Genomic DNA, 115343 nt, shown 5'->3' with positions numbered 1-115343 from the left:
TGGCACCTCACCACGCTAGCCGCTGGACGTTCAGCGCGTTCGCGCTGTTCCTGCTGGCATTGACCGGGCTCTCGCCAGACCGCTGAACAGGCTCGTCGGGGCGCGCGGGTAAGCTTGCTCCGGCATCCCTACCGATTTCCGAGGAGCACACGCATGGGCGCACACGACGCCGTCATCGAGATCCCCCGCGGCAGCCGCGTCAAGTACGAGGTCGACCACGAGACCGGCCGCGTCCACCTGGACCGCGTTCTCTACACGACCTTCGGGTACCCGGCTGACTACGGCTACTTCGACAACACGCTCGGCGAGGACGGCGACCCGCTGGACGTCCTCGTCCTGCTCGACCACGCCATCTACCCCGGCGTCGTCGTCGAGGTGCGCCCCGTCGCCGTCCTGAAGATGAGCGACGAGGCCGGCGGAGACGACAAGCTCGTCGCCGTGCTCTCCAAGGACCCCCGCTGGGCGCACATCCAGGATGTCGGCGACCTGGCCGAGTACACGAAGAAGGAGATCGCGCACTTCTTCGAGCACTACAAGGACCTCGAGCCGAACAAGTGGGTCAAGGTCGACGAGTGGGGCGACGCCGCTGAGGCGCAGCGCATCCTCGACGAGGCGATCGCGCGCTTCGGCGAACAGCAGCACTGATCTGACGACGAAAGCCCCGGCTGCGGCCGGGGCTTTCTCGCGTCTCGGGCGTCTGCGGTCAGACCGAGATGCCGCGCGCCGCCAGGAAGGCGATGGGGTTCGTGTAGCCGCCGTTGATGTAGACCTCGAAGTGCAGGTGGCAGCCGACGGACGCACCGGTGTTGCCGGCGTAGGCGATGACCTGGCCCGCGCTGACGCTGGCGCCGCTGCGCACGGCGAAGCCGCCGTTCACGATGTGCGCATACCCCGTGGCCACGCCCCCGCCGTGCTGGATGCGGATGTAGTTGCCGTAGTTGCCGTTGGGGCCCGCGTAGTCGACCGTGCCCGAGTGGGCGGCGAAGATCGGAGCGCCGCAGCCGTTGGCGAGGTCGACGCCGTAGTGGTAGCTGGAGCACGTGGAGCACGGCCTGGGACGCCAGCCGAACCCGGCACTTCGCCATCCGCCGTGGGGGCGCACCCAGCCGCCGGTACCGGCCGATCCGCCACCGCCGCCGCCACCGCCACCGCCGCTGTTGTTGTTCTTGGCAGCTTCCTCGGCAGCCCTGCGCGCCTCCTCGGCAGCCTTGCGCGCCGCCTCGGCAGCGGCCCTCCGCCGCGCCTCCTCGGCGGCCTTGCGGACGCGCTCTCCCTCTTGGTAGTCGGACACGGTCTTGGCCGTCGTGTCCTTGAGCGCGGCGAGCTGGGCCTGCAGGGTGCCCAGGTACTCCGTCTGCTCGTCGAGCGCGGCTTGGGCGGCGGTGGCCGCCTGCTGGGCGGCGAGCATCTTCTGCTCGGCGATCTTCTGCAGCCGGTCGCGCTCGGTGCGTGCGACGGCGGCCTGGTCGCTGAGAGACTGCGCGGAGTTGCGCGCGGCGACGGCCTTGTCGTAGACGGACTGGTTGTAGCCGAGGAGCTTGTCCATCGTGCCCAGACGCGAGAGGAGCTCATCGGCGTTCGCGGCCGAGCCTGAGAAGAACAGCTCCAGGGCGGTGTCATCGCCGCCATTGCGGTACAGCTGCCCGGCGACCTGACCGGCCTTGCGCGCGGACTCGTCGGCGATCTGCGCCTGCTCGTCGGCCTGCGCCTGGAGCGCCTCCGCCTCGGCGATGGCCTCGAAGTAGGCCTGCTGCGCCTCGTAGAACTCGTTGCCGGCGGCTTCGGCGGCCGCCTGCGTCTCGGCGACCTTCTGGGTGAGCGACTGGATCAGGCCCTGGATACGGGAGACCTCGGACGCCTTCGCCGCCTCGTTCTGCTTGGCGCGCTGGACGTCGTCCCAGCTCGGGTACGACGCGGCATAGGCGGCGCTGACGCCGGAGCCGATGCCGAAGGCGCTGAGAGCGGCGACACTGAGGACGCCGACACCGAGGGCGTTCCGGCGCGTCAGCCCGCTCTTGTCCCAGAGGGTACGACGCTCGGCGGTGCTGGGCGCGCAGTTGCAGGAGTCGCCTGCTTCGAGCGCAGCATCCATCGGGGACTGCTCGACGTCCACACGGCCCCTCTCGCCGAATTCACTCATGCCACAGTAACAACATCCTTAACATCCGCAACAGGTTGACGTCTGCGGATGAGGGCACGGCCCTGCATTCATCGTCCTCCCGAAACGCCCGGGGTACCGGCAGGCTCGCCCTCGATTCGTGTTTTCGTCGAAACATCCCTTATGCTTGAGCGTCGGCAAGGAAGTCCCCCGGGACACCCTTCGGCCCCATCGTTTAGCGGCCTAGGACGCCGCCCTTTCACGGCGGTAGCACGGGTTCGAATCCCGTTGGGGTCACTCCATCCGATACAATTGAAAAGTTATGGCCCTGTAGCGCAGTTGGTTAGCGTGCCGCCCTGTCACGGCGGAGGTCGCGGGTTCAAGTCCCGTCAGGGTCGCTCTAAGCGACGGGCCCTTTTTTCGAAGAGGGCCTTTCGTCTAGGATGCGGCGGATTTACGATGTGCCGCATGGCTCTGTAGCTCAGTTGGTAGAGCGCACGACTGAAAATCGTGAGGTCACGGGATCGACGCCCGTCGGAGCCACTGCCCCTGATCCTAGGCTTCTACTGGGATCGGGGGCTTTTTCGTTTCCGCAACCGCGCTCCCCGGCGAGGGACTTGACCACATTTTGGCCACACGTTCGCCCGCCGCCACGTCGAGACGACCGGCCACGTGGTCAAGATCGTCGTCGAACAGGTCTGCATACACATCGAGGGTCATTGCGGCGGACGCGTGGCCGAGCATTCGCTGGACGGCTTTGACGTTCGCGCCTGCTGAGATCGCGAGCGATGCGGCCGTGTGACGTAGATCGTGCACAGTCACGGTCGGAAAGCTCGTGTCGCGCTCCTGGAGGCGCTTCAGCGCTGGCAGGAACACTCGCTTGCGGAAGTTGCCGTTGCGCATCTCCAGCCCTCTGCTGGAGACGAACAGCGGCTCATCGGGGCTTTTCCCCGCCGCTCGCTCTCGCAGTGGCGCTTCGAGGAAGGCGGGGAACGGTACCGAGCGGCGCTCGTGCGTCTTCGGCGTTCCTCGAACCAGAGTCCCGCGCACGTCCGTAAGCGCCTCACGGACGTCGATACGCCTGCGGGCGAAGTCGATGGACGAAACCTTCAGCGCGGCCATCTCACCCCATCTGAGGCCGGTGTAGGCCAGGAGAGCGATGAGGTCGGCGTGTCCGTCGCACTCGTGCGCGAGGGCCGCCACCTGGTCGTGCGACAGATAGCCGCGATCCGTCGCCCATTTGCGCGGCATCTGCACCCCATCAGTGGGGTCACGGTTGATACGCCCGTCCCTCACCGAGTACTTCATCAGAGCCGCGAGAACAAAGTAGATCTGGCGCACTGTCGACGGAGCGAGACCCTCCGCCAAGGTCGTGATCCACGCCTGCACCTCACCGTGGCCAATCTCGACGAGCCGACGGCTCCCCCACGCGGGCAGGATGTGGCGATCGAGCGTGTACCGGTAGCCCGAAAGCGTGCTCGGCTTAATCTGCACCTGGCCAGCGATCCACTCCGCGGCGACGTCTGCAACGCTCACTTTCGAGCGTGATGGGTCAGTAGTGCCCCTTAAGGTGGTGTAGCCCGCGGTGGCCGGCTCGTCGCTTACGACGTAAGCGCGGTCACCGTGTGATCCTTCGAGAAGTCTCTTACCTCCACTCGAAAGGCATCATCACGATGACCGCACTTCATATTGTCGACCCTGCGAGCGTGCTCGCTGAAGCCCTGACCGACGCGGCGCCGGATCTGATGCGCAGCCTGCTGCAAACCACGATCAACGCGCTGTTGTCCGCTGATGCGGACGCCGTCGCCGGCGCGGAATGGGGCACGCCGAGCCCGGACCGTGTCGCGCAACGCAACGGCTACCGGCACCGCGACCTGGACACCCGTGTTGGGACGATCGATGTCGCGATCCCGAAGCTCCGAGCGGGCACGTACTTCCCGGAGTGGTTGCTCGAGCGCCGCAAACGGACCGAGACCGCGCTGATCACCGTCGTCGCCGACCGCTACCTCGCCGGCGTCTCGACGAGGCGGATGGACAAACTCGTGAAGACCGTCGGGATCCATTCCCTCTCGAAATCGCAGGTCTCGCGGATGGCCGCCGAGCTCGACGAGCACGTCGAGCAGTTCCGCCACCGGCCCTTGGGCGACGCGGGCCCGTTCACGTTCGTTGCCGCGGACGCGCTGACGATGAAGGTCCGTGAAGGAGGGCGCGTGATCAACGCCGTGGTGCTCGTCGCGACCGGCGTCAACGCCGACGGCCGCCGTGAAGTCCTCGGCCTGCGGGTCGCGACCAGCGAGACGGGAGCGGCCTGGAGCTCGTTCTTCGCCGACCTCGTCGCCCGCGGGCTCTCCGGAGTTCGCCTGGTCACCTCCGACGCTCATCACGGCCTCGTCGAAGCGATCGCGGCGAACCTGCCCGGCGCGGCCTGGCAACGCTGCCGCACCCACTACGCGGCGAACCTGATGTCCGTGACGCCGAAGGCCATGTGGCCGGCGGTCAAAGCGATGCTGCACTCCGTCTACGACCAGCCCGACGCTGCCGCGGTGAACGCCCAGTTCGACCGCGAGATCCGCCGCCGCACCGACAGCGTCGGCATCTTCCCCAACCGCGACGCGATCATCCGCCTCGTCGGTGCCGCCCTCGCCGAGCAGACCGATGAATGGGCCGAAGGACGCCGCTACCTCGGCCTCGCCAAGCCCCGACTCACCCTCATCCCCGACACCGCAACTGAATCGGCCTGACTTTCGTTCCTATCGGGAGCCTTGTCTGGCGGGGGCCGGTTGGGCTGATTGTTGGTCAGCGTAGTACGCCTGCTCGACCTCGAGTGGGGTGCGCATGTCGAGCTCGCCGTGGAGGCGGGAGTTGTTCCACCACCACACCCATTCGAGGGTCGCGAGCTCGACCTGCTCGACGGTCCGCCAGGGACCGCGTTGGCGGATCAGCTCGGTCTGGTAGAGGTTGTTGACCGCCTCTGCCATCGCGTTGTCGAAGCTGTCGCCGACCGTCCCGGTCGAGGGAACAGCGCCGAGTTCGACGATCCTGTCGGTGTAGACCATCGCCATGTAGTTCGAGCCGTGGTCCGAGTGGTGCGTAAGCCCGGTGAGGTCATCGCCGGCGTCCCACGCCGCCATATCCAGCGCCTGCATCGGCAGAATCTCCGCCCGAAGCGTGGCCGCGACGTTCCAGCCCACGATGCGACGTGAGTAGACGTCGGTGACGAACGCGACGTAAGCGAACCCGGACCACGTCGCGACATAGGTCACGTCGCAGACCCAGAGCCGGCGGGGACCGTCGGCGGTGAATCGGCGGTTGACGAGATCCGTCGGACGCTGCAGGGCGGGATCAGACTTCGTCGTGAACACTCGCTTGGACTTGCGCACCCCGCGAACACCGGCGAGACGCATCAGCCGTTCGGTCTGATCACGCCCGATGTCCCATCCCTGTCGCCGCATCAGCGCGTGCATCTTCCGGCGCCCATAGACCCCGTAGTTCTCTGCGTGCAGCCGGACGCTCTCGGGCACTAGCAGGTCATCCTGCAGCTGCCTGGCGGATGGAGTGCGGTTCACCGCAGCGCGGTAGCCGCGTGACGTGAGGAATCCTCTCACTGCCGGTCGGAGGACCTGGCAGATGAGCTCGACCCCGAAACGATCCCGTTGTTCGTTGATGAACCGGATCATCTCGTCGAGGGGTGGTCGAGCTCCTTCGCGAAAAAGATGCTCGCAGCCTTGAGGATCTCGTTCGCTTTCCGTAACTCCGAGACCTCCTTCTGCAGACGCTTGATCTCCGCGGCCGGCTCGGTCGTTACGCCGGGCTTCACGCCGGCGTCTACCTCGTAGCGGCGTTGCCACAATCGCAACGTCTCCGGGCTCATCCCTAGCAATCCGGCCACGTGCCGGACGGCGCTCATCATCGTCGGGTGCGAAGGCCGCGTCTCCGCGAGCATCCGCAGCGCCCGCTCACGCATCTCCGGCGAATACTTCCTGTTCATCGTGTTCCATCCTTACTTGAAGAACGGAACGAAAGTCAGGCCGATTCAAACCGAGGAGGTGAGCGATCCCGTGCTCGAGCTCACCGCCTAACCAACACCCGAAGGATCACCAACGGCTCCACCACGTCCTGGGGCTTGACCGTCTATTACACGCTCGGATGCCGAACTTGACACGACACAGGCCCAGATCCGGTCTCGTCAGTCGAGGCGTACGAACGCGTCCTGGATCGCCACGGCAGCTGCGCCGCGGGCCCAGCCGGTGAATCCGCTGTCATCAATGTGCAGGCGGACCTCCGAGGAGCGGGGGTCGCGGGACTCAATGACGGCGGCGCGCACCGTATGCTCTGACACGTCGAACAGTCGCATCCCCTCGCCCGCCAACACGACATCGGAGTAGAGGGTGAGGTTCGCCGCGAGGGCGATGAGGCGACCGAGCGCCTGCGCGCTGGAGTGGATGATGGCGGATGCGGCGCGGTCGCCGCCTTGGGCGAGATCCAGTACCTCGTCGTAGGTCACGGGACGACCGAGTGCCATCGCGGCCTGGGCGGCAATGGACCCAGATGTGAGCATCGCCTGTGAGCACCCGCGATGCCCTTCCTGGCAGATGGGACCGTGTGGGTCGAGGGGGATGTGTCCGCCGAGGCCGATCCCGGAATCAGGTGTCCGCACGACGGTGCCGCCCGCGACCAGTCCGTAGCCCACGCCGGCGCCGATGGTGATCACGGCGAACCCGTCGAGGCCTCTGCCCGCTCCGAACCAGCGCTCAGCTTCCGTGAGTGCGACCAGATCGTTCTCGACGCGCACGGGCAGGCCGGTCGCCTCCTCGAGTATGGCGCCGAACGGCACGTCGGTCCACTCGAGGAAGGACGCCCACTCCACGGTGGTGCCGTCGGTGATTCCGCCGAGGCTCACGCCGATGCCCACCGGGGGAGGGGTCGAGCCCGAGACCCGCTCGACGGCGGTCTTCACCGCGTCGAGCACATCTGCGGGCTCGTGAGAGTCGAGTGCGACGACGTGCTCGCCGATCAGACGGGCGCGGACGTCGGTCAGCACGGCGTAGACATGCTCGCCGGTGATCTTCACGCCGACGAAACTGCCGAGATCGGAGGAGATCTCCAGCGGCCGGGACGGTCGTCCGACGCCTTCGGCGACGTCGTCGAGTTCGATCAGGATCCCGCGGTCGACGAACGGCCGGGTCAGGCGGGTGAGGCTCGCGGGCGAGAGTCCGAGGCGGGTGGCCAGGGTCGCGCGGGAGATGGGCCCGTGGATCAGGACGGTCTTTGCGACCGCTGCCTCGCTCTCCGATAGCACTGGAACCCCCTCGTTTCTTTCATCATGGCATATATGAACGCGCGTGGACCGGTCAACCAGGCTCTTGACCGCCTAATTAATTCCGTGATAGAAACAATCCGTGCATTCCAATGACGTGATCCTCGAACCGTCGGCCCCGCTGGACGCTCGCGACGCCGACGTCCTGCACCTGCGTGCCGGAGGAACCAGCGTCGTGGTGTCGACGGTCTCGCCGCCGTCGATCGTGCACTGGGGTGAGGACCTGGGCGACGCCGAGCCGGCGACTCTGCGCGGCCTCGCACTGGCGGCGGTGCCGCAGCGCGTCTCCGGCGGTCTCGACATCACGCCCGTGCTCTCGGTTCTGCCGACCCCGGCCCACGGGTGGCTCGGCACCCCCGGAATCGAGGGACATCGCGACGGCAACGGCGTGAGCATCCGCTGGGCGGTTTCGGCCGTCAACGCCACGACCGATTCCGCTCGTATCTCGCTGACCGACGACGAAGGGCGGCTCGCCGCGACCCTCGAGCTGCGCGTCGGCCACGGGGGACTGTTCCATCAGCGCGTCACCCTGCGCAACAGCGGCGCGAGCCCGTACACGGTGCAGCGGCTCACCGCGGCGTTCCCGCTGCCGTGGGATGCGACCGAGATCCTCGACACCACCGGGCGTCACCTGCGCGAACGCTCGCCGCAGCGCCATGACTTCACATTCGGCAGCTACAGCCGCGACAGTCGGCGCGGACGTCCCGGCGCCGATGCCACCCTGCTGCTGTGCGCGGGACGCCCGGGGTTCGGGTTCGAGACCGGGCGCGTGCACGGCATCCATGTCGCCTGGAGCGGCAACCACACCCTGCTGGCAGAGCGCATGGTCACCGGTGAGGCGTTCCTCGCCGGTGGTGAGCTCTACGGCTCGGGGGAGATCACGATCGAGCCCGGCTCGGCAGTGACCACACCGTGGATCATCGGGTCGTGGGGCGACGGCCTCAATCAACTCTCCTGGCGGTTCCACGACGAGCTGCGGGCCCGCCCGCAGCATCCGCAGCGGCCGCGTCCCGTCACCCTCAACACCTGGGAGGCCGTGTACTTCGATCACGATCTCACCAGGCTGACCGACCTGGCGGATGCCGCGTCGGAGGTCGGGATCGAGCGTTTCGTGCTCGACGACGGTTGGTTCCGCGGGCGCCGCGACGACACCTCGGGCCTCGGCGACTGGCATGTCGACGAGACGGTGTGGCCCGAGGGGCTGCACCCGCTCGTCGACCACGTGCGGGCGCGCGGCATGGAGTTCGGCCTCTGGGTGGAGCCCGAGATGGTCAACCCCGACAGTGACGTGGCGCGCGAGCATCCGGACTGGATCCTGCGCACGCGGGTGGGACTGCCGCCGTCGGCTCGACAGCAGCAGGTTCTGAACCTCGCGCACCCCGACGCGTACGCGTACATCGCCGCCCGCCTGCACGCGCTGCTGGACGAGTATCCGATCGCGTACCTCAAGTGGGATCATAACCGCGACCTCGTCGATGCCGGACGGGGCCCGGGTTCCGGCGCGCTCGTGCACGAGCACACGCTCGCGGCCTATCGTCTGTTCGACGAGCTCAAGGCGCAGCATCCCGGTCTCGAGATCGAGAGCTGCGCATCGGGAGGTGCGCGCGTCGACCTCGGCATCCTCGAGCGCACGGACCGCATCTGGACGAGCGATTGCCTCGATCCGCTCGAGCGGCTGTCGATCCAGCGGTACACCGGTCTGCTGCTGCCGCCGGAGCTCATGGGGGCGCACATCACGAGCGAGACGGTGCATTCGACCGGCCGCGTGACCGACCTCGACCTCAGCGCGGCCATCGCCCTACTCGGACACTTCGGCATCGAACGCGACATCTCCGTCGCCGATGCCGACGACCGCACGCGCATCGCCGCCTGGGTCGCTTTCGCCAAGCGCATCCGGCCCCTCGTGGCCACGGGGCACGTCGTGCACGTCGACGGAACGGATGACGGCATCGACGTGCGAGGGATCGTGGCCGCCGACGCGTCCGACGCCGTCTTCACGATCACGCAGGAGGCCACCTCGGTCGCCTATCCCGCCGGCCGTGTGCGGTTCCCGGGTCTCGACCCCGACCGCACCTACCGCGTCTCGATCGTCGCTCCCGCCGGAGCACGCCCCGACGCAGGACAGTCCGAGCTTCCGTGGGCGCAGCAGGGAGTCGCGCTCACCGGACGCCAGCTCGCCGTGGCCGGCATCCGTCCCCCCGTCCAGTACCCCGGTCGAGCGACCGTGGTCGAGATCACCACCCACACCTGACCCGGGCCGGTCTCGACCGGCTCGCACTCGCGCAAGGAGGCGCAGCACATGAAGATCATCCATCCGCTCCGAGGTGTCGCCGCGGCAGTCGCCGTGGTCGCCCTCGCCGGAGCCCTGGGAGGGTGCGCGTCGAGCGCGGACTCCGAGGTCACGACACTGGACTTCTTCCAGTTCAAAGGTGAGGCGCTCGAGGATTTCGACGAGATCATCGCCGAGTTCGAGGCGGAGAACCCCGACATCCGGGTGGTACAGAACCAGGTCGCCGATTCGGAGACGCTGATCCGCACTCTGCTCGTGAAGGACCGCACACCCGACGTGATCACGCTGAACGGCAACGGCAACTTCGGCGACCTCGCCGAAGCCGGGGTCTTCTACGACTTCTCGGAGGAGCCTGTTCTCGACACGATCAACCCCGGCGTGCAGGAGATCCTCGCGCAGCTCGGCAACGCCGACGGAGAGGTGAACAGCCTCGGCTACGTCAACAACGCCAACGGCATCATCTACAACCGAGCGATCTTCGAGGAGCAGGGGCTCGAGGTTCCCGAGACCTGGGACGAGCTGATCGCTCTCTGCGACACGCTCGTCGAACGGGGCATCACCCCGTTCTCGACATCGCTCGCCGAGAACTGGACCGCGATGCCGTCTTGGAACGGCATCGGCGCGTACTACAGCCAGGACGGATTCTTCGACGAGATGCGCTCCGAGGGAGACTCGGTCGGACCGGATTCGCCCGTGTCGTTCGAGAGCGACTTCCCCGAGGCGATGGAGCGTCAGGCGCAACTATTCCAGTACTCCCAGGACGGGTACCGCGGAGCCTCCTACGACGACAGCACCTCCCTGTTCGCGCAGGGCGGCGCAGCGATGATGCTCCAGGGCATCTGGGCGCTCAGCCCCGTGAAGGCCGTCAACCCCGACATCGACGCGGCGATCTTCCCGTACCCGGTGCCCGAGGATCCCGCCGATCGCATGCTGGTGTCGGGAGTCGACGTCGCCGTCACCATGGCCCGCGACACCCCTCACCGCGAGGAGGCCCTGCGCTTCATCGAGTTCCTCTTCCAGCCCGAGATCATCGAGCGCTTCGCCGCCTCGCAGACCATGGTCCCCTCGGTCGTCGACGCCGAGCTGAGCGATGACCCTGCCCTGCAGTCGATCGCTCCGTACTTCGACGACGGACAGATCACCGGATTCATCGACCACCAGGTGCCCGCTGCGATCCCGCTCGTCGGCGTCGTGCAGCAGTTCCTCTACGACGAAGACGCGGATGCCGCTCTTCGCGCCCTCGACAACGAGTGGCGCAAGGTCGCCGCCCGCACGATCACCCCCGAGGAGGACTGAGATGGCCATTCTCACGACATCCACCGTGAAGACGGAGCAGGCCACGGCCGATGCGGTGCCGTCGCGGCCGCGCCGCAAGCTCGCACCCCGCGCGTTCTACTGGTTCGTCTGGCCGGCAGTCATCGCATTCGCGCTGTTCCACACTCTGCCGGTCACCATCGGCATCTTCTTCAGCTTCACGAACTATGCCGGGTACGGCACGTGGGACTTCGTCGGCATCGCGAACTACATCAACATCTTCCGAGATGACCGGGTGCTCAGGGCGTACGGCTTCTCGTTCCTGTTCGCGATCGTGGCCACGGTGATCACCAACGCGATCTCGCTGGCGATCGCGATGGGGCTCAATGCGAAGATCAAGGCCCGCAACTTCTGGCGCGGCGTCTACTTCGTGCCCTACATCCTCGCGGTGCTGGTGGTCGGGTACGTCTTCCAGTTCCTCTTCTCGAATTCGCTGCCGAAGATCCTCTCCGGCATCCCGCTGTTCCGAGACAACATCCTGACGAGCCCCGAGTGGGCGTGGACTGCCGTGGTCGCGCTCGCGGTCTGGCAGGCCTGCGCGTTCTCGATCATCATCTATCTCGCGGGGCTGCAGACCATCCCGGCGGACATCTACGAAGCCGCCTCGATCGACGGAGCGACCGCCGCCCGGCAGTTCCGCTCCATCACCTTCCCACTGATCAGCGCCTTCTTCACGATCAACGTCGTGCTGAGTCTGAAGGGCTTCCTGCAGGTGTTCGACCCGATCATCGCCCTCACCAACGGAGGCCCCGGCACCAGCACCGAATCGGTGACGATGCTCATCTTCCGCGGCGGATTCTCAGGCGGCGAGTTCGCCTACCAGACAGCCAACGCCGTGATCTTCTTCATCGTGATCACGATCGTCTCACTCCTCCAATTCCGGGTCCTTCAGCGCAGAGAGGCCGACTTCTGATGTCCAGTTCCGTCACCACACCGATCGAAGAGGCGCCGGCCACCCGCGCGCTCGTCGTGCCCCGCAAGCGCCGCCTCGGCGCCCCGAGCGGCGGTGATGACTCCGACACCCGACGCACCAACTGGTGGGCCACCGCGCTCATCGCGGTCTGCTCGCTCACCGTCATCGTGCCGCTGTACCTCGCGGTCGCCGTCGCGCTGAAGACGCCGGACCAGCTCGCATCCGGCACAGGATTCGAGCTCCCGTGGCCGATCAACTGGGGCAACTTCGCGGTCGCGTGGGAGCGCACCGACTTCCCGCAGGCGTTGTTGAACACGGCGATCATCACGGTGGGCTCGGTCGTCTTCACCTTGCTGACCAGCTCGCTCGTGGCCTACGCCCTCGCACGCAACCTGCACCGGCCGTTCTTCAAGGGCGTGTTCTACTACCTGCTGGCCGCCCTCTTCATCCCGTTCCCGATCATCATGCTCCCGCTGGTAAAGCAGACCGCCCTGCTCGGTCTCGACACCCCCGCGGGCATGATCATCCTCTATACGATCTACGGGCTGAGCCTCAACATCTTCATCTACACCGCCTTCATCCGCTCGATCCCGATCGAGCTCGAAGAGGCGGCGCGGATGGACGGGGCCTCCACCTTCCGGGTGTTCCGGCAGATCATCTTCCCGCTGCTCATGCCGATGAACGCAACGGTCGGCATCCTGACCTGCGTCTGGGCCTGGAACGACTTCATCATGCCTCTCGTGGTGCTGACGTCGCCGTCGGATCGCACGCTGTCGCTCGCGCAGTACGTGTTCCAGGGGCAGTACAACACCGACTACACCGTGGCATTCGCGTCGTATCTGATGGCGATGGCGCCCTTGCTCATCGTGTACATCTTCTCGCAGCGCTGGGTCATCTCCGGCGTGATGCGCGGATCCATCAAGTAGCAGCGCAGAAGCCGGCTTCCCACCACCTTCCCGGCGGTGGGGAGCCGGTCTGTCTCTGCGTCGAACCCATCCGAGATGGAATCGCGGTTCCCGTCCTTGAATACGATTCCGAGCCATCGAAGGCGATGGTTTGTAGCGCATTTCTGGTTAGTAGATGGTCGCGCGGGCGGGGCGTAATCTACCGCAAGCTTGCTCCGTTTCAACTCTTGGAGCCGGTCAGAGCTAGGGTGCCGCCAAGGCCGATCATCATCACGCCGCCTGTAGCGGACATTCGGGAAAGACACCTAGGCGATTTCGCGAACCAGGCCCGAGCGGTGCCGGCTGCAAGCGCCCAAATGCTATCGCAGGAGAACGCGATCAGCTGGAACGCGACTCTGAGCAAGAAGAGCTGCGACCAGACGGGGCCAGCTTCGAGCGCGACGAATTGCGGAAGGACCGCCACGAAGAACGCGATCGTCTTCGGATTTGTTACGCCCACAATGAGTCCTTGGCTCACGAGTGTAGTGGGTGCGGCATCTTTGCCAGCTCGCGCCGGGCAGGTTCGCGGCGATCGCTTCGACGAGCCCTGCGTGGGCGTCGCTGGTGACGAGGCGGACGCCGGACAGGCCGCGGGCAACGAGGTCGGCGAAGAAGCTGTTCCAAGCCGCCCCGGTCTCGCTGGTCGCGACGCGGAGTCCGAGGACCTCGCGGTGGCCGTCCGCGTTGACGCCAGTTGCGACGAGGACGACCGCGTTGATGACCCGGCCGCCCTCGCGGACCTTCATCGTGAGCGCGTCGGCGGCGACGAAAGTGAACGGTCCGGCGTCGCCCAGGGGCCGGTGGCGGAACTGTTCGACGTGCTCGTCGAGATCTGCGGCCATCCGGGAGACCTGCGACTTCGACAGCGAGTGGATCCCGAGAGTCTTGACGAGCTTGTCCATCCGGCGGGTCGAGACTCCGGCGAGGCAGCAGTCCGCGATCACGTTGATCATCGCGGCCTCGGACCTCTTGCGGCGCTCCATCAACCAGGTGATGAGGCGCAAATCTGACTGAAAATCGTGAGGTCACGGGATCGACGCCCGTCGGAGCCACAAGGATGACCGCTACAGTCATCCCAGAAACCCTCCCGTAGCTTCTACATCGCGGGGGTTTTGCTTTGCCCCGGGCATGATGGACTCATGACCGACGACGTCGCGGAAGCACTCCTCGCTGGCCCCCGCGGCCGCAGGCTCTGTCTCGAGTATGCGCGCACGGTCTCGTCCGACGTCAGCGAGGTCCTGTTCTGGCTCGCGCATCGAGCCGACCGGAATCCCGGCACACTGATCACGATCGGCACCGGCGACGGTGATGAATCCGAATACGAGGAGCCCGACCCGTCGACGGCTGACCTCGTCGCGCAGCTCGAGCCCGTCGGCAGCGCGCCCGTCGATGAAGCGGCCGTGCAAGCCGCCCTGCGCGTATCCGTCGACACCGCGATGTACTGGCAGGAACCCGACGGCACCGACGTGGTCGCATGCCAGCCCGAGCTCGTCGCTGCGTTGCGCCCGATCGCCGAAATGATCGCGGCATCCGATTCCGCTCGCAGCTGGGATGCGCCCCGCAGGACCGAGCAATGGGCCGTCGACTGGCGCTCTCCTGATGACGCCGCACCGCTCCCGACGCCACATACGGTCCTCGCCACATGGTCGGATCAACGCCGCACCGAAGAGACCGAGGCGCACAGCGAGCGGCCGGCGGATCCGCGCGCGATGTGGACGGGCACCTGGTGGTCCGTCCCGGTGTTCACCCTGGCGACTCGCGGCACCATCGTGGGCGCCCTCGATCTCGTCGAGGACTCCCTCGGATGGGAGGAGGCCACCCTCATCCCCGTTCGCGGCGCCGGTCGGACGCTCGAGATCCGATCCCCGGAGCACTGGGTTGATCTGTGCCGCGCGTACCCGCTGGAGGTGACCGCATCCGCCCGCCACGACTGGTACCGCGTGACGGGACGCGCCGGCCGCTGGCTCATCCCCGACTGGTCGCGTGTGGCTCACGAATGGGATGCCGTGCACCTGAGCACGCTCGCGTACCTGCGCAGCGCGACCGCGCTGATCGAGATCGACGACGAGTACGCCTCCGTCATCGGCGGATGGGCGCCGGACTCCACCATCTGGCTCACCGACGTCGCCCGTGAATGGGACGGCCCCCGCCAGCACTGGGTTCGACCCGACAACGCCGACGAGTGGTCCCGAGTCGGCACGCAGGACGCGTGAACCTTGCACGACCGTGCCACGTGTGATCGTCTATCGACATGACCAGCACCACCGACGACTGGACCCGACTCTGCAACCTGTTGGACGACGACCCCGAGTTCGCCCCGGCGGTTCTCGACGCCGTCGAGGCGGGAGACGACCCCTGGGACGCCCTGATCGACGCCCTCGATGACGCCGGCGCCCTCGCCTACCTCGACCGGAGCGACACCGGCGTCGAACTCGCCGATGCCCTCGCCGGGCTCCCCCGTGTGTTCCGCGCCGATGTCGACCTCGACCCGGTCGGGGACGTCGACGACCTGGATGCCGCGATCGCCAAGGCCGACCAGCTCCTCGCCTCTCACCTCCTCCACCTCGTCCACATCGAGGACCCGGAGGACGAGGACGCGCATCCGCTCGTCGCCGTCTCGACCGCGAACGTCGACGAGATCGGCACCCTGATCGCGAAGCTCACCACCTGATTCCCGGCATCCCCGGACGGATGCCCGCACCGCCGCCACGACTCGAGACAATGGAGACATGGCCACCGAACGACGATCGCGCCTGCTCGACTCGATGCGCCGGGTGATCCGCACCGACCCCGCCCAAGTCGCGCTCACCGAGGCATACACGGTCATGAACGAGACCGTCGTCGTGAAGATCCTCGACCTCGCCCTGCGGATCGGCGAGGCCATGTTCGCCACAGGTGCGTCCGCGCACGATGTGACCTTCGCGATCATCCGCGTCGCCAAGGTGTACGGGCTCTCCGGCGTCCACGTCGACGTGAACTTCAACGCCATCAGCGTCTCGTACCACCGCGGCGAGGAGGACTGGCCGACCACGATGATCCGCGTCGTCCGTGCGGCATCCCCCGACCACGCCAAGCTGCAGCGATTGCAGGCGCTCGTCGTCGACATCACGGACGGCATGGACCTGGATGAGGCCCGCCTGGCTTTTCGCGTCATCCGCCGCACGCCGTTCCTCTACCGGCCGATCGTCGTCATCATCGCCCGCGCGCTGCTCGCGGTCGGCGTCGCGATCCTCTACGACGCATCCCCACTGATCATCCTGCTGAGCTTCGTCGCCGCCCTCGGCGCCGCGTTCACGCAGGCGGGCCTCGCACGCCTGCAGGTGCCGCTGTTCTTCAGCCAGATCGCCGGTGGATTCGTCATCACCGCCGTCACGACCGTGGTCTCCGCGCTCGGCGCCGCGGGCATCCCGCTGTTCACGGACGTGCAGCCGTCGATCATCGTGGCATCCGGAATCGTCCTCATGCTCTCCGGCCTCACCGTGGTCGGCGCCGCGCAGGACGCCATCGACGGATTCGCGCTGACCGCGGGCGGCCGCATCCTCGACCTCACGATGCAGACGCTCGGCGTCGTGCTCGGCATTCTCATCGGACTCGAACTCGCGCGCCTCGTCGGCGTGAGCATCCCTCTCCCGACCGACGCGATCCCGTTCGGATCGATGCTGGCCCAGATCGCCGGTGCCATCATCATCGCCGTCGCCGTCGCCCTCTTCAACGGTGCGGGCCTGCGCATCATCCTCGTCAGCGCCGTGCTCAGCACGATCGCGATCGTCGCCTACAGCCTCACGCTCACGCTCGGCGTGCACGCGGGTGCGGCGAGCGCGATCGGCGCGCTGCTGGCGAGCTTCATCGGCATCCTCACCGCCCGCGGCGTGCACGTGCCCTCCGTGGCCGTCACGACGGCCGCGATCGTCCCCCTCGTGCCGGGCACCGCGGTCTTCCGCGGCCTGCTCGGCGTCGTCGACTCCGACGGCACGGCCGAAGGGATGCTGGACGGCGTCGCCCCGCTCGTACTCGCCGGCTCCATCGGCATCGGACTCGCGGCCGGAGCGTCCCTGGGCCTCTACCTCGGCACCCCACTGCGCGCCACGCTCGCCGGAGTCTCGAAGTCGCGCGCCCGCCTGCGGCGCTGAGGCCGCGCTGCGGATCGCAGGGTCGCAGGGTCGCATGCTGCTGCCATGGACGCCGTGTGGCAGCCGTTCGCGACCCCTCCCTGCGCACGCCGAGCCATCGCACAAGGGCAGGGGTCGCATATGGTCGCCACCCGCGCCACGTGGCAGCCGCTTGAGGCCCCTCACGGCGCACGCCGAGCCATCACGCAAGGGCAGGGGTCGCATGTGGTCGCCATCGGCGCCACAAGACAGCCGTTAGCGACCCTTTCGTGAAGTGCGACTCCTCGTCGGCCAGGTGACCGGGCTACGCGCGCCAGGCCGGCGGATGCGGCAGCGGGCCGCGCCGCTCCTCCAAGGTCGCGGCGAGCGCGATGATCGCCGCCTCCCCACCCGGGCGCCCGATCAGCTGCACGCTCACCGGGTGTCCTGCGGCATCCACCGTCACCGGCACGACGATCGCGGGGAGGCCGGCGACGTTCACGAAGCTCGAGTACGGCGCGTACCGCACCTGCTGCGAGAAGTTCCGCGCGGCATCCGACGCATCGAACCAGCCGATCGGCTGCGGCGGCAGCGCGAGCGCCGGAGTGAGCACCGCATCGAAAGGCGCGAACGCCGAGATCGTGTCGCGCTCGAACACCGCCGCCGCGGCGAGCGCGTCGAGCACCTGCACACCGGTGAGCCGGCGCCCCTCCCGCACGAGCCAGGCCGTGATCGGTTCGACGAGGTCGAGCTCGGCGTCGGTGAGGGCCATGCGTGCGGCGCTCGTGCGCCAGAGCGTCATGAACAGCTCGGCGTAGCCGTGCGGGCGCCAGTCGAAGGCGTCGACGGCGGTGCCGGCATCCGTGAGCAGTGCGGCCGCGACCTCTACGGCGCGCGCGGCATCCGGGTCGAGTCGGATGTCGTCGGCGTCGTCCCACGGCGAGACGGTCGTGACTCCCACGCGGGCGGAAGCCGTGCCCGCACCCGGCCGCGCCGCATCGAGAAAAGGCCCCGCCCCCGGCGCCGCGGTTGCGTACGGATGCGCGCGACCGCTGACCTGCACATCGAGCAGCAGCGCGGCGTCCGCGACCGTCCGCGCGATGGGCCCCGCGACGGAGAGTCCGCCCGGGCTGTCCTGCCCCGACGCGAAGGGCACGCGCCCGCGCGAGGGCTTGATTCCGACAACGCCGACGGTCGCCGCGGGGATGCGAATCGACCCGCCGCCATCGGATGCCGGGGCGAGAGGCAGGAGCCCTGCCGCCACCGCGGTCGCCGCTCCGCCGCTCGATCCGCCGGCCCCGTGCGCGGTGTTCCACGGGTCGCGCGCGGGCGGGCCGATCTGCGTCTCGGTGTAGCCGGTGAGCCCGAACTCCGGCGTGTTCGTCTTGCCCAGGCTCACACCTCCGGCCTCGTCGAGCACAGCGGCCTGATCCGCGGTGGCATCCGGGATGTGCTCGCGATGCAGACGCGACCCGAACCGCGTCGGCACACCGGCGCGGGGCACCAAGTCCTTGTCGGCGAACGGCAGGCCCCACAGTGCACCCTCCGGTTCCCGGCCGCCGAGCGACGCAGCGCGGGCGAGCGCAGCATCCGCCGTCACCTCGACGAACGCCCCGAGCTCACCGTCGAGCCGTGCGATCCGGTCGAGGTAGTGCTTCGCGAGGTCGACCGGGCCGATCTCGCCGGCGCGAAGTGCGGCGAGCTGGTCGGTCGCGGTCAGGTCGTGCAGTTCGGACATGGTTCGACCCTAAGGCCGCTGTCTATGCGGAGCGGCGCCCACACTCGCCCGCATAACTCCGGAGATTCTGCGTCGGCGCACTACGCGGCCCGCGGAATCGCGCGGGCCGCGACAGCGGAACGGGAAAGTTCTCCGGATTTGTTCGGACGCGACACGCAGCGGACGCGCTGCCGCGCGCGCGGCCTACGCCCGACGGAGCTGAACTGCCGCCGGGCAGTCGAACGGGTCGCCAGCGGCGAGTCCCACCCGGTTCAGGTACTCGATCACGATTCCATAGGAGCGGATCAGCGAGGTCTCCGTGTACGGCACGTCGTTCGCCGCGCAGTAGTCGCGGACGACGCCGCGGGCCTGGGACAGGTGCAGGCGAGGCATGCTCGGGAAGAGGTGGTGCTCGACCTGGTAGTTCAGGCCGCCCATGAGCCAGGTCGCCCACCAACCGCCGGAGATGTTGCGCGAGGTGCGCACCTGCTTCGTGAAGAAGTCCAGCCGCGCTCCGGGCTCGATGATCGGCATGCCCTTGTGGTTCGGGGCGAACGATGCGCCCATGTACACGCCGAACACGGCCATCTGCACACCCACGAAGGCGAAGGCCATCCCCAGCGGCAGCAGCAGGAAGATCGGGGTCAGCAGCAGGGCGAAGCGCAGCGCGATGATGCCGAGCTCGATCCAGCGGCCCTTGACCTTCCTCTCGGTGAGGAGGTACTTGATGCTCAAGTAGTGCAAGTTGAGGCCCTCGAGCATGAGCAGCGGGAAGAACAGCCAGCCCTGCTTCCGGGTGATCAGCCGGATGAGCCCCCGCGACTTCGCAGCATCCTCCTCGAGGAACGAGATCGTGTCGACCTCGATGTCGGGGTCGCGGCCCACCATGTTCGGGTTGCCGTGATGCTTGGTGTGCTTGGAGTCCCACCAGGAATAGCTCATGCCGATGGAACCCGCGAGAATCCGCGCGAGGCGGAAGTTCGCCGGCCCCGACGATAAGATCTGGCGGTGCGCTGCCTCGTGGGCGAGAAAGGCGATCTGCGTGAAGATGATGCCGAGAGCCCCGGCGATGAGCAGCTGGTACCAGCTGTCGCCGAAGAGGATGAATCCGGTGATCGCGCCACCGAGGGCGAGCGCGATGCCGACGGCGACGAAGCTGTAGAAGCGGGGCGCGCGCTGCAGCAGCCCCATCTCGCGGACGACCTGCGAGACGTTCTGATACGCCTTCGCCATCGGAGGGAAGTCGGCGTTGCCTGCGTAAGTCTGACGTACGCGGCCAAGAGTGCTTGTGGTCTGTTCGACCTGTGCAATGGAGATGTTGCTCTCCTGTCGATCGGAGCCCTTGAGCTGTGAAGCCAAGGGCAGCTGCCGATCGCTTCGTCCCAGGCTAACCCGGGCCGTATACGAGACCACGTATACATCGGGGATGTTCAGGGGATGGTCAGCCGCGCACCTTGCCCAGGTGTCTGCGCACGGTCTGCACGAACGAACGCGTACGCCGCTGCGTCGATCCTTCGAGCGCGCGGCGCGCGTCGGCGAGGGTCGCGAACGATCCGAGCTCGGTGCCGTGGTTGTCACGGACGACGTGTCCTTCGACGTCGAGCTCGACGAATCCGGCGTATTCGCCGGCTCGCGTCGCGACGTGAACGTCTTCGTCGGCCTGCTTCCAGGTCAGGGGTACTGGTGGATGGGTGGTGATGGTGTTGCTCATGGTGTTGCTCATTGCTTGGTTCACACATTGCTGTGCGGACGCGCACGAAGCGCATCCAGAATTTCTGGAGATCGAGAGCGGATGCCGCGCGCGTCGGTGTGCGCGGTCCTTGGATGGGCCCTGATCAGTGGCATCGTGCGCGCCGAAATCGCGGCGAATCATTCACGTTGCACTACCTATTGTAGCAGTGACGGCGACAACGGCTCCAGAATCAGCTCGACGCCGCTGCGACGACCTCCTCGTCCGGCTCACCGACAGCGACTACCACTGCATCGGCCTCGCGCAGCGCGTCCCGGATGATCCACCGCGGGTCGTACTGCCGGGGATCGAGCGCCTGCCAGTCCGCCCGTACGAGAGCGACCCCGGCGTCGTCGATCGTGCGCGTGCGCGCCTCCGACGCCGCCAGCGTCAGGCGTCGAACGGCCGCGGAGAATCGCTGCGCATACTCCGGCAGGCGGTGCGGGCCGATGATCGCGGCGACGCATCGACCGGTCGTGCCACCAGGTCACGGCGAGCGCGGCAGCGAACAGCAGAGCCATCGGCACGGCCACGAGAAACATCGATGACGATGCCGAGGATGATGAGAGCGTGCCAGCCGGTGAGGTTCTGGAGCATGATGAGGTCCTTTCGAAGAGGTCGCGATGGTCAGGATCCGGGCCGGTCGCCGGGGCCTCCGCCGCTCGGCGCGGAGCCGGCCGACGGTGTCGTGGTGGTGTCGATCCGCACCTGGAGGGTGGCGGTGTAGCCGCTGGCGGCATCCCCTGTCATGGTCGCCAGCTGCAGCGCGCCGCTGTCAGCGCCGAAGACGTTGTCGCTGGCGAGCGTGATCCCGGCGAGGTTCTGCACGGACGAGCTGTACCTCGAGTCGGTGTAGACGGCGTTGCAGGTCTCTTCCGGCAAGGCGATCTGGGAGGTCGCGATGGCGTTCGCGGAGTCGCTGATCGACGCGGCATCCGGGTACACCTCGAAGTGGATGTGCGGCCACCGGCCCGAGTAGCAGCCGGGGAAGATCGACGTGAACGAGACCATCCCGTCGGCATCCGCGACCTGCACACCGCGCAGGTACGTGACGTCCTCGAGGCCGGAGGAGTACATCGAGTACTCGCCGTCGGCCGTGCAGTGCCAGGCGTAGACCGCTGCCCCTTCGAAGGGCGTGTCGCCGTTCGCCATGTCGAGGACCTCGAGGCGGAACGTGAGCGGCACGCCGCCTGCTGTCGCCGATCCGTCGATCGACGAGCGGATGTCCTGACGCACGATCCCGGACTCCTCGAGGACGTCGGGCCCGTTGGACCCGTCGCCCGGGTACGGACCGGCAGCCTCGTCGGGGATCTCGCCCTCTGCCGTCACACTCGTGGAGCCGTCGGTGGTGTTCAAGCTCTCGGACGAGCCGGACGAGTCGCTCGATCCCGAGGTCGAGGTCGAGTCGGATCCCCTGTTCGTGCTCGCCGCCGGCGCACAGGCTGCGAGCACGGCCGCGCCGACGCCGAGTGCGGCGATGCCGATGATGCCGCGGCGGGTCATGAGCGTGCCGATGTCGAAGGGCGCGCCCTGGTCGACGACCTCTTCGTCCGGGCGGTCGAGGAGCCGGCCCTCGTAGGCGGGGCCCTCGGGGGCGGTCTCGGGTTCGGGAACGCGGTTCATGTCGGGGCCCTTCGGTCGTGTCCGGTTTCGTTGATGACCCAGAGTGACCGTCCGACCCGAGCGCGGACTATGCCCCTTCCATGCGGGACCTATTGATCGACTATTCGTTCCTATGCTCAAATCAGAGCTCGCCGGGACGCATGGCCTCGGCATCGATCGCGCGGATGATGCGCTGCGCGGCCGTGTCGGCCTTCGGCGCCCGCTCCCGGCGGCGATCGCGGCGCGGTGCGTACACGAACAGGGAGTGGAAGAGGAAGCGCGCGAAGAAGGCGACGACGAGCGAGATCGCGGTCGCCAGCACGCTCGAGATGTGCCACGTCTCGACCATCAGCACCATGATCGGGATGCGCAGCGCGGCCTCGACGTTGTTGAACGTGAAGGATGCCGCGAACCGCGCCCACACGCCGCGGGCGTCGGTGCGCATGTCGCCGAACACGAACCGCTCCTGCAGCAGGAAGTTGCCGATGATCGTGGTCTCGGCGCCGATGATCGCCGCCCACACGTACGGCATGCCCGCTACCGTGAGCAGCCACATGATGCCGAGGTTCGCGAGCGCTCCGATCGCCCCGATGACCGCGAACAGCGACATCTTGCCGAACCGCAGCCGGGCGAGGTGGGCGATGAACGTCGCCCCCTGCCGCAACGACGCCTTCGACGTTCCGCTGCGCCGCTCCGAGAACTCCATCGGCACCTCGGCGACGCGCACGTCGGTGCGGGCGAGGATCTCGAGCAGGATCTTGAACCCCTGCGGGCGGAGCACTGCGACGTCCAGGTGCGTCCGGTCGACGAGGAAGAACCCGGTCATCGGATCGGTCGCGTTCGCAAGGCGACGGGGGAACATCGCCTTGGACAGCCAGGTCGATGCCCGCGAGACGCCGAACCGCAGCGTCGTGCCGAGCCCGGTGGAGTCGCCGCCGCCGACGTAGCGCGACGCCGCGACGACATCCGCATCACCCTGCGCGAAGCGGTCGAGCATGGCCGGGATGAGTTCAGGGGGATGCTGCAGGTCGCCGTCCATGACGACGCAGACGTCTCCGTGCGCCTCGGCGATACCGAGCACCACGGCGCCCCCGAGCCCGCCGGTGTTCGCGCTTCGGTGGATCACGCGCACCGGAATCGACGCCGTGGAGCCCACCCGCTCGACCTCGGCGGCGGTGTCGTCGGTGCTGTCGTCCACGAACAGGATCTCGGCGTCGCGCCCGACGAGCGCCGCAGCCGTGCGCTCGACGAGTTCTTCGACGTTGCCCCGCTCGTTGAAGGTGGGGACGATGACGGTGATGGCGATGCCCACGCGCGTCCCCTTCCGTGCTCGCTGGACGACGGCATCCATCGTCCCATGTCCTGCTATGGGACATGCACGGAGTCCACAGGCGCTACGAGGGCGGAGCCTGCACCCCGAGGAAGCTGCGCGCGGCCTTCGCATATCCTGGATGCATGACTGAAACCGCTCGGGACACGATCACGATGTTCGGCGCCGACTGGTGCCGCGACTGCATCCGCACCAAGAAGCAGCTCGACGAGCTCGGCATCGAGTACACCTACGTCGACCTCGTCGCGGACCCCACCGCCGCGGACGTCGCGAAGGAGATCTCGGGGCGCACGAACATCCCCGTCGTCGTCTACCCGGACGCCACGCACCACGTCGAGCCGTCGAACGACGACGTCGCCGCGAAGCTCCGCGAGCTCTCGCTGATCTGACGCTCCGGACGCTTCGGCAGGCTCAGCGGCCGGTGCCGATCCCGGAGCCTGCCGAAGGGGCAAGAACCGCGCCGATACAGTGGCGCGATGAGCACCGACGCCCGACCCGGACGAGCATCCATCCGCCTTTCGGCGCGCACGATCGCCACCTACGCGATCGGTTCGCTCAGCACCGGCGGCCACGCGACGCTGCCCGGGCTCGTCCTGACCTATTTCCTCATGGCGCTCAGCATCCTGCCGCTCTCGCACTATCGGCTGCGCCGCACCGACATCGAGCGCGCCGAGGTCGGACCGCCCCCAGGAGCACCGGCATAGGCTGGAGTTCCCGCACGAAGGAGACGCCGATGACGACTGCTGCCACCGCGACCGCGACGACCGACCTCGATGACGAACAGCGCGAGCGACTCGACGGGGCGATCGACGCCCTCGAGGCTGGTTCGCGGACGTGGTCTGCGCTGGATGTCGGGCAGCGGGCCACGCTCCTGCGCGCGGTGCGCACCGCGGTGGCGTCATCCGCCGAGGAGTGGGCGCACACGGCGGCCGCATCCAAGGGTCTGAACGGCAGCCATCCCCTCCGCGGCGAGGAGTGGCTGTCGGGCCCGTACAGCGTCCTGGGAGCCCTCGACGCGTACGCCGAGACGCTCTCGCGCCTGGCCTCGGGTCGCAACCCGCTCGAGGGCATCCGCATCGATCGCGCCCCCGGCGGACGCGCCCGCGTGCACGCGTTCCCGCTGACGGGGCTCGACAAGGTGCTGCTGTCAGGGTTCAGCGGCGAGGTGTGGCTCGAGCCGGGGACGACGCCGCGCATCGCGCGTGCGACGGCCGGACTCGCGCAGCGCACCCCTGCCGAACCGGGCGGGGTCGGCCTCGTTCTCGGTGCCGGAAACGTGACCTCGATCCCGGTGCTCGACGTGCTCTACGAGCTGCTCGCGTACAACCGCACCGTGCTGCTGAAGGTCAATCCCACGCAGGACGCCCTCGTTCCCGTCTTCGAGCACGCGTTCGCGGCGCTCATCGAACCCGGGTTCCTGCGCATCGTCCGCGGCGGCGGCGATGTCGGCGCCTATCTCACCGGGCACAAGAGCATCGCCCACGTGCACATCACCGGGTCGGCCGCGACGTTCGATGCGATCACGTGGGGTGCGCCCGGCAGCGCGACCACTCGTCGGCGCCGCGAGAACCGGCCTCTGCTGAAGAAGCCCATCACGGCCGAGCTCGGCGGGGTCTCGCCCATCATCGTCGTCCCCGGCGAGTGGACCGACGCCGACCTGACGTTCCAGGCAGAGCACATCGCCACGATGCGACTGCAGAACAGCGGGCACAACTGCATCGCCGGGCAGGTCGTGATCATGTCGTCCGAGTGGGCTCAGGCAGACGCGTTCCGCGCGGCGCTGCGGCGCGCCTATGCGAAGGCTCCGGAGCGTCCCATCTGGTACCCGCATTCTGACGGACGGATGCAGCAGGCGAACGACGACTACCCCGACGCTCTCGTGCTCGGCGACCGCCTGCTCGTCGAGCTCGGGGCGGATGACGACGCCACCGCGCTCGAGACCACCGAGTACTTCGCGCCGGTGCTCGGCGTCGTCGCTCTCCCCGGAACGGGCCAGGACTTCCTGGATGCCGCTGTCGCGCACGCGAACGACAGGCTCCAGGGCACCCTCGGGGCAAACCTTCTGATCGATCCGGCCACGCAGCGCTCCCTCGGCGCCGGATTCGACCGTGCGATCACGGCGCTGCGCTACGGTTCGATCGCGATCAACGCCTGGACCGCCTTCGGGTTCATCACGCCGACGCTCACCTGGGGCGCATACCCCGGCAACACGCTGCAGGACGTCGGCAGCGGCATCGGCGTCGTCCACAACGCACTGCTGCTCGACCGCGTCGAGCGTACGGTGCTGCGCGGACCGTTCCGCCCTTTCCCGCGGTCGCTTCCCGGCGCAGGCGGCGGCGGGCGGTTCACGATCCTGCCGAAGCCGCCGTGGTTCGTGACCGCGCGCACGGGTGCCGTCGTCAGCGAGGGCCTCACGCGCTTCCGTGCGAACGGCGGCGCGATCGGGCTCGTCAAGACGCTGCTGCAGGCGCTGCGCGCCTGATCTCAGTCGTCGGCGAAGAGGTCGGTCGCGTCGCGGAGAGCCTGTTGGATGCCCGGTTCGGATGCCGCGTGCCCGGCGTCGTCCACCACGACGAACTCGGCCTCCGGCCACGCCCGATGCAGATCCCACGCGGTCATCATCGGTGTGCAGATGTCGTAGCGGCCCTGGACGATGACGGCGGGGATGTGCCGGATGGCCTCCACGCCTGCGATGAGCTGACCCTCGGTCCACCAGCCGCGGTTGACGAAGAAGTGGTTCTCGATGCGCGCGAAGGCCACGGCGGTGGCGTCCTCGGTCATCCGCTCGATGGTGTCCTCGTCGGGGAGGAGCGTGATCGTCGAACCCTCCCACTTCGACCAGGCGCGGGCCGCCGGCACGTGCACCGCCGGGTCCGGGTCGAACAGGCGCCGGTGGTACGCGTCGATCAGGCGGTTGCGCTCGAGCACGGGGATCGGCTCGATGAACCCCTCCCAGAGGTCGGGGAACAGCGCCCCGGCGCCGCCCTCGTAGAACCACTCCAGCTCTTCGCGGCGCAGCGTGAAGATGCCCCGGAGCACGAGTTCGGTGACGGCGCCCGGGTGGGCCTGCGCGTAGGCGAGCGCGAGCGCGCTGCCCCACGACCCGCCGAAGACCTGCCAGGCCTCGATGCCCAGGTTCTTGCGCAGCAGTTCGATGTCGGCGATGAGGTGCGCCGTCGTGTTGAAGCGCAGGTCGGCGTCGGGCGCGCTCGCGTGCGGAGTGCTGCGTCCGCAGCCGCGCTGGTCGAACAGCACGATCCGGTACTTCTCGGGGTCGAAGAACCGGCGGTGCCACGGTGCGGTGCCGCCGCCGGGCCCGCCATGCAGGAACACGACCGGCTTGCCCTCCGGGTTGCCGCTGACCTCCCAGGAGATGCGCTGCCCGTCACCGACGAGCAGCATTCCGCTGTCGTGCGGTTCGATCGGCGGATACAGTGCATCCGTGTTCATGTTCGTCCCCCGTGGATAACGCTCGCGTCGCGCTCGACGCCTCATTCACCGTACCGTGAACGGCCCGTCGCCCGCGGGACCACGGCGATGGGAGGGGTTCCGGGGTCAGAGGTCTGCGCCGTCGACCGAGAAGGTGTCGCAGCTGCCCAACCCGTTCTGGTAGCCGTTCGCGAACCAGTACTGCCGCTGCTCGCTCGAGCCGTGCGTCCAGGATTCGGGGTTGTTGAAGCCGGCCTGCTCCTGGATGTGGTCGTCACCGACGGCGAACGCGGCGTTCAAGGCATCCTTGAGCTGCGCATCGGTGGGCGTCTCGAGGTACGCGACACCGTTCTCGTCGGTGAGGGAGGCGGCATCGGCCAGCCAGGCCCCGGCGTAGCAGTCGGCCTGCAGCTCGGTGCGGACGCTGTTGCTGTCGGGCCCCGAGCCGTTGTTCGGGTGATCCTGCATGATCCCGGTGATGTTCTGGATGTGGTGGCCCCACTCGTGCCCGACGATGTAGAGCTGCGCGAGCTCGCCGGCTGACGCATCGAACTGCTGCCGCATGATCTGGAAGAAGTCGGGGTCGATGTAGACGCCCTGCTCGGGCGGGCAGTAGAACGGGCCGACCGAGTTGGATGCCGTGCCGCACTGCGTCGTCGTCTGCCCTTCGAACACGTAGAGCTGCGGCGGGATGTACCCGTCGACGTGCTGCGCCCAGTAGTCGTCGAGAAGCACCTGGGCGCCCGCCATCCGGCAGTCGTCCTGCGTGTTGGCGTCCTCGCCGGTCTGACATTCGGCGAGGGTGCTCGTACCGCCCGATGCCGGCTGCTGCTCGCCTCCGGGCGCCCCGCCGACGAGACCGGTGAGGTCGGGACCGCCGAGCATGGCGACCACGAGCGCCACGAGGCCGAGCACGCCGACACCGCCGCCGGCGATCGCGGCGGTGCGGCCGGGGCGACGAGTGTGGTTTCCAGAGATGTCGGCGTCAGGGTTGAACGTCATAGGATGAGGGTACCCCCGCGCCAGCGGCCGACGTAGGCTCATACCCATGGCGACCACGATCACGATCACGGGTGCGGGCGGGCAGATCGGATACGCGCTGCTGTTCCGCATCGCCGCGGGCGACATGCTCGGACAGGACGAGAAGGTGCGGCTGCGACTGCTCGAGATCCCGCAGGGCCTGAAAGCCGCCGAAGGGGCGGCGCTCGAGCTCCAGGACTGCGCGTTCGACCTGCTCGAGAGCGTCGAGGTGACCGATGACGCAGCAACCGGGTTCGACAGCTGCAACCTCGCCCTGCTCGTCGGCGCCCGCCCGCGCGGCCCCGGCATGGAGCGCGCGGACCTCCTCGCCGCCAACGCCGGGATCTTCGGCCCGCAGGGGGCCGCGATCGCCGGATCCGCGGCATCCGACGTGCGCGTGACCGTGGTGGGCAACCCCGCCAACACGAACGCGCTGATCGCCGCGGCATCCGCCGACGGCATCCCGCCGGAGCGCTTCACCGCGCTCACCCGCCTCGACGAGAACCGGGCCCGCGCGCAGCTCGCCGCCGCACTGGATGCTCCGGTGTCAGCCATCCGGCGCGTGCCGATCTGGGGCAACCACTCGGCCACGCAGTTCCCCGACGTGACGCATGCGACGGTCGACGGCCGCCCCGTGCTCGAGGCTCTCGCCGAGCGCGTCGACGACGTCGAGGCATGGCTGGAGCAGACCTTCATCCCCCGGGTCGCGAAGCGCGGTGCGGAGATCATCGAGGTGCGCGGGTCGTCGTCCGTGGCATCCGCCGCGAACGCGACCATCGAGCACACGCGCGACTGGGTGCACGGCACGGACGACTGGACGAGCGCCGGTGTCGTCTCGAACGGCGAGTACGGTGTGCCCGCCGGCCTCGTCTCCTCGTTCCCGGTGCGCTCGGTCGACGGCCGCTGGCAGATCGTCGAGGGGCTGGAGCTGAGCGCATGGGCCCGCGGGCGGATCGACGCGTCCGTCGCGGAGCTGGTCGCCGAGCGCGACGCGGTGCGCGCGCTCGGCGTGCTGTGATGTCACCGGGGCAGGGCAGAATGGATGCCGGAGGTTCGGGGATGAACGACGTGAACGAGACGACGGATGCCGCGCTGACGAGCCCGCTGCACCTGCCGCACGCGGCCGCCGAGTGTCCGAAGTGCCTGGCGAACCTCGACCACGACTGGTGGTCGGCCCGCCCGGAGGGCGCGCGCCTGGTGGGGCTCGTCGTAGCCCGCGACGGGATGCCGTCGGTCACCGAGCAGCGCGAGGACCTCACGCGCTTCGGGGTGCCGATCGAGGGGTTCCGGCATCCGGCGCCCGACATCCTGGAGTCGTGGGAGGACCGCGTCCGGCGCCTGCTCGACACCCTGCAGCGCGGAGACGTGCTCGTCGTCGCGAACGTGCACGCTCTCGGGCGCGACCGCGACGAGGAGACCCGCACCGCCGCGGCTCTGCGCAGCCGCGGGATCATGGTCAAGGTGCTCGGGCATCAGGCTCGGCACCTCGCCGACGCCGCGCGCTGACGCTCGCGGCTCAGTCGTCCGCGTCGCTCTGATTCCGCAGCGCCTCGTCGTCGAGGAGCGGCAGGTCGGCACGGGTGACGACCTGCGAGGTGACGGCGTACTCGACGAGGCGAGCGCGACGGTTGGTGGCGAGCTTTCCCGGCCCGCCGCGCAGCCCCTGCACGCCCATGCGGTCGAGCTTGTCGCAGACGTTGTCGAGCTTGCGGTTGAACTTGCTCATGCTCCAGCCGAGACGCTTGGCTGCGTGGCTCGACGACGGCAGCTCATTCATGCTGACTCCCTCCCGGCGCAGCATGGGTTCGGCGAGGGCGACGATCAGCTGCTTCTGCATGGTGGTGAAGCTCACGGGCATCACCGTAGTCTCGCCGCTCATCGACGCCTCGACCTGACTGGAGACCTCGTAGGGCGCCTCTTCGGTGTGCAGACTGAGCTCGTAGGTGACAGGCCCTGCCGTGAACACGATGACGTTGCGCTCGAACACGAGCGGCATGCGGGCACCGGGCGACAGCCACGACTGCACGGCACCGCCTGCGCTGGAGACCGTCGCGGCCAGACGCACCCCGACGTTGGCCAGCCACCACAGGCCGTCATGATGCTGAAGCTCGAGGAAGTGCCGGTGCAGGTACGGGTTGTCGTCGATCTCGAGGTCGCCCTCGCGGCCGATGATGAACGGCTGGTCCGAGGGCAGCTCGTGCCACTCCCCCGCGAACTCGAGACGCAATGGCGCAGCGCCGTTCACGCCTTTCGCCTGGGCACCCCCTTCAACCGTCGCGGCAGGCTTCAGCTCAGTCACGTATCGAACCCCCTCGGCGAACATCTTGCCATGCGAAGGGCCGAATGCGCGCCAGACCCGGTTCGAGCGCAGGAGGGCGGCGGCCGTCAGTCGAACGTCGGCCGGAGCTCCTCGCGGAACACCTTGCGGTTCCGCGGGGTCATCTTCCACCGCGTCTCATCGGTGTCCTCGAACGTCACGTTGTACTTCCCGTTCGTGCGGTCGAGCTGCACGAGCACCTGCACGGGCAACGCGTCGCCGTCCTTGAAGTAGCTTCCCATGTACGCGTCCACTGCCGGCTTGACCGCCCAGGCGTCCGCAGCCACCGCGGAGATCGTGCCGTCCGGGGAGTAGAGGTAGCCGTGCGCCTCGTTGAACGCCCCGTCGGGGAACTCGAGGATCATCGCCAAGGATGCCCAGCCCTCCCGGTCGATGTCCGGTCCATCCATGTGGTCCACCAGGGCGTGGAGAAGATCGGCGGTCACGTTCTCTGACACGAGATTCCTTTCGACGAGGTTCAGCGCTGGTTGATGCGGTGGAATATCTCGCCGGTGATGTTATCGAAGGACGGGCTGCGCGTCTCGAGAATCTCGCCGGTCGAAGGATCCGACACCACGTACGCCACCTGAAACCTATCAGGCCGCACGGCGCCCGGAGGGTCGATGGCGATGCGGTAGTCGACCCGGCAGCCCTCCGCCGCCCAGTCAGCCCACTCGTTCTCCATCTTCTTCCAGGCCCCACGATTGAGGTTCGCGGCCTGCGGCACGATTCCCTCGTCGGGCGTGTCTCCGTAGAAGCGATGACCCCCTAGATGACCGCCGTCATCGCCGTCCCGACCGAGCTGCCCGATCGCCGTCGCGTTGTCGCCGCGGTCACTGCTGCCGAAGTCGTCGAGGATGGTGCCGTTCTCCTGCACCGGCCGCCGGTTCTCCGGATCGAAGTGCGTCGTCTTCGAGTTCCTGCCTCGCGTCGTGTCGATGCTGTCGAAGTTGTCCGTGTCGCGCACCTTCTTCACGACACTGTCGAGGTGCTCGTTGATCCGGTCGGTGAGCTGGGCGAGCCTGAGATTGAGGTCGCCACCGGCGTCGTCAACCGAGTTCTTCACCTTGCGCATGACCTCGCGTGCGGCCTTGCTCATCAGTCGTCTCCTCCGAAGTCGAGGGCGGAGAACTCCGTGAAGAAGTTCGATGTCAGCGTCGAGATGTCGGTGCCGTGAAGCTTCATGTCCGTCTGCGCATCCTCAAGGGCCTGCAGGTCAGCGTAGAACTCATCGGTGTCGCCGACCGCGCTCTCTGTCATCGGCGCGTCCAGGATCGCGTCGATGACCGCAGGCAGATGCTCGGACATCGGCTCGATCACCATCGGCGCGAGCTGTTCGATCAGCTGCTCCACCACGATGTCCACCGCGGCGTTCAGGAGCTTCTTCTTGATGAGCAGCATAGGGCCGGCACCCACGGCGGTGATCGGGTTCGTCAGCATCCCCACCAGGGCGATCATCGTCGTCGTGACGTCGAAGATCACCTTCATCTTCAACCCGAGGATCACTTCCGCGCCCACATCCATCGCCGTCGCCGCGGGCGGCATGATGTCGATCAGCTTCTGCAGGTTCTGCGAACGATTGGTGTTCCAGGCGCTCAGTGTCGCGGGTCCGGTCTGTCCTCGCATCGCGACGCCCAGGTCGCCGTTCATCTTCCGATCGACCGCCTGGACGACCGATTCCAGATCGGTCCCGAGATCGCGGACCAGCGTCGCGCCTTTGCGAACCTCGTCCTCATCGATGTCCGGCCAGTCGAATCCCAGCTTCTCCATCACCCAGATCAGCTCATTCGGCAACATCATTCCCACGGTGGCACCCCCTCCTGCAGACGACTGTAAGCAACGATCATCGAGATCACGATGGGTACTGCTTCCCGGGTGGATCTGCCCGGATGCTTCAGTCGCGCCCCGGGTAGTCGATCTTCACGCTGACGAAGCGCGAGTCCGGGATCTCCTCGATCTCGATTGTGGCGCCGTCCAGGGCACCTGATCTCATCCCGAATCGGGTCTCGAGGTCGCCCTGGCCGAGTCCGCTCAGGTCGCTCGCCTCGCTCGCCGGCGCGAGGAAGCGCATGTCGCCGCCCTGCCGGCCGTACTTGTCGGGGCTGTCCTGCCCGATGGCATCCTCGTAGAGTTCCTCGACGAGCTGACCGGGCACCTTCTTCGGCACGCCCTTGACCTCGTCGACGATGTCTCCAGGGATGTCGCGGATGCTCTTGCCCACGGACCGGCCGAGGTCCTGCATGAGGTTGTAGTCCGGCTTGGCGTGACGGGGCACATGTCCGTGCGTCTCGATGCCTCGGGAGACGTCCGTGAGGATGTCGTACTTCTTCGCGTGCGATGTCGGCTTCTCGGCACGATGCGTGGGCACCCTGTCGGCCCCGTCGCGATGCGTGGGCACCCTGTCGGCCCCGTCGCGATCGGTCCGCCGCACGCGATCTGCATCGGCACGGTGCCGGCCGCCGCGCTTGCGGAAAGCGCCGGAGAATCCGGTCTTGAACTCGCGCCCTGCTCCGTCGACGGCATCGACGAGGTCCTTCATCAGCTTCTTCAGTTGCACGGTCAGTCTCCTGAGATCTGCAGGTTGGCGAGGTCGGCGAGAAGGCGGTCGGTGAGGTCCTCGACGTCCGCAGCGTGCCCGTCCATGTCGTCCGCGGCCTGATCGAGCGCCTGGAGGTCGGCGTAGAACTCGTCGACGTCTCCGAGGTTCTCTTCAACGACCGGGGCCTCGAGCAGCCGGACCACGAGCCCCGGCACCTGCTCGGCCAGGGGGTCGAGCGCGAGCGGCAGCACCTGATTGATCACCTGCTCCAGAGTGGCCTCCATCGCCATCGAGAACAGCTTCTTGCGAGCCAGGATCAGAAGGGCGGCCCCGCCGGCGCCGAATGGCCCGGCGGCGAGAAGGGGGATGAGCTGGGCGAGCGTGAGCGTGACCTCGACGATCACCTTGATCTTGAGCGCGAGGACGATGTCTGCGGCGATGTCGATCCCCGTCGACGCCGGGCCCAGGATGTCGAGCAGCTGCTGAACGTTCTCGGATCGGTTGCGGTTCCACGCGGCGACGTGGCCGGTGCCGATGTTCCCTCTCATCGACGCGGCGATGTCGCCGTTGATACGGCGATCGGCCGCCTGGACGAGCGTCTCCATGTCGTCGCGATAGGTGCGCACCAGCTGCGCGGCCTTCCGGACCTCGTCCTCATCGATATCGGGCCATTCCAGGCCGAGCTTGTCCATGACCCAGATCAGCTCGTTCGGCAGCATCATTCCCACGTCGACACCTCCGTCGGAGACGCTACTGAGAACGCCGCGCCTCGCGCGATGGGGAGATCAGCCCATCCCTAGGGGCTTCGGATGCTCTCGGGCGAGGTCAGGTGATCAGTTACGCGTCGGGTTCATGGCCGGCGTGCGTGCTGTCGCGCCTGCTCGTGCAGTCGATCGACCTCGGCCCGCTGCTCGGCAAGCGTGACCGTCAACGAGGGGTCCACCGGTTCGAACGTGTCGACGAGGTCCTCCCCACCGCGGATCGAGAGCCGGTAGGCGCGGAGTCCGCCGCCTTGATCGCGGGCCATTCCGCTCGGCCAGACGTTCGGGAGCGCCCCGGCCACGCCGATGCGCCAGCCGTAGGGCTCGAGTTTCTCGCGAATACGACACAGGGCCTCGAACGCATCATCGGCGCGCGCCACTTCCGCGCCGAACCCGGCTGACCGGATCTCCACCGTCCACGCAACGTCGTCGAAACCCCACGTCACTTCCGCCTCACGGGTGATATCGTCCCGGGCGACACGCACGATCTGCGGGCTCTGGATCATTCGGTCTTCACGTCGGCGGGATGGATAATCGCCGACACACTGTCCCCGGGGTTCAGCGCGATCCGAACGCCTTCGGGCAATGCTGAGGCGAGTTCGGCGCCTTTCATCGACACATGCTCGTCGTATCCCGAGGCCGTGGCCTTGTCGATGTCGGTGAACGCGTAGACGAGCTTTCCACCGTCCTCGGCGGGTGCGACGAAGATGCCGCCCTCCGCACGACTGAAGATGAACACCTCCGCTTCGGCGAAAGCGCGACCGAGCCGGTCATCGGGCAGATAACCGGCGAGCACGAGCTGCAGCACCCTCTCGAGCGGCGTCTTCGGCGGTGACCACCCTCGAGCCTGCGGGGTTGGACGGTACCGGGGATTCGGTATGAAGGCGTCTTCGAGTTCGCCGTTCTCATCCACCTTCCACGCGCCGACGATGCCTTCAGGCGGCACTTCGGCGGATCCCTCGAATCCCGGGTCGACGGCGTATACCCATCCGCCGGGGTTCGCTCGCGCCTCAGCCCGGAGGTCGTCCGTGACGGGCGGTGCGGATGTTGCCGTCGCCGAGTTCCGGTCTTCCTCTTGCTGATCGTTCTCGTTCATCGCCTACCACTGTAGTTCGGGTTCGGGATCCAATCACCCAATGTGTTGTCGGGCAGCACCGGGTGCGCGCCGACGATCTTCTGGGCGGGGATGCCGCCCTGGAAGGCGATCTCGTGCTCGGGGTTGGGCATGTGCGGCGCGTATGGACCGTCCGGCATCGTGGCGTCGACATCGATTCCGCCCGGAGCATCGACGGTGTAGCGGTAGGGCGATCCCCAGCGCTGGTACAGATCCGGGTCCCTCGTCGTGCTCACGAAGTTCGATGACCCGTTGGTGTGCACGAACGTATTGAGATCGTTGTTCGACGGATCTCTGACCTGGAAGCCCTCGGCGAAGATCACGTCGGGAGAGCGGCCGTCCGATCGATAGAGCAATTCGGTACTCGTTCGATCCACCCGATCGGTGTGGCTCCCGGTCAGGTCTGGGGCCTCGGTGCCGTCGAGCAGCTTGACCTTCTGCTTGACGTCTTCGAAATGATCATCCAGCCTGCGCGTCAGCTCGGGCAGCCTGACGTTCGCGTCTTTACCGCCCTTCGTCATCGCGCGCCAGAGATCGCTGAACGCATTGCCGAACTTGCCCATCAGGCGTCCCCTCCGAAGTCAAGAGCAGAGAATTCCGTGAAGAACGTCGCCGTCAAGGTCGAGATGTCCTCACCGTGGAGCCGCATCGCCGACTGCGCGTCCTCGAGCGCCTGCAGATCCGCATAGAACTCATCCGTGTCCCCGACCGTACCCTCGACCATCGGCGCATCCAGGATCGCGTCGAGCACAGCGGGCAGCTGCTCGGCCATCGGCTGGACCGCCATCGGCAGCAACTGCTCCAGCACCTGCTCCACCGCGATGTCGACCGCGGCGTTCAGGAGCTTCTTCTTGATGAGCAGCATCGGCCCCGCGCCCAGAGCCGTGATCGGGTTCGTCAGCATTCCCACCAGGGCGATCATCGTCGTCGTGACGTCGAAGATCACCTTCATCTTCAGACCGAAGACGACGTCGGCCCCGATATCCATGGCCGTCGCCGCCGGGGGCATGATGTCCACCAGCTTCTGCAGATTGGTCGATCGGTTCGTGTTCCAGGCGCTCACCGTCGCAGGCCCCGTCTGACCTCGCATCGCCACGGTCATGTCCCCGTTCATCCTGCGGTCGACCGCCTGAATCACGGTCTCGAGGTCCGTGCCGAGGTTGCGTACGAGGGTCGCGCCCTTGCGGACTTCGTCCTCATCGATATCGGGCCAGTCGAACCCCAGCTTCTCCATGACCCAGATCAGCTCATTCGGCAACATCATTCCCACGGCACAACCTCCATTGAAGAGATTAGAGGCCTCGCGGATGCGCTCGCGATGGGGAGAACACCCCACGAATCCGTGCGAGGACCGCTCACGGCACGATCGCCCACTGCGCGGCATCCGACATCAGAGGTGCCGACGCCCCGCCGCGCACAGAGACACCGGACACGTCGCGGTCGGTGATCGTGACGACGGGATTCGCGGCGATCGGGGATGCGACGGCTGCGCTCACGATCGTCGCCTCGATCTGCGCTTGGATCTCACGCGCCTCGTACACATCGGTGGTCTGCGCGAGCTGGGCGATCAACTCATCGCGGGCGGGGTCGGCCTGCCCCGTGATCGACGAGGCGCCCCCGGTGCCCCACTGCGCCGCGAGCTGGGCCGGGGACCGCGGGATGGGCGCGCGCATGATCACCGCATCCCAGTCACGCTTCTCCAACGCCGCAGACAGGTCGTCGCTGCCGCAGTCCGCGACTCGCCAGCCGGCCTCCGCAGCGGCCGTCCGCAGCGCGGCGAAGGCGCCCGTCGCGAACTCGCTGCGCCTGTCGTACAGCACGCACACGCGGGTGCCGGCGGGGATGCCCGCGGCCGCCCGCTCTTCCGCGGGGTCGGCGTCGGCCGCACCGAGCGTCTGCATGAACCCGGAGTCCTCGTTCACGATGTCGTACGCGCGCGAGTTCGGGATCGCGGTCATCGAGGTGCTCGGGGCGTACGCAGTCGCCCAGTCCCCCGCACCGGCATCCATGAGGTCGCGCGCCGGCGCGGAGTGGATGAACGACGTCCGCGCACGTACATCGCTGAACACGCCGTGCGGCGGGAGGAGCATCGACCAGAGTGTGCCGTCGTTCGTCATCTGGACGGTGAAGTCCTTGCGTTCGAGCTCGCGCACGGCGTCGCGATTCGCCGCGACCGGACGCACCTGCACGACATCCAGCTGATCGCCGACGGCGGCGAGCGGGTCATCACCGGGCGGCGTCAGCTCGATGCGGGCGACCTGGGGAGTGACCGCTCCACGGAACGCGGAGTTCGGCACGAGCGCCACGGCCCCTTCGGCATCCGCTCCGTCCGGATCGACCATGAACGGCCCGCTCGAGAGCAGGAGGTCGTCGGCGACGGGTCCCTCGCCGATCTCGAAGCCCTCGTTCCACGCGGTGCGCATCTTCTCAAGGGCGCTGCCGTCGCCGGTGCGTATCGCGGTGATGACCGCCTGCTTGGCCTCCATCGGATCGTCGATGCCCAGCGCGCGCTCGCCCAGCACATGCGCGGGCACCGGAACGGTCACGATGCTCTGCCAGTCATTCACCGGCTGCGCAAAGGTCACATCGATCGACCGCGCGAACTCGTCCACGACCGGGATCGGGGTATCCACGACCGATGCCTCATCGGGCGGGAAGTACCCCGCAGCTCCTGCCCAGCCCAGCAGCAGGTCCGCGGCATCGAGGGGGATGCTGTCAGACCACGCGGGTTCGGTGAGGTCGTAGCGCACGATGAACGGCTCCTCCTCGAGGATCGTCACCGTGCCGAAGCTCTCGTCCGCGACGAAGTCGCCGTCGATCACGTCGCCGAATCGCGCTCGCGTCATCGCGGCGATGTCGAGGTTGCCGCTCGTCGGGGATGCGGCCGCATTGGTCGAGGTCAACGACCCCGTCCACCCGACGACGACCTTCGTTCCGGGGATCACAGACTCCGGCATGGCCGGCGCGCAGGCCGTCAGCCCCGCAGCGAGCGCGAGCGCGGTCAGTGCCGCGACGCGGCGTCTCCCCCTCATTCCCCGGCCGTCACACGTAGTCGGTGTCTTCGCCGCTCTCCTCGGCCATCGCCCGGAACGGCTCGCTCTCCTCGCTCTCCAGCCACGCCCGCGCGTGCTCGAGCAGCACCGCAGGCGAGTCCTCGGCCTCGGCGGCCGTGGCGAACGGGCCGATCGTGTCCTCGGAGGGGCGCTCGTCGGCGCGCACCACGGACTGGGTCGACAGGTTGTACCAGTAGCTCTGCTGTCCGGTCATGGTCCCGATTCTATTCGTTGCTTCTGCGCGATCAGGGGGAACGACGAAGGCCGTGGGGTCAGTCCTGTCGAACTGGCCCCACGGCCTTCGGTGCGACCGATCAGAGCTGGTCGGTGTCGCGGATCTTGTCCGCCATCTGGTCCAGCGCCGTCGCCATGTCGTTGACGGCCTCGGTGGCGTCATCCAGCGAGGTGGTCAGGTCGTTGTAAGCGGTGGAGTACTGCTCCGACGCGTTCTCGGTCTTGAAGCCGTCCTGGACCAGGTCGTCGATGACGCCCTGGAGGTCCTTCAGCGCGTCACCGATCGACGTGCGTCCGTCGCGCAGACGCTGTGCCGCGTCTTCCATCTCGCTGTACGTTGCACCAAAGTCATGTGCCATGAGAACTGCCCTCCGCGTTCGTGGTGTTTCCGGCCTGTGTGGCCCTCGTCAGGCCCCTGCGGCCTCCTGGAACGAGGTTAGTCAACGAACCCGCTCCCGCAAACGGGGAGCGGTACCCATGTCAGTCCTGCCCACCGCCGGCGCCTCCGGGACGAACGGCATCTGCATCGTGACCAGGCGGCCGGCCTGCACGAAGATGCCGCGCCCCACAGGGAAGTCGCTTCTCTTGATCCGGCTGAACGCGGTCTTGAAGATCGACTCGCCGTCGTACGTGTCCGGCTTGAGGATGATGCCCTGACGACCCGTCTTCCACTCGCCGAGCACACCGATGCTTCCGCTGGCGCGGCTGATCTCGGCGTCGGCGATCAGCATGTGATCGCTGTTGTTCATCGCCTGCAGCAGCGTGCGCATCGGCCGATCGGCGGGACCGTCGGCGAGGTGGGGGATGTCTTCGATCACGATGAGGATGCGGCCCTCCGTCGTATCGCTCGTGACCAGCTCGGTCAGTTGCTCGGCGAGTTCCTTCTCCTCCTCCGGCTTGATCGCGCTGCGCACCCACGGACGGAAGTCCTTGAGCTGCGAGCGGCGGTTGCCGAAGTGGTACATCCGCACGTTCGGATCGAACCGCTCCATCGCGATGACCAGGGCCCTGAGCGCGTTCGTGCGCCCGGAAGCCGGCGGTCCGGAGATGACGAACGAGCCGATCGGCTCGAAGCCGCGCGGCGCGAGCGTGTCGTCGGCGATGCCGAAGACGGGCATCCCGTCGACCATCGCCGGCATGTCCTCGGCGGGCACCATGGTCGGCAGGGCGCCGATCTCCGGGAGGTCCCGCGCACCCTGCTCCCGGAGGGTCTTGGCCAGGGCTGTGAGGGCCTTGGTCTGCTCCACCACGTTCGGCGTGCCGCCGAGGACTGCGATCTGCGCCTCATGGCCGTCGATGATGGCTCGCCCCGGCGCCGACTGCTCGTCGAGGATGTCGCGCGGAGCGTTGAGCAGCATGTACTGGCCGGGGTCGCCCAGGCGCAGCACGACCCGGCGGGAGATGTTGGACGCGACGGCGCTGGGGACGGCGTTGCCGCGATCGGCCGTGATGACCATGTGCACACCGAGCGTCCGCCCCTCGCCGAGGATGCGCATGAAGGTGCGGTAGAACGGCGCGCGTCCCGGCGCGTACTCCCAGTCCTTCTTGAACTCGGGGAAGTTGTCCATGAGCAGCAGGATGCGCGGCATGCTCGGGTCCGCGATATCGCGATACTCCTGGACGGTCGCAGCGCTCGCCGCCGAGAACGAGGCCGCGCGGCGGTCCATCTCGCGATCGAGGGTGCGGAACAGGCGCTGGATGCGCTCGGCATCCGCACCGTCGACGACCGAGCCGACGTGCGGCAGGTCGGCGAGGGGTCCCAGCGCGCCGGAGGCGAAGTCCAGGCAGTACACCTGCACGCGGCCGCGATCGGGCTGCATTCCGGCCGCGGTCGCGATGGTCTTCAGCACGGTGGACTTGCCCGAACCGGAGGTGCCGTAGACCACCATCGATCCGTCGCGGTCCGGGACGAACACCGCGGGCTCCTGCTTCTGCTTCTCCGGCACGTCCATGAGCGCAAGGGGGATGCGGGTGTCGCCGTCGTTGGGCAGATCGGCGAGCTCCACCACCGGGGCGAGATCGTCGAGCCACGGACGGCGCGGGGCGGGCAGGCCGGCGACCTCGCTCGCGCGGATCAGCGTCGACACGATCCGCTTCTGGTCATTGGGCCCGAGGTCCTCCTCGTGCGTCTCGGCCTCGGCGGGGCGCTCGGGCTCCCATTCCGCGGTGGCGCCGAAACGCAGTTCGGACACGCTGACCTCGACGGCGGCTTCGTCCTCCGTCGTCCATCCGCCCGCGTACGCGGACTGGAACGGCACGAGCCGACCCGGCCCGGTCTTCGCGATCGCACGGCCGGGGATCGATGCCGGGAAGGTCGATGCCACCGGGTCGTCGACAACGTCGCGGGAGTCGGCCTCGTCGGCCATGCGCAGGGCGATGCGCAGGTTCGTGTTCGCGCGCAGGTTGTCCTTGATGACGCCGGCGGGACGCTGCGTCGCCATGATGAGGTGGATGCCGAGCGAGCGGCCGCGCTGTGCGATGTCGACGACGCCGTCGACGAACTCGGGCATCTCGGAGGCGAGGGCCGCGAACTCGTCGATCACGAGCACGAGAGCGGGCGGGCACTCCGGGTCCTGCCGCTTCTCGAGCTCGAGCAGGTCCTTCGCCTTCTTGCGGTTGAGCAGGTGCTCCCTGTGCTGCAGCTCGGCCCTGAGGCTCGTGAGCGCGCGGCGCACGAGGTGCGGGCTCAGATCGGTGACCAGGCCGACGCAGTGCGGCAGATCGACGCAGTCGGCGAACGCGGATCCGCCCTTGTAATCGACGAACAGGAACGTCACCCGGTCCGGGCTGTGCGCCGCGGCCATGCCGAGCACCCAGGCCTGCAGGAACTCGGACTTTCCGGCGCCGGTCGTTCCGCCGACGAGGGCGTGCGGACCGTGCGTGCGCAGGTCGAGGGCCATGGCGTCGCTGGCGCCCTGACCGATGATCGCGCGCAGGTTGCCAGCCTTCTTCAGACGGGGGCGGGGAGTCGGGGAACGGTCGACGATCGTGTTGTTCTGCCGCCACCGCTCGATCACGACCCGCGGGTCTTCTGCGATCGCGGGGTCCACGAGCTGCAGGAAGCCCACCGTGCTCGGGATGTCGGATGCGTCGTGCACGACCGTGCTGGCATCCACGACCGGGGCCATGCGCCTCGCGAGCATGTGCATGTACGCGTTGGAGACGCCCTCGACGCGCGCGCCCTCGAAGCTGTCGCCGGTGCGGACGAGCCCGACATTGGCCGCTTCCAGTCCGTTCGTCACGTCGATGTAGCTGCGGCACACCGCCGGGAGCGATTCCACGGTCGGCGAGACGAAGACGGCGTGCACACCGTGGTCCGCGCCGCGGTCGAGCACGTCGGTGAGACGCCCGCGGTCGACCGGCGCCTCGCTGCTGACGAAGACGATGACCGACACCGCAGGCGTCCGCTTGTGGTCTCCGGCCGCCCGCGACACGTCGGTGCCGTACAGCAGCGGGTTCCACTCGTCCTTGAACGGCCCGCGCGGCTCGCGGCTCTCCGCACCGCCGGACGCCGCGCGCTGGACGTAGTCCTCCAGCATGCTCAGCAGCGCTGCCCCGGTGGGGGCCGAGTCGGCGAGGGCGACGTCGCGGAACGGACTCTTCTCGCTCGAGGTGTGCGGCATCCACTTGAGCCAGTCGAGCTCCGCGGTCCACGCGGAGTCGGCGAACGCGACGCTGACGACGTCGTTCGGCGCGTGCAGGCCGAACAGCTGCACGGCGATGCCGCGCATCGCGTCGGCCACCAGCTGCTGCGGGCCCGCGATGCCGATCGATCCGGCATCCGCCATCAGCTCGAAGATCGGAACATCGTCGACCTGCGCGTACCGCTCCTGGAGCCGGTCGACGCGTTCGATGAACTCGGGGAGCCCATCGGGCGTGTCCATCTCGGCGATCGTGTTGCGCGCGGGGAGGGTGCAGGTGCCCAGTCGCACGGCGAGGAAGTTCCAGTGCTCGGGCCGGCGCGTCCACAGCATCGGCCCCAGCCGCATCGCGTGATCGAACACCTCGGCGACCGGCGGCGTCTCGGCGTTGCGGGCCGCCTCCTCCTCGGGCTTGCCGCGGAAGAAGTCCTCTTCGAGCTGCTCGTACTGCCGCTCGAAGAGCTTGTACTCGTGGCTGGAGCTCTGCTTCGCCGACCGCGACTGGTTGATCATGTTGCCCAGCGCCATCAGCGGCGTCATCACGATCATCAGCAGCGATCGCGGGTTCTCGTTCATGATGTACAGGGCCACGCCCATGAGGACCGGTGCGACGAGGATCGGCCAGGGGAAGATCTTGCCGAGTTTCTCGGTCGGGATGCGCGGAGCCTTGAACGCCGTCCCGGGGTAGCGCACCTCGACGCGAGGGCTGCGGTTGAACAGCAGTCCCCCTCCGCGCTCGATGATCGGCTCCTCGGATGCGCTGCCGTCGAAGGAGCGCGCGAGCCGCGGCACGAGGGTCGTCGAGCCGATCACGAACGGCGTGCCCTCTTCGAGGCGGATGCGGCCGACCGGGACGCCGTCGACGAGCACGCCGTTGGCGGAGTTCAGGTCGACGACATCGATGTGCTGACCGACTTCGATGCGGGCGTGCCGCTTCGAGACCATCGGATCGGCGAGCACGACGTCGCTTGCCGCATCGCGCCCGATGACCATCTGCCCCGCCCTGATCGGGAACTCCTGCCCGGTCAGGGGGCCGGCGGTCACGTGCAGCACGCCGACGATCTCGCGCTGGCCGGAGCCGACGTAGTCGGGGCCGTGATTGAGGATGGATGCCGCGAACCCGGAGCCGATCGGTGCCTCGCCGATCGGAAGCTCGGGATCGAGCGGCACGAGCCGGTCGGCGGTCGGCGGGGCGACGGCGAGGGTGAGGACGTCGCCTTCGGTGACGGGGATCGAACGGGTCGGGTCGGCCTCGGCGATGTGCCGGGCGACATCGGCCGCCGTGGCCGTGGAGTCCGTCGTGACGACGATGTCGACGGGGTCGCCGACCGGGCGATGCAGGGTCAGTTTCAGTCTCATTCGTCTCTCTCCATCACACGCGCCGTCAGATCCGGACGACGACGGCCAGCCGGTCTCCGAACCGGACCGCGTCACCCTCGACGACCATCACCGGCGAACCGGCGGCGAGGGTGTACTCGATGCCTTCACGGATCAGTCCCGACCCGTTCGTCGAACCGCAGTCCGTCACCTCGAGACCGCCGTCCACCGGACGCGCCAGCAGGTGCGTCTTCGACAGCGATCGGGCTTCATCGTCCACGGGGATCGTCTGCGCGCCGGGGTGGCCGCTCGCGTCCGGGTTGCGTCCGAGCAGGAGCGGGCCCTCCACGGGGATGTTCACGCCCGTGTCGAGGTTCAGCCCGAAGCGGGCGACCGAGGCGGGCTCGGCGGGGACGACCGGCTCGGGTTCCGGAGCGGGTGCCGGCCGCTCCGGCGCCGTCGCTGCGGGCGGAACGGAACCCGACTCTCCGGTTGGTCGATACCCGCCGAACACGGGCTTGCCCGCCTCCGGGGCCGCCTCCTGGGCAGGTGCGACGGGCTGACCGATTCCGATGTCTGGTCGGGAGTCGGGTGCGTGCGGGCGCGCGACGCCGATGACGCCTGCGCTGACACGACTGCCAGGACGGTACTGGGGCGCGACAGCGGGATCCTGCGGTGTCGCCAGCGACGGCAGCTCGACGCGCTCGGGCGCCGGTTCCGCCTTGACGAGCTTGCGGGCCACGCGCATGCGCTTGTCGTCGTACGGATTCAGACCGCGCCGGATATCGACGAGCCAGACTCCGGTCGCCTTGTCGTGCAGGCCCCGCCCGCGGCGATCCGGGTCGAAGGTGGGCGATACCAGCATGAGCACCGGGCCGATGAGGGGCACGATGCCCGACGCCCCCATGAGCAGGTAGCGAAGCAGCACCCGGCCGACGCCGGGGCGGGCGAGGGTGCGCACGTCGACCGAGCGGATGCCGACGATCGCCTTGCCGATCGTCCGCCCCCCGCGACCGTGCATCACCAGCTGGACGATGCTCAGGACCAGCGTGAGGGCGAATGTCGCCGCCGTCGTCACGATGGCCAGGACGAACGACGGGTGGTTGACGAGCCCGTATGCCGAGATGGACCCGGTCATGAGTTTGAGCAGCAGCGGCACGGCGCCCAGCCAGAACGGCAGCTGCACGACGAGCCAGAGCGCGACGTCGATGACGAGCGCGAGCGCGCGGCGCCCGAACGGAGCGCGCAGCATGCCGAGGGCGGCCGCGTATGCCGGGTCGGGGCGCCCGCTCTCGTCGAGGCCCTCGATCTCGTCCTTCTCGTCCTCGATCTCCCAGATCATTCGCTCGGAGGACGTCGACCGATCAGCGCGTGAGCTCACTCCACGCACCCCCGAACCTGCTCCGATGCACGGCCGTCCTCGCGGCGCAGCAGCACATCGATGCACACCTGTCCGGTGGCGGCTCCCTCGAACGTCACGGTCGGCTCTTCGGTCGACTCGGGAACCCCGGTGCCGTCGAGGCTCACAGTGTTCCACAGGTACAGGTCGCCGTCCTCTTCGGCCGGGTTCGTCCATGTGAAGGTGATGGTCGTGCCGTCGCGCGTGCCGGCGAGGTCATCGACGGCGGGCACCGCGTCGGAGATGGGATCCTTCGGGACTGCCCCCTGCTGCGTGGCCACGGGGTCGGGCTCGCCCGTTCCCTGGAGCAGGTTCACGCCGATGATCGTGCCGCCGACGAGGACGACGGCGGCCGCCGCGATTCCGATCCACATGCCCACCCGCGGCTTCGGCTTCGTCTCAGCCGGGTCAGGTTCCGGTGCGTCCCCGACGGTCGGCGGGAACGGCACCGCGGGCGCCTCCGGCGAGAGGGTGCGCGGGCCGCGCAGGACCGTCCGATCCTCGTCGACGGGTGCGGGAGCGGGCGCCGCCGCGCCGGGTCGCATGACGGTGTCCTCGACCGCGGATGCCGACGTGGATGTTCCCGGGTCGAAGCGAGGACCGGGGTCCCCCACCGGAGCGCGCTGCGGCTGCGGTGAGCCGAACGGGCGGGTCGTGGCGGACGGGCGGGTGCTGCCGGCATCGGGCTCGATGCTGACGATGTCGCGGACGCGCGTCAGGCCCTCGTCCTCGTCCTCGAGGTCTTCCGGGAGTGGGTGGTCGTCGACGATGTCGATCGGCGTGACGGAATGCGCCAGCTCGATCTGCACCTTCTGCAGGGCACGCGCGAGCGCGACGGCGCTGGGGTAGCGCGCGTCGGGGCTCTTCGCCATCGCCCGCTCAAGGACCTGCTGAAGGCTGCCCGGCGAGTCGGGACGGTTCACCGGCGGCAGCGGCGCGCGCTCGATGCGCTCGATGAGGTCGGCGCTGGTGTTGCGCTCGCCGGGCCGCTCGAACGGCGACCGGCCCGCGAGCAGCGTGTACAGCGTCGCGCCGAGGGCGAACACGTCCGAGCGCGGGCCGCTCTGCGGCGGCTCGGCGAAGAACTCCGGCGGCGACCACGGGATCGACATGCCGGTAGCCTCGCTCACGGCCCCCGTCGTCGAGGCGATGCCGAAGTCGGTGAGGGCAGGGCGGTTGTACTCGGTGACGAGGATGTTCGCCGGTTTGATGTCGCGGTGCAGGACGCCTGCGCGGTGCGCGGTCTCGACGGCACCCGCGACCTGGATGCCGACGCGCAGCGCCTCGGCGACCGAGAACGGCTCCTTGCGCGCGCGGACCTGCAGGTTCGGGCGCGGGCAGTACTCCATCACCAGGTACGGCCTGCCGTCGCCAGCCACGCCGGCCTGGTAGATCGTGACGATGGCCGGATGCGTCGACAGCATCGCCATCACGTTCGCCTCGTCGGCGAACTCCTTCGCCGCACCGCTCGAGATCCGGTCGGCGAGCAGCACCTTCACGGCGACACGGCGCCGCGGCATCTGCTGCTCGTACAGGAACACGTCGGCGAAGCCGCCGGTGCCCAGCGGCTCGATGTAGGTGAAGCCGGGAAGCTCCGGCGGCTGCGAGGGGGGTCTGCTCACGGGAGATCCTCGAAGACGACGGTGACGCCGTCGCCGAGATCGACGACATCGCCCGAGAGCACAAGCGTCTGCTCGCCGGGGTGCAGGCGCAGCGGGTCGGCGCCGGGGCGCAGCAGCGTCGAGCCGTTCGTGGTGTGCAGGTCGACGACGACGACGGTGTCGCCCTCCGGACGGATCTCGAGGTGGCTGCGCGAGATGTCCTGCTGGGGGCTCTCGACAGCGACGAGGTGCGGCATGTCGGCGCCGCTGGCGCGCGTCGAGCGCGGCCGGCGGCCGATGATGACCGTGCGGTCGAGCCGCATGACCTGACCGGTCGACACGCGCACACGACCCGCGCCGCCGGAGACGACCGGGAGCACGGCGGTGGGCGCGTCAGGGCCGGCAGTCGGTGCATTTTGGCGCAGAGCATGGGCCTCGGCGACCGAGATGGTCTCGCCGTCGTGGTCGCCGGCCGCTGCGGCGGGCGCCGGGGGCATCGGCGGCGCGGCAGGAGCCCGAGGGCCCGCGATCGTCGCGCCGAACAGCTGCTCGAACTCGTCGGCATCGGATGCGTAGGTCACCTCGTCGGGCGTGAGCGTGGCGCCGTTCACGGCGTCGTCCTCATCGGCCGGCTCGGGCGCCTTCACGACCTCGGGCTCCGATTCGGCGGCGTCTTCTGCTTCCGCGACCGGGCTGTCCATCGGCTCGGTCTCGGGCTCGGCCGCGGGCTCGTCGACCGGCGCGGCGACATCAGCGGGCTCCGACTCCTCAGCGGGCTCCGACTCGATCGCTTCCGGGGCGCTCGCGGCGACGGCGGCATCCGCCTCGATGCCAGCATCCGATTTCGGCGCAGCATCCGCTTCCGGCGCAGCATCCATCTCGGGCGCAGCATCCGCCTCGAGCGCGGCGATGTCGGACGACTCGATCTCGGCGGTGGCCTCGGCTGCGCGCACGATGCCGCCCGCGATCGGGAGCGACATGTCGTCGGCGTCGTCGCCGGCGGCGACGGCGACGCGGCTCGCGCCTGCGACGAAGCGCTCGCTCCAGGTGGTGACGTTCGAGCCGGTGAAGCTCTCCGCACCGGCTTCGCCCTCGACCCGCACCGTCACGTCGCCGCGCACCGCGATGCGGGCGTTCGGGCCCTCGAGCACGATCGCAGCGAACGGGAGCATCGCGGTGAACGAGCCGCCTGCGTGCTCGGTCAGGGCATCGATGACGGCTGCGAGGTCGCTCCCGCCGCTCTGACGCTCCCAGAGCCGCTGCACGAGCTCGGCCGGCGCCTCGGGCGCCAGGGCGATGAGCGCGCCGGGTGCCACCAGGGTGTACCACTGTCCTGGTCGATATGCAGTCTGCATCAGCTCATCCCTCCGGCGACCGCCTCACGCGGTCTGGTGTCCTCGTCGATGTCGTCATCCGCGCGCATTCGCACGCCGGGCCGGGATGCGACCGAGATCGCATCCACGATCACCACGGTGATGTTGTCGCGCCCGCCGGCATTCACGGCCTCGTGCACGAGTGCGGACGCGGCGGTCTGCGGGTCGGATTCGGCGGTCAGGATCTCGGTGATCGTGGCATCCGTCACCTCGGACGAGAGCCCGTCGGAGCAGATCAGCATCCGGTCGCCGTTCTCGGCCGGAAACATCCAGAAGTCCGCGTCGCCGGTGCTGCCCGCTCCGATCGCCCGCGTGATGATGTTGCGACGGTGGTCGGACGCGGCGTCGAGGACGCTCAGCTCGCCGGACTCGATCAGTTCCTGCACGACCGAGTGGTCGACGCTGATCTGCTCGAGCTCGCCGTCCGCGAACCGGTAGGTGCGTGAGTCGCCGATGTTGAAGCTGAGCCAGTAGCCCATGCCGTCCACGTCGGCGAGCACGAGACCGCTGAGGGTCGTGCCGGCGCGGCCCATCGCCGAGACCGAGAGCGCATCGACGGCGTCGCGCGAGCGGCTGAGCACGTCGAGCACGTCGTCGAGTTCCAGGCTCTCACGTCCGATGTGCCGTGAGAACTCCGAGACGACGGCTGCGCTCGCACGCTCACCGGCCTCGTGGCCGCCCATGCCGTCGGCGACGACGAAGATCGGCGCGCTGGCCAGCAGCGAATCCTCGTTCAGAGTGCGGCGCAGGCCGGCGTGCGTCGCCGACCCGGCCGAGACGATGAGCGGTGCGGTCATGCGTAGCCCCCGACCGTGACGATGCGGTCGCCGATCTCGATGGCGTCTCCGAGGCGGATGCGCACCTGCTCGCCCGGCTCGCAGACGATGCGGTGGCCGTCGCGCACGATCGCAGTGCCGTTCGTCGAATGCCGGTCCATGATCCAGCCGCCGGACGTCTCGGCCACCGCCTCGAAGTGCGTCTTCGACAGCGACAGCGTCTCGTCGCGGACCGACACGACCGTCGCGCCGTCCTCGGGTGCCGGGTTGCGTCCGAACAGCGTGCGACGCGAGACCGTCACCCGCGTGCCGTCGTCCCAGGTGAACACGAGACGGTGTCCCGGGATGCTGATCCTGGTGTCCTCGATATCACCGGCGTCATCGGACGCAGGGGCCGGCTCCGCGGGTTCGGCGGGTGCCGCGGCAGCGGGGGTCGCGGGGATCTCCGGCACGGGCGGCACGACAGGCTCCTGGACGCTGCGCTGCGGCGGTCCGTCCTGCGTGATGCCGGGGACGAACGCGATCAGCGATCCCTCTCCCGCCACCGGGGCGGAGAGGTCGGCGTGCGACGGCGCCTGCGGACGGGCGGGCTCAGGCGCCCGCACGGTCTCGTCGAACACCGACGGAGCAGGCGTGGCTGGCGCGCTCGGCGATGCCGGCGCGGTCGGAGCCGCGTAGGACGCGGGCATGGCCGGAGCCGTCGGGAACGCGGGGTTCGCGCGGAGCCCCGGAGCAGCAGGGGTCGGGGCGGCGAACGACGAGGATCCGCTGGGCGTGGCGAGCCCGGGGATCGGCGGTGCGCCGTTCGGAGTGCCGGGGCGTGGCGGCACGTGCGGGCCCACGGTCGGCGGAGCCGTGCTCGCCTGCGCGCCGGCGCGCGCGTCGAGCATGAGCGAACGGGCGACCTTGTCGTGCCAGCCCTGGAACCGGCCTGATCCGTCGAACAGGGGCGTGAAGTACCCCACGACGATGGATGCCGCGAGCCCGAAGATGATGTTGCGCAGCAGACCCTTCCAGAATCCGAGCGGTGCACCGTCCTCGCGCACGAGCCGCAGCCCCTGCGCCCGCATGCCGATCGAGCCCTTGCCCACCTGCATGACGGTGTAGAAAACGAACCAGCCGAGCAGCACGAGCCAGATCAGCGGCGCGCCGACGCCGATGACGGCCAGCATCCCGTCCGTCCCGGCGAGGACGGCGAACACGACGAGCAGGATGCTCAGGACGATCCCGATGCCCGCGGCGATCGCCGCATCGATGATGTACGCCACGGCGCGACGGGAGGTCGGGGCGACGGTGCCGAATGTCGGTTGCGTCATGATGTCTCGCTCTCGGATGCTTCTGTCGTGCTGTTGTCGATGGTGCCAGGTTCTCGCCGGATGCGCGCGGTCGCGGCATCCTTCAGTCCCTGGAGGCCGGACTGGATCGCGGACCCTCCCAGCAGCGATCGCAGACTGAGCCGCGCCTTCATCCGCTTCCAGAATCCTGCCTCGGCGCCGAGGCCGACGACGATGCCGTCGACCTCCTTCCAGAAGGCGTCGACGTCGTCCTGACTCGGGTCGTGCGGGCCGAACACCTCGGCGTCCGCCCGGTCGGCGAGCGCCGTCACCGTCGGGACGGCGAGCGCGTCCGAGACGAGCACCGCCTCCTCGCCGCGGGTCGCGCCGGGCGTCAGCCGGGCGCCGTAGTCGACCGCGCGATCGGTGAGCTCGTCCCAGCCGCCGGCGATCCGGTCGGCCGTGCGATCGGCCGACCGGCGCGCACGTCGTCGCGACGCCTTCCACGCGCCGATCACGATGAACGGCGACATGAGCAGCGCGATGACGGCGAGCGAGATGCCGCCGATGGCGAGGATCGCCAGGATGATGCCGGCGATGTTCAGCGATTCGTCCTCGGCCTCGCGATCGTCCGGAAGCGTGGGCGGCAGGTCGACCGGTTCCTGCGGAGGGGGCGGAGGCTGCAGGACCTGCGGCTTCGGGTCGGCGCGGGGCTTGGTGTTCTGATCGTTGGGGACCTGATCCTCGGGTGGGGTCGGGTCGAAGGGCACCCATCCGAATCCGTCGAAGTTCACCTCGACCCAGGCGTGCAGGTTGTCGCCGTTCGCCACGAACGACGATGCGCCCTCGTCCTGCTCATCGGGGTAGAAGCCCATGACGACGCGTGCGGGGATGCCCAGTTCGCCGGCAAGCAGCGCCATCGCGACGGAGTACTGCTCGTCGTCGCCCACCATCTGGTCACCGCCGATGAGCGTCGAGATGCGTTCGGCGGTGTGGCCGGCGCGGGAGAGCACCTCGCCCTCGAGACCGTGGCTGAAGAAGCCCTCCTCCGACAGGTAGTCGGCGAGTGCCTGCGCCTGCTCGGCAGGCGTCTCGGCCTCGGCGACGATCTCGCCGGCGAGCGTCGTGAGTTCCTCGGGGACGTTCTTGTTCTTCGGCATCCGAACATTGCCGAACTCGGCGTCGCCGAGCTGCTTGTCGGTGACCTCGGCCGGGATCGTGGTCTGGACGGTGTAGCTGTCGCCCTTGTGCAGGCCCGTGGTCGCGACCGCTGTCGCGGAGCCGTTGCTGTAGTACGTTCCGCGGCGCAGTTCGTCGGCGTCGGCGCCCGCGAACCGGATCTCGGAGACGAGGCCGGCCTGAGGCACCCAGACGCCCGTGTAATCGCCGATGTCGACCTGCATCGTCACCGGCAGCCCCTCGGCATCCGGCGACATGTTGGAGCGGATCGGCGCGAACGCGCTCGAGGTGCCCGGCCCGCCGTCGACGACGTTGATGACCTGGCCGTCGAACTCGTCCATTCCCGCCAGGCGGATGCGGGCGCCTTCCGGGAGCCCCTGGACGGTGAACAGCGTGGAGTCCTTGTCGTCGCGGACGATTCCGCGGAACGACTGCAGGGCGCTCGGGTAGTCGCGGATGTTGAACGGCGGGATGATGGTGTCGCGCAGCACGTGGCGCACCTCGCCCGGTGCGGTGAACGCGCTCGTCGCGACTCCGGCACCGGTGGCGACGGCGAGGACGATGCCGCCGGCGATGATCCGGCGCATCCGCATGTGGTTCGCGCGCGCCGGGTCGATCTCGCTGACCGAGACCGCGGCGTTCTGCGGCATCCAGATCTGACGCACCGCGAGCCATGCAATGCTGACGACGGCGAACACCGCTCCCTGGATCAACGGCGTGGCGGGTTCGGGCGTCCCGAGTGCGATGACGGTGGCGAGCAGGACGCCGGCTGGGATGAGCGCCCACGCCGGCTGCGTGAGCCGCAGTGCGAGGGATGCGGTCAGCACCGCCGTCACGAGCAGGAGCAGGAACGGGACGATGAAGTGCCCGTCGGCGCCCGAGACCGGCGCGACGGTCGTCAGCAGCTGCTTCCACGAGGTGACGACGCCCGATGCCAGCTGCTTCAGGGTCTCCAGCGACGGGATGAACCCGAGGATCGCGGTGTGCGGCAGGGCCAGCGCGCCGCCGAAGACGAAGTACGCCGCGACGGTGAGCCCGGTGATGATGAGGATCCCCCACCGGCGCCAGGCTGCGACGACCGCGATGGCGATTCCGATGACCGCCCCGCCGATCGCAGCGCCGAGGAAGCTCGGGCCGGCGAAGCTCGGCCAGAACCCGACGGCCGCTGCTCCCAGCAGCACGAGCACGGCGGCGATGTCGAGACACCACCGGCGCAGGGGCAGCTCGCGGATCGATGCCGACGGTGCGGGGGCGCTCATGCGAGGACCTTCTGGAGTGCGAGGGGGAGCTGGTCGAGCGCACCGACGCTGACGACGTCCGCGTCTCCGATGCGGCGCAGCGCCGGAACCTCGACGGCGGTGTCGGTGACGACGGCGATGACGCGGGCGCCGAACGGCAGCCGAGAGCAGGCGATCCGCAGATCCTCGTTCGAGACCTTGGAACCGCACACGAGCACGACCACGCTCGCCAGCGGCATGGTCGCGGCGATCACGCCGCTGAGCTCGGCGATGCCGCCCTCGCGCGGCCTGCTGCCGTCGACGGCCGCGAGCGAGTCGAGCAACTGCTTGCCGGTATCTGCACGCAGCGCGCGCCCCTGGACGCGGACGTCGACGCGCTGCGAGTCTCGCAAAGCCCGCAGGCCGATCGAGCCGGCGGCCGAGATGCCCAACTCGAAATCCGCCGGGTCGGCGTAGTCACCGCTGGAGGTGGAGAGGCCGATGACGAAGTGGGAGCGCCGCGTCTCCTCGTACTGACGGACCATCATGATGCCGGTGCGCGCGGTCGATCGCCAGTGCACGTGGCGCAGGTCGTCGCCGGGCTGGTACTCGTTCAGCGCGTGGAACGAGACGTCGTCGCGCGACAGGTCCGCGGCGGGCAGGCCCTCGAGGTCGCGGAGGAAGCCGAGCGACTGGCCATCGAAGAGCACGGTCTGCGGGTGCACGAAGAGGTCGACGGGTTCGTCGCGGCGGTGGGCCCGCTCGAACAGCCCGAGCGGGTCGCCGCGAACCACGCTGACCGGCCCGACCTGGACGACCCCGCGGCGCTGGGTGGGGATCGCGAACAGCTCCTCGGCCTTCTCTCCGGGCGCGAGGCGCTGGATGCCGAATTCGCCGCGCCCGTTCCCGACGGGCAGCACGACCCGTGACGGAAGAATCGCGCGGCTGCCCGGGTTCGCCAGCGTCAGCGCTCCCACGGCGCGCTCCCCGACGACGACACGCGTCCGGGCGAGATCGAGGTTCACGTCGTACTCGGTCCGGCCGATGAGGAACACCGAGCAGATGAGGAGCGTGATCGTGACGACGACCGCGGTGACGATGAGCTCGCGCCAACCGAGGCTCAGGCCCACGATCCAGAAAACGACGGCGAGGGCGATGAGGATCCAGGCGAGCGGGCGGATGACCGCCGCGACCTTGCGGAGACGGTTGCCGATGCGCACGGCGATGAGCGCCGCGATGTCGCGCCAGCCGGCGTCGCGGGCGGTCTCGGGTGCGACGCGCAGCGCCTCTGCGGTCATCAAGCCGCCGCTCTGGCCTGCGGTGCAGCGACGCGCTCGAGCACACGGCTGATGACGACGTCGGCCGTGACACCGGAGAACTCGGCCTCGGGGTCGAGCATCAGGCGGTGCTGCCATGCGGGCGCGACGAGCGTCTTGATGTCGTCGGGCAGGACGTAGTGGCGCCCGCGCGCTGCCGCCCACACTTTCGCCAGACGGACCATCGCGATGGCACCGCGGACAGAGACGCCCAGTCGCACGCCGGCATCCTCACGCGTCGCCTCGGCGAGCTCTGCGACGTAGCGCAGGACGGCGGGCTCGACATGCACGGTCGCGGCGAGGTCTGCCATGTCGGCCACGGCCCCCGTGGTGATGATCGCGGTCAGGTGCGACGACGGGTTGCGCTCGGATGCCCCGGCGAGGATGCTCTCGGTCACGGCCAGGTCGGGGTAGCCGATCGAGGTCTTGACGAGGAAGCGGTCCAGCTGCGCCTCGGGGAGCTTGTAGGTGCCGGCCTGCTCGACGGGGTTCTGGGTCGCGATCACGAGGAACGGGCGGCCGGCCTCGTGGGTGACGCCGTCGATGGTGACCTTGGACTCCTCCATGACCTCCAGCAGCGCCGACTGGGTCTTCGGGGAGGCGCGGTTGATCTCGTCGGCCAGCACGATCGACGCGAAGATCGGGCCCTTGTGGAACTCGAACTTGTGCGACTGCTGGTCGTAGATCGTCACACCCGTGACGTCGGAGGGCAGCAGATCGGGCGTGAACTGGATGCGAGAGCTCGTGCCCTGGACGGTCGCCGCGAGCGCCTTCGCGAGGCTCGTCTTGCCGGTTCCTGGCGCATCCTCGAGGAGCACGTGGCCCTCCCTCGGCCAGCATGGATGCCAGGACGAGGCTGACGACCTCGCGCTTGCCCTGCACGGCCTTGTCGATGTTCTCGACGAGGCGAGTGAAGGTGCCCTGGAACCAGCTCGCCTGTTCGGGGGTCATTGTCATGTCGTGATGCTCTTTCTCTCGCTAATACCAGGTCATGGCGTCGGCGTAGCCCCAGCCCTCGATGTACACGCGGATCGACTTGCCGGGCATGCCGTAGAAGCAGCCGAGCTGGACCGTGCCGTTGGCCGGAACGTACTTGCGAGCTCCGCCGAAGCGCCCGCCGTCGTCGCAGTACAGGCGATACTCACCTGCCGGGAAGTTCGCCACCGTCACGGTCAGGTGTGCGCAGCTGGAATCGGTGCACTCCCCTGGCCAGTAGCCCGAAGCGCCCTTGCCGGTCTTCGCCGATGGCTGCGGCTTGGCATCCGTCGTCGCACTGTCGCTCGCCACCGCCGACCACTTGTTGCCGTTGTCGTTCGACACGCGCACTTCGATCGTGATCGTCTGCGAGTACGGACCGCCGTACTGCGCCGATCCGCTCGCCGCCTTGGACTGCCACCCGCTCGGCGTGCCCGGCCCGCTGAGACGGATCTGCGTGTCGGTGATCGCCTTGCCGTTGTTGCCGTTGTTGCCCCAGCTCACGGTCACGTTGCCGCCGTTGTTCGTCGCCGACGCCTTCGGCTGCGGCGGTACGCCGTACGGCGTCACCGAGTTGGATCGCGCGGACTCGGCACCCGTGTAGCTGCCGGTCCCGGTGTTCGACAGGCCGCGGATTTGCACCGTGTACGCCGTGCCGTTGGTCAGACCCCCGATCGTCGCGCTGGTGAGGTTCTGCCATCCGCCGCTGTTCAACCGGTACTGGTAAGTGATCTCGGAGGCCCTCGCGCCGTTGCGCTGCTCGGCGGTGAGGGTGTAGTTCGACGTGATCGTGATCGACCGATCGCCGGCCGAGATCGTCGGCTTGGCCGGAGCATCCGGTCGGATGGCGCCCCGACGCTCAGCCGACGCCGGGCTCCACTGGCCCCAAGACGCTTTGTTCTCGGCGCGGACGATGTACGAGTACGCCGCCTCTGAGGTGGGGACCACGACCGCCTGGCTCGTCTGCCCCGGGGGCACCGGGACGCTGCGCACGGTCGTGCCTCCCTTGAGGACCTGCAGCTGGTAGCCGGTGATCGGGGCGCCGTTGTTGTTCGGCGCGACCCAGTTCACCTGCATCTGCGCCTGGTCGCCGACCGGCGTCAGCTCGGCTGTCGTGGGTGCGGCCGGCTGCATCGGGGGGCCTGCCGGGATCTCCGCCAGCGACCACTCGCTCCAGCTCGACGGCTCGGGCGCTCGGTTCACAGCCTGCACGCGCACCTGGTACGACGTGCCGTTCTCCAGACCCTCCCAGGTCAGCGAGTTTCCGGTCACCCCGGTCTTCTCGGTGACGCTGGACGGCGGGGCCGGCGAGATCTGCAGGTTGTACGACTCGACCGGGGATCCGGGCGTCGTCGGCGTCTTCCACGCCACCTTGAGCGACTTGTCGCCGAACACGAGTGTCGGCGGCACCGGGGTGTCCGGTCGCGCGTCGGGGCGCGCGACCTCCGACGCACCGGAGGGATCCGACTCTCCGACGCGGTTGTGCGCGGTGACCTGGAACGTGTACTCGACGTTGTTGGTCAGGCCGTCCAGGGTGCAGGTGGTCGTCGCGCACTCCTTGCTGTAGGCGCTGCCCGAGGTGCTCGAGACCGTGTAGCCGGTGATCTCGGCACCATTGTTCGACGGTGCCGAGAACGACACCACGACGGTGCGGTCCTGCACGCTCGTCACCTGCGGCCTGCCCGGGGCATCGGGGACGCCCTGCACGGTCAGGACGATCCGGCCGTCCACGTGGCGGTCGGGGTCCTCCGTGGCGTCCTCGATCGTGTAGCGGAGCACCAGTTGACCGACGAAGTCGGCCCCGGGCGTGACCCGCACTTGGTCCCCGACCATCTCGGCCTCACCGATGCCGGTCTCGCGATTGACGCCTACGAGCTCTAGTGGGGTCTCCGGGAACGGGTTCGTGTCGTTGTCCAGGACGGGCACCATGATCGTCTCGCCCTGGTTCGCCTCGTCGATCGTGTCGGTGTTCGCCGTCGCGAGCTCGCGCGTCGAGGCCGTGACGTTCACGACGACCGTGCCCTCGATGGGCTCCGTCTCGCCGTCCGAGATGCGGATCGTCAGGGTCTGCGACGTGCCCTTGCGCGCGTTCGACGCCGCCTCGACCGAGAGCGTGTCGCCCTCGACGCGCGCGCTCACGCCGTCGCCGGCGTTCCCGACGAGCTGGTACCTGTGCCTGCCGGCGTCTTCGGGATCGGGGTCGGTCGTCAGAGCCGCGAGATCGAGGGTGGTGGCGTCCTCGCCCGGAGCGACGTTGACCTCGCCGCGCGTGAACTCGGGCTGCTGGTTGTCCGGCGGCAGCACCGTGATCGGAATCGTCAGCGTGGCCTTGCGACCCTCCGGGTCATCGGGCCCGGTGCCGTCGGTCACCTCGAAGGAGATGCCGTCCTCGCCGAAGTACCGGTCGGCGGAGGTGTAGACGAGCGTGCTTCCGTCCTTGACGAGATCCGAGCCGTCGCTGTGGGCCGCGGAGACCTTGGCGTGCTCGGTCAGCGTCACCGAGCCGCCGCCGGCGACGGTGACGTAGTCGTCGAGCGGCAGCTCCTTGGTCTCGCCGCTGACCACCTCGACCGGCTTGGTCGAGGTGAGAGCGGGCCGGAGGTCCTTGACCGCGGGCACGAAGATGAACGCCGAGGTCGACAGATCGTCACGGTCGGTCAGCGTGTAGCGGATGAGCTGCATCTGCTCGCCGACGGTGACGCGCACCGTGCCGTCCTGGCGGAGCGTGCCGCCGTCGCCGACCTCGACCGTCAGACCCTCGGTCGTGCCGTCCGGGTCCTCGTCGTTGGCGAGGATGTCCACGTCGGTGGTGAGCTCGCCGTCGGTGAGGTCGGCCGGGAGCACGCGGTCGTCGCGGGCGATCGGAGCGACGAGCGGGACGTCCTCGTCGACGCTGATCTGCAGCACGGCCTGTGCCTCCGCGCCCCGCGCGTCCACGATCGTGTACTGCAGCGAGGTCTCGACCGCGCGGTCGGGCGCCTGGATGAGGATGCGGTCGCCCGAGACGCGGGCGCTCATGCCCTCCACGTCGGGTTCGACGAGGCCGTCCTCGACGAGGGAGATCTTGTCGCCCTCGGGATCGGAGTCGTTCGCCATGACCGGGACGGCGATCTCGCGTCCTGGCCGCACGACGACGGAGTCCTTGACCGCATACGGTGCCTGGTTGATGTCCTCCGCGGCGGCGATGCCCACACGGATGGTCGCGGTGCCCTCCTTGCCGAGCCGGTCGCGGACCCGGTAGGAGAACGTGTCGACGCCGGCGGAGTCGGCGTACGCCTCGTACACGAAGTAGTTCTGGGCGACCTCGGTGATCCGGCCCTTCTCGGGGCTGGTCGCCTGGCCGATGAGCTCGACCGAGTCGCCGTCTTCGTCGATGCCGTCGAGCGGCACGGCGATGTTGGCCGTGTTGCCGCTCAGCACGCGCGCGGTGATGTCCTTCGGACGGGGGGCGGCGTTCTCGTCCTGCTCCGGCACGATCTGGATCGTGATGTACCCGCCGACCTTGTTGCCGCGGGTGTCCGAGACCTCGTACGTGGCATAGACGGTCTTCGCCTCGGAGCCCGCCTTGAAGCGCACGGTGTCCTGCGAGACGAAGATCTCGCCGTCCTCGGGGTCCACGAGCGGCTCGACGAGCTCGGGTTCGAGAGACAGGGCGTCGCCGATCGGGCTGCTGTCGTTGTCGAGCACGGGGATCGTGACGACATCGTTCACGCGAACCACGGCCTTGTCCGGCGTCGCCACCGGCGGCATGATCTTGTCCGGCGCGGGGATCGGGATGACGATCACCTCGCCCTCGGCCGTCTTCGACCCGTTCGAGATCCGATAGGTGATGGTCACCTGCTCGTCGAGGGCCCCCTGGTCGCCGATGCGGAGCGACTCGTGGTTGAGCACCGACACCGAGATTCCGCTGCCGGGTTCGACGCTGACGGACTGGACGACGAGGATGCCGCCGGACGGATCGGTGTCGTTGTTCAGCACGCCCAGGAGCACCTCGCCACCGGTCGGCAGCAGCGCGACATCGCGCACGGCGATCGGCGGCAGATCCTGCTCAGCGGCGTCGGCGACGTCGACCCGGACGATGCCTGGCACGCCGTTCGGGCCGGCGGCGACCTCGTACAGCACGTAGTAGACGCCGGGGGCCGGGGCGCTGAAGGTGAAGGTCTTGTTCGGGTAGTCCGGCTCGATCGCCGCACCCGGTGACTCGTCGCCGTTCACGCGCGTGAGCCGGAGCGGCTCGCGGCCGGAGCTCGAGTCGTTCGCGAGCGGCGAGACGGTCACCTGCTCGCCGACGCGCGTCTGCACGTGGTCGGCGTTGGTCTTGGGGAGCGTGGAGCCGGAGGGGCGCACGTCGAGCACGATCGTCCCGGTCGCCGCTTCGCCCAGCGCGTCGGCGACGACGACCTGCACCTCCTTGCGGCCCTGCAGGCTCGCGGTCGCGCGGTAGGTGATCTGGCCGTCGGTGGTGAACTCGACCTCGTCACCGGGCGCGGCGATCACCTCGCGGAGGTAGATGTCGTCGCCCTCGGGGTCGATCCAGTCCGGGAGGATGTTGTACGAGACGGTGCCGCCGGTCTCGACCGCCAGCGCCGTCTTGCGCTTCGGCTTGGGAGCGGTGTTGGTGTCCCAGTCCTTCACGATCAGGTTGACGGTCGCGGTGTCCTTGCCCGTGCGTCCGTCATCGACCTCGTACGTGAAGGATGCCGAGCCCGAGGCCTCCTCGCCAACGGCGATCTGCAGCGATCCGCCGTCGTAGATCGGCTGGACGGTGCCGATCGAGGGCTGCTTCTCGTCCAGGGATGCCACGAGTACATCGCCGTCCGCGTCGTTGTCGTTGTCGAGCACGGGGAGCGCGGTGGTCTGGCCGGGACGCACTCCGTAGGAGTCGTCCTCGGCCACCGGAGGAGTGTTCTCCTCCGTGCGCACCGGCAGGGTGGTCTCGACCGTCTCCTGTGTGGTGTCCTCTTCGTCCTCGGTCTCGCCCTCGGGCGGGGTGAGGTCGTCCCAGTTGTCGACCTGCTGCAGGCTCTGGTCGGTGAGCCACGCGGCGCCGCCGACGGTGTCGTTGAGGATGATGACCTCGCGGTTGACGCGGAACGTCAGCGATGCGGACGTCTGGATCCCCGGGATCTCCTCGTGCACGTCGTCTGCGTCGGACGGGCAGTCGCGCATGAACTGTCCCGTGCCCGACCAGGCGCCGTAGGTGCAGCCGAGGAGCGAGACGGGTGCAGCGGGGCTGCCCTCGCCGCCGGCATCCGTCCCCGTCGGGTCGCCGCCGTCGAGCGGAACCTCGAGGAGCTGGGATGCCGTGGCGACGGCGACCGAGTCGGTCGGCGCCGAGGCGAACTGCAGCACAGCGGAATCCGCACCGGTGATCTCGGTGCGGAACCCGCCAGGAGTCATGACCGCGCTGTCGGCGGGTGAGAGGACGACCGGGGTCGTGCCGACCGCGGTGATGGTCGGCGCGATGGACGTGTCGAGCTCGCCGAGCGATGCCGTCTGCGCATCCAGCGGCTCGCCCTGGTTGTCGACGGGGATCGTGACGACCTCGGACTTCTCGCCGGAGACCGCGTAGACGGTGCCGTCGACGCCGACGGTGACATCGGAGTTCTTGCCGAGCTCGGCGGTCGGCTCGGCGCCCTCGAGCTCGAACCCGGAGATGCCCTTGACGGGGACGACGAAGAGGTTGCCGGACTGCGGGTCGAGGATCGCGGTCGTCTGCTCGCCGAGGGCGACCTTGGCGCCGCCGGGGATGGTGATGCTGTCCTCGAGCGAGACGCGTGCGGGATCGACAGCCGTGAGGGTCGAGTTCGAGGTGTCGGTGACGAGGATCGTCGACTCGTCCTGGACGATGTCGAAGCTCTCGCCCGTCGTGCGCAGACCCCCATCGATCAGCGCCGACTCATTGTTGAAGTGACCGACCATGAGCGCGGAGGACTTGGTGATCCACACGCTGCCGTCGTTCAGATCGACCTTGGTGGTGGGGTTGCCCTCATAGGCGAATGCGAGGGTGCCGATCGCGACGATCCCGGCTGTGACCCCCGCAATGGATGCGGCTGTCTTGGGTTTGGTGCGTAACCAGGACAGCGCCTTCATCCTCGGTATCCCCCCGGTACACGTTCACATGGTGCCCCGGACGCAGATCGACCGGACGCACCGCTACATACTAACCGCAGGGAATGAAGGGCCACGACGGGGAGAGATGCCCACCGGATCAGGCTGCGCGCCAGCATCCCTCGACGTGATCGTCGACCATTCCGGCCGACTGCATCAGGGCGTACATCGTGGTTGCGCCGACGAACCGGAACCCTCGCCTCCGAAGCTCTTTGCTCATCGCGGTCGATTCCGCCGTGACGGCCGGTACATCGGCGAAGGATGCCGGACGAGCAGCGGATGCCGGTGGCGCGAACGACCACATCACCTCGTCCAGCTCGCCGTCCGCCATCTCCGCCACCAGCCGCGCGTTGCCCACCGTCGCGAGGATCTTTGCGCGATTGCGGATGATGCCGGCATCCGCCATGAGCCGCTCGACGTCGTCCTCATCGAACTGCGCGACGCGCTCCGGGACGAAGCCCTCGAAGACCTCGCGGAAGCGCGGGCGCTTGCGCAGGATCGTGATCCAGCTCAGGCCCGCCTGGAAGCCCTCCAGCGACATCTTCTCGAACAGTGCGCGGTCGCCGTGCAGCGGCGTCCCCCACTCCTCGTCGTGATAGCGCGCGTATTCGGCATCCGTCCCGACCCACGCGCAGCGCGCGCGCCCGTCGGTTCCGGTGAGGAGGGAGGTCATGCGCCCAGCGTACGTACCGCGGGCGCGGCTACTTCTTGGCGGCCTTCTTCAGCGCCTTCTCGGAGACGGGAGCATTGCCGGATGCCGCGAGCTCGGCATAGTACGCACGGGCCTCGTCCTGGCGCTGCTGTTCGATGCCGCTCGCGATGGGCGCCCGGACGTGCTCGGGCTCGTAGCCGAACGCGTTCACGAGGTCGAGCGCGTGCGGACGCAGACGCAGGCACAGCCGGTCAATGTAGCTGGACACCGCTGCGGCGCGCTGGGTCGACAGGCGGCCGTTGATGATGTGCCACGCGAGGTGCTTCTCGATGAGCTGCAGCCCGAACAGGTCGCGCAGCCACGTGAGCACCTGCCGCGTCCCCTCGTCGGGGATGCTGTTCACGGCATCCGTGAAGGCCTCCCACTGCAGCAGTTCGCCGTGGGCGCGAGCGGCTTCGATGAGGTCGGCCTGGTTCTCGTTGAAGAGCTTCTCGCCGAGAACCCTGTCCTTGCCGGCCGGGCGAAGGCGGCCGGCGATATCGGCGACCATCTGCTGCACGCGGTCGGCGAGCAGCTCGTGCTGTTGCTCGGCGCGCAGTCCGTTCTCGACCGAACGGGCGACCTGACCGAAGTCGGCGATCGCCTGGCCGAATCGGCGCAGGCCCGCACCGTGGAACACTTTGCCCGCGGTCTGCCCGACGGCGTACTTGGCCAGTGCCGCGGCGTCCTTGTCCTTGAACTGGCTCGCGAAGTCGGTGAGCAGACGCTTGCCGACCAGCTGCAGCAGGATGTTGTTGTCGCCTTCGAAGGTGACGTAGATGTCGAGGTCCTGACGGAGCCCGACCAGGCGATTCTCGAACATGTAGCCCGATCCACCGCAGGCCTCGCGCGCTTCCTGGAGGGTGTCGAGCGCGTGCCAGGTCGACAGGGGCTTGAGCGCCGCGGCGAGGGTCTCGAGGTCCTCCCGGTCGTCCGGGGTGTCGGTGCGGCCCGAGAAGACGCCGTCGAACTTCTGCAGGAACTCGTCGTGCGCGAAGATCTGGGCGTACGTGGTGGCCAGGCGCGGAAGCAGCCGGCGCTGGTGCTTGCCGTAGTCGAGCAGCACGACCTCCTGCCCGTCCGCTCCGTCGAACTGCCGGCGCTGGGTCGCGTAGGTGATCGCGATGTGCAGGCCCAAGGCCGACCCCCAGGATGCTGCGCCGTCGAGCGAGACGCGGCCCTGCACGAGCGTGCCGAGCATGGTGAAGAAGCGACGGCCGGGGCTGTCGATCGGGCTGGTGTAGACGCCGTTCTCATCGACGTCGCCGTACTTGTTGAGGAGGTTGGTGCGAGGGACGCGCACGTTGTCGAACGCGAGACGACCGTTGTCGATGCCGTTGAGCCCGCCCTTGAGCCCGTCGTCCTCGCGGCTGATGCCCGGGAGGTCGTTGCCGTCCTCGCCGCGCAGCGGCACGTAGAAGCAGTGCACGCCGTGATTCACGCCATTCGTGATGAGCTGCGCGAAGACCGTGGCCGCGACGCCGTGCAGCGCGGCATTGCCCAGGTACTCCTTCGTCGCCGCCCGGAAGGGCGTGTGGATGACGAACTCGTCGGTCTCGGGGTCGAAGGTCGCCGTGGTCGCGGCCGCAGCGACATCCGATCCGTGCCCGATCTCGGTCATCGCGAAGGCGCCGGGGATGGAAAGGTCCATGATGCCGGGCAGCCACTTGTCGTGGTGCTCCTGGGTGCCGAGCTGCAGCACGGCCGAGCCGAACAGGCCCCACTGCACGCCGGCCTTGATCTGCAGACTCGGGTCGGCCGCGACAAGCTCCTCGAAGCCGGCGATGTTGGCGCCGTTGTTGTCCTCGCCGCCGAACTTCTTCGGGAACGCGCGGTGCACGGCGCTGTTCTGCACGAGCAGGTGCAGCTGGCTGAGCACGCGCTCGCGGTGCTCGTCCTTGCCGAGCGAGTCGTCGCGCCAGAACGCGGGGTCCTTGATCATCTCGCGCGCGGTGCGGCGGGTGTCCGCCCAGGTGCCGAGCAGCAGGTCGGTGACCCGGGGCACATCGATCTGCGGGCTCTTGTCTTCCGTCCTCTGCGAAGTGCGGACAGCGGCGTCGACCATGGGATTCCTCTCAGAGAGAAGTAAGGATGCTTCAACCGTAGAACTCCTCCAATCCCTGGCAAAGTGTCCTGTGCGATCCCTCCAACGCTCGCGGCATCCATCGCCCGGGGCAATTGTCGTGAGCCGACAGGATGCCGTGGATCCGGTGACGCGCTCGCTTCGGCCGGGCGACGCCGGGATGCCGGATGACGGCGAGGATGGAGGGATGAGCATGCGGTATCGGACGGAAGCGAGCAACAGCGACGGCGGGACGGGCGTCTCGAGCGTCACCGGTGGCATGAACGTCGCGGTGGCGTCGCCGCTGAACCCCGATCGCGACCCGGCGGCGAGCAACCCCGAGCAGCTTCTCGCCCTCGCCTGGGCGACCTGCCTGAACGCGACGGCTCGCGTGTTCGTCACGCCGGAGCAGCGCACGGCGGTGCGCGTCGAGGTCGAGCTGCACGATGCGGCGGACGGCTTCGGCTACGAGTTCCACGTCGACGCGTATCTGTCGGTGGAGGGCGTCTCCCTCGACGAGACCGAACGCGTGCTCGCGCAGGCGCACGCGCGCTGCCCGGTCTCGAAGCTGCTCGGCGGCTCGGCGACGGTCGCGGTTCACACGGAGACGTTCGCAGGCTGAGTCAGTTCGCGGCGACGACCGCGAGCACGGCGTCGCCGTAGGCCTCGCGCTTCTTCTCACCGATCCCGGTAATGCCGTCGAGGTCTGCCATGGATGCCGGGCGCAGCTCGGCGAGCGCCCGCAGTGTCGCATCGCCGAACACGATGTACGCCGGCTTGCCGATCTCGCGCGCGGTCTCGGCGCGCCAGACGCGCAGAGCCTCGAACAGCGAGCGGTCGCCCTCGGCCACGGCATCCGATGCGGCCGACGCCTTGCGCGCGCGGCCGCCACCGCTCACCCGGCCCATCGTGTCCTTGCGCAGCGGCACCGGGGTCTCGCCTTTCAGCACACCGGCAGCCGCCTCGCCGGGGGCGAGCGTGCCGTAGTCGCCCTGGGCGACGAGGATGCCGCGGGCCAGCAGTTGGCGTACGACGCTGCGCCAGTCCTGATCCGACAGGTCGGCCCCGATTCCGTACGTCGCGAGCCCGTCGTGCTTCTGCTGGCGGATGCGGTCGTTCGAGGACCCGCGCAGGATGTCGATGAGGTGACCTGCGCCGAACGCCTGGTTGCGCTCGCGCTTGAGGCGCACGATCGTCGAGAGCAGCTTCTGCGCCGGTACGAGCCCGTCGAAGGTGTCGGGCTTCTCGAGGCAGGTGTCGCAGTTGCCGCACGGGCCGGATTCCTGGCCGAAGTAGTTCAGCAGGTTCTGCCTGCGGCACTCGACCGTCTCGCACAGCGCGAGCATCGCGTCGAGATGCTGCCCCATGCGCATCTTGAACGTGCGGTCACCGGGGCTCTGGTCGATGAGCCGCCGCTGCTGCACGACGTCGCCGAGGCCGTACGCCATCCACGCCACGCTCGGCTCGCCGTCGCGGCCGGCGCGACCGGTCTCCTGGTAGTAGCCCTCGACGGACTTCGGCAGGTCGATGTGCGCGACGAAGCGGACGTCGGGCTTGTCGATCCCCATGCCGAACGCGATCGTGGCGACCATGACGACGCCGTCCTCCCGGAGGAAGCGCGCCTGGTTGGCGGCCCTCACCTCGGCGGGGAGGCCCGCGTGGTACGGCAGGGCATCGAAACCCTGGGCGGCGAGGTAGGTCGCGGTCTGCTCGACGGACTTGCGGCTGAGCGCGTAGACGATGCCGGCCGCGCCCGCGGGCATCGAGCGGATGAACGAGACCAGCTGCTTTCGCGGGTCGACCTTGGGAACGATGCGGTACTGGATGTTCGGCCGGTCGAAGCTCGCGACGAAGTGCTCGGCGTCGTCGAGGTGCAGGCGCTCGGTGAGTTCGCGGTGCGTGGCCCGGGTCGCAGTCGCGGTGAGCGCCATGCGCGGCACGCCGGGGAACCGCTCGGCGAGGTCGCCGAGGGCGAGGTAGTCGGGGCGGAAGTCGTGGCCCCACTGCGACACGCAGTGCGCCTCGTCGATCGCGATGACGCTGAGCGTGCCGCGCTGCAGCAGGCGCGTGGTCGCGGTGGACGACAGTCGCTCGGGCGCGACGTAGATGAGGTCGAGCTCGCCGGCGACGTAGGCGCGTTCGACCTCGGCGCGTTCGGCGGGAGCCTGGGTGGAGTTCAGGTAGGCGGCGTTGACGCCGTTCGCGCGCAGCGCGTCGACCTGGTCGTGCATGAGGGCGATGAGCGGGCTGATCACGAGCCCGGTGCCCTCGCGGACGAGCGCCGGCACCTGATAGGTGATGCTCTTGCCGCCACCGGTCGGCATGAGCACGACGGCATCCCGACCGGCGATGACCCGATCGACGATCGCGGCCTGGTCGCCGCGGAAAGCGTCGTAGCCGAAGACCGTGTGCAGCGCCTCGGCCGCGGTCGAGAACCGGGACGGCGTCGCGGCGGATGCCGGCACCGCGACCGGGGTCAGCGGCCCGTCGCCCCAGTCGAGCGGCGGCTCGTAGCCGGCGCCCTGCGGCTCCCAGTCCATCTCCTCCGGAGGAGGAGCATCGTCCCACGGAGCATCCGGCCAGGGCAGATCCTCGTACGGGTCACGGGATGTCTGCGGCATCCCTCCAGCGTAACGACCCGCGCCGACACGGGCGGTCCTAGGGTGGGGATGACGCGCGCCCGACGGGCGCCGAGCAAGGGAGCAGCCATGACCGATGAGCCCACTGTCACCCGCAACGCCGAGACGTCGCGCTACGAGATCCGCGTCGGCGATGCCCTCGCCGGTTTCGCCGAGTACAAGGAGCGCGCGGGCGAGATCCTGTTCGTGCACACCGAACTCGATCCGGCGTTCCAGGGCCGAGGGCTCGCGCCGGTTCTGGCTGCACAGGCGCTGGCGGATGCCGTGGCGTCGGGCGACACGATCGTGCCGTACTGCCCGTACATCGCTCGTTATCTGAAGCGCAACGACGTTCCCGGCGCCGAGATCCGGTGGCCGCAACTGCCCGATGATCCGACGGAGGCCACCCCGGAATGATCGACCCGCGCAGCATCCGGTGAGCTCGCGATCTCTTGCGCCTCACCCTTGTAAGATTCGAAACTTTGTTCTAAAATAGGAGCATGTCAACGCTCAGCCCGCAGGCCCAGGCACTCGAGGATTCCCTCGTGCTTCAGGGCGAGCTGCTGGATGACTGGGTGGGTGTCGGGGCGCGGATCGGGGCGCTGGAGGCGGAACGGGTCGAGTTGCTCGCGCGGCGTCTCGACCTGCTCGCGCACGAGCGTCTGGACGGGGATGAGATGGCGTTCCGGTCGATGTGCGCCGAGTACGCCGCTGCCGGGCATGTGTCGCCGTCGACGTTCGCTCAGCAGATCTCGGCGGCGTGGATGCTGGCCCGCACCCTCCCGGCGACGTTCGAGGCGCTCGCGTCCGGGACGATCAGCAAGCGCCATGCGGACGTGATCGTGGCCGCGGCGCCGAACGTGTCCGGGTACGAGGCCGGGAGCGTGCGTGCCGAGTACGAGGAGCGAGTCGTGCCGTTCGCGCAGCGCGAGACCGCGGCCCGCACCCGGGCGGCCGCCCGAGAGGTCGCCGCGGCCGTGTTCCCCCTGGGCACGACCGAGCAGCACCGGCGGGCCAGGGGGGAGCGTGCCGTGACCGTGAAGGCGGATGGGGACGGGATGGCGGTGCTCATCGCGATCCTTCCCGAAGTCCTCGCCTACGCGATCCACGACAGGCTCACCCGGATGAGCAACCAGGTCATCCAAGCCCGCCCGGAAGGCCAGCGGCGTCCCCGCCGGTCCACGTTGGAGAAGATCCGCGCCGAACGCGAGGCCGCCCTCGCACAGCAGAAACCCACCGGACCTCCCCCGCCCGATGCCCTCGACGACGCGCTCCTGCGCCGCCTGGAACGCGAGTTCGATCAGGCACCGCCCTGGGAAGAGACCACGGATGCCTCCAGGACGTCTGACGCTGACCCTGCCTCCGCACCGGACGACGCGCACGCCACTGCAGCCGACGCCGCGCCCGGCAATGTGTCCGGCGATGTATCCGACGCCGCCTCTGCGGCCCTGCCGGCGCACATCGATGGCGCCTACATCGAGCAGTTCGACAGGGAGCAGGCCGACCAGTCCGCCCCGATCGGCCGACGCGACGATCTCGACGACCGCAGCACGGTGTTCCACGAGTCCACGCCGATGCACGACGGATACGGTCCCCTCGAACACGACACCCGCACCCTCGACCAGCTCCGCGCCGACATCCTCGCCGACCTGCTCCTCACCACCGCCCCTACCAGCGTCACCGAAACCTCACTCGAATCGATCAAGGCGACCGTGCAGGTCACGATCCCCGCCTCAGCCCTCACCAACAGCGGCAGCAGCACCGGCAACAGCACCGGCAGCGACACCAGCGGCAGCGGCGGCGATCTCCTCACCCTCCTCGACGGGCACGGCCCCATGACCACCGACGCCGCACTCACCCTCGCCGGAAACGCGACCAGCTGGGACCGCCTCTTCCTCACCCCCCAAGGCATGGTCACCCGAACGGACAACTACGTCCCCACGGCGGGGATGAAGCGCTTCCTTCGCGCCCGCGACCAGCACTGCCGATTCCCCGGATGCCGCGCACCCGCCCACCGATGCCAGATCGACCACAACCACGACCACGCCCAGGGCGGACCGACAGCATTGTGCAACCTCAGCCTGTTCTGCACCAGCCACCACCCTCTCAAGCATCCCGACGTCGACGACCGCGACCGATGGACCGCCAAGCAACTCGACGACGGCGTCATCCTCTGGACCAGCCCCCTCGGCCGCACCTACACCGACGAACCGCCCCTCCGCGTCATGTTCACCTGAACGGGCGCGCGAACGCGAGAAGGGCGCCCCGCGCCGAAGCCCGGGACGCCCTCCTCGACCAGCCGCTACTCGGCGTCGACCGTCACGACAGTCCGCACCGCGGAGTCGCCGTACTGCACGACACCGAGATAGCGAGTGCCGGCGGTGAGCCCTGACCAGCTGAGGTCGTAACTCGTCTGCTGGCCTTGAACCGCTTCGAGCGGATTCGGGGTCGCCGTGAACGCACCCTCACCGGACTCCGAGACGTTCGCGTAGGTCATGTCCCACGTCATCAGTCCGCTCGTCGAGTACACGTTCGCGACGACGAGATAGGTGCCCTGCGTCGGCGTCGGGATCGTCACCCGCTCGTCCGCGGATGCCGTCGCCGACTGCCACGACTCGTAGTACCGCAGGTCGTCCGCCGACACCACCCGGTAGACCGTCAGATCGAGGTCGCTGCCCTCGTCGTCCGACGAGTCCAGATCGAAGCGCGACAGCGTCGTTCCCTCGGGCACGTCCACGATCCACGCGACGTCCTTGTTGGCGTCGCCCGAGTTCTCATCTCCCGAGTGCCCCTCGACCGCGTTGTCCGGGTCGGCCAGCAACTCGAACGGCGTGAGGCCGGCGAGGTTCAACGGCAGCTGGCCGTCGATCCCCGGGGTGATCTCGACCGTCGTCGAACCGTCGACACCGGTGCCCGCGACCTCGGCCGGAGCATCCGCCGTCACCGGGAACACGGCGACCGGCGTGCGCACGGCACCCGCGTCGCCCGTCCAGGTGAGCGAACCGCTGGCCCACTCCTCAACGGGTGCCGAGGCGTTGTCGAACGTGACCGTGTAGGTCGCGGTCTCACCGGCGCCGCCGAACGACAGCGTGGACGGCTCGACGCTCACGTTCACACCCGGGACGTCAGCGCTCACGGTGTACGTGCCCGCCGCCGTCGACGTCACGGTGCGCGTGACCGTCTGCGCGCTGGCGAGCGTGCCGATCGAGATCGACGCGAGATTGAGGTCGCTGCCGTCGATCGGCTCGATGGCGCCGAACTCCGCCAGCCCCTTGCCCTCGAGGAACGCCGCCCAGTCGGCCGCGCCGTTCAGATACAGCATCCCCGGGTTCAGGAACCGCGTCGCATCGACCTGACCGGCGCCCTGCGCGAACGGGTCGGTGTTCTTCGATCCGTCGGCGTTCACGGTGTCGTACGCCGTGGTCATCAGCGCGGACTTGACCTCGGCCGGCGACGCGGACGGCCGTTCGCCGAGGTACAGCGCGCCGAGACCCGCCACGTGCGGCGACGCCATCGAGGTGCCCGAGAGGATGCCGAAGGTCGGCTTGTCCTTCTTGGCATTGTTCGTCGCGGCGAGGATCGCCACACCGGGGGCGGCGACATCGGGCTTCATGACGTCGCTGCCGTCGGCCTGCATGGGTCCACGGCTCGAGAAGCCCGCGATCTGCGGAACCGGAGTGGTCTCATCCGTCGTGTTCTCACCGGTCAGGGCGATCGGGCGATCCGCCCCGCCCTGCACATAGGCCAGCACGGCCTCGCGGTGCACCGCCGAGAGGTGGACGGTCGGAACGACGTGGAAGTCGTTGTCGAGCGAGTCCGCCTCACCGGGCACGTTGACGAGCACCATGCCGATGCCGCCGGCATCCTTCACGACCTGCGACTTCTCGACACGGGCGTTGACACCGCGGTCGCAGACCACGATGTGTCCGCTCACCTTGGCGGGGTCCAGGGCGCCGGGCTGGCACAGCCGCGGGTCCGCAGCGCCTGCTGCCGCCGCATCGCCCGCATAGATCGCAGGTCCCGTGACGGTCTCGCCGAACGGCACGGACACGGATGCTCCGGACTGCGCGAAACCGTCGAAGCTGACCGTGCCCTCCCAGGTCGGGATGGTGGATGCCGCGACCGTGGTGTACCACGGCGATGCGTGATCGGCGGTCGAGGCGTCCGGTCCGGAGTTGCCGGCGCTGACGGAGACGAAGACCCCCGCAGCGGCCGCGTTGAAGAACGAGATGTCGTCCGGCTGCAGCACCGAAGACGGCGCGCCGCCGCCGATCGAGTAGTTGATAACGTCGACACCGTCGGTGACCGCCTGATCGATCGCGGCGATCAGGTCGCTGAGCGCGCAGATGTCGTCGGTCGTCACCAGCGGATCCGGGCCGACGTAGCAGGCCTTGTAGGCCGAGACCTTCGCCGCCGGCGCGACACCCGAGATGGTGCCGAACTCGACATCCTCGACCTGCGCTTCGACGCCGAAGCTGCCCGCGGCCGTGCTGGCGGTGTGCGACCCGTGTCCGTCGCCGTCACGCGGCGAGAGGTAGTCGTACTGGAAGTCGAAGCCCGCCGCGGCGGCGCCGGTGGAGAAGTACTGGCCGCCCACGAGCTTGGTCGTGTAGTCGTGCTTGTCCCAGTCCTGGCCGCCGACGATGGCGCTGCGGAACTGCGTGCCGTCGGACTTGTCGAAGTACACGTAGGAGCCGTCGGTGTACGGCTGGCCGTCGCTCTTCTTGTTGTTCTTCTTCTTGAGCTTGTCCCCCTTGAAGGACGGATGCTCCGGAGCGATGCCGGTGTCGATGACACCGACCACGACCCCCTCGCCGGCGTGCCCCACGCCGCCGGTCTCCTCCCAGACGCCGCCCTTGCCCTTCTTGTCGTCGCCGAGGCCGAGGAAGTCGGTGGAGGACTGCGCGTCCGGGTGACGGATCTCGTCGGGGAACACGCCCAGGACGTCCTTCGAGGAGCGCAGCGCGTCGACCTGCTCGCCCGAGAGGTCTGCGCTGAAGCCGTTGAGGGTGACCTGATAGGTCGCATCGGGCGTCACGCCCTCGGTCTGCGTGAGCTTGCGCTGCTCGTTCTTCAGGTGCGCGACGTACTTCTGCGAGTCGGCGGAGTGCGCGTCGAGCGACTTGCCCTTGTCGGGCTTGGTGCGACGCAGCCCTGTGGTGTCGCCTTCGTAGGTGGCGAGCGGGTCGGCCTTCATCACGACGATGTAATGACCTGGCGTCCCGTCGACGGGTGTCGGATGCGTCACCCCCTCGACACCTGCGAAGCTTGCGGTTGCCGGGGATCCGATGACGAGAGCGGCGAGTGTGACGCCGACCGTCAACCGGAGAGGTGATCGACCCATAGAGGTTCTCCGATGATCGTGTGCGGTCCCGTGACCGGCACTGTCGCTCAAGCTAACGGCGCCTCGGAGAGGACGCCATTGGCCGATTCGCCATACGGACTGCGACCTAGGGCGGAGTCGACCCCGGCCTTCTGGTGCGCCGGGCCTATCCCCGCTCCGGGGTGTGCAGCCGGGCGAGATAGCGGTCGGCCCGACTCGGCGTGCTCCGGGTGTCGAGCAGGGAGACTCCGACGCTCACCGCCGTCGCCAGCGGGATGGTCCATGCAGCGGGCTGCGCCAGCAGGGGCGCTGCGACGCCGATGCCGCCCACGGCCGCGTGCACGATGAGCGACAGCGCGCAGGCCACGCCCCCGGTCACGATGCCGGCGACGGCGCCTCGCGCCGTCAGCCCCGCCCACCAGACGCCGAGCAGCACGACGGGCGAGAGCATGGATGCCGCGAACACGAACACCATCCCGACGCTCGAGCCCAGCCCGGCCGGCGTCGTCACGAGGGCGATCGCGAGCGGAACGGCCGCGCAGAGCACGGCGGAGATCCGGAACGAACGCACCGACCCCGAGAACACGTCCTGGCTCACCACGCCCGCGAGCGACACGATGAGGCCGGCCGACGTCGCCAGGAACGCCGCGAACGCGCCGGAGACGACGAGCGCCGTGAGCAGCTCGCCGAACAGGCCCGGGAACACCCGCGACGGCAGGATGAGTGCGGCCGTGTCGGCGACCGCCGGGTCGGCGAGGTCGGGCGCGAGCATCCGCGAGACCAGGCCCATCCCGCTCGAGACCGCGTAGAAAGCACTCACCATGACGATCACGAGCACGGTCGTCTGCCGTGCCGAGACACCGGTGGGGCTCGTGTAGAACCGCACCAGGACGTGCGGCAGGCCCATGGTACCCAGCAGCAGGGCGAGCATGAGCGAGACGGTCTCGTACAGCCCGAAACCGGCGGGCCCCGCCTCGACGGGGAACACCGTCACAGGGTCGATGTCGTGCGGACCGCCGGTCAGGGCGAAGACGATGCACACCAGCGGGATCAGCAGCGCGAGGAGCTTCAGCCAGTACTGGAACGCCTGCACGTACGTGATCGCGCGCATGCCTCCCGCCGCCACCGAACCCGCCACGAGCACGGCGATCGCCACCTCGCCGGCCCAGGGCGGGAGCCCGGCGACGACGGTCAGGGTGAGGCCCGCCCCGTGCAGCTGGGGAACGATGTAGAGCCATCCGATGACGAGCACGGCGAGGCTGGTCACGCGCCGCGCGCGCCGGGATTCCAGCCGCGCCTCGATGAAGTCCGGGATCGTGTACGCGCCGCTTCGCCGCAGGGGAGCCGCGACGAAGACGAGCACGAGCAGGTAACCGGCCGCGTACCCGATCGGGAACCAGAACCCTCGCGCTCCCTCGAGCAGCACGAGTCCCGACAGCCCCAGGAATGTGCCGGCCGAGAGGTACTCCCCGCTGATCGCCGAGGCGTTCCACACCGGCCGCACGGTGCGCGAGGCGACGAAGAAGTCGCCGGTCGTGCGCGACACCCGCAGCCCGTACACGCCGATGAGCAGCGTCGCGATGATGACCAGCGCGACCCCGACGAGGTCGAAGACGGGGTTCATCCGCGCTCGTCGAGCGTTCGGAACGCTCGCTCGTTGCGTGCGGCCCCGCGCGCGTACAGCAGCGCGAAGAGGATGATCACGGGGTAGAAGGCGAAGGCGTGCAGGATCCACGACAACGGAAGCCCCGCGACGATCACCTGATCGATCTCGGGGATCAGCACGATGACGAGGGTGAGCACCGCCGTGACGACGACGAACCCCGCGACCGTGCCGAGCGCGAGGCGCAGCTGGCTGCGGCGCAGGGCGCGCGCGTACACGGCATCCGCATCGTCGACCGGCGATCCTGGCAGTGCGATGCCCCGGGTGGCCGCGGCACCCTTCGACAGGCTCAGGGAGCGGGCGACGGACGGCCCGTCGGCGGTCACCCGGACGCGGCGCGGCGGATGCTCGGTCATCGCGCGCCCTCGCGGCGGACGAGCGCCTCACGGACGCCGGGGAGCAGGCGACGGCTGACCGGGAGCACGACCGCGCCGACCGACACGGACGGTTCGGCGCCCGACAGCCGCGCCTCGTCGATCGACGTGACCGCTGCCAGATAGGAGCGGTGCACGCGGACGAAACCGTCGGCCCAGCGCTGCTCGAGCTCCGAGATCGGGATGCGCACGAGATGGCCGGTCCCGTCGGCCGTGTGCAGCCGCGAGTAATCGCCCTGAGCCTGCACCCAGCGCACCTCGCTGCGCTGCACGAAGCGCACGCTCGACCCGACGGTGACGGTCAGGACCTCGTCGCCCGGCGGGGCCGCCGCGGCGCCGCCCAGCTCGAGAACGCGATCGATCGCGCGCCGCAGCCGATCGGTGCGCACGGGCTTGAGCAGGTAGTCGGCGGCGCGCACGTCGAACGCGTCGACCGCGCGCGCGTCGTCTGCCGTCACGAACACGACGGCGGGCGGCTCGGCGAGCGCCGCGAGCGAGCGAGCCAGGTCCATGCCGCCCAGCCCCGGCATGTGGATGTCGAGGAAGGCGATCGTCACGGCCCGCTCGGTTAGCTCGCGCAGCGCCTGCGCGCCGGATGCCGCGAGGACGATCTCGCCGATGCGCTGATCTCGCCGCAGCAGGTGGGCCAGTTCGTCTCGCGCGGGCTGCTCGTCATCGGCGACGAGGACGTCGATCATCGCACTCCATCCCGTGCGGGGTCGTGCATCGGCTGCGACTTCGGGACCCGCATCCGCACCAGCGTACCGGCGCCGGTGTTCGTCTCCACGACCAGTCCCCCGTCTCTGCCGTACATCTGACGCAGGCGCGTGTCGACGTTGCGCAGGCCCACATGCGCGCCGTCGACCGCCGAGGTCAGGAGCGTCCGCAGCACCTCGGGATCCATCCCCACGCCGTCGTCCTCGACCGTGATCTCGGTATGGGTTCCGTCGTCCACCGACGCGATGCGGATCGTCCCGCCGCCCTCGCCGGGCTCCAGACCATGCCGCACGGCGTTCTCGACGAGCGGCTGGACGGACAGGAACGGGATGACGGTGGACAGGGTCTCCGGCGCGATCCGCAACGTCACCTCGAGACGATCGCCGAAGCGGGCGCGCTCGAGGGCGAGGTAGGAGTGGATGCTCTGCAGCTCCTCCGCCAGAGTCGTGAACTCCCCCTGGCGCCGGAACGAGTAGCGCGTGAAGTCGGCGAACTCGAGCACGAGGTCGCGGGCGCGCTCCGGGTCGACGTGGATGAACGATGCGATCGCCGTGAGGGCGTTGTAGATGAAGTGCGGCGAGATCTGGGCCCGCAGCGACCGCAGCTCGGCCTCGGCGAGCGCCGTGCGCGAAGCATCCAGCTCCCCCAGCTCGACCTGGGCTGCGCACCAATCGGCGACCTCGCCCGCCGCACGCACCAGCGCGGCGCGGACCGGCGCCGCGAAGGCGACCACGACGCCGACGACGGCGCCGTCCACGATGATCGGCGCACCGACCGCCTCGAGCGCCTCGCCGTCGGGGCTCGGGAACACCTGACGCCTACCGGAATCGCGGACACGGGCGGCGATCCGAAGAGCGGAAGCCTCGAGCCCGTCGGCCGAGCCATCGGTCGCGACGCTGACCTCATCGGCGACGATCGCGACGGCGGCGCTGCCCAGCAGCACCCGGAAGTGCCGGGCGGCCCGGGCGACGTCCGGCCCGCTCAGCCCGCCGCGCAGGTCGCGGGCTGCGAGGCTCGCGTGGTGCATCGCCTCGTACGCCGCCTGCTCGGCGGCGCTGCCGAGATCGGCCGTTCCCCTCGCCAACCGGCGGGCCAGCAGCAGCAGCACAGTCAGGATGACGCCGCCGAGCACGCCCAGCAGGGCGGCGAGAACGACGGCGTCAGTCATGGCTTCAGCCTAGGGACTCGCCGGCGGCTCTCGCCTCAGCGCAGCGTCCCCGCCGTCAGCCCGCCGACGAGCCACCGCTGGAACAGCACCGCCGCCGCGAACACCGGGATCACACCGATGAATGACGCCGCTGCGATCTTGCCGAAGTGCGGAGTGCGGTCTCCGTAGAACAGGGACAGCGCGACCGGGAACGTCTGGGTGTCGGCGCTCTGCGTGAGGAAGGTCGCCAGCAGGAACTCGTTGTAGTTCAGGATCGCGACGATGATGCCGACGGCCACCAGGCTCGGGATCAGCAGCGGAGCGATCACCGAGACCAGGGTGCGGAAGGCCCCAGCGCCGTCGAGCGCCGCGGCCTCGTCGATCTCGTGCGGGATCCGGCGCACGAACCCCTCGAGCAGCCAGACGGCTACGGGCAGGTTGACGAGCGCGTAGACGAGCGTCAGCCCGACCAGCGTGTTGTTCAGGTGCAGCACCCGCAGCAGGGTCAGCAGCGGCACCACCGCGACGATCGGCGGAAGCAGCCACGGGCTCATGAGCGTCGCGCCGAGGGTGCGACCGCCCGTGCGGTAGCGGGCGATCGCCCAGGCGCCCGGCGTCGCGAGCACGAGAGTGAGAACAGCGCCACCGACGGCGGCGAGCAGCGAGTTGAGCACCGACTGGGGGATGCTCGACGCGAGCACGTCGCCCCAGTTCCCCCACTGCGGCGCCGCCGGAACCAGAGCCCCGGAGACCGTCTCACCGCGTCCCATCAGCGAGACCGAGACCAGGTAGAGCAGCGGCAGCACGGTGACGGTGAGCGCGACGATCAGCAGCGCTCCGCCCGTGCGCCGCGCGCGTGCTGTGAAGACCTCACTCATGCGCAGCCTTTCGTGTCAGCAGGACGATGGGCACGGTGACGGCCGTGACGATCACCGCGAAGAGCAGTGTCACCGCCGACGCCCGCCCGACATCGAACTCCTTCAGGGCGATCTGGTGGATGAGGTACGAGGTCGTCGTGGTCGACTGGCCGGGTCCGCCGGATGTCATGACGAACACGAGGTCGAAGACCTTCAGGGCGATCACCAGTCGGATGAGGAGGACGGCCCCGACGGTGCCGGCGATGGCCGGCCACGTGATGTGCCGGAAGAAGGCGAATCCGTGAGCGCCGTCGAGGGCCGCCGCCTCCCGCACCGAGGCGTCCTGCGTGAGCAGGGCGGCGTACACGAGCAGGGCGACCAGCGGCGTCCACTGCCACACATCGGCGAGCCCGATCGCGGGCAGGGCCCACAGACTCGACGACAGCGGCGCGAAGGACGCAGGCTCCGCGCCGAAGCCACGGAGGATCGCGTCGATGAGACCGCCGCCCGGGTTGAAGATGAGCTTCCACAGCGTGCCGACCACGACCGGCGGCATGATCATCGGGAGCAGGAGCAGCGTGCGCACCAGAGAGCCGGCCCGTGTGGCGTTCACGAGCGCCAGTGCCACCACGACTCCGAGAACCGTGCTGGCCACCGAAACGGCGAGCGCATAGCCGACCGTGCGCGCGAGCGAGGCGACCACATCCCCGTCGGCGAGGACGGTCTCGAAGTTTCGCGTTCCCGTGAACGAGGCGAACGGGCGTCCGAGGCTCGACTCCGTGACGGCGGCGGCGATCATGAACGCCAGCGGATACGCGCCCAGTACGAGGACGGCGAGGACCGTCGGGGAGATGAACAGGCGGTGAGCCCGAGCCGCTGACCCCGAACCGGGGCTGGTAGCGCGGCGCGGGCTCACCGCGAGGGCATCAGCCAAGGATGTGCTCCCACTCGGCCTGCACCCGGTCCAGCGTCTCCTGGGCGGTTCCGCCCCCGCCGGCGAGGAGCTTGGCGAGCTCGTCGGTCAGAATCTGGGCGGCCTGCGAGGCGTTCTTGCCCGTCGGCCAGGCGAGCGATCCGGACAGCGTGGCGCGGTTGACCTCCTGGAGCTCGGGGTAGGCCTCGCCGTACGCCTCGCTCTCCAGCGACGATTCACGGTTCGGGTCGATGCCCGTCTGCGGATCGGCCACGAGGAGCTCGGAGTTGATCTCGCTCGACGCCGCGAACTCGATGAACGCCTTGGCGAGATCGGTCTTCTGCGTGTTCGCCGCGATGACCCAGGTGAAGCCGGCGACCAGCGACGCACGGGACGCATCGCCCTCCCCGCCCACGGGGAGCGTGGTGACCTGCCACTTGCCGGCGACGGTCGAGTCGGGGTTCGTCTCCGACCCGACGCCGAGGTCGGTCCAGTTCTCGATGAAGGCGACCTTGCCGTCGTACCAGGCGCCGTTGCCGACGCCGAAATCCGTCTCGGCGGGAGTCGGGAACGCGTATTCGTTCACGTCCACGAGCGCCTGCGCCGCGGCGACGGCCTCCGGCGAGTTGATCGTGGGGTTGCCCTCCTCGTCGACGAAGCTGCCCCCGAAGCCCGCGAGGCGGTTCGCGAACGACGCCCCGAGGATCAGCGGCGACTTCTGTCCGAACACCGCGGCACCGTAGACGCCGTCGGCGCTCTCGTTCTCGGTGATCGTCTTGACGTCCTCGAGGTACTCGTCCCACGTCGTCGGCGGGGCGTCGATGCCATTGCGCTCGAGGATCTCGGTGTTCGAGAACAGCACGTGGGTGTCGCCGTCGAACGGCAGCCCGTACCGGCGTCCGTCGTACAGCGTGTACGGGTCGTAGATGGAGGGGATGAAGTCATCGGTCTCGATCGACGGCGTCGAGTCGATCCAGTCGGTGAGGTCCTGGATGGAGCCGTTCGCGGCGAGGTCGCCGATCGAGACGTACCAGGGTGCCGCCACATCGAACGTGTTCGCCCCGGACTGCTGGTCGAGGGCGAGCGTGGAGCCGATCTCGTCGTAGGGGACGATCGTCAGCTCGACGTCGGCGCCCGTGCGCTCCGTGAACTCCTCCTTGAGCCAGTTGGCGGCTCCCTCGTGAGAGGTGATCAGCAGTGCGCTGAGCGTCTGACCGGAGAAGTCTCCGTCGGCGCCGCCATCGGCGGACGTCGTGTCGGCGGCGCAGCCGGCCAGCACGAGCGATGCCGACAGCGCCGCGGCTGTCGTGACGGCGATCCGGCGTCGGATGTGATGACTCATGGGAACTCCTCGGGTATGGGTGCTCGTGCAGGAGCGAGGCGTGGGAACGACGTCATCGTAGGGACGCTCGAGCCGCCGCCGCTCGGGCTCCGTCATCGTCCGACGCAGGGCGTCATCCAGCGTCATCTGACGACGCCGAGCACCATCCGGGGCCGCTCCGCTCAGTAACCTCGGGGCACGATCTCCGCTCGAGAAGGACCCTCCGTGACCCGACGCTTCATCTTCAACGCCTTCGACATGTCGTGCGTGACCCACCAGGCACCGGGCCTGTGGCGCCATCCGGACAACGAGGCGCACCGCTACACGGACCTCGACTACTGGACGAGCCTCGCTCGGCTGCTCGAGCGCGGCGGCTTCGACGCCCTGTTCCTGGCCGACGTGCTCGGTGTCTACGACGTGTACCGCGACTCGGCGGCCCCCGCGCTCGGAGACGCGGCGCAGGTGCCTCTCGGCGACCCCATCGTGCCGATCTCGGCCATGTCGCACGTCACCGAGCGCCTGGGGTTCGGCGTCACCGTGGCGCTGACCTACGACCAGCCCTACGCCCTCGCTCGACGGTTCTCGACACTCGACCACGCGACGAGGGGACGCATCGGATGGAACGTGGTCACCAGCTATCTGAACTCCGCCGCGACGAACCTCGGGCTCTCGCAGCAGATCGCCCACGATGACCGCTACGGGATCGCCGAGGAGTTCCTCGATGTCACCTACAAGCTGTGGGAGGGCTCGTGGGAGGACGGCGCCGTCGTCCGCGATCGCGAGACGGGCGTGTTCACCGACGCGAGTCTGGTGCATCCGATCGCCCACGAGGGAGAGCGCTTCCGGGTGCCCGGCATCCATCTCGCTGAGCCCAGCCCCCAGCGCACCCCGGTGATCTTCCAGGCCGGCGCTTCGCCTCGCGGCAGGGAGTTCGCGGCGAAGCACGGCGAGGCGATCTTCATCAACGGTCTGCGCCCCGAGATCACGCGCGCGATCACCGACGACATCCGCGACCGCGCCGAGCGGATCGGGCGACCGCGCGACTCCGTGCGCATCCTCACCCTCGCGACGGTGATCGTCGCCGCGACCGACGAGGAGGCGCAGGCGAAGTACGACGACTACCGCCAGTACGTGAGCCTCGAGGGAGCGCTCGCGCTCTACGGCGGATGGTCGGGACTGGACCTGTCGGAGTTCGAACCCGACGTGCCGCTGAAGTACGTGGACACGGATGCCGCGCGCTCCGCGCTGTCGATCTTCACCAAGGCGGACCCTGAGCGCGAATGGACGCCGCGCGACATCGCCGAGTACGTCGGCATCGGCGGCATCGGCCCCGTCATCGTCGGCAGCCCCGCGACGGTCGCCGACGAGCTGGAGCGCTGGGTCGACGTCGGCGGCGTCGACGGCTTCAACCTCGCCTACGCGGTCACCCCCGGCACCTTCGAGGACTTCGTCGAGCACGCCGTCCCCGAGCTCCGCCGACGCGGTCATCTCCGTGACGACCTGCCCGGCACGACCCTGCGAGGGCGTCTCCAGGGCGACGGCTCGCCGACCGTGCCCACGTGGCATCCGGCGCACGCCTACCGCGGTGCATACGCGAACCGCCCCTCCGCGGCCGACGGGATCCGACCGGCCGCTTTCGACACGACGACCGACCTCATCACGGAAGGAAGCAGAGGATGACCGACATCTCACTCTCCGCAGCGCGCACCCCCTGGACAGGCACAGCTGATCCCGCCGAGCTGTCCCACTGGGATGCTGTCGCCGAGCGCGTCGCCGATGTGCTCCGCTCCGACGCACTGGAGCGCGACCGACGGGGCGCCGACCCCCGCGACGAGCTCGACGTGCTGCGCGACGCCGGCCTCGTCGACCTCCTGCACCCGGCCGAGTTCGGCGGCGGGGGCGGGCACTGGGAGAGCGCCTTCCGGGTCGTGCGCATCCTCTCCCGTGCCGACGCCTCGGTCGCGCAGGTGCTCGCCTACCACTACATCAACTCGGGCAACATCGGCTTCGCAGCCGACCCCGCCTCGCAGGCCGACTGGTACCGCCGCTCGGTGCAGGGGCACTGGGTCTGGGGCGACTCGGTGAATCCCGTCGACCCCGACCTCGTGCTGACGCCGGAGGGAGACGGCTACCGCCTCACCGGCCTCAAGCGCTTCTCGACGGGCGCCTCGGCCGGCGACGTCGTGCTCGCGTCCGCCATCGTGAACGGCGGCGACCGCGACGGCGAGTCGCTGCTGGTCGTGCTCGATCACGACGCACCGGGCATCCGCTACCTCGGCGACTGGGACGCGCTCGGTCAGCGTCTGTCCGCGAGCGGCTCCGTGAGCTTCGACGAGGTCAGGGTGGAAGCGGCGGATGTCCTCGCGCCGCTCACCGATGAGCCCTTCGCGAGCCTCATCACACCGGGGATCCAGCTCGCCTTCGGCAACATCTACCTGGGGATCGCCGAGGGCGCGCTGGCGCGAGGCGTCGAACTCGCCCGCAATCGCCACAACTCGTGGTTCCTCTCGACAGTCGACCGCTACCGCGACGACCCGTTCGTGCAGCGCGTGGTCGGCGACTTCTCGTCGCGCATCGCCGCCGTCGAGGCCCTCGCCGATCTGCGCGGGCGCCGTTTCGACGAAGTCGCCGCGCTCGGCGACGACGTCACCGCCCAGGTGCGGGGCGATCTCGAGATCGCGATCGCGCAGCTCAAGGTCGTCTCCAGCGACACCAGCGTGGAGGTCGCCAACCGCATCTTCGAGATCACCGGATCGAGTTCGGCCAAGGCCTCGGTGGGTCTGGACCTGTTCTGGCGGAACGTGCGGACGCATTCGCTGCACGATCCGGTCGATTACAAGAAGCTCGAGGTGGGCGCCTGGGTGCTCAACGGCGAGCTGCAGCCGATCTCGCTGTACACCTGATGACGCACGCAGACGCGGTCAGCGCCATCCGATCGCTCCTCCCCGGCATCGCCGGTGGGGTGCTGGAGAGGGAACGCGAGCGGGCTCTCCCCCGGGCTCAGGTGAAGGCGCTCACGCTCGCCGGTCTCGGACGCCTCCGCATCCCGAGGGAGGACGGCGGAGAGGGACTGGGATGGGTCGAGCTCGCCGAGCTTCTCGTCGAACTCGCCGAGGCCGACTCGAACCTGCCGCAGATCTTCCGCGGACACATCGCGTTCGTCGAGCACCTGCTCGCGGCGCCGCCCTCGGAGCATCGACAGGCGTGGATCGACCGCATCGTCGGCGGGGACCTCGTCGGCAACGCCTGGAGCGAGACCGGCGGCGTCGCGCTCGGCACGAACGCCACGCGGGCGACGCGCGCCGCTGACGGCGGGTGGTCGGTGACGGGGAAGAAGTTCTACACGACCGGCAGCATCTTCGCCGACTGGATCGATGCGACAGTCGATGCCGACGGCACCGCCGCGACCGCACTCATCCGCACCGGTCAGCCCGGGGTCCGTGTCGACGACGACTGGGACGGCTTCGGTCAACCCGTGACCGGAACCGGCACGGCCGAGTTCACGGACGCCAGCGTGGACGAGGCAGACCTGGGCGCCTTCGCGGATCGCTTCCGCTACCAGACGGCCGTTTACCAGCTCGTGCTGCTCACGGTGCTCGCCGGCATCGCCTCGGCGACGCGCCGGGATGCCGCCGACGCCGTGGCCGCCCGCACCCGCACGTACAGCCACGGCAACGCCACGCGCACGCAGCACGATCCTCAGGTCCTGCAGACGATCGGAGAGATCGACGCCACCGCCTTCACGGCGCGCGCTCTCGTGAACGAGGTCGCCCGAGCCGTCCAGCTCGCCGCCGACACCGCGCGCGATCCTGACGGCGCAGCGCATCGCGACGCCGTGGTGGCTGCGGAATTCGCGTCAGCCCGCGCTCAGGTCGTGCTGTCGCAGTCGGTTCCCGCCGCTGCGACGCGGCTGTTCGACACGCTCGGCGCATCCGCCATCAGCGCGTCCCGGTCGTTGGACCGGCACTGGCGCAACGCCCGCGCGGTCGCCTCGCACAACCCGTGGCTGTTCAAGGCGCGCCAGCTCGGGGATCTGACCGTCAACGGCACCGTCCCCGACTTCGTGTGGAGCATCGGGGTCGCGGCACCGGCCGGCTGATCCGATCAGCAGCAGCGGGCCCCCGGGTTGCGATCCTGCTCGTCCATGCGGTCTCGCCAGAACTGCCGCTCGGTCATGGGCTGCTCGTCCGTATGGGTCCGCCGGTGATGCGCAAGATACGTCTCGTAGGCGGTGTCGCCCATGAGACCCCGCATGTACCAGCGGATGCCGCGACCGACCCTGACCGTCCACGCGGCGAGCGCGCGGAGCGGGTCGGTCACGGCATCCGTCTGATTCGTCATGGAACGTGATCCTCTCAGTGCGCCGACGTCCGGCGCTCGTCTGCCAGGATCGGCTCCCATTCCTTCTCGAGCTCGCGCTCGGCCTTGGTCGGGATGAAGCCCGCAGGCGCGTAGCGCTGGGAAGCCACCGGCTCGTCCTCGGTGTTCTCGCCGCCGCCGTTTCGGATCGCCTTGATCGTGACGAGGACCGCGACGATCATCACGATGATCGCGAGCACCACGAAGATGATCGACAGCGTGCCCTGCACGGCGGTGTTGCGGATGACGGCTTCGAGCACGGCGGTCTCGCCGAGGCTCGTGTCGCCCGACGCGAGTGCCTCCCGGTACTTGACGTTGTTCGCCCAATAGCCGATGGCGGGCACCGGGGAGAAGATCTTGTACATGGATGCCGTGATGGTGACCACGGCGGTGAAGGCGAGCGGAAGAGCCACGATCCACAGCCAGCGCAGGTAGTTCTTGCCGCGCTTGGCGACGATCGCCATCACCACGGCGAGCGCGATGGCCGCCAGCAGCTGGTTGGCGATGCCGAACAGCGGGAAGAACGTGTTGATGCCGCCGAGCGGGTCGGTGACGCCGAGGATGAGGATGTAACCCCAGCCGGCGACCATGATCGCGGTGCAGGTCCAGACGCCGGGACGCCACGAGACGTCGCGGAACTTCGGGAACCAGGCGCCGATCGTGTCCTGCAGCATGAAGCGGGCGACACGGGTGCCGGCATCCACAGCCGTGAGGATGAACAGCGCCTCGAACATGATCGCGAAGTGGTACCAGAAGGCCATGAGCGCCTGACCGCCGAGCGCCTGCTGCATGATGTGCGCGAGGCCGAGCGCGAGTGTCGGGGCGCCACCTGTGCGCGAGACGATCGACGGCTCGCCGACGGCCTGGGCCGTGCCGGTGAGGATCTCCGGCGTGATGTTCACGCCCGTGAGGCCCAGCGAGTTCACGAATGCCACGGCTCCTTCGACCGTGCCGCCGGTGGATGCCGCCGACGCGTTCATCGCGAAGTAGATGCCCTGGTCGATCGAGATCGCGGCGACGAGCGCCATGATCGCGACGAACGACTCCATGAGCATCCCGCCGTAGCCGATGAAGCGCGTCTGACGCTCCTTCTCGATGAGCTTCGGGGTCGTCCCCGACGAGATCAGGGCGTGGAAGCCCGACAGAGCACCGCAGGCGATCGTGACGAACAGGAACGGGAACAGGGGCCCGGCGAACACCGGACCGAGGCCGTTCTCGCCGAAGACCGTGACGGCGGGGACCGAGATCTCCGGGCGCACGATCACGATCGCGCCGGCGAGCATGACGATGACGCCGATCTTCATGAACGTCGACAGGTAGTCGCGCGGGGCGAGCAGCAGCCACACGGGCAGGATCGCGGCGATGAAGCCGTAGACGATGATGCCCCAGGCGATGACCTCGCGGTCGAGGTGGAACATCGCGGCGCCCCACTCGGTGCCCGCGACCCAGCCGCCGCCGATGATCGCGCCCATGAGCAGCACGAAGCCGATGATCGAGACCTCGGTGACCTTGCCGGGGCGCAGGAAGCGCAGATACACCCCCATGAACAGCGCGATCGGGATCGTCATCGCGACCGAGAAGACGCCCCACGGGCTCTCGCCGAGGGCGTTGACGACGACGAGGGCGAGGATCGCCACGATGATGATCATGATGAGGAGGGCGGCGATGATCGCGGCCGAGCCGCCGATCCTGCCGAGCTCCTGCCGCGCCATCTGGCCGATCGTGCGGCCGCCGCGGCGCATCGAGAAGAACAGGACCGTGTAGTCCTGCACGGCGCCGGCCAGCACGACGCCGACGATGATCCAGATCGTGCCGGGGAGGTAGCCCATCTGCGCGGCGAGCACGGGCCCGACGAGCGGGCCGGCGCCGGCGATCGCGGCGAAGTGGTGGCCGTAGAGGATGCGCCGGTCGGTGGGGACGAAGTCCTTGCCGTCCTGCTTGACCTCGGCGGGCGTCGCACGCCGGTCGTTCGGGCGTGTTATGTAGCGCTCGATGACCTTCGAGTAGAAGCGGTAGCCGATCAGGTAGGTGCAGACCGCGGCGAACACGAACCAGATCGCGTTGACGGTCTCACCGCGGACGATCGCGAGCATCGTCCAGGCGACAGCGCCCAGCAGCGCGATCGCGGCCCAGAGGATGATCTTCGGCAGAGTCCAGCGGGATTCCTTGGCATCCTGCTCAGGAGTGAGAGAGGTGGGCGGGAGGTTCGGATCGCCGACGAGCTCGGGCTCGCCGTCCAAGGTGGCGCCGGCCCGTGAGCGGCGCGAAGAAGGTGATGACATGGATGCTCCTTGTGTGCGCGTCATTGCGTGATCCAACGCTAGGAACCGGACGGGGCCGATGCGGGGCGATCGGCAGGCGGATGCGACGAGCGGCACCGACCGGGCGACGAACGGCTTTTCACCGGCTGCCGCCGGGCCCGTGCGACGACCGCGCCGCTAGGCTGATCTGGTGCCGAAGAACCGCGTCCCGTCGACCCGCGTGCTGCTCATCTGCGCCGCTGTCGGCGTGGCGACCGGACTCGTCTCGGCCGGATGGGCGGGCCTCCACGTCATCGCCGCAGCGGGCGCGATTCCGCTGTACGGACTCGTCCTCGGATTCCACGTCCTCCCCGGGGTCATCGCCCAACAGGTTCTGCGGGCTCCGTGGGTGGCACTCATCACGCATGCGATCGCAGCGCTGATCGGCCTCGCCTTCGTCCCCGCCATGGCGGGGCGCTATCTGCTCGCCGCCGTCGTGTTCGGGGGCGTGCAGGAGGGCGTGTCCGCCCTCACCCGGTACCGGCACTGGGAGCCCTGGCGGTTCCTGCTGTCCTCCGCCGTCACCGGCATCGTGATCGCCGTGCCGCTGTGGTTCGCATTCCACGTCTCGACGCTCGCACCGTGGGCGGCGGCCGGCTTCGCCGTGCTCTTCGTCATCGGCCCTGTGGTGTGGACTGTGATCGGGCTCGCGATCGGCAGCGCCCTGCGCAGAGCGGGCGTCATCCGCGTCTGACCCGTCGCGCCCCGCATGCGGTCGTATGCGCATCAGGTAAGGCTCAGCTAACCTGAAGGGGTGCCTCCGTCCGCGCCTCTTCTCCGCGTGCGTGATCTGTCGATCACCCACGCCGGCGCGACGCACCCCTCACCGAGGTCCGTCAGCGTCGATTTCGCGCCCGGCGAGGTCGTGCTCGTGCTCGGCCCGAGCGGATCGGGCAAGTCCACCCTGGCGCTGGCGTTGAACGGCCTCATCCCCCAGTCGGTGCCCGCGACCGTCACCGGCTCGGTCGAGGTCCGGGGCCGGAGCACCGCCGAGACCCCGGTTGCCGCACTCAGCGCCGACGTCGCGATGGTGTTCCAGGACCCCGATGCGCAGATCGTCACGGGCACCCTGCTCGACGAGGTCGCGTTCGCGCTCGAGAACCTCCTCCTTCCTGTCGACGAGGTGCTCTCGCGGTCGGAGCAGGCACTGCGCCGTGTCGGGCTGTGGGACCGTCGCGGGTGGAACCCCGATCGCCTCTCCGGCGGAGGGCGCCAGCGTCTGGCGATCGCGTGCGCCATCGCGATGGAATCGCCCGTGATCGTGCTCGACGAGCCGACGGCGAACCTCGACGCTCAGGGCATCGACGACGTCTACGAGGCGCTCGCAGATCTCGTCGCAACCGGCGATCGGGCGATCATCCTCGTCGAGCACAACCTGGATGCCGCGATGCGCTTCGCGACCAGGGCGATCGTCCTCGACCAGCAGGGGCGGCTCGCGTTCGACGGCCCGGTCGGGCAGGTGCTGCGCGAGAACACCGACGAACTGCTGACGATGGGCGTGTGGCTGCCCGCCGCGACGCTCGCGGGTCGGATGCTGCGCGAACGCGGCATCCTGCCCGACGACGCTCCGCTGCCGCTGACCCCCGAAGAGCTCGCGGGGATGGTGGGCGACCCGCAGGTGGATCTCCCCCACGGGGCGTTGAGCGGGCGCAGCGAGACGAAACGGATTGAGCGAGCCGAAGGCGAGTCGAAATCGTCCGCGGCGATCATCCAGGCTCGGAACCTCACCGTGAAGCGTGGCCGCGCCGAGCTCCTGCACGGCATCGACCTCGACATCCCCGCAGGTTCCCTCACCGCCGTCGTCGGCGCGAACGGCGCCGGCAAGACGACCCTCATCCAGGCGCTGGCCGGGGTCGTCCCGCCACCACGCGGCCGCGTCGTGATCGGCGACCTCGACCCGGGTCGGGCGTCCCCGCGCGAGATCGCCTCGCGCATCGGCTTCGTGTTCCAGAACCCTGAGCACCAGTTCATCGCGCACACCGTCTTCGACGAACTCGCCCACGGGCTCCGCCTTCGCCGCGTGCCGGATGCCGAGATCGCGAAACGCGTCGGCGAGATGCTCCGGCGGTTCGGGCTCGAGCACAAGGCCGAGGTGCATCCGTTCCTGCTCTCCGGCGGCGAGAAGCGGCGGCTCTCGGTCGGCACAGCCCTGATCACCCGCCCCGGTGTGCTCGCCCTCGACGAGCCGACCTTCGGGCAGGACCGCGCCCGCGCCGACGAGCTTCTGCGCCTGCTGGCGGACCTCCGCGCAGACGGCACCACGGTCCTCATCGTCACGCACGACCTGCAACTCGTCGCCGACCACGCGACGCACACCGTGATCCTCGCCGAGGGGCGGGTGCACGCATCGGGACCGACCGCCGAGCTGTTCGCCGCGGACGGGCTCTTCGAGTCGGCGGGCCTCCGCCTCCCCGCGCTGCACCGCGCCCTGAATCCGCGGCTGCGCGGCATCCTCGCGGAGGCCGCCGGATGACCGCCATCACCTCGCCCACGGCGACCGTCGACCCGTATTCGCTCGGAGTCCCGGCCCCGGCACGGCTCTACCTGAACCATCTCAATCCTCTGGCCAAGGTGGCGGCGGTCCTGCCGGCGATCGTCCTGCTCGTCTTCGTGCAGGATCTCGAGACGCCGCTGTGGTTCATCGCGCTCGCCTATGCGCTGATCGTCTCCGGCACCCGCATCACCGCGCGCACGGCGGCGCTGCTCTTCCTCGCGATCCCTCTCGGTGTCGCACTCATCGGATTCGGGTTCTCGCTGTGGGTGGACGCCGCCGGCGTCGACGGCACCGCGCCGCTGCTCCGGGTCGGCGAGTGGACGCTGTTCACCGGCGCCCTCGAGATCGGGTTCGCGACCGCCCTGCGACTGGCATCCATCCTCGCCCTCGCCCTCATCGGCGGGCTCACCACGGCCGGGCCCGACCTCGTGCGCGCGAGCATCCAGCAGCTGCGCGTTCCGTACCGGATCGGTTACACGGCGCTGGCCGCCTACCGCTTCGTGCCGCGGTTCGGGTACGAGCTGAGCGTGATCCGCGCAGCCCACCGGGTGCGCGGCCATCACGGCGGCGGCGGGCCGTTCGCGCGCCTGGCCCGCGGCTGGGGGTACATCGTGCCGCTGCTGGCCGGTGCCATCCGGCATGCCGAGCGCGTCGCCCTGGCGATGGATGCCCGCGCCTTCGGCGCCCACCCGACACGGACCGAGCGACACCTCGTGCCGTTCCGCACCCGCGACACCGTCTTCATCGCCGCGTTCATCGCGGCATCCGCCCTGATCTTCTCGCTCACGTTCCCGTGGGCACCCGCCTGAGAGGCACAGCATGGCATTCAGCAAACAGGTCAAGCCGCACAGCACGCAGCTCATCCCCCTCGAGGTGCTCCGCACCGAACGGCTCGCGCCGCACTGGATGCGCGCCACCCTCGGCGGCGGCGAGATCGAGAAGTATCGTCCGATGGGCTACGACCAGTGGTTCCGGCTGTTCATCCCGGTCGCCGGAGACGCCGGACTCGAACGCGTACCGGCGAAGGCGCACAAGCTGTTCGGCTACCTCAAGTTCCTGCGGATCCCCGACGGCGAGCGACCGGTCATGCGCAACTACACGGTGCGCGCGTACCGGCCGGCCGCGGGCGATCGCGGAGCCGAGATCGACGTCGACTTCGTCCTGCACGGTTCGGCCGCCGACGGCACGGCTGGTCCGGCATCTCGCTGGGCGGAGACCTGCGAGCCGGGTGACCGCGTGCTGATCATCGACGAGGGGCTGATGTTCAACCCGGAGCGCGGCACCGATCGTGTCGTGCTCATCGGCGACGAGACGGCGCTGCCGGCGATCGCCTCGATCTGCGCATCGCTGCCGGAGACGGCGTCCGGAACCGTGATCATCGAGGTGCAGAGCCAGGACGACGCCCTCGGATTCGCGCATCCGGTCGACGTGAGCGTGCAGTGGCTCGCGCGACCGCATGCGGCCGTGCCCGGGGCGCTCGCGCTCGAGGCGCTGCGCGGGATCGCTCTGCCGGATGCTCCGTTCCACGCGTACGCGGCGGGAGAGCAGGCGCTCGCATCCGGGGCGCGCAAGCAGCTCGTCACCGAGCGCGGCGTCGATCGGAACGCCGTCAGCTTCTGCGGCTACTGGAAGGTCGGCGCCGCATCGCCGAGCTCGAAGACGGCCCGTGAGATCGCCGCGGAGCCGCTGGCATGAGCGGCACCGCCCCGCGCAGATCGGCGATGCCGACGACGCTGCTGTTGACCTGCGCCGCGCTCGGCGTGGCCGGCGGGCTGCTGCTGGCGCCCGCGAACTGGCTCTCGACCGTGCTGCTGTCGCTGGGCAACCCGACGCTGTCGGTGGCGATCACGGGACTGTGGGTGCTGCCGTCGGTGATCGCGCTGCGGCTGCTGCGCCGGCCCCTGGTCGGCATCCTCGTCGGCATCATCGCCGGGCTCGTGATCGTGCCGTTCTCGGGGTATGGCTTCTACAGCGTGATCACGAACGCGTCCTGGGCGCTGCCGGCCGAGCTGCCGTTCATGCTCGTGCTGTGGCGGTACTGGAAGACCTGGATGCACTACGCCGGAGCGGCCGTGCTCGGCGTGGTCTACCCGCTGTTCTCGTGGGAGTTCTTCCACATGGGATCGCAGCCGCTGTGGTCGCAGATCCTCTTCTTCGCGGTCACGTTCGCCAGCTGCATCGGCGCGACCGCGCTCGGCATCCTCATCGCTGATCGACTGCGCGCCGCCGGCGTCGGGCGGCGCTGAGGGCGCTGCTCACAGCGCGAGATGCGTCCGGAGCGTCTCGTCGATCGCGCCCATGAGCTCGGCGGGAACCCAGCCGACAGGACGGATGACTCGTTCCACCGCGATCGTGCGGATCTGCTCGGCCTGAGCCTTCGAATCCCGATCGAGACCCGTCGCCGCTGCCGGAAGCAGCACCTGAAAAGGCAGCACCCGCGTGATGTTCGACGTCACCGGCACGACGGTGGTCGTCGCGTTCGGAGTGCGCGCGGCCACACCGTTCGCAGCGTTGTTGCCGACGATCACTGCGGGCCGCGTTTTGCGGGATTCCGACGCCACCGCCGGATCCAAGGACACCACGACGATCTGGCCCCGGCGCAGCAGGCTCACGGTCACGCCGACGCCAGTCCGTCGTCGGCCGCGAGGTCCCAGTCCTCGTCGTAGCCCTCGGCGAACGCTTCCGCGTAGGCGTCCGCGAGGCGGCTCTCCCGCAGAAGTCGAACAGCGTCCTGCACTGCCGCCGAGCGCGACGCGTACCGCCCGCCCAGCGCTTCCGCGTCGAGGAAGGCCAGGTCGGATTCGCTCAGGCTGAGACTGATCTTCGTGGTGCCCATGCGGGCCATGCTACTCCGGTGGTACCGAGAGTGCTACCGGAGTAGCATGGCCGGCAAGCGCGTCAGCGCTTGCCGGCGATCTGACGGCCGACGAGGTCGCGCATGATCTCGTTCGTGCCGCCGTAGATGCGGTGCACGCGGGCGTCGGTGAAAGCGCGGGCGATCGGATACTCCATGATGTAGCCGTAGCCGCCGTGCAGCTGCACGCCCGTGTCGAGCACCTCCCACTCGCGCTCGGTGGCCCAGTACTTGACCTTGGCGGCATCCTCGGCGGTGAGCTTGCTGTCCTTGTAGGCGAGCAGCGCGCGGTCGATGTACGCCCACATAACCTCGGTCGTGGTGACCATGTCGGCGAGCTGGAATCGGGTGTTCTGGAAGTCCGCGATCCGCTCGCCGAACGCCTCGCGGTCCTTCGTGTAGGCGATGGTCCAGTCGGTCGCAGCCTGCGCGGCAGCGGCCGCGGCGACGCCGATCGAGAGGCGCTCGAGCGGCAGGTTCATCATCAGCTGGATGAAGCCCTGACCCTCCTTGCCGCTGATGAGGTTCTCATCGGGCACGAAGACGTCGGTGAAGCTGAGCTCGGCGGTGTCCCAGCCGTGGAAGCCCATCTTCTTGAGCTTCTTGCCCTGGTCGAACCCCTCCATGCCCTTCTCGAGGATGAGCAGGCTGAATGCGTCGGGGCGGTTCCCCTCGCCGGTCTTCACGAACGTGACGACGATGTCGGCGGTGGTGCCCGACGAGATGAAGGTCTTCGCGCCGTTGACGATGTAGCCGCCGTCGACCTTCTTCGCGTTGGTCTTGATGCCGCGGAGGTCCGAGCCCGCACCCGGGTCGGTCATGGCGAGAGCGCCGAGCACCTCACCGCTGGCCATGCGGGGCAGCCACTTCTCCTTCTGCTCCTGCGTGCCCATGTGCACGAGGTAGGGGACGGCCAGGTCGTCCTGGATGCCGAAGGCGCCCGCCAGCGAACCGGCACCGGCCGCGATGACCTCTTCCATGACGATGGTGCGGAAGCGGTAGTCCTGCAGCATCCCGGCGCCGCCGAACTCCTCGGGGACGGAGAGGCCGATCAGGCCCGCCTCACCGGCGGCGAGCATGGTCTCGCGGTCGATCTCGCCCGCGGCTTCCCACTTCTCGATGCTCTCGGTGCTCACGTGCCGCTTGACGAAGTCCTTGACCAGGTCGCGGAATGCCTCGTGGTCCTCGTCGTAGATGTCGCGTTCCATGCCGTCCTCCCGAACGTGTCTGGCTTCTTTGCTCCGGCGAGTCTATGCCGGAGTGCGGATGCCGCGGCAGGGCGTTGTGAGAATGCATCCCACGATGCGTGAGACCGGGTTCCGCGTTTGTGGGATGCCACAGAACCGCCGGATCACGTGGATTCAGTGCGCGTAGTCGGGGGCGGCGGGCAGCCCGAAGAACGCCTCCAGCGTGTGGTAGCCGCCCTCGTGATACGCGGCGGCCAGAGACGGGCCGATGTACCGCAGATGCCAGGGCTCGGGTTCGTAGCCGGTCGTGCCGGTCGCGCCCGATTCGTACCGCACGATGAACCCGTACTCCCACGCGTGCGCTGCGACCCAGTCGCTCTCGGGCGTCCCGCCGAACCCGGCTATCTCGCCGCAGCCGGCGCTGCACGCGACGACGTCGACGGCGAGACCGGTCTGGTGCTCGCTGAACCCGGGGCGCGCCGAGCCCCGGTCGGCGTTCTCCTGCCCCTCGGTGCTCACGAAACCGGTGTAGTTCGAGACCTGGAGCCGGTAGGACCGGTAGGAGTTGTTCATCCCGAGCGAGCCCGCACCGGCGTCCGCGAGATCGGTTGACATCGCGCCGAGGGCGGTGGCGGCATCCGGGTGGATCAGGCGGGATGCCGTCGTCTGCTGGATCGGGGAGGCGACGAGATCGGCGGGGACGTAGTCGGTCGGCACGAGGGGGCGCGCCTTGTTGACGACCACCCACGCGCGGGTGGGATCCGCGAGCGAGATGCAGGGGGCGTTCCCCGCGACGACGGCCTCGCGGAACGCAGCGCCGCCACCGAAGGCCGCGACCACCGCCTCATCGTCTCCCGCATCGAGCGCTCCGGCCACTGCCGTGTCGGCGCACGGGTCGGCGGCGAGGGTCGACGCGACCTCGACACCGGGAAGCTCGCCCGCGGCGGCGGGGACCGGCGGCACAGCGGCGTCGACCGCCATCGGCACGTCGGCCAGCGCCCACAGCGCTCCGAGCGCGGTGACCGCTATCCCGATCGGCAGCGCGACGGAGAGGGCACGGTGTGGACGCGACGCGTGCCGCGGGTACCGGGCGTCGCTCATCGTTCCATTGTCGCTTAAGTCGGATCGAACATAAGTCGCACATCGGGTTGACTTGTCTTCGATTCTTTGTTCGAATGATGGCATGCGGTGGCAGGGACAGACGATCGACGATGCGGATGCCGCAGCGCTCCCCGGCCTCGAGAACCGCACCGGCATCGTCCACTCGGTGACGACGCCCGAGTTCGCCGGCATGACCTTCCACGAGGTGCTGGCGAAGTCGGCGCTCAATCGCGTCCCCGGCGGATCACGGATGCCGTTCAGCTGGACGATCAACCCGTACCGCGGATGCAGTCATGCCTGCGTTTATTGCTTCGCTCGTGGGACGCACCACTACCTCGATCTCGATGGCGGCGGAGACTTCGACTCGCAGATCGTCGTGAAGACGAATGTCGCCGAGGTCCTGCAGCGCGAGCTGCGCCGCGGCACGTGGAACCACGAGACCGTGGCCCTCGGCACGAACACCGACCCGTATCAGCGGGCGGAGGGACGCTACCGGCTCATGCCCGACATCATCCGGGCTCTGGCGGAGTCGGGCACGCCGTTCTCGATCCTCACGAAGGGCACGTTGATCCGGCGCGACATCCCGCTGCTGGTCGAGGCTGCGACGTCGGTGCCCGTCGACGTGCAGATGTCGATCGCGATGTACGACGACGAACTGCAGCATTCGATCGAACCGGGCACGCCGTCGACGCAGGCGCGTCTGGACACCGTCCGCGCGCTGACGGATGCGGGGTTCCGGGTCGGCGTGTTCCTCATGCCCGTCCTTCCGCACTTGACCGACTCGGTGGAGCAGATCGACCAGGCGCTCCGGCGCATCAAGGCCTCCGGAGCCGACCACGTCATCTACGGCGCGCTGCACCTGCGCGCCGGCGTCAAGCCGTGGTTCCTGCAGTGGCTGGAGCGCGAGCAACCCGAGCTGATGTCGTCGTATCGCGGGCTCTACCCGGGGGCTGCCGCCGAGGCGCCGAGGGCGTACCGGCAATGGCTGGCGAAACGGATCCGACCACTGATCCGCGCGCACGGGCTCGAGGCCCGGCACTCGGATGACGCCTTTCCGGAGCGAACGCTCACCAGGCCGGCCGTCCTCACACCACCGGCGCCTCCCCCGCAGCCGACGCTGTTCTGAGCCCGGCACCGCGCCGCGTAGGCTCGAGAGCTATGGCAATCGGTTCGACGATCCACACGTTCGCGGTGCAGCTGGCAGACATGGACCGGGGCGTCTACGACGATCTCGCGCTGCGCGTGGCGAAGCATCCGTCCGAGACGGACGCGTACATGGTGACCCGGTTGCTGGCCTACTGCCTCGAATACGTCGAGGGGATCGAATTCGGTTCGGGCATCTCGTCCACGGACGAGCCGGCCGTGATCGCGCGCGACCTGACCGGCGCCGTCACGGCGTGGATCGAGGTCGGCGCACCCGATGCCGAGCGCCTGCACCACGGCAGTCGACTCGCCGAACGCGTCGCCGTGTACACGCACCGCGATCCCGTCAAGGTCATCGCGCCGTGGGCAGGCAAGAAGATCTACAACGCCGAGGCGATCGAGGTGTTCGGTTTCGACCCCGGATTCGTCGACCAAGCGGCGGGACTTCTCGAGCGCCGCAACGCCGCCACGCTGACCGTGACCGAGCGGCAGCTCTACCTCGACCTGAACGGCACGACGTTGAGCTCCGCCGTTCACGCGCGCCCCGCGGTGTGAGAGCGGGGCGCGCGCCGACGGCGATCAGGCGGTGAGGTCGGCGTCGGACGGCATGCGTCCGGCGAGCTCCTCGATGACGTCGTCGCCGAGGCGCGCCGGCTCGAACGGCGCGTCGATCTCGGCGCGCTCGAGCAGCTCGTTCATACGGCGCTGACGCTGACGCGTGATGAGCGTGACGACCCGGCCCGAGCGACCCGCACGGCCGGTACGGCCGGCACGGTGCATGTACGTCTTGTACTCGTCGGGAGCATCGGCCTGGATCACCAGATCGATGTCGTCGACGTGGATGCCGCGGGCTGCGACATCCGTCGCGACGAGCACGTTCACGCGGCCCGAGGTCATCTTCTGCAGGTTGCGCGTGCGCTTGGCCTGGTTCAGGTCGCCGTGCAGCGAGACGGCCGGGATGCCGGCATCTTCGAACTGCTCGGCGAGCATCTCGGCGTAAGCGCGGGTGCGGGCGAAGACGAGCGTCTTGCCGTCGCGGTCGACCATCGAGGTGAGGATCTCGGCCTTGTCGCGGTGGTCGATCACGAGCACGCGGTGGTCGATCGTGCTCGAGTCCTGGTCCTCGCCGGCGACCTCGTACACGGCGGGGTCCACGAGGAACTCGTCGACGAGGGCTGCGACCTCGCGGTCGAGCGTCGCCGAGAACAGCAGCTTCTGGCTGCCCTCCTGCGTGTGACGGAGGATCCGCTGCACGGGCTCGACGAAGCCGAGCTCGCACATGTGGTCGGCCTCGTCGAGCACGGCGATGCGGCAGTCGGACAGGTCGAGCTTGCCCTGGTTGATGAGATCCTCGACGCGACCGGGCGTGCCGATCACGATGTCCACGCCCTTCTTGAGCGCACCGACCTGGCGTCCCTGCGGCACGCCGCCGTAGATCTGCGTGGTGAACAGGCCGACGCTGCGGGCGATCGGCTGCACCGTGCGGTCGATCTGCAGCGCGAGCTCACGGGTCGGGGCGAGGATGATCGCGCGCGGCGCGCGGCCGATCTCGCGGCGCTTGCCGGCCTGCGAGGTCAGGATGCTCTCGACGAGCGGCGCCCCGAACGCGATGGTCTTGCCCGAGCCGGTACGGCCCCGGCCGAGCACGTCGCGTCCCTCGAGGATCGAGGGGATCGTCGCGCCCTGGATCGGGAACGGGGCGGTGGCGCCCATGTTCTTCAGCGTCTCGACGATGTTCGAGCCGAGTCCGAGGTCGGCGAACGTCGTGCCCTCGACCTCGGGGGCAGCTACGACCTGGGCCTCGAGGCGCTCGTGGACGACGTCCTCGGTCGGCTCGAAGCGCGCCGGAGCCTGCTTGTTCCAGTCGTCGCGGCTCGGAAGCTGCGCGCGGTCGTCACGGCGGGCGCGGTCAGTCGCGCCCCGGTCGTCGCGACGCGGTCGGTCGTCGCGGTCGAAACGGGGACGGTCATCACGACGGGTGCGGTCGTCACGGGTGAACGGACGGCGGTCATCGCGTGCGGGGCGCTCGTCGCGGTCGAAGCGCGGACGGTCCTCGTTGTGGCGCGGGCGCTCGTTGCGGTCGTTCGTGAACGGACGACCATCCCGAGCCGGACGGTCATCCCGGGCCGGACGAGCATCACGGTTGAACGACCGACGATCGCCGCCGCGCTCATTGCGATCGTTGAACGACCGACGGTCGTCGCGAGCCGGACGATCGTCGCGACCCGACGACCGACGGTCGCCGCCACGGTCATTGCGATCGTTGTTGAACGACCGACGGTCGCCGCCACGGTCATTGCGATCGTTGTTGAACGACCGACGGTCGCCACTGCGGTCATCGTTGTAGCGAGGACTCTCGCTGCGGTCGCTGTGGAAACGAGGGCGGTCGCCCTGGAAGCGGGGACGCTCGCCGCCGCGCTCGTCGCGGCGGGGACGGTCCTCGTACCGGCGGTCGCCGGTGGCGCGGTCATTGCCGTAGCGCGGACGCTCGCCGTACGAGCCGCGGGAGTCCTGCGAGCGCTCGTCGCGGTGATGGGGTGCCTCGCGGCGTCCGGACGCGGCGCGGCCGCGGATGCCGCGAGCCTCGTCGCGACCGGCGCGCTCCTGGTCGGTCCAGCGGCGCTTGGGCGCGCCGCCGTCGGCCTCGGCGGGGCGGTAGCCGCGATGACTCGGGCTGCGGCTGCCAGGCCGCTGCCCGGCCTGCCCTGAGCCTGTCGAAGGGCTCTTGCTGCCGGGGCGGCGGTCGAAGCCGCGATCGGACGTGCGGCTGCGGTCGGAGGAGAAGCCGCGGTCGCCGGCATCCGTGCGCTCGTCACGGTTATCACGATCGGGGCGACCGGCACCGGGCCGCCCGCCGGCGTGACGGTCGTGGAACGAGGTCTTCTTCGCGTAGCGCGGCTCGAAGTTGCGGGACGGGCGACCGCCCTTGGGCTTGCCGTTCTTGGGCATGGTGTTTCCTGACTGTCTCTGACACGAGAACAGCATCCGCGGGCGGCGCACAGAGATCAGCGCACGGCGGACATACCCGAGCATCCATCGGCCGGGGCCATTCATGTGATGGTTTATGAACCATCGGCCCCTGGGCTCACACTTTGATTCAGATCCCCCGCGTGACGCGGGTGCCCGAAGCCGACGCCCCAAGCCTACCGGACGCACCTGGGAGAGCCCTCGTACGATGTGCAGGTGACCTCCCTCTCCCCCACCGGAACCCAGATCCACCTGACCCGCGGCGCTGTGACGGCGCAGATCGCCCAGGTCGGAGCATCCCTGCGCGGCCTCGCGATCGGCGGGGTCGACCTCGTCGCCCGCTATCCCGAGGACGTACCGACCCCGTCGTGCTCCGGTGTCGTCCTCGCACCGTGGCCGAACCGCATCCGCGACGGCAGGTGGTCCGACGGCGACACGGTGCGCCAGCTCGCGATCACCGAGCCGAAGTTCGGCAACGCGAGCCACGGGCTGCTGCGCTTCACCGCCTACGGGATCGAGCAGACGGATGCCGCGGTCACCCTGAGCGCGACGATCCACCCGCAGACGGGGTACCCGTACGAGGTCGCGACGACGGTCACGTACACGCTGACGGATGCCGGCGTCCTGGTCACGCACGAGCTCACGAACCGGTCCTCCGAGAGCGCGCCGGTCGCGCTCGGCACCCACCCGTTCGTCACGATCGGCGACGCGGATCCGCGCGAGCTCGTGCTGCGCGTTCCGGCTGCGACGCAGTTCGACGTCGATGATCGGATGCTGCCGACCGGCACCTCACCGGCGCCCGAGTCGCTGCGCGACGGCGTGCGGCTCGGAGACGTCGACCTCGACACCGGCTTCACCGACCTCGACCGCGACGCGGACGGACGCGTGCGGCACACCCTCGCCGCACCCGACGGCCGGCGGCTCACTCTCTGGCAGGGCGGGGGCTTCGATTACGTGCAGGTGTACACGACCGAGGCGTACCCGGGCCAGGACCTCGCCGTCGCCATCGAGCCGATGACGGCTCCCGCCGACGCGTTCAACAGCGGTCACAGCATCCGGCGCCTGGCGCCCGGCGAGACCTGGACGCTGGAGTGGGGCATCGAGCTCGGCTGAGCGGCCGACGCCCCCTCCCCATTCCCACAGACCTCTCCGCGCCGACGAGACCTCCTCGTATCGACGTGAATACGACGGGGTCTCGTAGGCAGGGAGAGGTCTGTGCGCGGGGAATCGGGGATCAGACCTGGTGCTCGCGCAGCTCGCGACGCGTGAGCGGGTGGTCGGGGTGGTCCGGCTCCTCCGGCGCGGGATCGGCGCTGCCGCCCGACGCCGCGGCATCGGGCCCCGCCTTGCGGGCGGCCCGGCGCTCGCGCGCACCCTCGACGAGGTTGTAGAGCGTCGGCAGCACGATCAGCGTCAGCACGGTCGACGACACGAGACCGCCGATCACCACGATCGCGAGCGGCTGCGAGATGAACCCGCCGTGCCCGGTGATCCCCAGCGCCATCGGCGTGAGAGCGAAGATCGTCGCGAGCGCCGTCATGAGGATCGGGCGCAGACGCTTCTCACCGCCGGCCATCACGGCATGCGCCGTCGACAGACCCTTCTCGCGGTATTGGTTCACGAGATCCACGAGCACGATCGCGTTCGTGACCACGATGCCGATGAGCATCAGCACGCCGATCAGCGATGCCACGCCCAGCGGGACGCCCGTCACGATCTGCAGCAGGATCGCGCCGGTCGCGGCGAACGGCACCGACACGAGCAGCAGCAGCGGCTGGCGCAGCGACTTGAAGGTGGCGACCATGACGACGTAGACGATGAGGATCGCGGCGAGCATCGCGAGTCCGAGCTGCGAGAACGAGTCGGCCTGCTGCGACGCGACGCCTCCGACCGAGGCGGACGCGCCGTCCGGCAGATCCACGGCCTCGAGCGCCGCGTTCACCGACGCCGTGGCGGTGGCGAGGTTGTCCGATGACGGCGGCACCGTGATGGTGACGGTCCGCCGGCCCTGCTCGGTCGTGATCGACGTCGGCCCCTCGGCCTGCTCGACGGTCGCGACGTCCTGCAGCTCGATGAGCCCGGTGGCTGTCGGGATCGTGAGCGTGCGCAGCTCGTCGATCGTCGCCGGCGGTTCGGATGCTGCGAGATACACGGTCAACGCGGTGTCGTCGAGCTCGACCGAGCCGATCTGCTGCGGGCGCATCGTGCTGGACACGAGCGATCCGACCGCGACCTCGCTCAGCCCGCGCGCAGCAGCCTCGTCGCGGTCGACGACCACGGCGATGTAGGGCAGGGATGCGGCGAGGTTGTTCGTGACCTGGCCGATGCCGTCGCGTCCCTCGAGCTCGGCGGTCACGGCATCCGCAGCATCCGAGAGCGCCTCGCTGTTCGGTGCGGTGATGTCGACCTCGATGTCGGTGGACCCGAATCCGGCGGAGGCCGCGACGCTGATCTCGCCGACGCCCTCGAGACCGTCCACGGCATCCTGCACATCGGCACGGAGCCTCTCCTGGTCGACGCCCGACTCCGTCATGATCGAGTACGTGACCCCGGCACCGCCGGAGAAGGCGTCGCGCAGCGCCGAACCGCTCGAACCGATCGACACCTGGATGTTCTCGACGCCGTCGATGCCCTCCAGGGCGTCCTCGACGACGGCGGCAGCCTCGTCCTTGGCCTCGAGACTCGCGGACGGGCCGAGGTCCTGCGTCACGGTCATGGTGTTCTGACCGGTGTCGCTGAGGAAGTTGATCTTCATCAGCGGCGCCGCCGCGAGCGTGGCGCCGAGCACGACGACTGCGATGATCACCGTGAGTCCGGAGTGCTTCAGCGTCCAGTGCAGGATCGGACGGTAGCCGCGCTGCAGCGGTGTGGGCGGGGCATCCGGATGCTCGGGGTCGATCACCTGGCCGTCGGCATCCGTGAGCTCCTTGCCGGGCTTCAGGAACCAGTACGCCAGCACCGGCACGATCGTCAGCGCCACGAGGAGCGATGCGACCATCGCGATCGCGACCGTCATCGCGAACGGCCGGAACAGCTCGCCGACCATGTCGCCGACGAACACGATCGGCAGGAACACCGCGACCGTCGTGATGGTGGATGCCGTGATCGCCGCGGCCACCTCCTTCACGGCGAGGCGGATCGCGTCGCCCTTGTCGGCATCGCCGACATAGTGCCTCTTGATGTTCTCGATCACGACGATCGAGTCGTCGACCACGCGTCCGATCGCGATCGTCAGGGCGCCGAGGGTGAGGACGTTCAGCGAGTAGCCGAACGCCTGGAGCCCGATGAAGGTGATGAGCACGCTCGTCGGGATCGAGATCGCCGTCACGAGCGTCGAGCGGATCGACAGGAGGAACACGAGGATGACGATCACCGCGAACACGAGCCCGAGCAGGCCCTCGGTGGCCAGCGTCTCGATCGACTGCACGATGAACGGCGCCTGGTCGAAGACGACCGTGAACTCCGCATCGGGGAAGGTCGCCTTCAGCTCGTCGATCGCGGCGATGACACCGTCGGAGACCTCGACGGTGTTCGCCGCGGGGAGCTTGGTGATCGAGATCGTCAGCGCCTCTTCGCCGTTGACGCGCGAGATCGAGGTCACCGGCTCCGTGGTCAGCTCGACGGTCGCGACGTCGGCGATCGTGGCATCCGTTCCGACCAGCGGGAGCGCCGCGAGCTCGTCGACCGAGGTGATCTTCGCGCCGGTCTGCACCGTCAGCGTCTCGCCGTTCTCGGTGATGTCGCCGCCGGGGAACAGGGTGCCGTTCTGATCGAGCGCGTCGCGGATCGCCTGTGTGCTGACGCCGGCTGCGGCGAGCTCGGCCTGGTCGGGCGTGATCGTGATCTGCTGCCCGAGCCCGCCGATGATCTCGGCGGCGTTCACGCCGTCGACGTCCTCGAGCGCGGGGACGGCGACGTTCTCGAGATCGGCCTGCGCGGTCTCGGCATCCGCGAACCCGGTCACCGCGACCTGAATCACGGGGAAGTCGTCGATTGACACCGAGAGCACCTGCGGCTCGACGTCGTCGGGCAGCGTGGAGGAGATCCGGTTGATCGCCTGCTGCATCTTCTGCTCGGCGGTCGCGAGGTTCTCGCCGTACGTGAACGTGGCCTGGATGATCGAGGCGTTCGTCGTGCTCGTCGCACTGGTCTCCTCGAGCCCCGGCACCCCCTGGATCGCCGTCTCGATGGGCGTGGAGACATCGTTCTCGACGACCTCGGGGGATGCTCCGGGGTAGGTCGTCATGACGACGAGCGACGGCAGCTCGAGCGAGGGGATGAGCTCCTGCTTGAGGTTCGTCAGGGCGAGCCCGCCGAACACGGCGGCGACGATCGTGATGAGGGCGATCAGCGCACGGTTGCGCAGACTCAGAACGGCGAGTTTCGACACGAATGGTTCTCTCTGGGTCAGGTGGTGCTCTGGTCGCCTGCGAGGATGCCGGCGAGCGCTGTTTCGATGATGTGGCGAGGCAGCGGAACGTCGTTGATCTGCGAGTGCCACAGTACGCCGTCGAGGAAGACCGCTGCAGCCGTCGCCCGCTCCGCCCCGTGCGCGGGTTCGAGCATGCCGATGATCGCGTGCGAGAACGTGCGGATGAGCTCGCGGAGCTTCGGGTCGTGCACGGCGGCGGTGACGACAGCGCGGTCGGCGTGCACGGCCGGCGCATCGGTCAGCGCGGCAGAGGCGAACTCGGCGATCGACGCGGCGGAGGCGCCGTCGGCGGCGAGCGCGTCGCGCATCCGCTGCAGGTGCGCTTCGACGTGTTCGACCAGCAGCGCCAGCGCGGCCTGACGCAGATCGTCGAGCGTGTCGAAGTACTGCGTCGTGGCACCCAGGGGCACATCGGCGCGCGCGGCGACGAGGCGATGGGTGATCGCGTCGACGCCGACCTCGACGATCAGCTCGGCCGCGGCGAGCACGATCGCGCTCCGCCGGGCCTCGGGATCGCGACGACGACGCGTGGACTCGGGCATGGTCCTCCTGGACATCTGTACATGTACGTTTGTACAGAACAGATCTGTGCGCCGGCTGAGTCGGACTGCTCTCAGATCAGGAAGCCGACGCCGAGTCCGGCGAGCGCGGCGAGAACCGCACCGGCGAACGTTCCGATCACGTGCCCGACCGACGCGGGTCGATCGCCGTCGCGCCACAGTGCGATCGCGTCGAGCATCGCCGTGCTGAAGGTCGTATAACCGCCGAGCAGGCCCGCCCCGACGATGAAAGCGGCATCGGGGACGGATGCCGTGACCACCCCGAGCGCGAACGACCCGGTGAGGTTGACGATGACGATCCCCCAGGGGAAGCGCCCGCGTGTCAGCGACATGATCCCGAGATCGACGAGATAGCGTAGGCCGGCGCCGACGCCGCCGGCGACGGAGGCGAGCAGGAAGACAAGCGGCGTCATGCCTGTCGCCTCCTGCCCACGCGCATCCCCGCGACGGCTGCCGCGACGCCGAGCACGATGGTGAGGGCCGCGTACGCTGCGGCGAGCAGCGGCGCCTGCGACCAGAGCTCGACCGTGCCGACGGCGAAGGCGCTGTAGGTCGTGAAGCCGCCGAGAATGCCGGTGCCGAGGAAGACCCGGCGGTCCGAGGAGCCAGGCAGCCGTACGGCCAGGATGCCGATGAGCAGCGCCCCGACAGCATTCGCGATCAGCGTCGCGACGGGGAATCCGCCGACGTCGGGCACCAGCAGTCCGATGCCGAGCCGGGCCGCGGTGCCCAGCATCCCGCCGATCACGACGAGGAGCAGCCGGCGGAGGGTCACGCGGCAACTCTAGTCGGGACATCCGCCCGCCTCGATCCGGAGGAGATCTCACGGACGGGAGGACGGATGCCGGGCGCACCGCCCTCCGTTTCGTGAGATCTCCTCCCGTGCACGCCGCGAGCGGAGTAGCCTGCGGGGCATGCCGGCTTCCGCACAGACCCTGGAATGGCTTCTCGACTCCGACCCGGCGATCCGCTGGCAGGTCGAACGCGACCTGGTCGGGGCGCCTGAGGAGGTGTGGCAGGCGACGCGGGAGCGCGTCGCGACGGAGGGTTTCGGCGCAGCGTTGCTGGCGAAGCAGGACGCGGACGGCCGCTGGGCGGGCGGCGCGCACTTCCCGGCCGGGTTCTTCGACAGCGACGAGCGCGAGGAGCCGGGCCAGCCGTGGGTCGCGACGAGCTGGTCGCTCAAGGACCTGCGCGAATGGGGCGTGGATGCCGCAGCACTCGAGGGCATCGTCAGCAGGCTCGCGGAGAGCTGCCCGTGGGAGCACGACGACATGCCCTTCTGGGGCGGCGAGGTCGGTCTGCATCAACTCGTACACGCTCGCAGCCGGGGCGTGGCTCGGCGCCGATGTCTCGCGCCTGGCCGGGTGGTTCCCGGCGCACCGCCTCGCGGACGGCGGGTGGAACTGCGAGGCCGAGGAGGGCGACTCGGTGCGCTCCTCCTTCCACTCGACGCTCAACGCCGTGCGCGGCATCCTCGCCTACGGGCTGTTCACAGGCGACCTCTCGATGCGCGAGGCACGGCACGGCGGCGAGGAGTATCTGCTCGAACGGGGGCTCATGCGGCGGGCGTCCACCGGGGAGATCGTGGGGGATTTCGTGACGGAGTTCGTCTACCCGAACAGGCATCGGTACAGCGCACTGACGGCGCTCGATCACTTCCGGGATGCGTCGCTCGCAGAGGGCTCAGCCCCGGATGCGCGGATGCACGAAGCCGTCGAGCTCGTGCGCTCGATGAGGCAGCCGGACGGCACCTGGTTGCAGACGACTCCCCTCCCCGGATGGACGTGGTTCGACGTCGATGTCGGGGAAGGGGAGCCGTCGCGCTGGCTGACCCTGATCGGCACGCGAGTGCTCGACTGGTGGGACGCCGGCTATCAGAGGTTCGCCTCGGCGTAGGTGCGCAGCGCGTCGCGGACGAACTCCGCGCCGCGTGTGCTGCCGTCGGCCGTGGCGTAGTTCGCGCCGAAGCGCGGGTCGGCGACGTACATCTCACCGAGTCCCGTGACGTACGCCTTGACCTCAGCATTCGGTCCCTGAGCCTGTCGAAGGGCGGATGTCGGCGTGCCGGGCACACCTGTCAGCCAGTCCACGTGGCGCTTCGCGAGCGCCTGGGCCTCATCGGACTCGGGTGCCGCGCCGCTCTCGGCGGCGGCGACCCAGTCGCGGGAGAGATCCGAGACGCGCTGCTGCCACTCGGCCTTCTCGTCGGCGGAGAGACTCCGCCACCAGCGGTCGCCGTCGGCGTAGGCCTTCTTGCCCCAGCGCTCCTCGACCTCTTCCTTGTACCGGGTGTGATCGAACCCGTCGAACATGTTCTCTGCCATGAGAGATTCACCTGCTTTCAGTGCGTTGATGGTTGATTCGACCGCCGCGATCTGCCGCGACAGCCGATTCTGCTCCTCGCGCAGGTACGCGAGGTGCGTCTCGAGAGCGGATGCTTCGCGCACTCCCTCGCGGGAGAGCACCTCAGAGATCTGCGGCAGCCCGAGCCCGAGCTCGCGCAGCAGCAGGATCCGCTGCAGACGGACGAGGGCCGCCTGGTCGTAGTGCCGATAGCCGTTCTCGGCGACGCGCGACGGGGCGAGCAGTCCGATGTCGTCGTAGTGACGCAGCGTTCTGCTCGTGGTTCCCGCCAGCTTCGCGATCTCCTGGATCGACCAGTCCTGTGCGCTCACAGCATCCCTTCCGTTCTCGATACTTCAACGGTAGAAGTTGACGTTACGTCAAGGTCAAGGCAAATCTCGAAGGAACTTAACGAACTCGCGATATATCGTGTTACTCTCGCTTCAACGCGATATATCGCGACCGACGAACTCAGGAGAGAACATGACCGAGAAGTGGCTCATCGCCCCCGGCGAGGAACGCGTCATCGACATCGCCCAGGCGACCCGACTCAAGGTCGGCCTGGTCGGCGGGCAGGTCGACGTCATCGCCCACGACGACCCCGGCATCCGCATCGAGGTGAGCGGCGTCACCGTGAAGGACCTCCGCATCGAATCCGACGGCGCCCAGATCGAGATCGACCACCCGCAGCTGGGCTGGGACAACTTCCTCGAGGTCTTCCGCAACTTCGGTTCCGGCGGACCGAAGGCCGAGGTCAGCATCGCCGTCCCCCGCAGCATCGCCCTGAACCTCGGCGTCGTCAGCGCCGGCGCCCTCGTGTCGGGCCTCGCGAACAACGCGCGCCTGAACACCGTCTCCGGCGACATCATCGTCGACACCCACACCGGCGACCTCACTCTGAACTCCGTTTCCGGCGACGTACAGGTGCGCGGCCTCACGGGTACCGCGAACGCGAACAGCGTCTCGGGCGACGTCGCACTGACCGGATCCGTGCGCAAGGCGACCGTCGACACGGTCTCCGGCAGCATCTGGGTGGATGCCTCCGGTGCCGTGGGCGCCATCAACCTGAACACGGTCTCCGGCAACAGCACGATCCGACTCGAAGAGACCCTGCCGGCGAACTACGTCGTGCGCTCCTTGAGCGGCAAGGTCACGATCGACGGCATCGACCGCGGAACCTCCGGACCGACGAGCTTCACCGGGTCCACGGGAGAGCTGGCAGGATCCTTCGTCGACGTCCGCTCGAACTCCGTCTCGGGCGACACCACGGTGCTGCGCCGGGCACTCACGACCGTCGCTGACGATGAGGAGTGGGACTCGTGACCCCGGCCGTCTTCTCGCACGGCGACCTGCGCCTGTACCTGCTGTCGCTGCTCGCCGAGGCGCCGCAGCACGGATACGGCATCATCCAGGCGCTCACCGACCGCACCGGCGGCACGTACACGCCGAGCGCCGGCACCATCTACCCTCGGCTGGCGAAGCTCGAAGGGGAGGGCCTGGTCACCAAGACCGTCGACGGCCGCACCACGATCTATGCGATCACCGATGCCGGACGCGCCGAGCTCGCCGAGCGCGAGGGCGACCTCGCCGGGATCGAATCGGGACTCGCTGATTCCGTCCGGCTGATCGCCAACGAGGTGCGCCAGAGCGTGCAGTCGGCGATGAAGAGCCTGCGCGCCGACCTCGCCGCCGCAGCAGGCGCAGAACGCACGGCGGCGCAGTCGCGTCCGTCGACCTCGACGCCGACGGGCGACGAGCGGGCGGGCAGCCGCGAACAGCTGCACAGGGCGGATGCCGCGGTCAACGCCTTCCGCGCCCAGGTGCGGACCGACCTGCGCACGCACGTCGCCCGCGGCGGGGTGCTTGCAGCGACCGTCGTCACCGAACTCGAGAACGCGCTGGATGCCGCAGCGCACGCCGTCACACGCGCGCTCGACTCCCCCGAGCGCTGAATCATCCAGAGACCCCGTCTTCTCGACGAGACCCCGCCGTAGCGACGCGTGTACGACGGGGTCTCGTCGCTGACGCGGGGTCTGTGCGGGGCTGGACGGCGCTACTCGGTCCAGATCTCGGGCTGGTCGTCCGGAACCGCGTCCTCCAGCGGCACCACGAGAACAGAGCGGTGCTGCCGGTGGGCGAGCCGGGCGGCCACCGAGCCGGTGAAGAACTCGCGGATCGATTCGCCCAGGCCGCGCTTGCGGGTGCCGACGACGATCAGCTGAGCGTCGAGCTTGTTCGCGAGCTGCTTGATCGCCAGAGCCGGGTCGCCGACGAGCTGACGGGCCGTCCACTTCAGGTCGGTGCCCTTCAGCGCGGTCGCTGCCGCAGCCTGCACCGCCTCGAACTCCGCGGCCCCGGCCTCGATGTTCAGGTCGATCGGCGCGGAGTGCACGTAGCCGTCCGGGTCCTCGTACGTGACGAAGCGCGTGACGTCGACGTGGGCGACGACGAGGGGCACTCCCAGCAGCTTCGCGTAGCGCGCCGCCTCATCGAGCACGCGACGGGGCTGATCGGGCTGCATGCCGACGATCACGGCCTTCTGGAGCTCGGCGTTCTGGGCCAGTTCGTCGGACGGGGAGGAGGCCTGGTCTGTCATGATGATCGTTCCCTTCACCTGCCGGCGAAGGCCAGAGGACCTGGCCCTCGTGCTATTCTGAATGCTACTCTTACCGGCCGCACGCCGGTGTCGTGAAATGCCCCGGGCGCCAGTTCGCCCGGCAGCTGAACTCGTTAGGGGGTCTCGCGCATGGGCCGTGGCCGTCAGAAGGCGAAACACACCAAAATCGCCCGCGAACTCAAGGCGTACAGTCCGTCGGTGAACTACTCCGCGCTCGAGCGCGAACTGGGTCACCCGTCGGATGACGAGAACGCCTACGTCGACAAGTGGGCCGACCAGTACGCGGACGAAGACGAAGACGAGCTCGAGAGGGCCTGAGCCCACCGACTCGTCGACCCCGTTGCCGTGGCAGCGGGGTCTTTGTCGTACGCCTGAGGGGTCGCACGACCGCACGCCGCGGCATCCGCTGATCACCAGCGCCCGTACCGCGCCTCCCACTCGTCCTCGATCGTGCGACGGCGGCCGGCGATGACACCGAACGGGATCGCGATGACGAGAACCCCGGCCAGGACGATCAGCGGCACCGTCCACCCGGTGGTCGCCTCGTGCAGAACTCCGACGAGCAACGGGAACACGGCCGCGAAGATGTAGCCGGTGCTCTGCACGAAGCTGCTGAGCGCCACGGCGCTCTGCGTCGTGCGGGCACGGATGCTGATGAGCACGAGCGCCAGCGGAAACAGGATGCCGACGAGCCCGAAGAGGGCGACCCACAGCCAGACCGTGACCGCGTCGGACCAGAACAGGAGACCGGTGACGCCGACGAGCCCGCACCCCACGGCGACGAGGAACAGCGTCCGTGTCGCCTGGAAGCGCACCACGAGCGTCGGCACGAGCAACGAGGCGGGCAGTCCCATGATCGCGAACAGCGACAGCAGGAGGCCGGCGACGGTCGCCGACACCCCGGTGGTGTCGGTGACGATCGCCGGGAGCCACGCGAACGACACGTAGGCCATGGTCGATGACGTGCCGAACACCACGGCGATCGCCCAGGCGAGCGGCAGTCGCAGCAGCCGGAAGAACACCTGCGAGTCGGCCGGCGCCACGACGATCGGACCGGTCGCGAGTTCGGCGGGATCGGAGGAGCCCGCAGGCGATGTCCGTGCGACGGGCTCCGGCTGCGCGACCGGCTCGGGCTGCGACGCGGCGCGTCCGGACACGAGCATCAGGATCCACGGCACGGCACCGGCGAGCGCGAACACACCCCACAGTCCCAGCGAGGCCCGCCAGCCCGCGGCATCCGCCACCGGCACCGCGACCAGCGGCGGCAGGAACGTCGACAGCGCCATGGCCGTCGTGTAGAGCGTGAGCATCATGCCGATGCGGTCGGGGAAGTACTTCTTGACCAGCGGCGGCACGAGGATGTTGCCCATCCCGATCCCGGCGAAGACGAGGGCGGAGGTGAGCAGCAGTCCGGTCGCGTCGAACGCGAGTCCGCGCAGCACGAGCCCTGCGGCGATCACGATCAAGGCGATGATCGTCACTCGCTCGATGCCGAATCGCCGCTCGAGCAGCGGCGTGCACAGTCCGAACACCGCGAAGCACACCGGCGGCGCGGTGCCGATGAGCCCGACGACCGCGGTGGGCAGCTCGAAGTCCGCGGCGATGTGATCGAGAACCGGCGACAGCGACGCCACGGCCGAGCGCAACGAGAACGCGCACAGGAGGATGCCGAGGACGGCCAGAGCCCGCCCCCGCCACAAGGGCGCGGCGGTGCTCACGACGACTGCGAGCTCTCCACCCAGTCGAGGTACTCCTCGGTGACGGTGCCGGTGACATAGCGTCCGTCGAAGCAGCTCATGTCGAGGTCGGCGACCTCGGAGCCCTCGATGATCGCCGCCTTCAGGTCATCGACCTCCTGGTACACGAGGTGGTCGACGCCGAGCTCCGCGGCGATCTCGGGGATCGTCCGTCCGTGGGCGATGAGCTCGTGCTTGGACGGCATGTTGATCCCGTAGACGTGCGGGAAGCGCACCGGCGGCGCGGCCGAGGCGAACGTGACCGAGAGGGCGCCGGCATCCCGCGCCATCTGGATGATCTGCTTGCTCGTCGTCCCGCGCACGATCGAGTCGTCGATGAGCAGGACGTTCTTGCCGCGGAACTCGGTCGACATCGCGTTGAGCTTCTGCCGGACGCTCTTCTTGCGCACGGCCTGCCCGGGCATGATGAAGGTCCGGCCCACATAGCGGTTCTTGTAGAAGCCCTCGCGGTACTCGATGCCGAGCTTACGGGCGACCTCCATCGCGGACGGCCGTGCGGAGTCCGGGATCGGCATGACGACGTCGATCTTGTCGCGCGGGACGTGCTTGGCGATCGTGTCGGCGAGCCGCTCGCCCATGCGAAGCCGGGACTCGTACACGGCGATGCCGTTCATGATCGAGTCGGGGCGGGCGAGGTAGACGTACTCGAATGCACAGGGGAAGAGCTTCGGGTCCGCCGCACACTGCTGGGTGAACAGTTCGCCGTCATTCGTGATGAAGACGGCCTCGCCGGGGGCGACCTCGCGCACGACCTCGTAGTCACCGTTCTCGAGCACCAGCGACTCGCTCGCGACGATCCATTCGTCGCGGCTCGCGCTGTCGGCCTCGACGCGCCTGCGCCGCCCGAGGATGAGCGGACGGATGCCGAACGGATCGCGGAAGGCGAGCAGCCCGTAGCCGGCGATCACGGCGATCACCGCGTAGGCGCCCTCGATGCGCTCGTGGGTGCGCCCGACGGCCTCGAAGATGCGTTCCGGGTCGAGGTCGACGTCGCTGGTGGTGTGCTGCAGCTCGCCGGCGAGCACGTTCAGCAGCAGCTCGGTGTCGCTGGAGGAGTTCAGGTGCCGGCGGTCGCGCCTGGCCATGTCGGCGGTCAGCTCACGGGTGTTGGTGAGGTTGCCGTTGTGGATGAGGACGATGCCGTACGGGGCGTTCACGTAGAACGGCTGCATCTCCTCCTCGCTGGACGCCGTGCCCTTGGTGGCGTAGCGGACGTGGCCGAGGCCGACGTTCCCGAGCAGCGATCGCATGTCGCGGGTGCGGAAGGCTTCACGCACCTGGCCCTCGGCCTTGGCGATGTGCATGATGCCGTTCGGCTCGGCGGTGGCGATGCCGGTCGCGTCCTGCCCGCGATGCTGCAGCAGCAGGAGTGCGTCGTAGATGTCCTGGTTGACGGGGCCGCCTGCGACCATTCCGACGATTCCGCACATGGGGTGTTACTTCATCCGTTCTTCAGTTGTGGCCGCGGGCGCTGTCCCGGTACGAGCCGACCAGCCGCACCGCTCCGCCGTCGACGCCCTTTGCGCCCTCTTCGAATGCACCGGCATGACGCGCGCCGGTGGAGACCGTGGCGACCTGCCAGGCGTCGATGCCCTCGGCGGCCAGAGCCGCGATCGCAGCATCCTTCTGACCCGCCTCGATCACGGCGAGGAAGCCGATGCCGAGGTTCCAGGTGCCCTCGGTCTCTTCCAGTGGCGTGCCGGCGATGTCGCTGAGCACGCGGAAGACCGGGCTTGGCGACCAGGTCGAACGGTCGACCTCCGCCCAGCTGCCGACGGGCAGGACGCGGGCGAGGTTGGCGGCGATGCCGCCGCCGGTGACGTGGCTGAGCGAGTGGATGCTGCCGTCGGCGAGCGCATCGATCAGGCGCAGCAGCGGCAGGGTGTACAGACGGGTCGGCTCGAGGAGCGCCTCGCCCCACGTCGCGCCGAAGTCGGCGGCGTTGTCGCCGTAGCCGATGCCCGCACCCGTGATGATGTGACGCACGAGCGAGTAGCCGTTGGAGTGCAGGCCGCTCGAGGCCAGCGCGAGGACGACGTCGCCGTCCTGGACGCGATCGGCGCCGAGCACGGCATCCGCCTCGACGACGCCAGTCGCAGCCCCGGCGACGTCGTAGTCGCGCGGGCCGAGGAGCCCGGGGTGCTCGGCGGTCTCCCCGCCGACGAGCGCGGTACCGGTGGCCGTGCAGGCGTCGGCGATGCCGCGGACGATGTCGGCGATCCGCTCGGGGACGACCTTGCCGCACGCGATGTAATCGGTCATGAAAAGCGGCTTGGCACCGACCACGACGATGTCGTCGACGACCATGCCGACCAGGTCCTGCCCGATCGTGTCGTGCTTGTCGATGGCTTGCGCGATCGCGACCTTCGTGCCGACGCCGTCGGTGCTGGTCGCGAGCAGCGGCTTGGTGTAGCCGAGCAGGGCGCTCGCGTCGAAGAGGCCGGCGAAGCCGCCGACTCCCCCGAGCACTTCGGGGCCGTGCGTCGCGCGCACCGACGACTTCATCAGCTCGACGGCGAGGTCGCCGGCAGCGGTGTCGACACCGGCTTCGGAATAGGGGTTGGTGGGGGAGGCAGCCACGAGACAAGACTACCGGCCGCACACCCACTGAGTTTCCCGCTTGCCCTTCCCTGCCGGACTGACCTCCATAGGATGGGGCCATGTCCGACAAGCCGCAGTGGCTGATCCGCGAAGACGCCGGAGTGCCGGTGCTCATCGCGCTCGCGCTGCGGCAGATGCTCGGCATCCGAGTGCCCGACGACCTGCCCGCACTGCGCGACCTGCCGGTGCGCGCGCCGGATGCCGCGGACGCGACGCCCGCGCTCGAGGAGCAGTGGCGGGAGTACTGGGACATGACCGTCGAGCCGCGCGCGCACCCGTCCGACGTCCCGCTCGAGCTCATCGACGGCTTCGACACGCTGGTCGCGCTCCCCGCCACCGGCGCGGATGAGCTGCGCGAGGCGATCGCTCCGCTCGCGCCATCCGCTCTGCAGTACGCGCAGAAGGCCCGGGGCAGGTATTTCGACACGATGAAGACCGCCACTGGCGGAGGCGCCTACCGCGCCTACGCCAGTGCGATCGCGGAGTTCGAGCGCGAGGTGGGACGGCGCGCCCATTCGTTCGAGCTGAACGTGCAGGTGCTGCCGTTCTCGCAGCGGGGGATCTGGTGGATCGGCGCGCTCACGGTCGCCGTGACGGACGGGATGCGGCGCGACGTCGTGGCCTTCGACGCCGCCATCCGACCGATCATCGGCGAGCTGGCGTAGCGGTCAGTCCTGCTCGATGACCGTCTCGCGGTCGACGCGCACCACACGGTCGTGGCGACGGGCGATGCGCTCGAGCAGGATGGCGACGAGCCCGCCGAGCGCGATGCCGATCGGCACCGTCCACAGCAGCGCGAATCCGAAGACCTGGCCCGGCGGGTAGACGACGTCGAGCGTCGTCGACGGCTCGTAGCTGCCAACCATCGTCAGGATGCCGGCGGCGATGATGCCGAGCACGACGCCGATCGCCATGAACACGCCGTAGCGCGGCACGCGCCGCACAGTCGCTTCGACGGTCTCACGGGGTTCGGGGGAGGACATGCCTCCATTGTCCCACGCTCCCGAGCGACCGCGGTGGCCGCTCAGATCTGACCGATCGCCTCGCGCTTCTCAGCCTGGAACGCGTCCTCGATGCGGCCCAGCGCCCAGTACGCCGACAATGACAGCTGCGAGCGGTCCACTCCCCGCTCGTCGGTCAGATGCGGGCGCAGCGTCTTCATGGCGCCCCGCTCGCCGTGCGCGAAGACCTGCACGCGGCCGTCTCGCCATTCGAGCTCGCGCACGGCGTCGACGATCAGGTCGGTCGTGCCGGCAGCATGGTCGCCACGGTGCAGCCAGCGCACCTCGACGCCCGCCGGCGCGGTCAGCTCGAGCTGCTCGGACTCGTTCTGCACTTCGAGGAAGGCTGTGCCCACAGCATCCGCCGGCATCGCCTCCAGCGCCGAGGCGATGGCCGGGATCGCCGATTCGTCGCCCGCCAGCAGGTGCCAGTCGGCATCCGGATCCGGGGCGTACCCGCCGCCGATCCCACCGAGCACGACCGGGTCCCCCGGCTGCGCCGACGCCGCCCAGGGCCCGGCGATACCCTCGTCGCCATGCGTCACGAAGTCGATCCAGATCTGTCCGGCATCCAGGTCGAATCGGCGGATCGTGTAGGTGCGGCGCGTCGGCAGCATCTCGATCGGCAGCAGGGCGCGCAGCTGGTCCATGTCGTACGGCGGCGTGAGCCCTGCCTCGCGCGGAGCGAAGAGCATCTTCGTGTACGCGTCGGTGGATCCGTTGTCCTCGACGGCAGAGATGCCCGGCCCGCCGGCGACGATCCGCACGAGATGCGGCGTGAGGCGGATGCGCTCGACGACCTCGAGAACGATCTGGGGGCGCTGGGGGCGCCGTGGACGGTCGGTGTCAGCCAATGGGTCTCCTCGATCGCTGGTCGTACGCGACTATACGCGATCCAGTAAGGATAGGAATACCTAAGGCCGCAGCGGCAGCAGCCCTTCGAGACCTGCGCGGGTTCCGGATGCTTGCACGCGGCCGGCGGCGACGGCATCCGCCCATAACTCCTCGCCGGTCGCGAGGGCGATCCAGGTCAGGGCGTCCGTCTCGATCACGTTCGGCGGCGTGCCGCGGGTATGCCGCGGCCCCTGCACGACCTGCACGGCGCCGAACGGCGGCACGCGCACCTCGACGCTGTTCCCCGGCGCCTTCTCGTCGAGCAGCTGCAGCAGATAGCGGACCGCGGTGGCCAGCACGGTGCGCGCCGGCTTCTCCCCCGATGCGGTCGCGGCGCGGACGGTGTCCAGAGCCGAGCGCCCCTCGGCGGTGTCGATTCTGCGAGCCACGACACCAGCCTATGTCGGCCGCGCCCGGATGACGGGCGCTCAGCCGATGCGGACGAGCCGCGCGAAGCGCACGACGAGATCATCGGCGCCCTCATCGTCGCTGTCGAGCGCGATGCGCAGCCGCGTGGCGTCCGCGCCCACGGCACCGTCCGGCAGGGCGATCGTCGCCGTGCGCCACTCCCCCGAGCCGGTGCGCGCGACCGGAGCCGAGTCCCCGGCATCCGTCCCCACCTGGAACGCGCCGTCGCCGGTGTCGAGGAACGTCACCTTCAGCACCGCGTCCTGCCCGTCGGATGCAACGGCGAAGCGCTCATCGACCTCGAGCACGAAGCCCGTGTCGCCGTCCGCCACGGAGGTCGACAGCCCCTCGTGGGCCATGCCGTTGTCCTCCTCGAGATCGGCCACGTGGGTGTCGGCATCCGTGCGGTGAGCCACCGACCCCGGTTCGTCGACCTGCACGAGCCACCGCTCGAGATTGCGCACCCACGGCTGGTCGTCCCACTCGCGCGGGAACTCCTCCTCGGCCCAGTACCGGTCCTCGGCATCGCGGAAGGCGGCCCAGGCATCGGCCGAGGTCTCGGCGGTCTGCCCCAGCGACAACCGCACCCAGTCCCAGTGCTCCGGATACTCGGCCATGTACGACGGTCCCGGCACGACGTACATCCAGTTCATCCGCAGCTGCAGCGCCTTCAGGTTCGACTGCCGCACCGAGTAGTAGGGATCGTCGGTCTGGTAGCCGCAGTCGGTGTAGCACTCGTTCTCGGTCGCGACGATGAATCCGCCGGAGTGGATCGGCAGCGATTCGTCCACGACGAGGTGCCCGTCGGGCTGGATGCTGGAGCCGTACGCCGGCGCCTCGTTGAGGTGGAAGTTCGCCAGTTCCGTGATGCCGGTGCGCACGCCCATGCCGGCATCCACCGCCTGGCGGGCGAGCAGGTCGTCTGCGGTGCCGAAGGGACCGAACGGGTAGTCCTCGCCGGTGAACACCAGCTTGTGCGCATTCTCTCCGAACAGCTCGACGAGGTCGTCCCAGGCGTGCCCGTACCAGGCGAGGTACGTCTCCTCGTCGAGATCGCCGGCCTCGACCGCCGCCGACACCATCTCGTAATCGAACTCGGCCCAGGTGAAGGCACCGGGCACGTACACGAAGCGCAGTCGCGGATCGGCCGCGAGGCCTGCGTCGACGAACACGGCGCGGTACGTGTCCATGAGGTGTCCCCACACGCACTCGTTCCAGATGGGCAGGTGGCGCTGACCGTCGTAATCCGGGCCGTAGGTGCTCACGCCGCAGTCCTCCGCGACCCACTTCGGCGCCCAGTCCTCGCCGCTGGCGAAGATGCGCATCCAGAAGTCGCCGGGCTCGGCGAGCTGGGCGTCCAACGAGTCGAAGCTCATCCCCTGCGCCTCGCCGCCCGCCTCCCGGTCGATCGTGCCGCCCTTCTCCGGCTGCACCTGGCGCCAGCTGAGGTCGATCGACCGCACGGCCACGAGATCCTCCGCCGACGCCTCCTCCGAGAACAGGCCGGAGTTCTCCGCCGGACGCACCTCCTCCGGCATCGTCCAGTCATCGCCGTCGACGACGCGCACGCCGTCCGATCCGGCATCCACGAAGGGCGCACGGGGACCGACGTCGAGGTCGACGTCCAGCTCGGCGCCGGTCGGCAGCGGAGCCGCCGGACTCATCGCGCACCCGCCGAGGGCGAGCAGTGCTGCGAGGGCAACCGCACCGGTGATCTCACGACGCATGACCGTCCTCCAGGAGTCTTGTCACCATGATGTCATCGGCGAAGCGAGCCACTTCACCGGGGTCGAAGAGCGCCGCGCCGGGGCGCTGCGTGTTCGCCGCGGCGACGGCCGCAGCGCGACGCAGCGCCTCGTCCAGCGGCAGGTCGGCGCTGAGGACGGAGAGGAGCCCCGCCAGGAAGCTGTCCCCCGCGCCGACCGTGAACGTGCCGGCCGAGAGCGGAGCGGCCTGCCACGCCCCGCAATCGTCGGCCGCGACGGAACCGGCGGCTCCATCGGTCACGATCGCCGTCCGGGTACCGCTCTCGCGAAGCCGGGCCGCGAGCTCTGCCGCGGTTCCCGCGCCCACCGCCTCCTCCGCCTCGACCCGATTGACCTTGACGACGTCGGGCCGGGTCGCCGCCAGCGCCGCGACCAGCGCCGGTCCGCGCTGGTCGAGAGCGAGCCGGATGCCACGGGCTGATGCCGCGGCGAGCAGCGCTGCCAGGTGGTCCGCACGTTCCTCCGGCACCGAGCCGGAGACGGCGAGCCACCCCTCGTCGACGGCGGCGACGGCATCCGTGATCCCCGCCCAGGCCGCGTCGTCCAGCGGTGCCGCATGCTCGTAGAACTCCGTGATGCGTCCATCGCCGGCATCGACCACGCTGACGCATGTGCGCGTCGGCGCGTCGGTCTCGACCTCGACGACATCCAGTCCGTCCGCCAGAAGGTCCGCGCGGATCTGTGCGCCGACGGCTCCGCCCAGCGGCGCGATCGCCCGGACGGGTTCGCCCAGCGCGCGCAGCGCCCTGGCGACGTTGAACGACTTCCCTCCCGGGAGCGCGAGCTTCCAATCCGGGCGGTGGATGCCGCCGACCGTGAGCGCACCGACGCCGTAGGTGACGTCGAGCGCGGGCGACAGACCGAGGCAGGTGATCATGCGTG

Annotated in this window: 101 protein-coding genes, 3 tRNA genes and 3 pseudogenes (2 of these 107 only partly in view); 36 read left to right on the top strand and 71 right to left on the bottom strand. The window is 69.1% G+C overall.

All coding sequences use genetic code 11. The annotated features are described in order from the left end of the window. Positions 1–6, bottom strand: partial view of a tRNA lysidine(34) synthetase TilS gene (gene tilS, locus KEC56_RS04520; RefSeq protein WP_227529987.1) — the 5' portion only. It extends 984 nt beyond the left edge of the window; 6 of the gene's 990 nt are visible here — the first part of the coding sequence; its start codon is at positions 4–6; its stop codon lies off the left edge, out of view. Between the two features lie 147 nt (positions 7–153). Between tilS and ppa the strand changes: the two genes are divergently transcribed. Then, positions 154–645, top strand: a complete 492-nt coding sequence (gene ppa / locus KEC56_RS04515) for an inorganic diphosphatase (RefSeq protein WP_175986846.1) — start codon at positions 154–156, stop codon at positions 643–645. 58 nt (positions 646–703) lie between these two features. Here the strand turns inward: ppa and KEC56_RS04510 are convergent, their stop codons facing one another. Further along, positions 704–2140, bottom strand: coding sequence for a M23 family metallopeptidase (locus tag KEC56_RS04510; RefSeq protein ID WP_227529986.1), 1437 nt, complete (start codon positions 2138–2140; stop codon positions 704–706). 182 nt (positions 2141–2322) lie between these two features. Here KEC56_RS04510 and KEC56_RS04505 point away from each other — a divergent pair. From KEC56_RS04505 to KEC56_RS04495, 3 genes are all read left to right on the top strand, one after another. Continuing rightward, positions 2323–2395, top strand: a tRNA-Glu gene (locus KEC56_RS04505). A 27-nt stretch (positions 2396–2422) separates the two neighbouring features. Then, positions 2423–2496: transfer RNA gene (locus KEC56_RS04500), tRNA-Asp, on the top strand. A gap of 72 nt (positions 2497–2568) precedes the next feature. Then, positions 2569–2641, top strand: a tRNA-Phe gene (locus KEC56_RS04495). A 12-nt stretch (positions 2642–2653) separates the two neighbouring features. On the opposite strand, the gene KEC56_RS04490 is transcribed toward KEC56_RS04495, so the two are convergent. Further along, on the bottom strand, positions 2654–3634 hold the full coding sequence (locus tag KEC56_RS04490; protein ID WP_227529985.1) for a tyrosine-type recombinase/integrase: 981 nt from the start codon (positions 3632–3634) through the stop codon (positions 2654–2656). Positions 3635–3771: 137 nt separating this feature from the next. Between KEC56_RS04490 and KEC56_RS04485 the strand changes: the two genes are divergently transcribed. Then, positions 3772–4839 carry an IS256 family transposase gene (locus KEC56_RS04485; protein WP_227529984.1) on the top strand — a complete coding sequence of 356 codons (1068 nt, stop codon included), beginning with the start codon at positions 3772–3774 and terminating at the stop codon, positions 4837–4839. A 9-nt stretch (positions 4840–4848) separates the two neighbouring features. Here KEC56_RS04485 and KEC56_RS04480 read toward each other — a convergent pair. Then, a protein-coding gene (locus KEC56_RS04480) for an IS3 family transposase (RefSeq protein ID WP_227529983.1) occupies positions 4849–6086 on the bottom strand; the annotation gives its coding sequence in 2 pieces (ribosomal slippage) (positions 4849–5801 and positions 5801–6086; 1239 coding nt in all). Positions 6087–6284: 198 nt separating this feature from the next. Continuing rightward, positions 6285–7397, bottom strand: coding sequence for an ROK family transcriptional regulator (locus KEC56_RS04475; RefSeq protein ID WP_227529982.1), 1113 nt, complete (start codon positions 7395–7397; stop codon positions 6285–6287). 100 nt (positions 7398–7497) lie between these two features. On the opposite strand from KEC56_RS04475, the gene KEC56_RS04470 reads away from it, so the two are divergent. The 4 genes from KEC56_RS04470 to KEC56_RS04455 are packed head-to-tail and all read left to right on the top strand — an operon-like array spanning position 7498 to position 12858. Continuing rightward, entirely contained in the window at positions 7498–9666 is a 2169-nt protein-coding gene (locus KEC56_RS04470) for an alpha-galactosidase (protein WP_227529981.1), read from the top strand. 48 nt (positions 9667–9714) lie between these two features. Beyond that, positions 9715–11001, top strand: coding sequence for an ABC transporter substrate-binding protein (locus KEC56_RS04465; protein ID WP_227529980.1), 1287 nt, complete (start codon positions 9715–9717; stop codon positions 10999–11001). 1 nt (position 11002) lies between these two features. Continuing rightward, positions 11003–11932 carry a carbohydrate ABC transporter permease gene (locus KEC56_RS04460; RefSeq protein WP_227529979.1) on the top strand — a complete coding sequence of 310 codons (930 nt, stop codon included), beginning with the start codon at positions 11003–11005 and terminating at the stop codon, positions 11930–11932. Then, entirely contained in the window at positions 11932–12858 is a 927-nt protein-coding gene (locus KEC56_RS04455; RefSeq protein WP_227529978.1) for a carbohydrate ABC transporter permease, read from the top strand. Before KEC56_RS04460 ends, KEC56_RS04455 begins: the two co-directional genes overlap by 1 nt. A gap of 199 nt (positions 12859–13057) precedes the next feature. Here KEC56_RS04455 and KEC56_RS04450 read toward each other — a convergent pair whose 3' ends face one another. Both KEC56_RS04450 and KEC56_RS04445 read right to left on the bottom strand, forming a co-directional pair. After that, positions 13058–13336: a LysE family translocator gene (locus KEC56_RS04450; RefSeq protein ID WP_308012997.1), complete on the bottom strand. Its 279-nt coding sequence runs from the start codon at positions 13334–13336 to the stop codon at positions 13058–13060. Between the two features lie 22 nt (positions 13337–13358). Next, positions 13359–13865, bottom strand: a pseudogene (locus KEC56_RS04445) (IS256 family transposase); the annotation flags it as partial. Between the two features lie 150 nt (positions 13866–14015). Here KEC56_RS04445 and KEC56_RS04440 point away from each other — a divergent pair. Genes KEC56_RS04440 through KEC56_RS04430 form a run of 3 tightly spaced genes read left to right on the top strand, consistent with a single transcriptional unit; the run spans position 14016 to position 17006 of the window. Next, positions 14016–15089 (top strand): hypothetical protein, encoded by a 1074-nt coding sequence (locus KEC56_RS04440; protein WP_227529977.1) that lies wholly within the window; start codon positions 14016–14018, stop codon positions 15087–15089. Between the two features lie 38 nt (positions 15090–15127). Beyond that, positions 15128–15547, top strand: a complete 420-nt coding sequence (locus KEC56_RS04435) for a DUF6630 family protein (protein WP_227529976.1) — start codon at positions 15128–15130, stop codon at positions 15545–15547. 58 nt (positions 15548–15605) lie between these two features. Beyond that, a complete protein-coding gene (locus KEC56_RS04430) occupies positions 15606–17006 on the top strand; it encodes a threonine/serine exporter family protein (protein ID WP_227529975.1) in 1401 nt (466 codons plus the stop codon). Between the two features lie 283 nt (positions 17007–17289). On the opposite strand, the gene KEC56_RS04425 is transcribed toward KEC56_RS04430, so the two are convergent. From KEC56_RS04425 to KEC56_RS04400, 6 genes are all read right to left on the bottom strand, one after another. Then, positions 17290–18702, bottom strand: coding sequence for an amidase (locus KEC56_RS04425; protein WP_227529974.1), 1413 nt, complete (start codon positions 18700–18702; stop codon positions 17290–17292). A 183-nt stretch (positions 18703–18885) separates the two neighbouring features. Next, positions 18886–19914: a fatty acid desaturase family protein gene (locus KEC56_RS04420; protein WP_227529973.1), complete on the bottom strand. Its 1029-nt coding sequence runs from the start codon at positions 19912–19914 to the stop codon at positions 18886–18888. 208 nt (positions 19915–20122) lie between these two features. Then, the gene (locus KEC56_RS04415; protein WP_227529972.1) at positions 20123–20392 is read right to left on the bottom strand and encodes a hypothetical protein; all 270 of its coding nucleotides are present in this window, start codon (positions 20390–20392) and stop codon (positions 20123–20125) included. 408 nt (positions 20393–20800) lie between these two features. Then, positions 20801–21007, bottom strand: coding sequence for a hypothetical protein (locus tag KEC56_RS04410; protein ID WP_227529971.1), 207 nt, complete (start codon positions 21005–21007; stop codon positions 20801–20803). A gap of 30 nt (positions 21008–21037) precedes the next feature. Next, positions 21038–22033: an intradiol ring-cleavage dioxygenase gene (locus KEC56_RS04405; protein ID WP_227529970.1), complete on the bottom strand. Its 996-nt coding sequence runs from the start codon at positions 22031–22033 to the stop codon at positions 21038–21040. A 121-nt stretch (positions 22034–22154) separates the two neighbouring features. Then, entirely contained in the window at positions 22155–23318 is a 1164-nt protein-coding gene (locus KEC56_RS04400; protein ID WP_372456240.1) for a glycosyltransferase, read from the bottom strand. 149 nt (positions 23319–23467) lie between these two features. Between KEC56_RS04400 and KEC56_RS04395 the strand changes: the two genes are divergently transcribed. The 3 genes from KEC56_RS04395 (at position 23468) to KEC56_RS04385 (ending at position 25824) form a co-directional block, all read left to right on the top strand. Continuing rightward, entirely contained in the window at positions 23468–23731 is a 264-nt protein-coding gene (locus KEC56_RS04395) for a glutaredoxin family protein (protein WP_227529968.1), read from the top strand. An 87-nt stretch (positions 23732–23818) separates the two neighbouring features. Continuing rightward, positions 23819–24046 (top strand): hypothetical protein, encoded by a 228-nt coding sequence (locus tag KEC56_RS04390; RefSeq protein WP_227529967.1) that lies wholly within the window; start codon positions 23819–23821, stop codon positions 24044–24046. A 29-nt stretch (positions 24047–24075) separates the two neighbouring features. After that, positions 24076–25824 (top strand): aldehyde dehydrogenase family protein, encoded by a 1749-nt coding sequence (locus KEC56_RS04385; RefSeq protein ID WP_227529966.1) that lies wholly within the window; start codon positions 24076–24078, stop codon positions 25822–25824. Positions 25825–25826: 2 nt separating this feature from the next. Here the strand turns inward: KEC56_RS04385 and pip are convergent, their stop codons facing one another. Together pip and ypfJ are read right to left on the bottom strand one after the other, a co-directional pair. Continuing rightward, on the bottom strand, positions 25827–26792 hold the full coding sequence (gene pip / locus KEC56_RS04380) for a prolyl aminopeptidase (protein WP_227529965.1): 966 nt from the start codon (positions 26790–26792) through the stop codon (positions 25827–25829). A 105-nt stretch (positions 26793–26897) separates the two neighbouring features. Then, positions 26898–27773 (bottom strand): KPN_02809 family neutral zinc metallopeptidase, encoded by an 876-nt coding sequence (ypfJ, locus tag KEC56_RS04375; RefSeq protein WP_227529964.1) that lies wholly within the window; start codon positions 27771–27773, stop codon positions 26898–26900. Between the two features lie 46 nt (positions 27774–27819). On the opposite strand from ypfJ, the gene KEC56_RS04370 reads away from it, so the two are divergent. Beyond that, a complete protein-coding gene (locus tag KEC56_RS04370; RefSeq protein ID WP_227529963.1) occupies positions 27820–28809 on the top strand; it encodes a malate dehydrogenase in 990 nt (329 codons plus the stop codon). A 41-nt stretch (positions 28810–28850) separates the two neighbouring features. Then, entirely contained in the window at positions 28851–29297 is a 447-nt protein-coding gene (locus KEC56_RS04365; protein ID WP_227529962.1) for a recombinase family protein, read from the top strand. A gap of 10 nt (positions 29298–29307) precedes the next feature. On the opposite strand, the gene KEC56_RS04360 is transcribed toward KEC56_RS04365, so the two are convergent. The 25 genes and pseudogenes from KEC56_RS04360 to KEC56_RS04240 form a co-directional block, all read right to left on the bottom strand. Further along, positions 29308–30018, bottom strand: a complete 711-nt coding sequence (locus KEC56_RS04360) for an FHA domain-containing protein (protein WP_227530137.1) — start codon at positions 30016–30018, stop codon at positions 29308–29310. Between the two features lie 158 nt (positions 30019–30176). Beyond that, positions 30177–30566, bottom strand: a complete 390-nt coding sequence (locus KEC56_RS04355) for a hypothetical protein (RefSeq protein WP_175986801.1) — start codon at positions 30564–30566, stop codon at positions 30177–30179. 20 nt (positions 30567–30586) lie between these two features. Beyond that, complete coding sequence (locus KEC56_RS04350; protein WP_227529961.1) at positions 30587–31207, bottom strand: DNA/RNA non-specific endonuclease; 621 nt, start codon at positions 31205–31207, stop codon at positions 30587–30589. Beyond that, the gene (locus tag KEC56_RS04345; protein WP_227529960.1) at positions 31207–31905 is read right to left on the bottom strand and encodes a WXG100-like domain-containing protein; all 699 of its coding nucleotides are present in this window, start codon (positions 31903–31905) and stop codon (positions 31207–31209) included. The genes KEC56_RS04350 and KEC56_RS04345 overlap by 1 nt, the downstream gene beginning before the upstream one ends. A 97-nt stretch (positions 31906–32002) precedes the next feature. Next, positions 32003–32665: a hypothetical protein gene (locus tag KEC56_RS04340; protein ID WP_227529959.1), complete on the bottom strand. Its 663-nt coding sequence runs from the start codon at positions 32663–32665 to the stop codon at positions 32003–32005. A 2-nt stretch (positions 32666–32667) separates the two neighbouring features. After that, the gene (locus KEC56_RS04335) at positions 32668–33369 is read right to left on the bottom strand and encodes a WXG100-like domain-containing protein (RefSeq protein ID WP_227530136.1); all 702 of its coding nucleotides are present in this window, start codon (positions 33367–33369) and stop codon (positions 32668–32670) included. A gap of 128 nt (positions 33370–33497) precedes the next feature. Continuing rightward, a complete protein-coding gene (locus tag KEC56_RS04330) occupies positions 33498–33914 on the bottom strand; it encodes a hypothetical protein (protein WP_227529958.1) in 417 nt (138 codons plus the stop codon). Further along, complete coding sequence (locus KEC56_RS04325) at positions 33911–34504, bottom strand: type VII secretion system-associated protein (RefSeq protein WP_227529957.1); 594 nt, start codon at positions 34502–34504, stop codon at positions 33911–33913. Before KEC56_RS04325 ends, KEC56_RS04330 begins: the two co-directional genes overlap by 4 nt. After that, positions 34501–35085 carry a scabin-related ADP-ribosyltransferase gene (locus tag KEC56_RS04320; RefSeq protein ID WP_227529956.1) on the bottom strand — a complete coding sequence of 195 codons (585 nt, stop codon included), beginning with the start codon at positions 35083–35085 and terminating at the stop codon, positions 34501–34503. Before KEC56_RS04320 ends, KEC56_RS04325 begins: the two co-directional genes overlap by 4 nt. Beyond that, positions 35085–35786, bottom strand: coding sequence for a WXG100-like domain-containing protein (locus KEC56_RS04315; protein ID WP_175986781.1), 702 nt, complete (start codon positions 35784–35786; stop codon positions 35085–35087). Before KEC56_RS04315 ends, KEC56_RS04320 begins: the two co-directional genes overlap by 1 nt. Before the next feature lie 91 nt (positions 35787–35877). Next, positions 35878–37479 carry a periplasmic substrate-binding domain-containing protein gene (locus KEC56_RS04310; RefSeq protein ID WP_227529955.1) on the bottom strand — a complete coding sequence of 534 codons (1602 nt, stop codon included), beginning with the start codon at positions 37477–37479 and terminating at the stop codon, positions 35878–35880. Between the two features lie 85 nt (positions 37480–37564). Beyond that, positions 37565–37789, bottom strand: coding sequence for a hypothetical protein (locus tag KEC56_RS04305; protein WP_227529954.1), 225 nt, complete (start codon positions 37787–37789; stop codon positions 37565–37567). A gap of 100 nt (positions 37790–37889) precedes the next feature. Then, positions 37890–38168, bottom strand: a complete 279-nt coding sequence (locus KEC56_RS04300; protein WP_250646152.1) for a WXG100 family type VII secretion target — start codon at positions 38166–38168, stop codon at positions 37890–37892. Positions 38169–38249: 81 nt separating this feature from the next. Continuing rightward, the gene (locus KEC56_RS04295; RefSeq protein ID WP_227529953.1) at positions 38250–42809 is read right to left on the bottom strand and encodes a type VII secretion EssC family protein; all 4560 of its coding nucleotides are present in this window, start codon (positions 42807–42809) and stop codon (positions 38250–38252) included. 25 nt (positions 42810–42834) lie between these two features. Continuing rightward, the gene (locus KEC56_RS04290) at positions 42835–44148 is read right to left on the bottom strand and encodes an RDD family protein (protein ID WP_227529952.1); all 1314 of its coding nucleotides are present in this window, start codon (positions 44146–44148) and stop codon (positions 42835–42837) included. Next, positions 44145–45788, bottom strand: coding sequence for a serine/threonine-protein kinase (locus tag KEC56_RS04285; RefSeq protein WP_227529951.1), 1644 nt, complete (start codon positions 45786–45788; stop codon positions 44145–44147). Before KEC56_RS04285 ends, KEC56_RS04290 begins: the two co-directional genes overlap by 4 nt. After that, positions 45785–47122 (bottom strand): FHA domain-containing protein, encoded by a 1338-nt coding sequence (locus KEC56_RS04280; RefSeq protein ID WP_227529950.1) that lies wholly within the window; start codon positions 47120–47122, stop codon positions 45785–45787. The genes KEC56_RS04285 and KEC56_RS04280 overlap by 4 nt, the downstream gene beginning before the upstream one ends. Then, positions 47122–47937 carry a PP2C family protein-serine/threonine phosphatase gene (locus KEC56_RS04275; RefSeq protein WP_227529949.1) on the bottom strand — a complete coding sequence of 272 codons (816 nt, stop codon included), beginning with the start codon at positions 47935–47937 and terminating at the stop codon, positions 47122–47124. The genes KEC56_RS04280 and KEC56_RS04275 overlap by 1 nt, the downstream gene beginning before the upstream one ends. Continuing rightward, positions 47934–49232, bottom strand: coding sequence for an RDD family protein (locus tag KEC56_RS04270; RefSeq protein WP_227529948.1), 1299 nt, complete (start codon positions 49230–49232; stop codon positions 47934–47936). Before KEC56_RS04270 ends, KEC56_RS04275 begins: the two co-directional genes overlap by 4 nt. After that, complete coding sequence (locus tag KEC56_RS04265; RefSeq protein WP_227529947.1) at positions 49229–51628, bottom strand: transglutaminase-like domain-containing protein; 2400 nt, start codon at positions 51626–51628, stop codon at positions 49229–49231. The genes KEC56_RS04270 and KEC56_RS04265 overlap by 4 nt, the downstream gene beginning before the upstream one ends. Continuing rightward, a complete protein-coding gene (locus KEC56_RS04260; protein ID WP_227529946.1) occupies positions 51625–52884 on the bottom strand; it encodes a DUF58 domain-containing protein in 1260 nt (419 codons plus the stop codon). The genes KEC56_RS04265 and KEC56_RS04260 overlap by 4 nt, the downstream gene beginning before the upstream one ends. Continuing rightward, a pseudogene (locus KEC56_RS04255) lies at positions 52884–53859 on the bottom strand (AAA family ATPase). Before KEC56_RS04255 ends, KEC56_RS04260 begins: the two are co-directional and overlap by 1 nt. Positions 53860–53880: 21 nt before the next feature. Continuing rightward, complete coding sequence (locus tag KEC56_RS04250; RefSeq protein ID WP_227529945.1) at positions 53881–59970, bottom strand: Ig-like domain-containing protein; 6090 nt, start codon at positions 59968–59970, stop codon at positions 53881–53883. 118 nt (positions 59971–60088) lie between these two features. Then, positions 60089–60661 (bottom strand): DNA-3-methyladenine glycosylase I, encoded by a 573-nt coding sequence (locus tag KEC56_RS04245; RefSeq protein WP_227529944.1) that lies wholly within the window; start codon positions 60659–60661, stop codon positions 60089–60091. A 28-nt stretch (positions 60662–60689) separates the two neighbouring features. Next, a complete protein-coding gene (locus KEC56_RS04240) occupies positions 60690–62744 on the bottom strand; it encodes an acyl-CoA dehydrogenase family protein (RefSeq protein WP_227529943.1) in 2055 nt (684 codons plus the stop codon). Between the two features lie 205 nt (positions 62745–62949). Between KEC56_RS04240 and KEC56_RS04235 the strand changes: the two genes are divergently transcribed. Continuing rightward, positions 62950–63363 carry an OsmC family protein gene (locus KEC56_RS04235; protein ID WP_227529942.1) on the top strand — a complete coding sequence of 138 codons (414 nt, stop codon included), beginning with the start codon at positions 62950–62952 and terminating at the stop codon, positions 63361–63363. Between the two features lies 1 nt (position 63364). On the opposite strand, the gene recQ is transcribed toward KEC56_RS04235, so the two are convergent. Beyond that, positions 63365–65362 (bottom strand): DNA helicase RecQ, encoded by a 1998-nt coding sequence (gene recQ, locus KEC56_RS04230; protein ID WP_227529941.1) that lies wholly within the window; start codon positions 65360–65362, stop codon positions 63365–63367. Between the two features lie 87 nt (positions 65363–65449). On the opposite strand from recQ, the gene KEC56_RS04225 reads away from it, so the two are divergent. Further along, the gene (locus tag KEC56_RS04225) at positions 65450–65776 is read left to right on the top strand and encodes a GNAT family N-acetyltransferase (protein WP_227529940.1); all 327 of its coding nucleotides are present in this window, start codon (positions 65450–65452) and stop codon (positions 65774–65776) included. Positions 65777–65859: 83 nt separating this feature from the next. Continuing rightward, complete coding sequence (locus tag KEC56_RS04220; RefSeq protein ID WP_227529939.1) at positions 65860–67596, top strand: HNH endonuclease signature motif containing protein; 1737 nt, start codon at positions 65860–65862, stop codon at positions 67594–67596. Between the two features lie 65 nt (positions 67597–67661). Here the strand turns inward: KEC56_RS04220 and KEC56_RS04215 are convergent, their stop codons facing one another. The 8 genes from KEC56_RS04215 to KEC56_RS04180 all read right to left on the bottom strand — a co-directional run bounded on the left by KEC56_RS04215 (position 67662) and on the right by KEC56_RS04180 (position 77695). Continuing rightward, the gene (locus KEC56_RS04215) at positions 67662–70703 is read right to left on the bottom strand and encodes a S8 family peptidase (protein ID WP_227529938.1); all 3042 of its coding nucleotides are present in this window, start codon (positions 70701–70703) and stop codon (positions 67662–67664) included. Between the two features lie 145 nt (positions 70704–70848). After that, positions 70849–72306 (bottom strand): sodium/solute symporter, encoded by a 1458-nt coding sequence (locus KEC56_RS04210; protein WP_227529937.1) that lies wholly within the window; start codon positions 72304–72306, stop codon positions 70849–70851. After that, complete coding sequence (locus KEC56_RS04205) at positions 72303–72701, bottom strand: heavy metal transporter (RefSeq protein WP_227529936.1); 399 nt, start codon at positions 72699–72701, stop codon at positions 72303–72305. The genes KEC56_RS04210 and KEC56_RS04205 overlap by 4 nt, the downstream gene beginning before the upstream one ends. Then, positions 72698–73417 (bottom strand): LytR/AlgR family response regulator transcription factor, encoded by a 720-nt coding sequence (locus KEC56_RS04200; protein ID WP_227529935.1) that lies wholly within the window; start codon positions 73415–73417, stop codon positions 72698–72700. Before KEC56_RS04200 ends, KEC56_RS04205 begins: the two co-directional genes overlap by 4 nt. Next, entirely contained in the window at positions 73414–74604 is a 1191-nt protein-coding gene (locus KEC56_RS04195) for a sensor histidine kinase (protein ID WP_227529934.1), read from the bottom strand. The genes KEC56_RS04200 and KEC56_RS04195 overlap by 4 nt, the downstream gene beginning before the upstream one ends. Before the next feature lie 35 nt (positions 74605–74639). Then, entirely contained in the window at positions 74640–75461 is an 822-nt protein-coding gene (locus KEC56_RS04190; RefSeq protein ID WP_227529933.1) for a carbohydrate ABC transporter permease, read from the bottom strand. After that, positions 75454–76374 (bottom strand): carbohydrate ABC transporter permease, encoded by a 921-nt coding sequence (locus KEC56_RS04185; protein ID WP_227529932.1) that lies wholly within the window; start codon positions 76372–76374, stop codon positions 75454–75456. Before KEC56_RS04185 ends, KEC56_RS04190 begins: the two co-directional genes overlap by 8 nt. Then, positions 76367–77695: an ABC transporter substrate-binding protein gene (locus KEC56_RS04180; RefSeq protein ID WP_227529931.1), complete on the bottom strand. Its 1329-nt coding sequence runs from the start codon at positions 77693–77695 to the stop codon at positions 76367–76369. The genes KEC56_RS04185 and KEC56_RS04180 overlap by 8 nt, the downstream gene beginning before the upstream one ends. A 204-nt stretch (positions 77696–77899) precedes the next feature. Here KEC56_RS04180 and KEC56_RS04175 point away from each other — a divergent pair, with 204 nt between their 5' ends. The 3 genes from KEC56_RS04175 to KEC56_RS04165 are packed head-to-tail and all read left to right on the top strand — an operon-like array spanning position 77900 to position 81773. Then, positions 77900–79354, top strand: coding sequence for an LLM class flavin-dependent oxidoreductase (locus KEC56_RS04175; RefSeq protein ID WP_308012995.1), 1455 nt, complete (start codon positions 77900–77902; stop codon positions 79352–79354). Next, on the top strand, positions 79351–80577 hold the full coding sequence (locus KEC56_RS04170; RefSeq protein WP_227529930.1) for an acyl-CoA dehydrogenase family protein: 1227 nt from the start codon (positions 79351–79353) through the stop codon (positions 80575–80577). Before KEC56_RS04175 ends, KEC56_RS04170 begins: the two co-directional genes overlap by 4 nt. Next, positions 80577–81773, top strand: a complete 1197-nt coding sequence (locus KEC56_RS04165) for an acyl-CoA dehydrogenase family protein (protein WP_227529929.1) — start codon at positions 80577–80579, stop codon at positions 81771–81773. The genes KEC56_RS04170 and KEC56_RS04165 overlap by 1 nt, the downstream gene beginning before the upstream one ends. 5 nt (positions 81774–81778) lie before the next feature. On the opposite strand, the gene KEC56_RS04160 is transcribed toward KEC56_RS04165, so the two are convergent. Beyond that, on the bottom strand, positions 81779–82015 hold the full coding sequence (locus tag KEC56_RS04160) for a YbdD/YjiX family protein (RefSeq protein ID WP_227529928.1): 237 nt from the start codon (positions 82013–82015) through the stop codon (positions 81779–81781). Between the two features lie 14 nt (positions 82016–82029). After that, complete coding sequence (locus KEC56_RS04155) at positions 82030–84315, bottom strand: carbon starvation CstA family protein (RefSeq protein WP_227529927.1); 2286 nt, start codon at positions 84313–84315, stop codon at positions 82030–82032. A gap of 169 nt (positions 84316–84484) precedes the next feature. On the opposite strand from KEC56_RS04155, the gene KEC56_RS04150 reads away from it, so the two are divergent. From KEC56_RS04150 to KEC56_RS04130, 5 genes are read left to right on the top strand one after another with little or no spacing between them, the layout of a single operon-like run. After that, entirely contained in the window at positions 84485–85027 is a 543-nt protein-coding gene (locus KEC56_RS04150) for an ECF transporter S component (RefSeq protein WP_227529926.1), read from the top strand. A gap of 60 nt (positions 85028–85087) precedes the next feature. Next, the gene (locus KEC56_RS04145; protein WP_227529925.1) at positions 85088–86806 is read left to right on the top strand and encodes an ABC transporter ATP-binding protein; all 1719 of its coding nucleotides are present in this window, start codon (positions 85088–85090) and stop codon (positions 86804–86806) included. Further along, positions 86803–87636, top strand: coding sequence for an energy-coupling factor transporter transmembrane component T (locus KEC56_RS04140; RefSeq protein ID WP_227529924.1), 834 nt, complete (start codon positions 86803–86805; stop codon positions 87634–87636). Before KEC56_RS04145 ends, KEC56_RS04140 begins: the two co-directional genes overlap by 4 nt. Positions 87637–87646: 10 nt before the next feature. Next, the gene (locus KEC56_RS04135) at positions 87647–88522 is read left to right on the top strand and encodes a siderophore-interacting protein (protein WP_227529923.1); all 876 of its coding nucleotides are present in this window, start codon (positions 87647–87649) and stop codon (positions 88520–88522) included. Beyond that, a complete protein-coding gene (locus KEC56_RS04130) occupies positions 88519–89073 on the top strand; it encodes an ECF transporter S component (RefSeq protein WP_175986701.1) in 555 nt (184 codons plus the stop codon). Before KEC56_RS04135 ends, KEC56_RS04130 begins: the two co-directional genes overlap by 4 nt. A 9-nt stretch (positions 89074–89082) precedes the next feature. Here KEC56_RS04130 and KEC56_RS04125 read toward each other — a convergent pair whose 3' ends face one another. The 4 genes from KEC56_RS04125 to KEC56_RS04110 form a co-directional block, all read right to left on the bottom strand. Next, positions 89083–89445, bottom strand: coding sequence for a type II toxin-antitoxin system PemK/MazF family toxin (locus KEC56_RS04125; RefSeq protein ID WP_227529922.1), 363 nt, complete (start codon positions 89443–89445; stop codon positions 89083–89085). Further along, positions 89442–89663: a ribbon-helix-helix domain-containing protein gene (locus KEC56_RS04120; RefSeq protein ID WP_175986699.1), complete on the bottom strand. Its 222-nt coding sequence runs from the start codon at positions 89661–89663 to the stop codon at positions 89442–89444. Before KEC56_RS04120 ends, KEC56_RS04125 begins: the two co-directional genes overlap by 4 nt. A gap of 62 nt (positions 89664–89725) precedes the next feature. Further along, positions 89726–90889 carry an acyl-CoA dehydrogenase family protein gene (locus KEC56_RS04115; protein ID WP_175986697.1) on the bottom strand — a complete coding sequence of 388 codons (1164 nt, stop codon included), beginning with the start codon at positions 90887–90889 and terminating at the stop codon, positions 89726–89728. 153 nt (positions 90890–91042) lie between these two features. Further along, positions 91043–91969, bottom strand: a complete 927-nt coding sequence (locus KEC56_RS04110) for a M15 family metallopeptidase (RefSeq protein WP_227529921.1) — start codon at positions 91967–91969, stop codon at positions 91043–91045. Positions 91970–92051: 82 nt separating this feature from the next. Between KEC56_RS04110 and KEC56_RS04105 the strand changes: the two genes are divergently transcribed. Then, positions 92052–93095, top strand: coding sequence for an Rv2578c family radical SAM protein (locus KEC56_RS04105; protein ID WP_227529920.1), 1044 nt, complete (start codon positions 92052–92054; stop codon positions 93093–93095). Positions 93096–93127: 32 nt separating this feature from the next. After that, positions 93128–93667 (top strand): YaeQ family protein, encoded by a 540-nt coding sequence (locus tag KEC56_RS04100; protein ID WP_227529919.1) that lies wholly within the window; start codon positions 93128–93130, stop codon positions 93665–93667. 24 nt (positions 93668–93691) lie between these two features. On the opposite strand, the gene KEC56_RS04095 is transcribed toward KEC56_RS04100, so the two are convergent. Further along, positions 93692–96061 (bottom strand): DEAD/DEAH box helicase, encoded by a 2370-nt coding sequence (locus KEC56_RS04095; RefSeq protein ID WP_227529918.1) that lies wholly within the window; start codon positions 96059–96061, stop codon positions 93692–93694. 234 nt (positions 96062–96295) lie between these two features. On the opposite strand from KEC56_RS04095, the gene KEC56_RS04090 reads away from it, so the two are divergent. Further along, on the top strand, positions 96296–97192 hold the full coding sequence (locus KEC56_RS04090; RefSeq protein WP_227529917.1) for an aldose 1-epimerase family protein: 897 nt from the start codon (positions 96296–96298) through the stop codon (positions 97190–97192). Between the two features lie 121 nt (positions 97193–97313). On the opposite strand, the gene KEC56_RS04085 is transcribed toward KEC56_RS04090, so the two are convergent. The 4 genes from KEC56_RS04085 to KEC56_RS04070 all read right to left on the bottom strand — a co-directional run bounded on the left by KEC56_RS04085 (position 97314) and on the right by KEC56_RS04070 (position 101846). Further along, complete coding sequence (locus KEC56_RS04085; protein WP_227529916.1) at positions 97314–100469, bottom strand: efflux RND transporter permease subunit; 3156 nt, start codon at positions 100467–100469, stop codon at positions 97314–97316. A gap of 17 nt (positions 100470–100486) precedes the next feature. Continuing rightward, positions 100487–101053 carry a TetR/AcrR family transcriptional regulator gene (locus tag KEC56_RS04080; RefSeq protein WP_227529915.1) on the bottom strand — a complete coding sequence of 189 codons (567 nt, stop codon included), beginning with the start codon at positions 101051–101053 and terminating at the stop codon, positions 100487–100489. 71 nt (positions 101054–101124) lie between these two features. Then, positions 101125–101484 (bottom strand): fluoride efflux transporter FluC, encoded by a 360-nt coding sequence (locus KEC56_RS04075; protein WP_175986680.1) that lies wholly within the window; start codon positions 101482–101484, stop codon positions 101125–101127. After that, positions 101481–101846 (bottom strand): fluoride efflux transporter FluC, encoded by a 366-nt coding sequence (locus tag KEC56_RS04070; protein ID WP_227529914.1) that lies wholly within the window; start codon positions 101844–101846, stop codon positions 101481–101483. Before KEC56_RS04070 ends, KEC56_RS04075 begins: the two co-directional genes overlap by 4 nt. A gap of 139 nt (positions 101847–101985) precedes the next feature. Between KEC56_RS04070 and KEC56_RS04065 the strand changes: the two are divergent. Continuing rightward, positions 101986–102970 (top strand): annotated as a pseudogene (locus tag KEC56_RS04065) (squalene cyclase). Here the strand turns inward: KEC56_RS04065 and KEC56_RS04060 are convergent. Continuing rightward, positions 102949–103749: a MerR family transcriptional regulator gene (locus KEC56_RS04060; RefSeq protein ID WP_227529913.1), complete on the bottom strand. Its 801-nt coding sequence runs from the start codon at positions 103747–103749 to the stop codon at positions 102949–102951. The pseudogene KEC56_RS04065 and the gene KEC56_RS04060 sit on opposite strands and share 22 nt — an antisense overlap. 151 nt (positions 103750–103900) lie before the next feature. Here KEC56_RS04060 and KEC56_RS04055 point away from each other — a divergent pair, with 151 nt between their 5' ends. Further along, positions 103901–104740, top strand: coding sequence for a DUF4097 family beta strand repeat-containing protein (locus tag KEC56_RS04055; RefSeq protein WP_227529912.1), 840 nt, complete (start codon positions 103901–103903; stop codon positions 104738–104740). Continuing rightward, positions 104737–105369 carry a PadR family transcriptional regulator gene (locus KEC56_RS04050; protein WP_227529911.1) on the top strand — a complete coding sequence of 211 codons (633 nt, stop codon included), beginning with the start codon at positions 104737–104739 and terminating at the stop codon, positions 105367–105369. The genes KEC56_RS04055 and KEC56_RS04050 overlap by 4 nt, the downstream gene beginning before the upstream one ends. Positions 105370–105470: 101 nt before the next feature. Here KEC56_RS04050 and KEC56_RS04045 read toward each other — a convergent pair whose 3' ends face one another. Then, positions 105471–106013: a universal stress protein gene (locus KEC56_RS04045; RefSeq protein WP_227529910.1), complete on the bottom strand. Its 543-nt coding sequence runs from the start codon at positions 106011–106013 to the stop codon at positions 105471–105473. Between the two features lie 150 nt (positions 106014–106163). On the opposite strand from KEC56_RS04045, the gene KEC56_RS04040 reads away from it, so the two are divergent. After that, a complete protein-coding gene (locus KEC56_RS04040) occupies positions 106164–106352 on the top strand; it encodes a DUF3073 domain-containing protein (RefSeq protein WP_175986667.1) in 189 nt (62 codons plus the stop codon). A 92-nt stretch (positions 106353–106444) separates the two neighbouring features. Here KEC56_RS04040 and KEC56_RS04035 read toward each other — a convergent pair whose 3' ends face one another. The 3 genes from KEC56_RS04035 to purM are packed head-to-tail and all read right to left on the bottom strand — an operon-like array spanning position 106445 to position 110371. Next, a complete protein-coding gene (locus KEC56_RS04035; RefSeq protein ID WP_227529909.1) occupies positions 106445–107752 on the bottom strand; it encodes an MFS transporter in 1308 nt (435 codons plus the stop codon). After that, the gene (purF, locus tag KEC56_RS04030; RefSeq protein ID WP_227529908.1) at positions 107749–109221 is read right to left on the bottom strand and encodes an amidophosphoribosyltransferase; all 1473 of its coding nucleotides are present in this window, start codon (positions 109219–109221) and stop codon (positions 107749–107751) included. The genes KEC56_RS04035 and purF overlap by 4 nt, the downstream gene beginning before the upstream one ends. Before the next feature lie 22 nt (positions 109222–109243). After that, the gene (gene purM / locus KEC56_RS04025; RefSeq protein WP_227529907.1) at positions 109244–110371 is read right to left on the bottom strand and encodes a phosphoribosylformylglycinamidine cyclo-ligase; all 1128 of its coding nucleotides are present in this window, start codon (positions 110369–110371) and stop codon (positions 109244–109246) included. An 80-nt stretch (positions 110372–110451) separates the two neighbouring features. Here purM and KEC56_RS04020 point away from each other — a divergent pair, with 80 nt between their 5' ends. Next, entirely contained in the window at positions 110452–111057 is a 606-nt protein-coding gene (locus KEC56_RS04020; RefSeq protein WP_227529906.1) for a zinc-binding alcohol dehydrogenase, read from the top strand. Positions 111058–111060: 3 nt separating this feature from the next. Here the strand turns inward: KEC56_RS04020 and KEC56_RS04015 are convergent, their stop codons facing one another. The 6 genes in view from KEC56_RS04015 to KEC56_RS03990 are tightly spaced (at most 60 nt apart) and all read right to left on the bottom strand, a layout consistent with a single transcriptional unit that may run on beyond the window. Continuing rightward, on the bottom strand, positions 111061–111375 hold the full coding sequence (locus tag KEC56_RS04015) for a potassium transporter Trk (protein ID WP_227529905.1): 315 nt from the start codon (positions 111373–111375) through the stop codon (positions 111061–111063). A gap of 41 nt (positions 111376–111416) precedes the next feature. Then, the gene (locus KEC56_RS04010) at positions 111417–112247 is read right to left on the bottom strand and encodes a siderophore-interacting protein (protein WP_227529904.1); all 831 of its coding nucleotides are present in this window, start codon (positions 112245–112247) and stop codon (positions 111417–111419) included. A gap of 60 nt (positions 112248–112307) precedes the next feature. Beyond that, a complete protein-coding gene (locus tag KEC56_RS04005; protein ID WP_227529903.1) occupies positions 112308–112676 on the bottom strand; it encodes a sterol carrier family protein in 369 nt (122 codons plus the stop codon). Positions 112677–112715: 39 nt separating this feature from the next. Next, entirely contained in the window at positions 112716–114422 is a 1707-nt protein-coding gene (locus KEC56_RS04000; RefSeq protein WP_227529902.1) for a hypothetical protein, read from the bottom strand. After that, positions 114412–115338, bottom strand: a complete 927-nt coding sequence (locus KEC56_RS03995) for a 1-phosphofructokinase family hexose kinase (RefSeq protein WP_227529901.1) — start codon at positions 115336–115338, stop codon at positions 114412–114414. The genes KEC56_RS04000 and KEC56_RS03995 overlap by 11 nt, the downstream gene beginning before the upstream one ends. Further along, positions 115335–115343, bottom strand: the 3' end of a protein-coding gene (locus KEC56_RS03990; protein ID WP_227529900.1) for a carbohydrate kinase family protein. The gene runs 909 nt beyond the window's last position; only the last 9 of its 918 coding nucleotides appear in the window; its start codon lies off the right edge, out of view; the stop codon is at positions 115335–115337. Before KEC56_RS03990 ends, KEC56_RS03995 begins: the two co-directional genes overlap by 4 nt.

Origin of the sequence: Microbacterium tenebrionis (genome assembly GCF_020682665.1) — a bacterium.
GTDB lineage: Bacteria > Actinomycetota > Actinomycetes > Actinomycetales > Microbacteriaceae > Microbacterium > Microbacterium tenebrionis.
The sequence above is the reverse complement of the archived record's forward strand: the minus strand, read 5'-3'. Positions and strand labels throughout refer to the sequence as shown.

Excerpts from the sequence above, each read along its gene's own strand:
- purF (WP_227529908.1), bottom strand. The coding sequence starts at position 109,221 with ATGTGCGGAATCGTCGGAATGGTCGCAGGCGGCCCCGTCAACCAGGAC.
- KEC56_RS04370 (WP_227529963.1), top strand. The coding sequence starts at position 27,820 with ATGGCGACCACGATCACGATCACGGGTGCGGGCGGGCAGATCGGATAC.
- KEC56_RS04460 (WP_227529979.1), top strand. The coding sequence starts at position 11,003 with ATGGCCATTCTCACGACATCCACCGTGAAGACGGAGCAGGCCACGGCC.
- KEC56_RS04220 (WP_227529939.1), top strand. The coding sequence starts at position 65,860 with ATGTCAACGCTCAGCCCGCAGGCCCAGGCACTCGAGGATTCCCTCGTG.
- KEC56_RS04345 (WP_227529960.1), bottom strand. The coding sequence starts at position 31,905 with ATGTTGCCGAATGAGCTGATCTGGGTGATGGAGAAGCTGGGATTCGAC.
- KEC56_RS04225 (WP_227529940.1), top strand. The coding sequence starts at position 65,450 with ATGACCGATGAGCCCACTGTCACCCGCAACGCCGAGACGTCGCGCTAC.
- KEC56_RS04305 (WP_227529954.1), bottom strand. The coding sequence starts at position 37,789 with ATGACCGGACAGCAGAGCTACTGGTACAACCTGTCGACCCAGTCCGTG.
- KEC56_RS04105 (WP_227529920.1), top strand. The coding sequence starts at position 92,052 with ATGCGGTGGCAGGGACAGACGATCGACGATGCGGATGCCGCAGCGCTC.
- KEC56_RS04130 (WP_175986701.1), top strand. The coding sequence starts at position 88,519 with ATGAGCGGCACCGCCCCGCGCAGATCGGCGATGCCGACGACGCTGCTG.
- KEC56_RS04200 (WP_227529935.1), bottom strand. The coding sequence starts at position 73,417 with ATGATCGACGTCCTCGTCGCCGATGACGAGCAGCCCGCGCGAGACGAA.
- KEC56_RS04215 (WP_227529938.1), bottom strand. The coding sequence starts at position 70,703 with ATGGGTCGATCACCTCTCCGGTTGACGGTCGGCGTCACACTCGCCGCT.
- KEC56_RS04015 (WP_227529905.1), bottom strand. The coding sequence starts at position 111,375 with ATGTCCTCCCCCGAACCCCGTGAGACCGTCGAAGCGACTGTGCGGCGC.
- KEC56_RS04395 (WP_227529968.1), top strand. The coding sequence starts at position 23,468 with ATGACTGAAACCGCTCGGGACACGATCACGATGTTCGGCGCCGACTGG.
- KEC56_RS04140 (WP_227529924.1), top strand. The coding sequence starts at position 86,803 with ATGACCGCCATCACCTCGCCCACGGCGACCGTCGACCCGTATTCGCTC.
- KEC56_RS04270 (WP_227529948.1), bottom strand. The coding sequence starts at position 49,232 with ATGACGCAACCGACATTCGGCACCGTCGCCCCGACCTCCCGTCGCGCC.
- KEC56_RS04055 (WP_227529912.1), top strand. The coding sequence starts at position 103,901 with ATGACCGAGAAGTGGCTCATCGCCCCCGGCGAGGAACGCGTCATCGAC.
- KEC56_RS04180 (WP_227529931.1), bottom strand. The coding sequence starts at position 77,695 with ATGAGTCATCACATCCGACGCCGGATCGCCGTCACGACAGCCGCGGCG.
- KEC56_RS04425 (WP_227529974.1), bottom strand. The coding sequence starts at position 18,702 with ATGTCCGAACTGCACGACCTGACCGCGACCGACCAGCTCGCCGCACTT.
- KEC56_RS04295 (WP_227529953.1), bottom strand. The coding sequence starts at position 42,809 with ATGAGACTGAAACTGACCCTGCATCGCCCGGTCGGCGACCCCGTCGAC.
- KEC56_RS04405 (WP_227529970.1), bottom strand. The coding sequence starts at position 22,033 with ATGAACCGCGTTCCCGAACCCGAGACCGCCCCCGAGGGCCCCGCCTAC.
- KEC56_RS04000 (WP_227529902.1), bottom strand. The coding sequence starts at position 114,422 with ATGCGTCGTGAGATCACCGGTGCGGTTGCCCTCGCAGCACTGCTCGCC.
- KEC56_RS04430 (WP_227529975.1), top strand. The coding sequence starts at position 15,606 with ATGGCCACCGAACGACGATCGCGCCTGCTCGACTCGATGCGCCGGGTG.
- KEC56_RS04280 (WP_227529950.1), bottom strand. The coding sequence starts at position 47,122 with ATGCAGACTGCATATCGACCAGGACAGTGGTACACCCTGGTGGCACCC.
- KEC56_RS04190 (WP_227529933.1), bottom strand. The coding sequence starts at position 75,461 with ATGAGTGAGGTCTTCACAGCACGCGCGCGGCGCACGGGCGGAGCGCTG.
- KEC56_RS04465 (WP_227529980.1), top strand. The coding sequence starts at position 9,715 with ATGAAGATCATCCATCCGCTCCGAGGTGTCGCCGCGGCAGTCGCCGTG.
- KEC56_RS04300 (WP_250646152.1), bottom strand. The coding sequence starts at position 38,168 with ATGGCACATGACTTTGGTGCAACGTACAGCGAGATGGAAGACGCGGCA.
- KEC56_RS04510 (WP_227529986.1), bottom strand. The coding sequence starts at position 2,140 with ATGAGTGAATTCGGCGAGAGGGGCCGTGTGGACGTCGAGCAGTCCCCG.
- KEC56_RS04095 (WP_227529918.1), bottom strand. The coding sequence starts at position 96,061 with ATGCCCAAGAACGGCAAGCCCAAGGGCGGTCGCCCGTCCCGCAACTTC.
- KEC56_RS04440 (WP_227529977.1), top strand. The coding sequence starts at position 14,016 with ATGACCGACGACGTCGCGGAAGCACTCCTCGCTGGCCCCCGCGGCCGC.
- KEC56_RS04310 (WP_227529955.1), bottom strand. The coding sequence starts at position 37,479 with ATGCCGGAGTCTGTGATCCCCGGAACGAAGGTCGTCGTCGGGTGGACG.
- KEC56_RS04155 (WP_227529927.1), bottom strand. The coding sequence starts at position 84,315 with ATGTCATCACCTTCTTCGCGCCGCTCACGGGCCGGCGCCACCTTGGAC.
- ypfJ (WP_227529964.1), bottom strand. The coding sequence starts at position 27,773 with ATGACGTTCAACCCTGACGCCGACATCTCTGGAAACCACACTCGTCGC.
- KEC56_RS04075 (WP_175986680.1), bottom strand. The coding sequence starts at position 101,484 with ATGACGCCGCTTGTCTTCCTGCTCGCCTCCGTCGCCGGCGGCGTCGGC.
- KEC56_RS04080 (WP_227529915.1), bottom strand. The coding sequence starts at position 101,053 with ATGCCCGAGTCCACGCGTCGTCGTCGCGATCCCGAGGCCCGGCGGAGC.
- KEC56_RS04410 (WP_227529971.1), bottom strand. The coding sequence starts at position 21,007 with ATGCTCCAGAACCTCACCGGCTGGCACGCTCTCATCATCCTCGGCATC.
- KEC56_RS04195 (WP_227529934.1), bottom strand. The coding sequence starts at position 74,604 with ATGACTGACGCCGTCGTTCTCGCCGCCCTGCTGGGCGTGCTCGGCGGC.
- KEC56_RS04325 (WP_227529957.1), bottom strand. The coding sequence starts at position 34,504 with ATGAACGAGAACGATCAGCAAGAGGAAGACCGGAACTCGGCGACGGCA.
- KEC56_RS04110 (WP_227529921.1), bottom strand. The coding sequence starts at position 91,969 with ATGAGCGACGCCCGGTACCCGCGGCACGCGTCGCGTCCACACCGTGCC.
- KEC56_RS04040 (WP_175986667.1), top strand. The coding sequence starts at position 106,164 with ATGGGCCGTGGCCGTCAGAAGGCGAAACACACCAAAATCGCCCGCGAA.
- KEC56_RS04120 (WP_175986699.1), bottom strand. The coding sequence starts at position 89,663 with ATGGGCACCACGAAGATCAGTCTCAGCCTGAGCGAATCCGACCTGGCC.
- ppa (WP_175986846.1), top strand. The coding sequence starts at position 154 with ATGGGCGCACACGACGCCGTCATCGAGATCCCCCGCGGCAGCCGCGTC.
- KEC56_RS04350 (WP_227529961.1), bottom strand. The coding sequence starts at position 31,207 with ATGAGCAAGGCCGCACGCGAGGTCATGCGCAAGGTGAAGAACTCGGTT.
- KEC56_RS04320 (WP_227529956.1), bottom strand. The coding sequence starts at position 35,085 with ATGGGCAAGTTCGGCAATGCGTTCAGCGATCTCTGGCGCGCGATGACG.
- KEC56_RS04205 (WP_227529936.1), bottom strand. The coding sequence starts at position 72,701 with ATGACCGAGCATCCGCCGCGCCGCGTCCGGGTGACCGCCGACGGGCCG.
- KEC56_RS04265 (WP_227529947.1), bottom strand. The coding sequence starts at position 51,628 with ATGAGCGCCCCCGCACCGTCGGCATCGATCCGCGAGCTGCCCCTGCGC.
- KEC56_RS04485 (WP_227529984.1), top strand. The coding sequence starts at position 3,772 with ATGACCGCACTTCATATTGTCGACCCTGCGAGCGTGCTCGCTGAAGCC.
- KEC56_RS04335 (WP_227530136.1), bottom strand. The coding sequence starts at position 33,369 with ATGATGCTGCCGAACGAGCTGATCTGGGTCATGGACAAGCTCGGCCTG.
- KEC56_RS04235 (WP_227529942.1), top strand. The coding sequence starts at position 62,950 with ATGAGCATGCGGTATCGGACGGAAGCGAGCAACAGCGACGGCGGGACG.
- KEC56_RS04165 (WP_227529929.1), top strand. The coding sequence starts at position 80,577 with ATGACGCACGCAGACGCGGTCAGCGCCATCCGATCGCTCCTCCCCGGC.
- KEC56_RS04160 (WP_227529928.1), bottom strand. The coding sequence starts at position 82,015 with ATGACGAATCAGACGGATGCCGTGACCGACCCGCTCCGCGCGCTCGCC.
- KEC56_RS04045 (WP_227529910.1), bottom strand. The coding sequence starts at position 106,013 with ATGACAGACCAGGCCTCCTCCCCGTCCGACGAACTGGCCCAGAACGCC.
- KEC56_RS04115 (WP_175986697.1), bottom strand. The coding sequence starts at position 90,889 with ATGGAACGCGACATCTACGACGAGGACCACGAGGCATTCCGCGACCTG.
- KEC56_RS04390 (WP_227529967.1), top strand. The coding sequence starts at position 23,819 with ATGAGCACCGACGCCCGACCCGGACGAGCATCCATCCGCCTTTCGGCG.
- KEC56_RS04365 (WP_227529962.1), top strand. The coding sequence starts at position 28,851 with ATGAACGACGTGAACGAGACGACGGATGCCGCGCTGACGAGCCCGCTG.
- KEC56_RS04245 (WP_227529944.1), bottom strand. The coding sequence starts at position 60,661 with ATGACCTCCCTCCTCACCGGAACCGACGGGCGCGCGCGCTGCGCGTGG.
- KEC56_RS04435 (WP_227529976.1), top strand. The coding sequence starts at position 15,128 with ATGACCAGCACCACCGACGACTGGACCCGACTCTGCAACCTGTTGGAC.
- KEC56_RS03995 (WP_227529901.1), bottom strand. The coding sequence starts at position 115,338 with ATGATCACCTGCCTCGGTCTGTCGCCCGCGCTCGACGTCACCTACGGC.
- KEC56_RS04420 (WP_227529973.1), bottom strand. The coding sequence starts at position 19,914 with ATGGCGAAGGCGTATCAGAACGTCTCGCAGGTCGTCCGCGAGATGGGG.
- KEC56_RS04385 (WP_227529966.1), top strand. The coding sequence starts at position 24,076 with ATGACGACTGCTGCCACCGCGACCGCGACGACCGACCTCGATGACGAA.
- KEC56_RS04135 (WP_227529923.1), top strand. The coding sequence starts at position 87,647 with ATGGCATTCAGCAAACAGGTCAAGCCGCACAGCACGCAGCTCATCCCC.
- KEC56_RS04415 (WP_227529972.1), bottom strand. The coding sequence starts at position 20,392 with ATGAGCAACACCATCACCACCCATCCACCAGTACCCCTGACCTGGAAG.
- KEC56_RS04020 (WP_227529906.1), top strand. The coding sequence starts at position 110,452 with ATGTCCGACAAGCCGCAGTGGCTGATCCGCGAAGACGCCGGAGTGCCG.
- KEC56_RS04100 (WP_227529919.1), top strand. The coding sequence starts at position 93,128 with ATGGCAATCGGTTCGACGATCCACACGTTCGCGGTGCAGCTGGCAGAC.
- KEC56_RS04315 (WP_175986781.1), bottom strand. The coding sequence starts at position 35,786 with ATGATGTTGCCGAATGAGCTGATCTGGGTCATGGAGAAGCTGGGGTTC.
- KEC56_RS04240 (WP_227529943.1), bottom strand. The coding sequence starts at position 62,744 with ATGGTCGACGCCGCTGTCCGCACTTCGCAGAGGACGGAAGACAAGAGC.
- KEC56_RS04455 (WP_227529978.1), top strand. The coding sequence starts at position 11,932 with ATGTCCAGTTCCGTCACCACACCGATCGAAGAGGCGCCGGCCACCCGC.
- recQ (WP_227529941.1), bottom strand. The coding sequence starts at position 65,362 with ATGCCGCAGACATCCCGTGACCCGTACGAGGATCTGCCCTGGCCGGAT.
- KEC56_RS04330 (WP_227529958.1), bottom strand. The coding sequence starts at position 33,914 with ATGATCCAGAGCCCGCAGATCGTGCGTGTCGCCCGGGACGATATCACC.
- KEC56_RS04170 (WP_227529930.1), top strand. The coding sequence starts at position 79,351 with ATGACCGACATCTCACTCTCCGCAGCGCGCACCCCCTGGACAGGCACA.
- KEC56_RS04275 (WP_227529949.1), bottom strand. The coding sequence starts at position 47,937 with ATGACCGCACCGCTCATCGTCTCGGCCGGGTCGGCGACGCACGCCGGC.
- KEC56_RS04260 (WP_227529946.1), bottom strand. The coding sequence starts at position 52,884 with ATGACCGCAGAGGCGCTGCGCGTCGCACCCGAGACCGCCCGCGACGCC.
- KEC56_RS04210 (WP_227529937.1), bottom strand. The coding sequence starts at position 72,306 with ATGAACCCCGTCTTCGACCTCGTCGGGGTCGCGCTGGTCATCATCGCG.
- pip (WP_227529965.1), bottom strand. The coding sequence starts at position 26,792 with ATGAACACGGATGCACTGTATCCGCCGATCGAACCGCACGACAGCGGA.
- KEC56_RS04250 (WP_227529945.1), bottom strand. The coding sequence starts at position 59,970 with ATGAAGGCGCTGTCCTGGTTACGCACCAAACCCAAGACAGCCGCATCC.